Source organism: Methylotenera oryzisoli, assembly GCF_004661485.1.
GTDB lineage: Bacteria > Pseudomonadota > Gammaproteobacteria > Burkholderiales > Methylophilaceae > Methylotenera > Methylotenera oryzisoli.
In genome coordinates this window covers 1-115343 of record NZ_PQVH01000002.1, presented here as the reverse complement: position 1 = coordinate 115343, position 115343 = coordinate 1, and the positions used below count along the sequence as shown (strand labels likewise).

Here is a 115343-nt window from a genome sequence, read left to right as displayed (position 1 = left end):
CATGCCCAGTGCTACATCAATCGCATGCAACCCCACCACCCCGCCACCAAGCACGGTCACTTGCGCTGGCGCCACGCCTGGTATGCCGCCCAGCAACACGCCAAGTCCACCATGTGTTTTTTCGAGGAAATAAGCACCAGCCTGCACTGCGAGCCTGCCTGCCACTTCAGACATCGGCGCCAATAATGGTAATCCGCCCTTACCCGTCACCGTTTCATAAGCAATACAGGTTGCGCCAGAATCGATGAGGTCGCTCGCCTGCTGTGGGTCTGGCGCAAGATGCAGATAAGTAAAAAGCATCTGCCCAGCTTGTAGCCATTGCCGCTCTATGGCTTGCGGCTCTTTGACTTTAACAATCAGCTCAGCGCTTTTAAATACCTCTTGTGCTGCATATACGATGGTGGCGCCGGCTGCTGCATAATGTGCATCTGAGGCACTGATACCGATACCGGCACCCGCCTCCACTATTACTTCATGACCACGAGAGACGAGCTCACGTACGTTTTCTGGCACCAGTCCTACCCGGTACTCTTGCGCTTTGATTTCTTTAGGCACGCCAATCAGCATAAGCTCACCCCCTAATCATTTTTTGATGACACAAGCAACAGTCACAACGCACGGGCTAACTGCTCATCAGCCGATGATGTATGATTGTTTATATCATAACCAGCTTACCTATACTTAAAAATAAAATCGCTTTCTTAATCGGGTAGGTTTCATGTGCAAACAACATAGCGTAGTTTTCTAATTGCGCTTTGTATTGCGCGGCCACCGCCTTAAGCTCACTCTCTGCCATATCCGTCGCTAAAATCACCGATTTGTAATCAATAATCCAGCGAATACCATCTTCTACAAAGGTGCGGTCTATCACATAGCTTTTCACCGCATCCTGCTGACTGCGTGTAATACCTAGCTCGGACTCAGCATCTGGTCTTGCTTGCAGCACCCACTGGCCATCTGCACTGTTTAGCGTTTGCTGTAATATGCGCTGCACCGCCGCTGCCGCCTCATTAGATGCTGCTGAGGCATGGCCACGCTGACGCAGCCAGTGCTGCATTGCAGGCGCCAGCGTTGCAAGGCGAGCCGTCGTCCAGTGAGATACACCTTGCTGTGCAATGAGCTCCATATAACGGTGCGCTAAGGTCCCTGTATCTGCATCCAAACTACTATGATAGCTAGGTTTTACATTAGGTTTAGCATAGCTAGTCGCCGCCTGATTCGCTTGCAGCGGCAAAGGCACAGCTGGCTGTACAAGCCGCACCAGTTGTGGCGTGAAGTTTGCAATATCATCCAGTGCCTGTTGTTCGGATGCCAATTGCGGATCAGACTCAAATACTGAGGCAACACTTGGCCATAACAAATCCAAATACGTGTTTTTATTGGGGCTGATTTCACCCTTGGCGTTCTGGTTGGCGATACCAAACAGGTGTAGTTTGCGCTCCACCCGCGTTGCTGCCACGTAGAGTACACGTGCAGACTCATTAGCATCACGTGCCTTTTCACGTGACTCTAAATAATCATATGGGCTCACTTTGTCTTTATCGCGCGAACCCTTGGGAATATAGGGTGCAGCAAGCAGTTCATGGCTATCAGACGTTTTAACCTCTTCCCACAGCACTAATGGCTTGTCAGTATTATTGCCGCCCGTTGGAGCGCCTAATCCTAATAGAATCACGGTATCAAACTCCAGCCCTTTGGACTTGTGTATCGTCATCATTTGCAGATGTTCACCGTGGCTATCAGGTGCAGCAAACAGTTTGGTAATTTCACTTTCCATGCGCTCTGGTGAAAATTGATTACTACGGTCCAAGCCATCTAAACATGCAAAAAATGCCTGTACATCCACCACGTCTGCCGCATCCCATAAGCAATCCGTACCGTTTAACATCAGCCAGACGCCTCTAATCCAGCGGCTCACGCTCATACGGCCTTGGCTTGCGTAAGCTTCAGCCAACACCTCACGTATATGCAGCAGGCGCGCTTGTCCATCTACAGATAGTTGGCTAACAATATCGTTATCTTGCATGAGCGACCAAACCGTACGGTGATGGTCACGCCCGGCTAGCTCATATAAATCATGCAAAGTTAAGCCGCACCAGGGCGCACGTAAAATAGCCAGCCAGTGCACCCGATCTGCTCTGTGGTGCAATGCATGCATCAGAGAGAGCAAGTCCTGCACAATCTGCCGACCTTCCAGCGCCTCAATATCTACTGCTTGAAACGGAATATCTTGGTGATCACGCCGTAATCGGCTCACTAAATGCGATAAGTGTTTTTTGGACCTGACCAGCACTGCAATTTTCTGCGCTGGGTGATGGCTGCGTTCCTGTTGAATAATACGAATCACGGCCTCTGCCTCACGTTGTGCAGCGGCCTCGTAGTTTTCGTCTGCCTGCTTAATCAGCGGATGCACCTCCACGCCAGCTTCAGGCATTTCTTGCCTAGTGGCGATAAATGGCCGGTAATGAATCGCCCCCTGCGTCACTTCATCTTGCATGGGGAATATTGGTGCAAAAGTCTGGTTGATCCAATCAATAATGGCCGGACAAGAACGATTGTTACGGTACAGCTGTAACCGCTCCAAGTAGATGTTACCAATACCGTTCACCGCGGCATCAATAAACAGGCCTACATTGGCTTTACGAAAGCGGTAGATAGACTGCATCGGGTCGCCCACGGCAAATAAAGTACGTCCATCATCAAATTGCCAGCCCAATGTTAACTGCTCAATCAATGCCACCTGACTAGGGCTTGTATCCTGAAACTCATCCACCAACAAATGCTGAATTTGATAATCCAGCTTTAGCGCTAGCTCAGTTGGCTCGCCAAAATGGTCTGACAATGCATGGGTAGCCCGTTGTGCAATCTCTACAAAATCCACCTCGCCGGCACGCTGAAACACTAGCCACAACTCAGCAACTGCTAACGTGAGCAGTTTGGAGAGCGTGGTAATAATTTGCCAGCTTGTGTTCTCGTTACTTAAATCAGGCAAGGATTTAACACGATATAAGGCCGGCACATCCTCAACAGCGTGAATAATCTCCATCAATGCGCTTTTTTGCGCACGGCCTTCATCTGTGGCCGGAAACCCGATCTTCACATTTAAACCGCCTTCTTTGCGCGGCTCCCCGCTTGCAGTTAACAATAGCTCGGCTAAGGCACACCACATTGGCAATGCTTCTTGCTTTTGTGCCAGTGGCGTTTCCCAATCCACTAACAAGGCGACGGGGTGATCACAAGGCAAGTTTGACGCGGCAAAACGTGCTGTAGGCATTAATAAATGCTGCAATCTAAATGGCACCGCGTGCGCGGCAACTTGCAGTTCCTGCTCTACCAAGTAGCGCAAAGTTTGCTGCAGTTGCTCAGCATCCACTTCATGCTGAGCATGATGTAGCCACTGATCGCGCTTTTCCAACATTTTAATCAGCAGATTTTTAAGCTGATTCGTATCATTATCCACATAACGTAGCGCTGTTTTCACTAAATCGCCATGCTCGGTACCGTTAACTAAAGCAAGCGCCTGCTCAGCGGCTTGCGCATACAACACGCCGGCATCGGTTGTTACCTGCGGCTGTGCGCCGAATCGGCTCATCAATGGCATTTGCCGTGCCAAATGCGCACAAAGGCTATCAATGGTAAAAATGCGTAGCCGTGACGGGTTTTCAATCAACTGCCAGTTTTTCTGGCTAGATTGTTGCAGCGCCTTTAAGCTCAGATCGTAAGTAATTTGCTTATGTGCCTGCGTGGGTATTTCTTTGCTATCAGCTTTTAACAGGCTATCCAGAATACGCAAGCGCATTTCTGCCGCAGCCTTATTGGTAAAGGTAATGGCAATAATCTCTTCAGGCGCATTGACTGTTTGTAATAGCTTTAAATAGCGCTGGGTAAGTAGCTCTGTTTTCCCTGCACCAGCAGGCGCTTCTACAATAAAAGAAGATAAATCCAGTGCGCGTAAACGGTTTTGCGCGTCAAGCTCCAGCACTTCTGCCGCGGTATTGTTGGTTTGGTCTACACTCATCAAACAACACCCTGTGCATCCGCAGTCTGAAACCGCTCAAATTGCAATTGGCGCTCAGGCAGCCTGAGTAGGGTTGTCACTTCGCAATACATCAGATCAGAGGCATCGCTAAAACGTGTTGCCGCTTCACCGGCTTTAAGTTCCAGCGCAATGTCTTCAATACAAGCTTTCCAATGGTTTAACAAGTGTGGCCAATCTATGAAATTTTGGGTAAAAGTTGGTTTACGCTTGGATTGCTCGGCTTCAAAGTTAACTTCGCCTACCCCAGTAAACGCATGATCGGCAGTTTTCACCATACCAAAATAGATACCGGTAACAGGGTTGGTGTTATCAGCATAAAAACTGGCGTAGATGGGCAGTTGCGGCTCTGTAATACGGTCTTCTCCCCAGTTTTTGGTTTTAGGCGTTTGCCCGGTTTTATAGTCAATAAATTCCAAACCGCCATTTTCCAGCTGGTGCACTCGGTCAATTTTCAAGGTCACTTCAATCCCACAAATTTGCACGATTTTGGTCACTTCACAACCTACGATTTTGAACACTACGCCACGCTCTTTTTCAAACTGTAGCCAGTCACCGACCAGATTAAAAAGCCGCTCATGCTCCAGCTCAAGTATCGCAGCGGAGGCAACGTCAGTATCAGCCGCAAACTCTTTTAAGGTTAAACTCACCGCCTGTTGTAACGCCGGGGTGAAATCATCCGTACTCATGTCACGCAAATCGGCAAAGTGGCGTTTTTCCCAGAACCGTTCTAATACATCATGTACCAATGAACCGCGCATGATGCTATCTAAACCACTGGTAGGAACTTTGAGCGCTTTCGCGCCCAGACGATATTGATAAAACGCCCATGCAGGACAAATTGCCTGCGCTTTCAGCAAGCCAGTCCCCCCTGATACGTGATCCCCCTCTTGCACAATCGGCGCCCTGTGGTCATCCATGTGCTCTAAAGTTTCATGTGCTTTAAGGCTTAACTGCTCAGCTAGCGTTTCAGCCAGGCTGACATCGGCAGTCAGCATCGGGATATTTTGCATCAATGGGGAGGCACGTAGCTGGCTCTCCCCTGCGGTGCGGCTACTTGAGAAAGTAATCTGCCGTGCAGAATACAATAAGCGGTGATGTATGGTTGCCGCAAATGTTGCCTGAATACTGTCATCCGCGTTGGGTAAACCTGCTAAGCGTTGAATAAATGCAGGCAATAATGGATTCGGACGGGCCGGAGGCGGCCAGATATGGTCATTCATATGCATGCACCAAATGGCATCGACTGGCGCACTCAGCCCTTCCATAATCCCCAATATCTGAATCGCAGGCGTTTGTTCTGTTTCAGGCTGAAACACTTGGCTGGTACATATTTGCTGCAAATAAGCCACTGCTTGATTGGCAGAAATGCGCCGCCCCAACACATCCAACTGTGCCAGCTGCTGCAATGCCTTTTGCCATGCATTGATTGCCTGATACTCCAAACTGCTAATCGTACGCTCACCAGGCCAACCTAAATGCTCAAGCAACGCATCTAGCACTTCGCCCCATTGCGCAGCGTGCGCCAGTTTGCTCGGCACTGCCGCCATCACTGCGTTAAGGTCATACAACAACTGCTTCAGGTTCAAGCCATCGTCATGCTGCTTCTGCGCAAACACAACAAAACTAGCTAGCGTAAACTGCGCAGGGAGTTTTTCACGCATCTTTGCGTCAAGCAAAGCACGCGCATCGGCTTCTTGCTGACTTGCAGACCAAAATGGAGAAAGCAACATAGCAGAAACATCTGCATAAGCTAATTGATAAGCCGTCACTAACCTTAATAAATGCAATGCGGCCTGCACTACAGGCTGCTGCGCCAGTGGCGTGCCTAAAGAAAAATTATAACGACGCGGTATCGCAGCCAAACTTGGGCGCACACTCTCAGGGTAAAACACATCATCCAGTAAATCTGCCAGCTGATTTCTCACTTCACTCAAGCGTGGGGTCACAATCGCAATCACGGCATTGGGCTGCGCTGCCAAATATTGTGCAGCCCATGCCACCGCAGCGCGGCACTCTGCATCCTCGTGCTCCAAGCACACATGCTGGGTTTGTGCGGTCTCACTGGCAATGGTGGTGTAATCTTCAACCAGCACACCACGCTGTATTAAAATCTCACGCAAGCGCTTCTCTTGCGGTGCAGTTTGGTCAAAACCAGCAAACGCGATTCTAGATGGCAATACACTGCTTGCATCAGCCAACTGAGATAGTTGCCAATCTAAATAACGCACGCTTTCCAGTGCATTTAATTCACTGCAACGCGCCTGAAAAACCTGCTGCCATAATAAGAACTGGCGGCACTCCTCTGCCTGATGCTCGCTTGGCACATGCAAACGCCAAGCCACCACGTAGCGGTTTGCCTCCATCGCCGCCTTGGCTAAGCCTGAAACATCAAACAGCTCTCCAAAGGCATTTTTCTTCAGTGATTGTGTAACCACCTCTTCCCACAACAACTGCTCATTAAAACCACTTAATGCATAAGGCGAGCGCTGCGCTGCAATCCCGCCAGTGAGTAAACTTTCCTCAATGATATGCTCCAGCCATTGCGATAAAGTCTGTACCTCCGGGCTATGCCACTGGGTTTGTGCTGCTTGCAGGTGCTGCTGTGCGATGTCGGTCTGGATACTGCGCGCCAACCGGGCGGATGGACAAAGGATGAGCGTCTTTAAAGTCATTTCACAATTCTATTGGATTATTTGTAATAGGCAAATAAAATAGGTGCACTCACAACCTAAAGCCTGAAACGAACCATGTTAACTCGACTTCAAAAAATATTGACTTATTTCACCTTGCTGATACTGGTTCCTTGCGCGCTGTTTGCGCTTTACACCTGGGCATCATTAAGCTGGGTTTATTCCTCAGGCGAGCGTGCAGGCTATGTCCAAAAGCTCTCGCAAAAAGGTTGGGTTTGCAAAACTTATGAAGGTGAGCTCATTTTAGTTTCCATGCCGGGTACGCAGGCGGAGAAGTTCTTTTTTACCGTTAGAGATGCCAGCGTGGCAAAAAAAATCAACACAACTGTTGGTGAGCGTGTGCGTCTAATCTATGAAGAGCACAAAGGTGTACCGACCACCTGCTTTGGTGAAACCAGTTTTTATGTCAAAGATGTGCAATTACTAGACGAAACTAAAGCGAGCAAATAGTTACCTCATGGCCGCTACCGACGAAAAGAATTACATCACGCCTGAAGGCTTTGAAGCGCTTAAGGCAGAGTTTCACCAGCTGTACAAAATAGAACGTCCAGAGGTGGTACGTACCGTTTCATGGGCTGCCGGCAATGGCGACCGCAGTGAAAATGGCGACTACATCTACGGCAAACGACGCCTGCGCCAAATTGATAGCCGCTGCCGTCATTTAATGCGGCGCATGGATTTAGCTGAAATCGTAGATGCCAGCCAACAGCAGCACCTAGAAAAAGTATATTTTGGCGCCTGGGTCAGTTTATACAATCTAGACGATGACACCGAGCACGTTTATCGGATTGTAGGTAAAGACGAGCTGGAACCAAGCAAAGGCTATATCAGTTGGGTGTCGCCTTTGGCAAAATCCTTATTGGGTAAATCTATCGGTGACACCGTCCGCGCCGCCACGCCCAAAGGTGAAGCAAGCTTCGAAATCGTTGAGATTAAATATTAACCGCCATGATCTACCTCATCATTAAATATCTGCTGACAGCATTAGCAATTGTTGTTATTTCAGAAACGGCTAAACTTAGCGATAAACTTGGTGGTTTGGTTGCCGCACTTCCCTTAATTACCATCATCAGCCTCATTTGGCTTTATATTGAGCATCAGCCCACCGCGAAAATTGCCAATCATGCCTATTACACATTTTGGTATGTCATCCCCACCCTGCCTATGTTCCCAGTGTTTGCATGGATGCTGCCAAGGTTTGGATTCTGGCCTACGCTACTCACCTGCATATTGATCACCGCAGTACTGTTTTACGGCTACGCGCAACTACTAAAAATTTTTAATATTCACCTGCTGTAAATCCGCATGGCAATAGATAAAAACTGGGATATATTCTGCAAAATAGTCGATAACTTTGGCGATATTGGCATCTGCTGGCGTCTAGCAAAACAATTGCAAAGCGAGCACCAATTAACAATCCACCTGTATATTGATGACCTGCATGTAGCCCAGCAACTGATTCCAGCCATCGACACCTCACTCGGGCAGCAATCCATTCAAGGCATTAGCATCATTGCATGGCATGCTGATACGAAACTCCCTGCAGCGGCTCCTGTCGTTATCGAAAGCTTCGCCTGTGAACTACCGCAAGCCTACCTCGATACCATGCAGCCAAGCACGGTTTGGATTAATTTAGAATATTTATCGGCTGAAAGCTGGGTGGATGATTTCCATGCAAAAAGCTCAAAACGCGGCGCTTTAACGCGCCACTTCTTTTTCCCGGGCTTCACCACCAGCACCGGCGGTTTGTTGCGGGAACATGCGATTACTCAACAGCAACAACGACTCGCTCAAACACCCACACAGCAACAAAGCTTCTGGGACAGCTTAGGCTTGGCACACAGCCCACACTTAAAAGTATCTTTATTCTGCTACCCGCATGCGCCGATTACTACCTTATTGTTAGCAATGGCACAATCCAGCCAGCCCATCAGTTGCTACGTGCCTGCCAGCAGCATCTTACCCAGTGTGGCTGATTTTTTTGGCCAAAGCGCACTGCACATTGGCGGTACATTCACCCAACAAAACCTTACGCTGCATGTAATTCCGTTTTTAAGCCAAAGCGATTACGACCAACTGCTCGGCTGCTGTGACATCAATTTTGTACGTGGAGAAGATAGCTGGATACGCGCCATTTGGGCAGGCAAGCCTTTTATCTGGCAACCATACTTACAAACAGAACAAACCCACATTAAAAAACTGCATGCATTTTTAGATTTATTTTATGCACAATGTGCAGACGCTACCAAAGTGGCTGCTTATAACTTGCACAATGCATGGCTATCAGAGCAGATATCCACCGCAACATGGCAGGATTATTTAAGCCATCTCAGTGCACTCAACACTTACAGCAGGCAGCAATCCAATGCACTTGCACAGCAAACGGATCTAGCCACTAAGTTGGTGATTTTTAGTGAAAAGATCATAAAAAATATCTCAGAAAATAAGGTATAATGCGCGATTTTACGCATTTAGAATCTAAGGCACCCTATGAAAACAGCACAAGAACTCCGCGCCGGTAACGTGATTATGGTGGATAACGTTCCACTAGTCGTAGTAAAAGCAGAATACAACAAGTCAGGCCGTAGCACTGCCGTTGTAAAAATGAAATTCAAAAACTTACTGACAGAAGCACCTAGCGAAAGCATCTACGGCGCTGGCGATAAGTTTGACGTGATCGTACTTGAGAAAAAAGAAGTGACTTACTCATACTTTGCTGATCCAACTTATGTATTCATGGATGCAGATTACAACCAATACGATGTTGACGCAGAGTTCATGGAAGACGCGTTACCATACATCGAAGACGGCATGCCTGCTGACTTGCGTTTCTACGATGGCAAAGCAATTACCGTTGAACTACCAACAACAGTGGTACGTGAAATCACCTACACTGAGCCAGCAGTTAAAGGCGACACATCAGGTAAAGTAATGAAACCAGCTAAAATCGCTTCAGGTTTTGAGATTTCAGTGCCTTTATTCTGTGCGCAAGGCGACAAAATTGAGATTGACACACGCACTGGTGAATACAGAAACCGTGTAATGAAATAGTTTTTCAGCTATCAGCTGATAGCAAAAAAATTTGAAAAGGGAGCAACTCGCTCCCTTTTTTTATGACTAAGCAAAGTAAATAGCGTTAATATAGTAATCACAATAAGTAAAAAGTCATGGGGATGCAAAATGAATGACAAACAATTAGTCGCACTTCGTGCTGCTCAGTATGTACAAAACGGCATGCTGGTTGGCCTAGGCACCGGCTCAACTGCAAACTATTTCATTGAAGAACTCGCCAGACTAACACGTGAGCAAGGCTTACGATGTACCACCATCGCAAGCTCCACCATCAGCACACAAAAAGCCCAGTCATTGCAGTTGCCTATCGTGGCATTAGAGCATGTGGCAAGCATAGACCTCTATGTTGATGGTGCAGATGAAATCACGCCCGACAAAACCTTGCTAAAAGGCCGTGGTAGCGACTTGGTCAAAGAAAAGCTCCTTGCCAAAGCTGCCACAAAGTTTATTGCAGTGGCCGATGCAAGTAAGCTAGTCAACCATATTGGTCAAAACTTTACCATCCCCATCGAGGTCATTCCCTTTGCCTGGCAAATGGCAAAAAAGAGCTTAGAAGCACTGGGCGGCGTGGGTGACTTGCGCCCTAATGCCGCAAAAGATGGTTTTTGGATCACGTCTCACGGTAGCTACGTGCTTGATATGAGGTTTGATGCAAGCATCGACGCTAGCACCCTTAATGCAATACTCAACAATACCCCGGGGGTTGTGGAGCATGGTATTTTCCACCAGTTAGCCGATGTTATTTTAATCGCCCAAGATGGCGTGGTGAGCGAGCGCTAAGTTTGATAGCCCTCTTACAAAATAAACAGCTACTACGTTTATTCACACTGGCGTTGCTTAGTGTGTGCTTTATTGGCTGTAAACCTAAGAGTGATGTTGATCGCACACCAGCCATCGATGCCAAGAAAAAAGAAATTGTGTTTGTTACGCACAATGGCCCAACCACCTATTATTTAAATAATGACAACCAGCCTGCAGGGATTGAGTACGACTTAGCAACGCAGTTTGTAAACGACTACTACCCTGACTACAAAATCCGCTTTGTACTGGTCAATAGTATTAGTGAAGTGATTCCAAGCCTGCTAAAAGGCAAAGCGCACATTGCAGCGGCCAGCCTAAGCGTTACGCATTTGCGTGAGCATCTGGTTTTATTCTCAACACCTTACCAAGAAACACAGCAACAGCTTATTTTTAACAATGAAATCAACAAAGAGCCGGATAACATCACCGACATTATTGGCAAAACACTAGCCGTACCAGAGGGTACCAGCTACGAAGAGCACTTAGCCGTTTTGCAAAAAAAACATAACGCGCTCAAATGGCAAAGTATCAAACGCACCAATACTGAATCACTGATAGAAGAGGTAGCCGATGGCTTGCTTGACTATACCGTCGCAGACAGCCATCTAGCTGCACTCATGCAAAACTACCACCCTAACCTTAGCATCGCCATGCCAATCGGTCCTGCCGAAAAAATCGCTTGGGCGATGTCAAAAAACTCTGATCGACAAATGTTAGCCAACATCAATAAGTTTTTTGAGAAAATCAAAAAAGACGGCACATTACGCAATTTGCTAGATCGCTATTACGGCCATAACAAGCGCCTTAACTCGTCAGATATCACCACATTTCTTGAGCGCAGCAATAGTCTACTGCCTAAATACGTACACCTATTTAAACAAGCGCAGGATATTACGGGTATAGATTGGCGCTTACTGGCCGCAGTCAGTTATAGGGAATCACACTGGGACACCTACAACACCTCACCTACCAATGTGCGTGGACTGATGATGCTAACAGAAGGCACAGCAGACCTAATGGGCGTTACCGACAGGTTAGACCCTAAGCAAAGCATACCAGCGGGCGCCAAGTACTTGCTTAAACTTATTGATACTGTGCCGGAGCGTATTCCGGAACCAGACAGAACTTATATGGCGCTTGCCTCTTACAATATAGGCTATGCCCATGTTGAAGACGCACGCGTGCTGGCTAAGCGATTAAAACTGAACCCGGATAGCTGGGCGGATATTAAAAAGACGCTGGTACTGCTCAAAAACCCAGAGTATTACACTACGCTAAAATATGGCTATGCCAGTGGCGGCGCACCTGTTATTTTTGTAGAGTCGGTGCGTAGCTATCAACGCATACTAGAAAAGCACCAACCTAGCCATAACCCAGAGTTTGATACATTTAAGATTGCTCGTAATTAAGCTAACGTTTAATAAGTGCGTATAAAGCGTTGGATTTAGCTGTGCGGTCAGGAAAATATATTAGAAATACAGCCAAAGCCTGTTAAAAAGCTAGTGCATCAAAACCAACAAACTACCTGCCATCATTACTAAACTCGCCAGCAACTTTCTGGCGATATCTTTCTCGTTAAATACACGATAACCAATCAGCACCTGTAGCACCATGCCTAATTGAAACAGCGCAAGTGCATAGGCCACCAGCATGTTAGCAAGCAGCAACAAGGTAAAGTACTGCATGGCGAACACCATTACCCCTATCAAGGAAATACTGTGCAGATGCTGTTTAGTTGCTTTCATTTGCTCTTGAACGGTATTGGGCAAAAAGAAATAATTGCTCAATAAGACCAGTGGCAGCCCAATTAACGACCAAAACACCATGGTTTCAAGTACACCACCCGCCACCGACTTTTTAAGAAAAACTGTACCCACAGAAAACAGGAAAATAGATAAGAATCGTGCCTGCACACCTTTATCGCGTAGCAATCCAGACACTACGCCAGCTTGAGAGCTTGCAGCTGACGGCATCAAAAAGAAGCTACCAGCAATGATCAGCAACACTCCTAGCAAACCCTGCATACTGGGAACTTCATTCAGAAACAGGATGGCTAACAGCATGGATGCCACTACTTTGTATGCGTTTAACGGTCCAAACACAGACAAATCAGTTTTAGAAAGTGAGAGAACGAGAAACATCCACCCAGCAACATCAAATAATGACGCTAGCCATATATTTAACCAGAAATCATGTCTCAGGCTGCCAAAGTCAATCGCGTAAAGTAACGGTGCTGCGAGAACACCAAGTACAAGGTAGGTCGCTGCAACGATATAAAATGGGTGCAAACCGTGTTGCGCCAATTTTTTCTGATAGACAGTGGACGCCAGAGAAAACATCAGGCGTCCAAATACATAGAGAAGCTCCACTAAACTACAACAACTGAAGTATCTAGAATAGCTGAAAAATCTAGGCTGTAATTACTGCCAGATTATTCATATATGGTCTTAATACTTCTGGTACGGTTACGCTACCATCTGCATTTTGGTAGTTTTCCAGTACCGCAACCAATGTACGTCCTACCGCTAAGCCAGAGCCATTTAAGGTGTGCACCAACTCAGGCTTGCCGCTCTCGTTACGGAAGCGTGCCTGTAATCTACGTGCCTGGAATGCTTCGCAGTTTGATACCGAGGAAATCTCACGATAAGTGTTTTGCGCCGGCAGCCAAACTTCTAAGTCATAAGTTTTAGCTGCGCCAAAACCCATATCGCCTGTGCATAATGACACTACACGGTAAGGCAAACCTAATGCTTTAAGAATATTCTCAGCGTGACCAACCATTTCTTCTAATGCCTGGTAGCTTTTTTCAGGGTGCACAATCTGCACCATTTCTACTTTATCAAACTGGTGCTGACGTATCATGCCCTTAGTATCACGTCCATAAGAGCCAGCCTCAGAGCGGAAGCATGGCGTATGCGCAGTGAGTTTAATCGGTAGAGATTCTAAAGGCACAATTTCATCACGCACGGTATTGGTGAGGGTCACTTCAGACGTAGGGATTAAATATAACTTACTGTCGTTGTGCGCTAATGAGAACAGGTCTTCTTCAAACTTTGGCAACTGGCCAGTACCGGTCAATGTCTCTGCATTGACTAAATATGGGGTGTAGCACTCTTCGTAACCATGCTGTTCGGTTTGTGTATCCAACATAAACTGCGCCAAGGCGCGATGCATCTTTGCAATCTGCCCACGCATCAGTGTAAAGCGTGCGCCTGATAGTTTAGTGCCGGTATCAAAGTCCAACCCCAGTGGCGTACCCACATCAGTATGGTCTTTCACTTCAAAATCAAACGTGCGTGGTGTACCCACCTTACGTACTTCTACGTTATCTGCCTCAGACTTACCCTGAGGCACGCTCGCATGCGGCAAGTTTGGTACATTGAGCAGCAGGCCTTGTAAATCAGCTTGCAACTCAGCCAAGCGCACTTCACCCGCTTTTAACTGTTCACCCAAGCCTGCTACTTCGGCCATAATGGCGCTCACGTCCTCGCCTTTAGACTTTGCAATACCAATCTGTTTAGATGCATTATTGCGCTTAGCCTGTAAATCCTGGGTGTTAGTTTGCACGGTTTTACGCGCTTGCTCTAGCGCACTGAACTTAGCCGCATCAAACTCAAAACCACGTGCTTGTAATTGGCTTACTACGCCATCTAAATCATTTCTTAATGCTTGAATGTCTAACATTTGAATCCCTTATTTTATTCTGTTGCATGCGCGCCAGCATGATCATTGCCTAAGTTGGGCAGTCAACCCTGCAAGGATTAGTCTTAGAGAAAGCGGCTGACTGCTTATTTCTTGGCTTTTTTATCTAGCTCACGCAAGTATGCTAATTTTTCCGCTATTTTACCCTCAAGACCACGTGGCGTGGGGGAGTAAAATTGTTGCGGCGGCAAATCATCTGGAAAGTAGTTTTCGCCTGCTGCATAGGCATCTGGCTCGTTGTGCGCATAACGATACTCTTTACCGTAATCTAGCGCCTTCATCAGTTTAGTTGGCGCATTGCGTAAATGTAATGGTACGGTGCGTGATTTATCTTGTGCCACAAAGGCCTTAGCCTGATTGTATGCCATATAAGCTGCATTACTCTTGGCCGCTACCGCCAAATAAATCACGGCATTGGATAAGGCCAGTTCACCCTCAGGCGAGCCTAGCCGTTCATAAATTTGACAGGCTTCCAGTGCCATAGTCTGCGCACGCGGGTCTGCTATGCCAATATCTTCAACCGCCATCCGCACGATACGACGCCCCAGATACAGCGGGTCTGCCCCACCATCTATCATGCGTAAAAACCAGTATAAAGCAGCGTCTGGATTAGAGCCGCGCACGGATTTATGCAAGGCTGATATTTGGTCGTAAAATGCTTCGCCGCCTTTATCAAAGCGACGCAGCTTACTTGCCATCGTGGTCTGTAAGAACGCTTCATCAATTTCAGAGATAGCAGCGCCCTGTGCCGCATTAAACAGGCCTTCAGCAAAATTAAGCAAGCGTCGTGCATCGCCATCGGCGTAAGCCAACACTTGCTCACGTACTTCTGGTGTAATAGTCAAGTCGGCTGCTACCAGCTGCTGTGCGCGATCAAGCAACAACGATAGCTCAGCCTCTGACAAAGAGTTGAGCACGAACACCTGTGCACGACTTAACAAAGCACTGTTCACTTCAAATGAGGGGTTTTCGGTTGTAGCGCCAATAAAGGTAATCAAGCCACTTTCTACAAATGGCAAAAATGCATCTTGCTGGCCTTTATTAAAGCGGTGCACTTCATCCACAAAAAGTATAGTTTTTCGCCCATGCTGCTGCAAAGTGTGCTCCGCGCGCTCTACTGCCTCACGGATATCTTTAATGCCTGACAGCACCGCAGAAATAGGGATAAACTCTGCATCGGCCGTGTTGGCAATGAGGCGTGCCAAGGTGGTTTTACCTACCCCGGGCGGCCCCCATAAAATCATGGATGGTAACTTGCCAGACTGAAAGGCCAGACGTAGCGGCTTGCCCACGCCCAGCAGATGCGACTGCCCCACTACTTCGTCGAGTGCTTTAGGACGTAATCGCTCGGCAAGCGGTGCTTGTGGGGTATTGGGTTCAAATAGACTGTTCAAAATAAATAAGTATCTTTCGCCACTTCTTACTCACCCACCACATCAACGCCTTTTGGTGGTTTAAATAAAAATGACTTTTCATCCAGCGCAGGGTTTACCTCCACCTTGCTAAATACAATTTTCGTGTTATGGCCAAAGCTATCTAACAACGCCATTTCCTGAATCTGATTATCTTTGAAACCCAGCAATATTTTTTCAAAACCAGACTCTTTATCTTTAGGCTGCGCACTCACCCAATTTAAACCATCGCGATTGCTTGCATTAGCCAAAGTAAAAGTCTCTTCTATAGCCTTGCCGCCAGCCAGCAATGCGGCAGGGCTAGAGCCAAGTGCCTTGCCAATATCACGCACAGTCACCTGAGCCAGCTCTGTGTCATACAGCCACACCTGTTTGCCATCGCTAATGATTTGTTGCTCATATGGCTTGTTGTAATCCCATCTAAACTTATTGGGGCGTTTGAGCTGCATGGTGCCCTGCACCTCCTGCACTTTACGTCCTTGTTTATCGGTGACCACTTGGTGAAAGTTAGCGCGTACAGCCTGCGTTTTTTCATAGAACGCCCTTACGCTATCCATGCCATCTGCATGTGCAACTTGCGCCACGAAAAGTACTGGCAATACCAGCAAACCATTGATGAAATGCAAACGAGTGTTTTGCAGTTTTTTAATAATATTCATTAAGTTCGTATGTTTTTCTTTAAAAATTAAGGCTCATGATGCGGTGCTAACACTTCGCGGTTACCGTTGCTCTGCATCGCAGAAACCAAACCTGCGCGTTCCATATCTTCAATCAGGCGAGCGGCACGGTTGTAGCCAATGCGCAACTGACGCTGTACGGATGAAATACTGGCGCGGCGTGATTTAAGCACGATACCCACCGCTTCATCATAAAGCGGATCAACCTCTGAACCGCCATTGCCTGAGCTACCAGCCACAAAATCTGCTCCGCCTGCCTCTTCAGTTTCGTTGGTTAGAATGCCATCGATGTAATTCGGTTCACCTTGTGCTTTAAGATAATCAACAACTTTGTGCACTTCTTGGTCTGACACAAAAGCGCCGTGAATACGTAGCGGGTAACCGGTACCTGGCGGCATATAGAGCATATCGCCCTGCCCTAGCAAAGCCTCTGCGCCCATTTGGTCTAAAATGGTACGTGAGTCAATCTTGCTAGAAACCTGGAAAGAAATACGCGTTGGCACGTTGGCTTTGATCAGGCCAGTAATCACATCCACTGATGGGCGCTGCGTTGCCAGCACCAAGTGTATGCCAGAAGCACGTGCTTTTTGGGCTAAACGTGCAATCAGCTCTTCCACCTTTTTACCCACGACCATCATCAAGTCAGCCAACTCGTCTATCACTACAACAATGAGAGGCATTTCTTCCAACGGCTCCGGCTCGTCTGGTGTTAGGCTAAATGGGTGCGGAATTTTCTCACCGGCTTTATCTGCATCTTTAATTTTCTGGTTGTAACCCGCAAGGTTACGCACGCCCAACATAGACATCAATTTGTAGCGGCGCTCCATCTCTGCCACACACCAATTCAAGGCATTGGCCGCTTGGCGCATATCGGTCACCACGGGTGCTAACAGATGTGGAATCCCCTCGTAAACTGATAACTCCAGCATTTTTGGGTCAATTAAAATCATACGTACCTGGCTGGCATCTGCTTTATACAGCACGCTTAAAATCAGCGCATTAATCGCCACAGACTTACCAGAGCCAGTCGTACCGGCAACCAGTACGTGCGGCATTTTAGCTAAATCAGCCACCGCAGGTTTGCCACCGATATCTTTACCCAAAGAAATTGCCAATGGCGAATGGATATCTGCATAGGCCTGGCTACCCATAATTTCTGATAAATAAACAATTTGGCGCTTAGGATTCGGGATCTCCAAACCCATGCAGGTTTTGCCAGGAATCGTTTCCACCACACGCACACTGACTACGGATAAAGCGCGCGCCAAATCTTTAACCAGATTGGTCACCTGACTACCTTTAACGCCAGCCGCTGGCTCAAGCTCATAACGCGTAATCACAGGGCCTGGCAATGCGGTTAACACTTTAACTTCAATACCAAAGTCCATCAGCTTGCGTTCAATCAAGCGTGAGGTGAAATCCAGGGTTTCAGCAGAAGGCAACTCCACGGTGCCAGAAGGCTCATCCAACAAGTGGATAGGCGGTAACGGGGTGTCAGGGTGTGTATCAAACAACGGTACTTGTTTTTCTTTTTGTACTCGCACACTTTGTGCAATTTCAAGCACTGGCGTTTCAATTTGCACAGGTTCACGATCCACCACGCGCTTACGTTCGCTCTTAACGTATTCGATACGTTCCTGCTCTACCGCTTTACCGGCTTTTCTGTCTTGCCAATCCTGCCATTTAAGCATAATGAATGCATAGCTCGCCATTAAAAACGCGCCAAACTTTTCGGTGATCATGATCCATGACCAACCTGTAAACAAGCTAAAACCAACAACAAACATCAATAGCAGCAGCATGCTAGAGCCTGTGTAACCAAACAGGCTACGCAAGCCTGCATCCACAGCGTTACCTAACATCCCGCCCGCGCTATCAGGCAACATAGCTGGTAAGTCAATCAGATGCCCAGCTTCCAAGGCGCTTGAAGCTACCAACAGTAAAGCAAAGCCAAAAAAGTTAAAAAGCAAGAATGGCTTCTCGCTCTGGTCGACAGCCTCCAGCGTTAAATACACAAACCACATAGCATAAAAGGCTAAGACCGCCCACCACCATGCAGAAAAACCAAATACGTAGAGTAATAAATCAGAAATCCAGGCACCGACACTACCACCGCCGTTCTGAATAATGGCACTATCAGGTGCGATATGTGACCAAGAGGAGTCGTTAGGATTATAAGTAAAAAGAATGACAGTAATATACAGCCCGATGAGTACTAAACCCAGCCACCAAGCTTCTTTAATGAGCGTATTAGCGAGGGCATTAGATTTAATTACTTCAGCTTCACGGCGAGCATTAACTGGTTTAGATTTTTTGAAAAACAAGATAAACCTTTAACGTATTTTAAGTGTCGGATTTAATTATAGCAGTATCAAAGTCGCTGCGTAGCGATTAGAATATCATTCTCATTTCTAATCATAAAACGTTGCAAACCCTTAATCAGAGTCTAATGAGGAGTTCAAATGGATATTGGCATTAAAGAAGAAGATAGAAAAAATATTGCTCAGGGTCTTTCACATCTATTAGCGGACACCTACACGTTATATTTGAAAACACATTACTTTCATTGGAACGTCACGGGCCCGATGTTTAACACGCTGCACTTGATGTTTGAAACACAATACAACGAACTGGCACTAGCTGTTGATTTAGTAGCTGAGCGTATTCGAGCTTTAGATGTTTATGCACCGGGCACTTATCGCGATTTTGCCAAGTTAAGTTCAATTAAAGAGTCTGAATCTGTGCCTAAAGCGCAAGACATGATTGCCGAGCTAGTGGCTGGCCATGAGGCAGTATGCCGCACAGCACGTAGCGTATTCCCAAGTGCGGATGCTGCCTCAGATGAAGCAACCGCAGACTTACTCACACAGCGCTTACAAACTCATGAAAAAACCGCATGGATGCTACGGAGTCTGCTGGAAAGATAATACGATAATTTCTCAAGCTTAAGATGACAGTGCGGCATGGAATTTAAGTGCATGAGCATGTAGTTGGCAATTGCAGCCTCATGCAAAAGTGGCCGCCATGTCGTCACTTAAACTTGAAAAATAAAACAACACACCCAACGTACAAGATACAACCTTAATTAAGAAAGCAATCACTATGGCAACACGTCACGCCAAACTACTTATTTTGGGCTCAGGCCCTGCTGGTTATTCAGCTGCGGTTTATGCTGCACGCGCAAACCTCAAGCCTGTATTAATTACAGGTATTGCACAAGGTGGCCAGTTGATGACGACCACCGAGGTTGATAACTGGCCTGCAGATGCAGATGGCGTGCAAGGCCCAGAGTTGATGGCGCGTTTTCAAAAACATGCAGAGCGCTTTAACACTGAAATGATTTTTGACCACATTCACACCACACACCTTACAGAAAAACCGATTCGTTTAGTAGGCGACAGCGGCGAATACACTTGCGATGCGCTGATTATTGCGACGGGCGCTTCTGCCAAATACCTAGGCCTGCCAAGTGAAGAGGCATTCTCAGGTAAAGGTGTGTCTGCTTGTGCAACCTGCGATGGCTTCTTCTACAGAAACCAAGAAGTCGCGGTGATTGGCGGCGGCAATACTGCGGTTGAAGAGGCTTTATACCTAGCCAACATCGCAAGCAAAGTAACTCTTGTACACCGCCGCGATAAATTTAAAGCAGAAGCCATTTTGGTGGACAAACTGATGGCGCGCGTGGCAGAAGGCAAAATCGTGCTAGAAACATTTGCTACGCTAGATGAAGTGCTAGGTGATAACACTGGCGTGACCGGCATGCGCATTAAAAATGTGAATGACGGTAGCACTAAAGATATTGCATTGCAAGGCGTGTTTATTGCCATTGGTCACAAACCAAATACAGATATTTTTGAAGGCCAACTCGAGATGGAAGGCGGCTACATTGTGACGCAAATGGGCCGCGCTGGTAACGCAACCGCCACTAGCGTACCGGGTGTATTTGCGGCAGGCGATGTACAAGATCATATTTATCGCCAAGCAGTCACTAGTGCAGGCACAGGCTGCATGGCAGCACTAGATGCAGAGCGCTATTTAGATCACGCGAAATAAGTGATTATTTGAAATAAGTAAAAATGAGGGCGGTAACCAAACCGCCCTCATTTACTCAATAGAGCCATCAACATTGTGGAAGACGCAAAAGACAACGAATCCGAACTGTTTTTAGAGGCAGTTAAAGATGCGCGACCACTCAAACCAAAACGCGTGCATCATGCACCGCTACGTCCGAAACCGATTCCCAAACAATTCATTCGCGATGAGCAGCAAGCTCTGGCTGACTCACTAAGTGATTACTACATCCCTGCACATGACATAGAAACCGGTGAAGAACTACTTTACCTGCGTGAAGGGCACTCCCCTGACATTTTAAGCAAATTACGCCGCGGCCACTGGGTGATACAGGCCGCCATTGACCTGCATGGTTTAATCAGTGATGAAGCCAGACTTTATGTAGCAACCTTTTTAAACGACTGCAAAAAACGTGGCATACGCTGCGTACGCATAGTACATGGCAAAGGCTTAGGCTCACGTAACCGCGAGCCGGTACTTAAACACAAATTACGTGGCTGGTTAATACAGCGTGATGAGGTGATTGCCTATGCAGAAGCACGCAGACAAGACGGTGGCAGCGGCGCAGTGATTGTGCTGCTTAAAGCTTAAAGTAACGTAGCAAACAGAATAGATTAAGCAATTAAATACTCACTCTTGTATAAACTAAGAGGCGCCCCCGGCGCCTCTTGATTTAACCCTTATTTATAGTGATACAGACTAGCGGGACATGTAAAAGATAGATTTTTGGGTAATACGCTCTTTAGTCCCCAATGCTTCCACTTCAAACACAATTGGATGTGTACCGCTGCGTACTGCACCATCGGCAATTTGCAGGCTCACAGCCACCAACCGCTCATTAGCAGGCTCTACCGTGAACTGGGTTTGCGATGCCATCGACAAGCCATCAATACCAGTCACTGATACGCGATAAGTCTCTTTGGCCTCGGTCACATTGGTAATTTGCAACTGATAGACATTCTCTACCTTGCCGCCGGAAACCAATCTGGACATCACACCTCGATCGCGATTAACATCCACTTTAAATGCAGGGCGCATCGCCAAGGAAACCACCAAACCGAGAGAAAGCAGCAATAATAACGCACTATAAATCAGCACACGCGGACGTAATATTTTTTGAATCACCTGATGCTTGGTCCAATGCTGAGCAAGACCATTTTGGGTTGTAAAGCGAATTAAGCCACGGGGATAATTCATTTTATCCATAATGCTGTTACATGCGTCCACACACAAACCACAACTGATACATTCATATTGCAAACCATTGCGGATATCTATACCGACCGGACACACTTGCACACAGAAGTTGCAATCAATACAGTCGCCCAAACCTTCCTGTTTTGCGTCTACTTTTCTGGAACGGCCACTGCGTGGTTCACCGCGCTCTTGGTCGTAAGTCACAATAAGCGTGTCATTATCAAACATTGCACTTTGGAAACGCGCATAAGGACACATGTGTTTGCATACCTGCTCACGCAAGAAACCAGCATTGCCATAGGTAGCTAAGCCATAAAAACAAATCCAGAATGTTTCCCAAGGGCTGAGTTTAATCTGAATAATACTGTCCAATAAATCACGTATCGGTGAAAAATAGCCTAAGAAAGTGAATCCTGTAAAAATTGAGAAGCTAATCCAAGCCAGATGTTTCAAGGATTTTATATAGAGTTTTTTAACTCCAAACTTAGCCCCATCCAAGCGGATACGTGCGGCTCTATCCCCTTCAATTTTACGTTCCATCCATAAAAATATTTCGGTATAGACCGATTGTGGGCAAGAGAAACCACACCACAGCCTGCCGGCAACCGCAGTAAACAGGAACAAAGCTAGCGCTGCGATGATGAGAATAATTACCAAATAGATTAAGTCTTGAGGGTATAGCACCAATCCAAAAATATAGAAACGGTGGGTGCTGATATCCAACAGCATCGCCTGCCGCTCACCCCACTGCAACCACGGCACACCGTAAAACACAATTTGTGTAATCCATATCATCACCCAACGCCAGTTTTTGAAAAAACCGAAGGTATTGCGTGGATATATCTTAGCTTGCGCCTCGTACATAGGCATAAATCCACCTTGTGCTGGCGCACTTACAATCGGAATGACCTTCTTAGATGGTGTTTTAGCATCTTTCATTTGCAGTCCTTGCATACAATAAAATAACTCAAGTTAAACTGATGTAAAGCTATAGATTTCAATAGCGATTCATTGTTACGGCCTATTACTTTTAATCGGCTGTCGATAAGATTTTTGGTAGGTATCGCTAAAGGTATGCAAAGCGTCTAATGCCAATTGCGCATCATGACCTGGTTTAATCAGAAAGCTATCAAAGCCACATCTGGCTAGGTAATACACTGTGTCAATCATCACATCTCCCACCGCTCTTAATTCTCCAGACCATTGGTAGATATTTCTTAACAATTGCGCCAGTGAATACCCCCTACCATCCGTATAACTTGGAAAATCTATCGCAATCAATGCAATATCTGCCTGACATAACGCATGCACATGGGTGCTGGTAGCATCATCAAAATCAGCATCTGAAGGAATCAATACAGCCACAGGGAATTGCCTGCCTTCCAATAACAACTGATGTGCAAGCCAAGTATCAAAGGTCACCATCCAAATTGCGTCATCAGGTGGGACTAATAATGCTTGTTCGTTATTCATGTCAAAACACTGCACCTCATTCACTGTAAGCTGACCACCACGAATTAAGTTTGGGTTAGAGTCAGACATTGGATTCCCTTACTAAGTTTGAAGTCTTTGCCAGTAACGGGTCCATATAAACATCCTTTTTGAACGGCTCAATCCCGACACGGTCAACCACATCGATAAACCGCTCTACATCGCTCTCTCGGATTGATAAATAAGTTTGAATTAAACGTGCGATAACATCTGGGACTTGCTCACGTGCAAACGAAGGGCCAATTACTCGGCCAATCGCCGCGCTAGCGTTGCTATCTGTGTTTGATTTGACACCAGCTTTAAGCGCACCAGACTGTCTGCCACCCAAAGTGATTTGGTACCACTCTTCACCCGCTTTATCTACCCCCAAAATACCGATATGACCTACATGATGATGCCCACAGGAGTTCATGCAGCCGGATAAGTTAAGATCAAGCTCGCCAATTTCGTGCACGTAATCTAAATCATCAAATTTTTGCTGGATAGCTTCTGCCACTGGGATAGATACAGCATTCGCCAAACTGCAGTAATCTCCGCCCGGGCAGGCAATGATGTTGGTAATTAGCCCAATATTAGGTGTTGCCAGATTAAGCACGCTCAGTTCTTGCCATAGCGCATAGAGCGACTTGGTTTTAACATCGGGCAAAATGATATTTTGTTCATGCGAAACACGCAGTTCACCAAACCCATAGTTGTCAGCCATTTCGGCAAGTACATCCATCTGGTCTGCAGTAATATCGCCTGGGGGAGATCCTGTCGCTTTCAGCGATACGGTCACCGATGAATAGCCAGTAATTTTATGCTGATGAATATTGGTACGGAACCATCGTGCAAAGGCAGGACTAGCCTCTAAATGAGGTGCAATGGCAGCACTGCCATTTTCATGCAAGACGCCATAACTGGGCCATGTAAACTTATCTGCAATCGCGCTAACAAACTCAGCGGTCACGGTGTCAGCGCCGCCTTTAATGCGTGCCCATTGTTCATTGACCTGCTGAGCAAAAACCTCTGGCGTGAGGTCTTTGACCAAAATCTTGATACGTGCCTTATATTTGTTATCTCTTCTGCCATGTAGGTTATAAACACGCAGTGTGGCCTGCAAATAAGTCAACAGGTCATACCAGGCAACAAAAGGATTAATCAGCTTGCCAACAAGCGGCGTTCTACCCAAGCCACCGCCCACAAATACTCTAAAGCCAAACTCACCGTTGTGCTCAACTGCTTGCAAACCTATATCATGTACACCAATCGCAGCCCGGTCTGTCACGGAGCCACTTACCGCTATTTTGAATTTACGCGGTAAGAATGCAAACTCAGGATGCAGCATAGACCACTGCCGTATAATTTCACACCAGACGAGAGGGTTAATGATTTCGTCGTACGCCACACCAGCAAAATGATCTGTGGTGGTGTTACGGATACAATTACCGCTGGTTTGGATGGCATGCATTTGCACGGTAGCAAGCTTAGCTAAAATATCAGGCGCATCTTCCAAACGGGGCCAATTAAACTGAATATTCTGGCGGGTAGTCAAATGCGCGTAGCCTTTATCCCAACGCCGCGCAACATAAGCCAAGGTGCGTAATTGATTGGAGGTCAACATCCCGTAAGGGATTGCCACCCGCAACATTGGGGCATGCCGCTGAATATACAATCCATTTTGCAAACGTAGTACACGGAACTCATCTTCAGATAACTGTCCATTGAGAAATCGCTGCGTTTGCCCCCTGAACTGGGCAACGCGCTGTTCCACCAACTTCTGGTCTATTTCATCATAGATATACATTTAATCACCTTAAAAATTGGCGTAGTGACAACAACCAAGTTATTTTTTACAGTGACTAAAGCTTAAGGCTTGAGGCTAATGAATAACAGAGACAGATGCTTACAAAAAAAGCATAACAGATGACAAAAATCTTACGGCAATGACTGAGGCATTAACCCCAATACTAGCGTACCTAATGTTGCCAGTGCTGCCTCAATGCGCGCATCCCAAATATGTCCGTAATTCAAACGGATATAGCTGGTGAAGTGGCGCTGTGCAGAAAAGATAGGACCAGGTGCAATGCTAATGCCATTATTGAGTGCAAGTTTATGCAGCTCAAGTGCATTAACGTTATCAGGCAGTTTAACCCATAAAAAGTAGCCGCCCTGTGGTAACGTTAAGCAAGTGCCTGCAGGAAAATAGCGCTCAATGGCTTCCACGAACTTAATTTGATTCACCAACAAGGCATGGCGTAAATTGCGCAAATGCTTATCATAACCACCCTTTTGCAAATATTTGGCAATTCCCACCTGCGCCGGTACCGATGCAGAAATAGTGGTGGTTAATTTAAGTCGCGCTACTGTTTTAATAAATCGCCCCGGTGCAACCCAGCCTACGCGGTAGCCAGGCGCAAGACATTTGGAAAATGAGGAACAATGCATTACCAGGCCGTCGGTATCAAAGGCCTTTGCTGGCACTGGCCGCTTATCACTAAAATACAACTCGCCGTAAACATCATCTTCAATCAACGGCAATTGATACTTGGTGATGAGTGCCACTAACGCCTGTTTCTTCTCGTTTGAAAGCAAGCTACCCAAAGGATTCTGAAAGTTAGTCATTAGCCAGCAAGCTTTAGGTTGATGCTGCACAATGGCACGCTCCATTGCTGCTAAATCAATCCCATCTTTAGGGTGGCTAGGAATCTCAACCGCTCGCAGTCCAATACGCTCTATGGATTGCAATGCCGCATAAAAGGTTGGTGACTCAATGAGAATAGTATCTCCAGGCCGGGCAACTGCCATCAGGCATAAATTCAATGCTTCTAACGCGCCATTTGTCACGACGATTTCATCCGCCGTCACGTGTAAACCATCAATCATGTAACGTAAAGCAATCTGCCGCCTAAGGTTAATATCGCCTGCACTTAGGTTATCTACACTGGCCCAAGGGTCCATAATCTGCACGCTGGATGCCATGGTCTTAGCTAAATTCGCCCGCGGAAACAACAGAGGGCTGGGAAACGCAGAACCTAAAGGCACCACACTTTTAAGCCGAATTGACTCCAGCACCTCAAACACCAACTCACTCACATCTACCTCTGTAGATTCTAACTGGCTTTCAATCATGGGCGCGGGCGAAGATGGCATATTCACAGCACCGCCAGTGACAAAGTACCCGGAGCGCTCACGCGCCGTAATCAGGCCTCTAGCCTCCAATAAATAATAGGCCTCTAACACAGTAGCGGCGCTCACATCACGGCTAACACTGGCTTGGCGTACCGAAGGCAGCTTATCTCCACGGCACAAAACCCCTTCTTGAATAGACTGGGCGATAGAGTTAGCAAGCTGCTCGTAAAGCTTCATGGCTTTCCTGTGATATTTAAGTGGGCACAAATGGCATGCTACCCTATACGCCAAAAATTACTACCCAAACCATGAGCCTGGCTTATATAAAGACCAGCTAAATCGACCGCAACCAATAAAGATTGGTTTTATAAAATTAATGCTGGGTTGCAATCCTAAAAGGCATAAAAACTATACTTAACTCACTAGACTTTTACATAAAAATCATAGAAAAAAACATAAAAAAGCTACAAATACAAAAATAATTTAATAGTTAACTATATGAATATATTAACAATTTAATAAATATTTAAATTATTTTAAATATTTTTTGCTTTTACCCTAAATTATCTAAATATGCTGCCGTTAAAGAGTTATAAGATACGGCAAAATTTAACTTAATTTTCAACCCAATAACAATTTAAGACACGATTTTAAGGGCTAACATGTTTAATTCTTCAATAGATGGTTACGGCGGCATAAAAATGCCAATCAGCACGCAACAAACTACAGACGCGAAAGCTACTGCCCAAGCTAATAACGCGAATCGCGCTGCTTTAAAATCAGTGGATACGTCTGACAATAGAACATCAACTGAAGCTAATAAAGACATGTTGACGGCCGCAGTCAATAAATTGAACGAGCTTGTAGCGCCTGCGCTGCAAACGGTTCAGTTTTCAATGGATGAAGAAGCTGGGCGCATGATTGTAAAAGTCATTGACACCGCAACGCAAAAAACGATCAGACAAATCCCTAATGAAGAGGTGTTAGCCTTTTCAAAAACGCTAGGCAGACTACAAGGCCTAGTAGTGAGAGAACGCGCTTAAGCAGACACAACTTAGCAGCTAAAGCCATTTTAGCTGCATCAAGTAAGAAATAAGCATTTGCGGTTTTCATGTTGCCGCAAATGCTTCACTCAAAATGATTTACCGCATACCCTAATCCAGAACCAACACCTCAAACACTCAAGCTTGCAGTTCCAAACACTACAAACCGAGTTCACTCAAGCTAGCATAGTCGTCAGGCCTGCGCCCGATTGGCCATAAAAACTTACGCTCAGTCTCTTTGATTGGCAAATCGTTAATACTGGCATAACGTAACTCCATTAAACCATTAGCATCAAACTGCCAGTTCTCATTACCATAAGAGCGATACCACTGCCCGGAGTCATCATGCCACTCATAGGCAAAGCGAACGGCAATACGGTTGTGATCATGCGCCCACAATTCTTTAATTAAGCGGTACTCTAACTCACGCGCCCATTTGCGAGTTAAGAACGCAACAATTTGCTCACGCCCAGTTAAAAACTCTGCACGATTACGCCATTGACTATCAGGCGTATATACCAGTGATACACGATGCGGATCTCGGCTATTCCAGCCATCTTCGGCCAGCCGCACTTTCTGCGCAGCTGTTTCACGTGTAAAAGGCGGTAACGGTGGCTTTACTTCATTGCTTGCAGACATCTCTTCGCTCCTAAAATATGAATATATTTAACTGATGAACCTGAGAAAAAATAAAAGCGCTATTCACCCAAAAAGCCGCCGCTTTGGTGCGCCCATAACGTTGCGTATATACCGCCTTGCTTAATCAGAGCTTGATGATCACCTTCTTCTACAATCCTGCCATCATCCAGCACGATTAAGCGATCCATCGCGGCGATGGTAGAGAGCCTATGCGCAATTGCCACCACGGTTTTACCCTGCATCAAGTCATATAGGCTAGCCTGTATTGCTTGCTCCACTTCGGAATCCAGCGCGCTAGTGGCTTCATCTAGCAGCAAAATCGGGGCATCTTTTAAAATCACACGTGCAATCGCAATACGCTGGCGCTGACCTCCAGATAGTTTCACACCACGCTCACCTACATGCGCATCATAACCGGTACGGCCTTTAGCATCACACAAGCCTAAAATAAACTCATGAGCCTCTGCACGCTTTGCCGCATCAATCATCTCTTGCTCTGTGGCGTTTGGCCGCCCGTACAGAATATTGTCGCGCACACTGCGGTGCAATAACGATGTATCTTGTGTCACCATCGCAATTTGGCTACGTAAACTGTTTTGCGTCACATCGCGCACATCTTGACCATCAATCAAGACACGACCACTCTCTACATCATAAAAACGTAGCAGCAAATTCACTATGGTAGATTTTCCAGCGCCAGAGCGCCCTACTAAGCCAACTTTTTCACCTGGTCGAATATTTAAACTCAGGGCTCTTAGTACTGAGGTCTGCATGCCATACGCAAAATCCACCTGTTCAAATACGATTTCGCCTGTGCTGATTTTTAATGCTGGCGCGTCAGGTTTGTCGATAATCTGCTGAGTTAAAGAGAGGGTGTTCACCCCATCTTGCGCGGTGCCAATATGCTCATAAAGTGAGGTAAGCTCCCACATCACCCAATGAGAAATACCATTAAGACGCAATGCCATAGCAGTAGCAGCAGCAACGCCACCAACACTGACCTCGTTATGTGTCCATAACCACAATGCAACACCAGAGGTTGCTATTACCAACAGCATATTAAGAATATGATTGGTAAATTCCACGCCTGATACATAGCGCATTTGCTTATGCACAGTGCCTAGGAACTCGCTCATGGCTGACTTCGCATAATAAGCCTCACGCCCGGCGTGCGAAAATAATTTGACCGTGCTGATATTGGTATAAGCGTCTGTAATGCGCCCAGTCATTAACGAGCGAGCATCTGCCTGATTTTGCGAAACTTTAGCTAACCTTGGTACAAAGTAGCTGAGCGAAATCACATAACATACAACCCACACTAAAAAAGGTAGCACCACTATGGCATTAAAATGACCGACCACAGCCACCATCGTAACGAAATAGATCACTACAAACACCAGAATATCCGCCACAATAAACCACACATCACGCACAGCTAGCGCCGTTTGCATCACCTTGGCAGAAACGCGCCCTGCAAACTCATCTTGATAAAAGCTCATGCTTTGCCCAAGCATTAAACGGTGAAAGTTCCAGCGTAAGCGCATAGGAAAATTACCCGCCAGCGTTTGATGTTTAATCAAGGTTTGCACGGCTATCAACACACCGCTAAAAATCAATAACCCAGCCAACATCAGCAAATGATTTTTTTCTGTCTGCCACAGCAGTGCTGGTGAACTTTTACTTAACCAATCCACCACCTTGCCCATCACTGCAAATAGCATGGCCTCAAAACCACCGATCATGGCAGTAAAGAATGTCATCACTAAAATAAACAGGCGCGAGCCTTTGGTGCAAGACCATAAGAATGGCCATAACGCATTGGGAGGGGGAACGATTTCTTTTGCAGGAAAAGGATTTAACAGGTTTTCAAACCAGCGCAGCATAATAGCCTTAGATAGATGTGATTAGATAGGCTGCAACAAGCATACAGCCTCTGCCGCAATGCCTTCACCCCGGCCCGTAAAGCCAAGCTTCTCGGTCGTGGTCGCCTTCACGTTAATTTGTGTCACTTCAACACCACAATCAGCCGCGATATGCACACACATGGCAGCAGTATGTGGCCCTAATTTAGGCGCCTCGCACATCACGGTGGCATCAATATTGCCAACAACATAACCATGCTCTCGCACTAAGTTCACCACATGCCTTAGCAACTGACGGGAATCTATGCCCTTGTAGCGCATATCGGTTGGAGGAAAATGTTTACCAATATCACCTAGCGCCACAGCCCCCAGCAAGGCATCACAAATTGCATGCAGCAATACATCTGCATCCGAATGACCATCCAACCCCTTGTCGTGCGGAATATCCACCCCGCCAATAATGCACTTGCGACCAACCACTAAAGCATGCACATCAAAGCCATGACCAATTCTCATTATGCGATTTCCTTTTGTATTAACACTTCCATCAATGCCATATCTTGTGGGTAGGTAATTTTCATGTTTCTTAGCGAGCCCACCACCAGCTTTGGTTCCAAGCCGAGTGCCTCAATGGCTTGCGCTTCATCTGTAGGAGCACCGTCAAAGTTTTCTAAAGCGCGCTTCAGCAGGCTATAACGGAACATTTGCGGCGTTTGTGCTTGCCAGAGACCATCACGAGGAATCGTATCTTTTACACGAGAATCGGCATTGGATTGTTTTAAGGTATCAGCCAATGGCAGTGCCAGCAGTCCGCCAACCGCATCATGCTCTAAACTATCTAGCAAGGTATTGAGCAAAGCTAATGTTAGCCCTGGCCGCGCAGCATCATGCACCAATATCCAGTCATCCTCATCTATCTGCGACTGCAAGGCCTGCAAAGTGTTTAACACAGTCTCCGCGCGCGTTTCGCCGCCGGTGTAATGCAACTGCAACCTGCTGTTAGCATCCAGATCAAGATTACGCCAGAAATAATCCTCTGGACTTAATGCCAAATGAATACTGGCAATACGTGGGGAAGCAAAAAACGTCTGGATACTGTAGGAAATCATCGGCTTGCCAGACAAAGGTAAGTACTGCTTGGGAATAGCGGTTTCCATCCGATTACCAATACCAGCTGCAGGGATAATAATGTGAAAACGTGCCATACTAAGCCATCAATAAGTTAAAAATCATGCTTGGATTCTAACATAGCCACCCAGCCGATTTTAAAAATAACGCCGCGTCATCCACCTACATCTGACAGCATAGACTGCACTAGAGCAATAAGCTAACTAGTCGCTTTCATGCCTACTTGCCGCTTTAAGAAGTCAAAAATCCTATCATCATTGCAATGCGCCACATTAAAGCGCAACCATGATGACGGCTCTTGATAAGGACGAAACAAGTTACCCGGTGCCAGCATGATATTTTCTCGCGTTGCCAATGTGGCAACCTCTGCAGCGTTCTGCCCCGCCGGCAGTTGCGCCCATACAAACATGCCTCCAACAGGGTCCACATGCAATGTAAGGCCGCTGTGCTCCAGCTGCTCAATCACCTGTCCGCGCACTTCCTGCAAGCGTGAACGTACACGCTCTATATGTTTGCGATAACGCCCCTCAATTAGGATCTGGTACATAATTCGCTGGTTAATCTCAGAAGTAGTCAGCCCGGAAAGCAGTTTTAAATCCAGCAGCCTAGCAGCCAACTCTGGCGCACAGGCAATAAAACCTACACGCAAGCTAGCCGATATAGTCTTAGAGAAACTGCTAATATAGATTACCCGCTTAAGCTGATCTAATGTTGCAAGTCTAGGCGCGCTACTTGGATGTAAATCTCCGTAAATATCATCTTCTACAATGTATAGTTGATGCTTTTCTGCCAACTGTAAAATTTGGTGCGCCACTGCTAAACTGGTGCTAGTACCAGTTGGATTATGCAGCACGGTATTGGTAAAAAATAATTTAGGATGAAACTCCTGAATCAATTGCTCCATGCGCGCCACATCGGGCCCGTTTATATTGCGTGGAACGCCAATCAACTTGGCACCCAGTGTTTTTAAATAACCAAACAGTGTGTAATAACCAGGATCATCAATCAAAACAGCGTCTCCGGGCCTAATCAAAAGACGCGCAGCTAGATCTAAACCATGCGTAGCGCCGTTGGTCATGATAACTTGATTCACTTCGGCACTAATGCCAATATCAGACAAATGCTTTTGCAATAAATGCTGCCGTAGTGGCTGGTAGCCACTCACATCACCATAACCTGTTAAAAACTCACCCGGCTTACGTGATAGCTCATGCAAGCTTTTCTGTATCACACTCGGGTTTAACCAATCACTAGGCAGCCAACCACAACCAGGCCTGACTGCCCCGGATATATCTTGAAAAGTATTATGCAACAGCCATAACACATCATCAGCCTGGTCTAGGCGGCAAGTGCTTGCGGTGGAAACTTCAACCTGCTGCCGTGCCGCAACATAAAAACCGGAACCTCGACGAGACGCCAAATAGCCTAATGCAACTAATCGATCATAAGCATCGACCACAGTAAATCTGCTGACATTATGCTGGATGGCAAAGTTACGTATAGAAGGTAAGCGCGTGCCAACCCGCAGTACACGCTCCTCAGTTAAGCGCTTAATCCCAGCAACAATTTGCTCGACTAGGGGCACAGTGTCTTCAGGATTTAATGTAAGTAAAGGCAATGCTTCTGGCATGGTATTTTGACCTGTACAGTTATATCTAGTGAATAACAAATTGTACATGTAGTGTCATGGTATAGAAAGTTATAGTGCTGTTAGTCAATACACGGAATAACCTCATCATGAAACTCATTGTGCTATCAGCAACTTTAATTTTGTTAGCAATAACAGGCTGTCGTGGCCAAGTGGAGGAGCCAAGCAGCCAAACAAATGCAGCCTCACACGGCCTACAAAAAACAAACAATGAGCGCCCATGCCTGACCAATCTTGCTGACAGTTTAGCCAAATGCTCAGCAACCATCACTAAGCAAAAGCGCTTTGTCTTGGTGCGCTCGGTTGCCATTCCTGAAAACTAATCAGCCATTACATAAAACCAATGTCTTCAACACCATAAAGTTAGCGATGTATATTCCACCACATTTTGCAGAAAATCGCCCGCAGGCGCTTTTTGATATCATGACATCTCACCCACTGGGTACATTGGTAACACAAAGCACCAATGGCCTAGAAGCCAACCACCTTCCTTTTGAGATGGATACATGCAGTGTAGAGCTTGGCACTCTGCGAGCACATGTAGCAAGAGCTAATCCGATTTGGCAGGAAACCACAGGCGACGATGATGTACTGGTGATTTTTAGGGGTCTAGATGCATACGTATCACCCAACTGGTACCCAAGCAAACACGATACTCACCGGCAAGTACCTACTATCTGGAACTACCAAGCAGTGCATGTGTATGGAAAAATCAAGTTTATAGAAGATGTCGACTGCCTGCACACAATAATTGAACGCCTCACGCACACGCACGGACATAAAACACAGTCCACATCACTAAAGTGATTCCCAACGTTTCCCTGTTAAGCTAGTTTCCTACTTTTAACAATTTATAATTGTGATAAAACACTTGTTTTGCTAATTCAACCATACAAAGATAAGTAAACATCATGCCTCCTAATATCAAATAAAACTTCGTAGGGGGCGAGACAAAGCCAAAATAAGTTCCAATTGATGTAAATGGCAAGATAATTGCGATCCCCACGATCATCAAAGAAGTTGCAATCAGCAGTGGGTGAGCATGACTTTTAAGTGGATTCCCACGGGTACGGATGATAAAAATCACCATGACCTGTGTGCATAATGACTCCACAAACCAACCAGTTTGAAAGAGCTGTTCATTCGCTTGTAACATGACCAACATGACATAAAAAGTTAAAAAATCAAACATAGAGCTAATTGGACCAATGACGAACATAAAATTCCGTATAAAGTCTATATTCAAAACTCGTGGATTATGTGTATCCGCGGCATCAACTTTATCCAAGGGAATCGGTAGCTCAGATATGTCATAGAGGATATTGTTGAGGAGAATCTGAGTTGGGAGCATTGGTAAAAATGGTAAGAACAGAGCTGCCCCAGCCATGCTAAACATATTGCCAAAGTTTGAACTTGTGCCCATCATCATGTACTTCATAATATTGCTGAATGTACGCCGACCCTCCATTACCCCAGCATGCAGAACATGAAGGTCTTGCTTAAGCAGAATAATATCTGCCGCTTCTTTTGCAACATCAACTGCAGACTCTACTGACATTCCTACATCTGCAGAATGTAAAGGTGGTGCATCATTGATGCCATCACCAAGATAACCGACTACATGCCCATTTGATTTCAACGCTAAGATTACTCTATCTTTTTGTGATGGGTTCATTCGGCAGAACAGATTAATGCTTTCAACTTTGGCACGAAGCGCATAATCATCCATTAATGCTACTTCAGCACCAGTAAGTTGACCGATCACAGATATTTTGAGTTGATTACAGACATGCCGAGTAACCAGCTCACTATCACCAGTTACAATTTTAATTGCTACGCCAACTTTCTTAAGCGACTCTAAAGCTTCAGCCACTCCCTCTTTCGGCGGATCAAGAAATGCTGCAAACCCAACAAAAACCAACTCTGCTTCATCGCCCAATACCGCATGTTGATGATCAAAAGTGACTTTTCGCCAAGCTATGCCTAAAACTCTAAACCCATCCTCTTCCAACTTGTGCTGTTCAATACGTAGTAATAGTCGAGACGCTTCATCTAACACCTCTGAATTTTTGGCGCCTTCCAACTCGTAATGGCTACACAATCCAATAATTTCATCAGGTGCTCCTTTAACTATAAGCCAGCGTGACTCTCCATTATCAATTAAGACAGAAACACGGCGGCGCTCAAAGTCGAAAGGTACTTCATCAACTTTCTTCCACGTACCAATTTCAACATGTTGGTGAGAGATAATCGCCTCGTCAAGTGGGCTTTTTAGGCCCGACTCAAAGAAGCTATTAAAATAAGCCAACTCGATTACACGCTCACTAGTTTTACCTAGAGCATCTATGTGTTTTTCAAGCTTAATTTTGGCCTCGGTCAAAGTACCTGTTTTATCAGTGCAAAGAACATCCATCGAGCCTAAATCTTGGATTGCTGAGAGCCGCTTAACAATCATCTTTTTCTTTGCCATACGCATTGCGCCACGTGACAAAGTAACAGAAACGACCATCGGAAGAAGCTCTGGTGTTAGCCCTACAGCTAAAGCAACTGCAAATAAAAAAGACTCTAACCAAGGTTTATGAAAATAAGCATTTACAAACAATACAAACATCACCATAAAAATGGTTAACCGCATGATTAACAGACCAAAGCGATGTGTTCCAATTTCAAATGAAGTGGGTTTTGAGGGTTGCGATACTTTATCCGCAATTTCTCCAACTGCAGTATCGGCTCCAGTTTTGATCACTAGCATAGTCGCACTACCGCTAATGACTGATGTTCCCATAAAAAGAGCATTAGATGCATCTTGCAAATTAATAGCGGTATCTGCTGGCTTATCTGGACGCTTTTCTACAGGGTATGATTCTCCTGTTAATAAAGCCTGTCGTACAAAAAAATCTTTAGCTTCTAATATAACGCCATCAGCCGGAATTAGATTTCCTGCAGACAACATCACAATATCGCCTGGAACGATAAAATTAGCATCAATCTCTTGAGGTAACCCATCGCGTAAAACTAGAGTACGAATAGAAACAGATTGTTTTAATTTCAAAGCTGCAGCATTAGCTCGATACTCTTGAAAAAAGTCCAAGGTAACACTCAACAAAACCATAAAGCTAATAATTAAGAAGTTAGTTAGCTCGCCAGTAAATGCTGAAATGGCACTTGCTACTAATAAAATAATGACAAGTGGATTTTTGAAACGTTGTAGATACTGAAACAGTAAGGATTTGGCTTGAGTTTCATTAAAAGTATTAAACCCAAATTTTGCTAGCCTTATTTTAGCTTCTCTTGAAGTTAAACCTTTAGCTTCATTAGCTTCAAATAAGTTTTCAGATCCGATGTTATTCGGAAATTCTAGCCACCATGGTTTAGTGTTAAAGTTTTCTTGCATTTAGAATGCTTTCAGAAAATTTAAATCTTTCATGACCGTAAAGATGACTGAGGCAAGTGTGAGACAATGCGCATCAAACTTAAGTCGATTGAACACTAAAGTTGATTGGTGGCTTGTTTATAAAAGCCTGCTGTGTGATTTAAAAAACACTGCCATGTCTATTTCCTCTAAATTTATTGCCATATATGAACGAATACTACGTCTCATATTTAAATAATTTCATAAGGCAAGTTCAGTAAATAAGAGTAGCCTATTGATAGCTATAATTTCTTGATAAGATTAATATTATGGAAAATATTTCTATATTAGTTTTGTTTAATCATTTGCACATCTGAAGAAAATACATGCACCCTATTGCGACCACTATGTTTTGCTTCATACATAGCTTTATCTGAATGATTCAGCAAAATGTCGATCGAAGTGTTGTCTCGAGTTAATGCAGATACACCAATTGAAACAGTAAAGTGGATAATCTGACCATCTGTCGTTTTTATTGACGCACTTTCTATATTCCTTCGTATTCGCTCAGCAACTTCGACTCCTAGCGCAAGATTAGTATTGGGTAACAAAAGTGCAAACTCTTCCCCACCAATTCGTCCAACTATGTCGTAAGTGCGCATAGATACTTGGCATAACTCTCCAAATTTCCTGAGTACTACGTCTCCTGACTCATGCCCATATGTGTCGTTAATGTTCTTGAACTTGTCAATGTCAATCATAAGCACCGTTAGGCAACCACCGTTACGCGTGGTACGGGACAGCTCATCTTCCGCCTTCATCATAAAATTACGGCGATTGGGAAGATTGGTGAGCTCATCAATTTGCGCAGCTCTATCCAGTTTTTTGATAGCATTTCGACGTAAATTTTCTGTACGCCAAAGCCTAATTTGTAAAAAAATCAGTGCTACTATAAATACTGATGTGCCAATAATTGATCTAAATGCCATACTTCTCCATTGTGCGAGCGCACTTGTCTCAGCAAAGGCAACGTTTACGAAAAATGGGTAGTCAGTTAGTGCGCGAAAAGAACCAATACGAAAAACATTATCAACTTGTGAGATATAGCGTTCGACACCAGCTCTTTCACCTTTAAGAATACGTTGTGCTTGTTTTGAAATGAACTCTTTGTTGTAATCAGAAGGGTTTGACGGATATCGAAGTACTAGTTTCTGGTTGTCTTTGCGCATTAAAGTAATCGAGCCCGTTGAGCCAACTCTTATAGAGTTAAACAACGTCTGAAAGTGGTCTAGATCAATTGTAGCAGACGTAATTCCAATGAATTGACCACGATGATTGCGTATGCTGCGAGCAACCACCATCATTGGCCGCCCATTGGTTCTTGATATAAGCACATCAGAAAATACTAGTGCTTTATTGGGGTTGTCTCGTAATGCCTGGAAATGTTCTCTATCAGAGATGTTGATGGGTTGATCATTTGGTTCTGAACTAGATAGCATTTGACCTGTAGCATCAAAAATATAGTACCCATTAACTTCAGGAAAGTTTTTCTTAAAGCCAGCAAGATAGCTTGTCCACTTCTTGAAATCATTATACTTATACTCTTCAGTAACTACTTTATTTGCAATTTGAGAAATGTCTGCATCAATTCTACGAAAAGTTGTGTCCAAACGCTCCTCGAGTACCCAAGCAAGATTCCCACTATTGGTATCTGCTTCATCTAGCGCTTGTGTGTGAGTCTGCCAAAGATGATAGCCAAGTAACAATAGAGTAGTAATAAGGGTCAGCAGTGTAAGAGCTATATAGGCAGGCTCTTTCAGTAGCGGGTCATATTTTGCTTTTAGTGTAAATTTCTTTTTCATAAGAGCGAAACTACGCTGTGAATTTTTTGTAGGTAAATTATTTATAAGCAATCATATGTTCAGTTTCCATAGTAAACCTATTAAGCCAAATATCCAATCTGACATTTTTTGATATTGCCGGACGGCAATATTATGAAGCATACTGATACTTACATATAACTATTAAGAGTCGGCTTTGCTATGCATAGGCAGCATCGAGAGGATTGCAGAATAAATGTCGACATATGTGAAAACAATTTCAAGATTAAAAATATGACGAAACACTATCTTTCATCAATGCCAAAATTGCTCGGTTACTTTGGTTTATTACCTTTTATCATCCCCACAGTATTTTTGTTTTTTGACTATAACCATCTTGATATGTGGCGTCACTTTTTATTAAGTTATGGTGCAGTTATCCTGAGTTTCGTCGGCGCCTTGCACTGGTCGTTCGCAATGCTGCTGCATGAACTGCCAATCAATAAACAACGCTCATCATTTTTGTGGAGCGTGGTACCGTCATTAATTGCGTGGATTTCTTTATCCATTCCAAAAAACTATGGATTTGTGTTACTTGCTGTGTTTTTTGCTGTGGCTCTGGTACGAGATCGGCAACTATACAATCATGCTGAGCTACCTTCTTGGTATATGCCGCTACGTAGAAATCTAACAGTCGTGGCAATGACTTGTTTACTAATTGCCGTCTACCTGAGTAATGGCAGTAAGATTGGCTATCACATCTAATTTAAATTTATGAGATGAAAACAGAAATAGCAGCAGGCTGTTTTTAGATGTAATTACTAGACTTTATAGGAAGCTGGCTTATGCTGCTCTATAAAAAATGCAAACTCTTCAGGTGGCAATGGTTTTGAAAAAAGGTAGCCCTGAAACATATCAGCGCCGTATTCACAGCATAGGCGTGCTTGTTCAATCGTTTCAACTCCTTCTACAATCACTTCGAAATCTAAGCCTTTAGCCATTACGATGATGGCTTTCAGTACCCGGCAATCTGCTACGCTATCTGGCACATTCTGTACAAAAGAGCGATCAACTTTTAGTATCGATGCGGGAAGCCATTTGAGATAAGCCATGGATGAATAGCCTGTACCAAAGTCATCGATAGCGACTTTTACCCCATAGCCCTTAATCAGGTTTAAGATCGTGGATGTCTTGTCAAAATCAGAAACCAGAACGCCTTCGGTAACTTCTATGGACAAGTTGCAGCCAAGCAAGTTTGCCTTGTCTAGATCGGATTTGATGATGCCCTGAAAATTATCTTCTTTGATTAACTGCTCACTGGCGTTAACTGCCAGTACAAACGAGTCATTAACTAAGCCGCTTGAACGCCACTCAGCCAACTGTTTGCAGGCTAAATCTAAATTGACAACATCAATTGCGGATAAGAAGCCCAGCTCTTCAATATCGCCAAGAAACTCACTTGGAGGCAATATACCCCTTAATGGATGATTCCAGCGTACGAGCATTTCAGCACCACAAACGTTGAAATTTTTTGCATTAATGACTGGCTGGTAGTACTGCAGCAACTGGCTTTGTAGCGCGCCAGACCGCAACTGTTGTTCCAGCACTATTTTGTTCATAACGATTTCCTGCAAGGCTTCAGTAAAGAAATGAAACCCGTTTCTTCCCATGCGTTTAACGTGATACATTGCCAGATCCGCATGTTTCAGCATATCTTCAGCATTTTGTGCACAATTAGGATAGGTTGAAATGCCAATACTGCAAGAAATAAAGTGCTCTGTATGCGCAAGCGTGATAGGTATGCCCAGGCTATCTATAATGCGTTGGGCAAGCGTAGCTAGTGAGGTTTCTGTTTCTATATCATGGGCAATAATTGCAAACTCATCGCCACCAAGCCTACATACGATATCACCTTCTCGAATTACACCGAGCAGTCTATTTGCAACTTGCTGCAGAATCTGGTCCCCTGTATCGTGACCCAGACTGTCATTGATAAGTTTGAAGTTATCAATATCCAGAAAGAGTAATCCGACTTTGCTATCAAAGCGTTCTGCACGCGAGATTGCAGTTCGCAAGTGATCCTCAAAATAGTGCCGGTTTGATAAGCCTGTCATAGGATCATTTTCAGCGAGATATTTTAATCTTGCATATGTTTCCATCAATTGCTGATTGAGAGCATGACGTGCCTGTGCATGAACCAGGGCTTTTGTTAAATGTCTTTGCGAGAGCTCCTGTTTAAGTAAGAAATCCTGTGCACCTGCAATAATGCAGTCTCTTTCTATCGCCTCATCATTAACCATACCGGTTAGAATAACTACCGCTGCATGTTTGTTGGCATGCTGAGTGAGCTTATTCAGGACGTCAAGGCACTCCATATCTGGAAGCCTGTAGTCAAGCAGGACGACATCAAATGTACCTTCATCAAAAAGTTTTAGCGCTGAAACAGCGGTACTTGCGTGAACTATATCTTTGATTAATTTAGGACTCTGTAAAACACGTACAACTGCCATCCTATCCAGTTCATCATCGTCAACAAGTAGCAGTCTCATGACATCTCCTTATTTACCGGCAGTTCTACTATGCGCCAGTAATGCTCAATCAAGCCAATCACCTCAAGAAAGTCCCGGTCCATGTGTTGTTTGAAGACATAGCCAGCAACATGCTTGCGATAAGCAGCTACTAAGTCTTCATCGGACTTTGATGTCGTTAAAACAAACACAACCGCATGCGTCAGTATAGGGTCAGCGCGTAATGCCTCTAGAAACTCCAACCCGTTCATACGGGGCATATTTAGGTCAAGCAAAATAATATAAGGAGGAGAGATCACCCCTGAACGTAACAGAGTCAATGCTTCCAGTCCATCTCTAGCGCGATGGAGTGTATTCAATAACCGGAGTTTGCGTAATGCGCGTTCCAGGGCAATAGCATCTATATCATCATCATCTACTACAAGCAAGGTGACTTCTTTGTAGTTGTGTCTAGATTGAGTTTGCAATTGGCGTTCTTCCCTTTATATTGAGTGGCCAGGTAAAGAGAATGCTGGTGCCGCGGATGCCATCTGATGTGATGCTGGTTTTTCCGCCATAGGTTTCCACTATTTTCTTAACCAATGCCAACCCCATACCGCTACCCTCAACTTCATCGCGCGGTCGCAAAGTTTGAAACATTACAAAAACGCGCTCATGGTACTCAGGCGGAATCCCAGGACCATCATCTGTTACGCTGAATTCGTAATAGTCTTTATTTTTAAGTTGCCAATCCAGTTTAATGCGCCCGGTTAATTGGTCGTGATGTTTTACTGCATTCGTAAATAGATTACGAAGTACCTGCTCCAGTGGAGTAGCGAGTGTAGTAAAGGTAGGCAAGTTTTCTGCAGTTACTAGCGTAAAGCCCTCTGGGAGCGCCTGCATATCAAATATGTCATGAGCCAGCACACCAAGATCAATTTGGCTGAGACCACCTTCCATGCGTCCTGCGCGCGAGTAGGCTAGCAAATCATCCAGCAGAAGTTCCATGCGACGTAATCGCCCGCGCAATAAATTCATATGGCTTGGGATTGACAATATATCTCCATTACCTAGATCTTCCTCAATCCACTGTGAAATCTGGAAAATGCCTCGTAACGGTGATTTCAGATCATGAGATGCTACATAGGCGAATGTTGCTAGCTCTTTGTTGCTGCGCTCGAGCTCTTCATGGTGTTCGGCAAGTTTTTGATTCGCTTTTACACGTGCCGAAATATCAGTAATTGCTGAAAGTACTTTGATGCCATCCTCTGTTTCAATCGGGTTAAGCCCGACTTCAACCGGAAACTCGCTGCCATCTTTGTGTCGGCCAAATAAATCACGGCCAATGCCCATTGCACGCGGACGCAGGTCAGAAAAAAAGGAGTCTCGATGATGTGGATGCTGATGACGGAACCGTTCCGGAAGTAGGCAATCAATAGACTGTCCCAATAGTTCATCTCTGCGGTAGCCGAAAATAATCTCAGCCTGCGTGTTCACCATTTCGATGATTCCGGATTTGTCTACCATGACCATTGCGTTTGGTGCGGCTTCCACCACTTGGCGAAAACGCTCTTCCATGCGCTTGCGTGCCGAAATATCAGTAATTGCTGAAAGTACTTTGATGCCATCCTCTGTTTCAATCGGGTTAAGCCCGACTTCAACCGGAAACTCGCTGCCATCTTTGTGTCGGCCAAATAAATCACGGCCAATGCCCATTGCACGCGGACGCAGGTCAGAAAAAAAGGAGTCTCGATGATGTGGATGCTGATGACGGAACCGTTCCGGAAGCAGGCAATCAATAGACTGTCCCAATAGTTCATCTCTGCGGTAGCCGAAAATAATCTCAGCCTGCGTGTTCACCATTTCGATGATTCCGGATTTGCCTACCATGACCATTGCGTTTGGTGCGGCTTCCACCACTTGACGGAAACGGTCATCTGTTTGCTTCATATCACTCGTATTGCTGCTCATGATATTGCCTCTGCTTTTTATTGTTGGCCGGAAGGCTAATTACCGTAAAACCCTACTTAAACAAAGGATTTATTTAATTTAAATCATGGGGTTATCATAAAACTTTTTTATAAAATAATATACGAGTATTTGAAGTTAATATATTGAACATGTTTTAATAATATTGTTGAAGTCGATTACTCCGTAAATTGAAGTCCAGTACTTCTGAAAGCTCTTGATAGCATTAAACGCTTTATATGTAACAATTCACCCGGTAATCAATTGCCGGGTGAATGTGTGCAGCGCCATATTCAGCGGCTGAGAATGTAATAAAACTAAATTATTGCACTTCAACTTTGCGCGGTTTGGATGTTTCAGTTTTCGGCAATGTGACTTCAAGAATGCCATTTTTTAGGTTGGCTACTACTTTTGACTCATCAACATTACCTGACAGTGATACTGAACGTGCCAGCGAAGAGCTAGAAATCTCGCGTCTGTAATAATCACCTTTCTCTTCCTTGCTTTCGCTGCTGCTTTCCCCCTTGATTGTAAGAATGCCGTCAGCGATTGAAACACTGATATCCTTCTTATCAAAACCTGGCACTTCTGCTTTAATGACTATCTCAGAATCACGATTGATTACATCTAGGCTTGGTAAGCGCTGGCCTTCAAACTCAAAAAGATTATCTACTGAAGGCATGTGCCTCCGATCCCATAGAGATGGCCACTTTTGACCCCAAAACTCTTCAAATGCCTTACTGATATCTGTAAGCGGATGCATACTGGGCCACTGTTTTTTGGTTTCGATTTTATTGCTTGTTGTTACTGGGACATTACCTTTTTTATCAGACATGACGATATCCTTTACTAAAAATTAAAACGGTTATTTATGTTGCGCTACGTTAATAGCACTCACTGCCAGAGTTAATACCACCTAAGCTCATTTTCAGCGGCAATACAGTCATCCAGTGCATGCCCTGGTTCAAAGCCGCGTGCTTCTGCTTTGTAATAAGCAATCTCGGCAATTTTTGAAAGTCTGGCATCCTGAATATCTTCATGGCAGGATTCAACATCTGTTTCACAATTGTCAGGCTGTGTTTTTTCCGCCTTCTCTTTATGTTTCTCAAGGGTCATATTTATCTCCAAATTAAAAAATGGTAGTCATTTAAAGCTGGTAATACGAATAGCGAATTTGTACCAATGACCTAAGTTTAGGATCACTGATAACAAACTGTAGTTGATTGAATCGTAAAGATAAATTAGGGCTGACCCTTAAGGGGTTTCCCCTATACGTCAGAAATACAAGTTAATTTTGTATTAATATAAAAATACATCTAACTTAACTCACCTTGATAGGGATTAAGGATGTTGGCAAGCAGCAGGGATAAGTCTTCTAATTATCAAATTTTGATCATTGTTTTATCTGTAATTTATGTAAATTTTGGACTTCATCCGTTTAGATAGACACATATCACAATGTCAAAATGGGAAGAGATAGATTGAGCGGAGCTAAACTTGGTAACTAAAATGAGCCTGGGTCTAATAGGCGGCTCTTCTCATGCGTAACAATAGTTACATGACCGTGTAGTGCATACGCTAAAAAAGATTGCCGCATAATTAAGTCACTATTCAAATATAAAACCCACTTGGCTTGCCATTATTATCAATTCGACTGATAATAAGAACGAACGTTCTTATTAATCATACATAACTACAGGGCATCTTCACATGACTGATTTCAACAAAGCGCATGAGTCTGATATTGAGAAGCTGGGACAGTTAAGAGATTACTTTGCCAGCTATCGTGCTTTACCAAGTTATAGCTACATGCAAACACTATTAAATGTGGGATCAAAAAATACGATTGCTAAGCTAGTTGCACGCTTGAAATTAATGGGATTTCTAGAGATTGCCCCAGACAAAAAACTAAGTCCGGGAAAACGCTTCTTCGAGCGTCCTCTCTCCAGCAACACCGTACAAGCCGGTGCATTTACTGCTACTTATAATGATGGTGGCGATTACATTACAATTGATGAGTATCTTGTTAAAAAACCGTCAGTCACTGAATTGATTCCTGTTAAAGGTGACTCCATGAAAGATCTGGGCATACTGGATGGAGATACTGTTATTGTCGAAAAAAGACCTTTTGCAAATATTGGCGATATCGTTGTTGCAATCATTGATGATAAATTCACCATCAAGACCTTGGGCAAAGAAAAGGATATGTTTGTACTCATTCCAGCAAATAAAGACTTTGACGTCATCCGCCCTAAAGAGCAATTTGCGATCTATGGTGTTGTGGCTGGACAGTTTAGGAGTTACTAGCATCATTAAAGAAAAAACGGATCACTCATGCTAGCAAGTTATGTATTACTAGATCTGGAAACCACAGGTGCCACCCCGCTCAAAGACCGAATTACTGAGATTGCACTCATTAAATATGAAGGCAATCAGGAAGTGTCACGATGGCAAACACTAATTAACCCAGAAGTTCCAATCTCCGGCTTTATTCAGCAGCTCACAGGCATTAATAACGAAATGGTAGCCAATGCCCCTACTTTCAAACAGATTGCGGGCGAGTTGCTGGACTACTTAAAAGACGCTGTGCTATGTGCGCATAACGTTAGGTTTGATCATGGGTTTCTTAAGAATGAATTCAAGCGTATTGGCATTGATTTACGGCAAAAGGTACTTTGCACCGTCAAACTCTCTCGCAAGCTATATCCGCAACATCGCAGTCATGGATTAGATGCCATCATTGCTAGACATGGCTTAGTTTGTGAATCCAGACATCGAGCCATGGGTGATGTGGAAATGATGGTAGGTTTCTTAAGAGCGGCAAGCGAAGAGCTTGGCAGTATTGCTGTTCGCCATGCAGCTGAAGCATTACTCAAGGGCTCTAAAAGTCTACCGTCTCATATCGATGCGCAATTAATTGATAGCCTTCCAGAAACGCCCGGCGTTTATCTGTTTTATGGTGACACGAGCCTACCTTTATATATTGGCAAAAGCATCAATATCAGGGAGCGTGTGTTGTCGCACTTCAGTAGTGACCACGCCTCTACCAAAGAGATGCGGATTAGTCAGGAAATCAAACATATTGAATGGATAGAAACTGCTGGAGAATTTAGTGCCTTATTACTTGAGTCTAAGCTCGTTAAAGAGCATCAGCCTATTTACAATCGACAACTGAGGCATGAGAGGCAACTTTGTTCATGGCGCGTCGCAGAACACCATACGCAACTACCTCTTGTTAGCTTAGTGCAATTAGATGAAATTGAGCCTGTAAACTTAGGGCAATTGTTTGGTACCTTCAAGTCAAAACGACAAGCAATAGAGGTGTTGCGCAAAATTGCAGAAACGCATCAATTATGTCCAAGATTATTGGGACTTGAATCTGGCAAAGGTGCCTGCTTCGCCCATCAATTAAAACGGTGTAAAGGAGTCTGTGCTGGTAAGGAAGCATCTGAACTTCACTTTCTACGTTTGCAGCAAGCCATGATTACACATCAACTTAAAACATGGCCGTTTAAAGGCAAGATTGGCATTCATGAAACCCATAGTTTCAATGACAAATCAGCACTGCATTTATTTGAACATTGGATTTATTTGGGGTCGGTTGAGGATGCGTCTGCATTAAATCAAATGACCAATACTAAATCAGAGATGATATTTGAACTTGATACTTACAAGCTGTTATTAAAAGAGCTTAATAAACCTAAAGTAAAAATTATTGAAGTTGCATAAAACTTCAAAGTTATGCTGCTGCAATTGTCGCTTATTAAGGCGGCATGTACTGTAGGAACTCAAAGGGAGCTTATGCCCCCCCTTTTTACGTTTATTAAGATGTGAAACTTGATTAACTAATTTTCCTCGGATGTTTAATTTTGAACCAGATGGAATACATAGCCGGCAAGAACATGAGCGTAAGAATTGTGCCTGCAAACGTCCCGCCAATCAGCGTATAAGCAAGTGTTCCCCAGAAAACTGAATGCGTCAGCGGGATGAAGGCCAATATCGCGGCTAAAGCAGTTAAGATCACTGGTCTTGCACGTTGCACAGTTGCTTCTACAACCGCATTAAAAGGATCTAACCCCGCTTCTTCGTTTTCACGTATCTGCCCAATCAAAATCAGTGTGTTGCGCATCAAGATGCCTGATAGTGCTATCAAACCCACCAAGGCGTTGATACCGAAAGGCTGCTGGAATAGTAGCAGTGTTGGTACTACTCCAATTAAACCTAACGGACTGGTCAGAAACACCATAACCATCGCCGCTATCGAACGCACTTGCAAGATGATAATCAGCAAGGTGAGTGCAATCATAATCGGGAACAGAGGCAACATTGCCTTGGTCGCCTTTTCCGATTCTTCGATAGATCCTGCCTGCTCAATTCTGTAGCCAGCAGGCAATTTATCAATAATCGGTTGCAACTGCGTCAATATGGCACTCGACACATCCGGTGGTTGTAAACTTTCGTCGATGTCGCCACGGACAGTAATGGTCGTCGTGCGGTCTCTGCGTCTGAGTATGGGGTCTTCCATTTGCACTTCAACTACACCCACTTGTGTCAACGGAATGCGCTGCCCTGCCGATCCAATCAATGTAAAGCCACTGATTTTTGCCGGATCAATACGGATATCACCAGCAGCACGCCCTACCACCTGCACAGAACGAATATCCTCACGTACCTCAGTAATGGAGACACCGCTTAACAAAAACTGCAGCTGTGAGGATACAGCGTTTGAGGTCAATCCTACGGCCTGAAGTCGATCTTGATCCAGCTTGAAATGTAGGGTTGGTACTTTTGTGCCCCAGTCTGTATTGACAGTTCGCATCATAGGACTGGCGCGCATCACACGTGCGACTTCATTCGCGATGGTGCGCAACTTTTCTGTATCCGGACCCATGACACGGTAGGCCACAGGATAAGGTGAAGGCGGTCCGAACACGATTTGGGTGACACGCACCTGTGCCTCTGGCGCTAGCCCATCTGCAATGACGCGACGCAACCTCAACTTCAGGGCTTCACGCTCTTTATCATTACCTGCGAGCACGACAATCTTTGCGAATGACGGATCAGGCAACTCTGGGGACATTGCCAAAAAGAATCGAGGTGCGCCTTGACCGATATAGGCGGTCACGACTCTGGCTTCCTCCTGCTTAGCTAGCCAAGCCTCGACCTTGGCTGTTGCAGCACTAGTTTGCGAAATAGAAGTGCCATAGGGCATTTGTAATTCAATCAGCACTTCAGGTCGGTCAGAGGTTGGGAAAAACTGTTTTTTCACCACGGCCATGCCAAGTATTGCAACAACGAAAAGGCTCACCACTGTACCAGCCACCATCCACTTGCGAGCAATGATGTGCCCCAATATTTGGCGAAATCGGTTATATCGTGGCGTATCATAAATAGCATTGTGACCGCCATCAATCTTCTTGAAGTCTGGCAGCATCTTAACACCAAGGTATGGCGTAAATACCACCGCTACTACCCAAGACGCAATCAGCGCAATGCCGACAATCCAAAACATGTTACTGGTGTATTCACCCGCTGTAGAGCGTGCAAAACCGTTAGGCATAAAACCAACCGCTGTGACCAACGTACCAGAAAGCATAGGTGCTGCGGTATGGCTCCAAGCATAAGCTGAAGCTGCAACACGGCTGTAGCCTTCTTCCATCTTCACCACCATCATCTCGATAGCAATAATGGCATCATCCACCAACAAGCCCAACGCGAGAATTAGTGAGCCGAGCGTAATGCGGTCGAAGTTCTTACCAGACGCAGCCATGATGATGAACACGATAGCCAATGTCAGCGGTACCGCTGCAGCCACTACGATGCCCACACGCCAGCCCATACTGACAAAACACACCACCATCACAACAAGCAAAGCCACGAAGAACTTGACCATGAACTCATCTACCGCCGAACTAATGTTGACAGACTGATCGGTCACCTTGCTAAGCGTTATGCCCAATGGTAGTTCGGCGTTGATATTTGACACTTCTGATTCAAGTGCCTTACCCAAATCAAGGCCATTCCAATCATCGCGCATCACCACCCCAAGCAAGAGTGTCGGTTCACCGTTATTGCGAACTAAAAAAGTAGCGGGGTCTTCATAACCACGCTCAACCGATGCGATATCCGATAACTTGAAGGTACGGCCTTTTGCAACGATTGGAGTTTGTCGAATTTTATCCAAACTCTCTAACGCACCATCAACGCGCACAAATATTTGTGGGCCTTTAGTTTCAATAGAACCTGCTGGCGTCAAAACGTTTTGGTTATTCAGTGCAACAAAAATCTCTTGCGGGGTAATCCCCAAGGTAGCCAAACGGTCATGGGAAAATGACACGAAAATGCGTTCAGACTGCTCGCCAATAATATTGACCTTTTTTACGCCTTTGACATGCAGCAATTGCTGACGAAGTTTTTCTGCTTCGCGAACAAGCAGTCGCTGTGGCTCGCCTTTAGCTTTCAATGCAAATAGGGCAAACGTCACATCCGCATACTCATCATTGAGCATTGGGCCAATGACACCAGCAGGTAATTTTTTAGCTTCGTCTCCGAGTTTTTTTCGTGCCTGATAGAACTCTTCTTTCACTTCAGAAGGTGGAGCACTATCCAGAAACGAAACCATCGTGAATGCTAAACCAGGGCGTGTGAAAGTTTCAGTACGGTCATACCACTTTAGTTCTTGCAGACGTTTTTCCAACGGCTCGGCGACCTGATCTTGCATCTCCTGAGCCGTTGCGCCAGGCCATGCCGTCACTACCGTCATTTGCTTAATCGTGAATGGCGGGTCTTCAGCGCGGCCAAGTTGAAAGAAAGCGAGTATGCCTGCAATCGTAATCAAGAAAATCAGGAACAGCGTGATAGCGCGTTCGCGCACCGCAAGCGCGGATAGGTTAAATCCGCTCATTTTGCTTCTCCATTTTTCAAATCAGCACTAAGGTTGCTATCCGTCGCCACCCTTACTTTTTCACCTTGGTGCAGAAGATGAGCACCAAGCGCAACGATTTGATCATTCACTTCAAGGTTGCTGTCTATACGTGCGGACTCCTCACTGATGCTGAGCAACTTTACCGGACGCCAGTTTACTTGTAATGGTTTTCCTTCAACCACCCATACGCCAGACTCTTTACCTGAATCGAATATCGCGCCGATGGGCACTTCAATGCCTGTGGTGGCGCTAGAACCACTATCATTAAGCTGAATCGTGACCGTCGCCCCCAGTGGAGCATCGGCCAAGCCTTCACTCAAAGTGTATCTCGCTTCATATGTACGAGAAAGAGCGTCTGCAGATTCTGAAAGTTGCCTGAGTTTGGCTGATACGGTTTTGCTACCGTTACCAAAGAGCTTTGCTTGGGCAACTGTCTCTAATGCTGGCCGTAAGGTTTCTGGTAAATGCACAATGGCCTCGCGCTTCCCGGCATGTGCCACACGCGCCACAGCCTGCCCGGCATTCACCACTTGCCCGGGCTCTGCCAGCGTTTCAACCACCACACCATCCGCATCGGCAACCAATACTGCATAGTGAGATGCATTTTTTGCTACATCGGCTTGTGATTCAGCTGCTTTTAATTGTGCTTTTGCAGCATCAGCCGCCGCTTTGATTTGATCATAGACGGAGGCAGAAATCGCCCCAGCTTCCACTAAACCACGGTGCCTTATTTCATCTTCCGCAGTTTGGTCTGCACGTGCTTTTGCGGCCATGACAACCTCTTGCTGACTCATCGCCGTTAACTTCAGGTCATTGGGGTCTATACGAAACAATGGTTGGCCACGCTTCACTTGTTGCCCAGCATCAACCAAGCGCTCCAGTATTTTTCCTGAAACACGAAAAGCCAAATCACTCTGCACTCTAGCTGCAACAACACCGGTAAAAGAACGCGAAGCTTCAGAAGCGACTTTAACCGTTGTTGTTTTAACTAATGGAATTTGAGTGCGCGGGTCATCAGGTGTTTTTTCACTGCACGCGAGCAGCGATATTGTGGATAGACCAATCACACTGACTGAAATAAGTTTACGGCTAAGCATACGAGTTACTCCCTAATAGTAGTAACTCGCATTCTGATACTAGTGACTAATTATGTCAATAGTCACTAAATTAATTTATGGAGATAAACTTCTTAATATTAAGTTAGAGAGAATCATTGGGGCATGCTCAGCCAAGTGCAGATTATGCTGGAGCAATAATGGATTGCCATATGGCTGTATGACTAAATAGATTGCATTCACGGTTTCATCGATTGGTGTTTTACGCTCGAACTCTCCAGACTCACGTCCCGCATGCACGATTTCTAGAATAATTTTTTTAATCTGCTCTTGATAAAGAGTACACGACTGCCATTGCTCGCCCGCAGCTGATGCAGCAATATCATAGAGCTTGCGATCCTCAAAGAATAACTGTGAGCTTGCTTCCACAACCGCTTTAAACATGCGCCTTAGCCGCTCTGATGCTGTGGGAGAGCCCACCATCGCCTCATCTATTGCTTTCAAAATAGCACTCAAAGTGTTGGAGCAAATCACCTCACCAATCGCTTGTTTTGTGGCAAAGAATTTATAGATATAGGCTTTAGAAAAGCCGATGGATTTAGCGAGATCGGAAACGGTCGTCTTTTCATAACCATAACGGCTAAAGTATTCAGCGGCCGCTTCTACTATCTGATCGCGGACATTATGTTCCGATGGACCACGTAAGTTGTTATCTAGTTTTTTAATCATGTTTATAGCATACATTGACTTTGGGGGATTGACAATAAGTGACCATATTGTAATATAGTCACAACTTTAATTAATAAGTTCAAGGACTATTATGCCTACTTTTCGTTTTATTCCACTGTTATTAAGCGCTGGTATTCTCAGCAGCTGTGCCGTTGGGCCAGAATATAAAAAAGTGGATGCAGCGTTACCCGATCATTACCTAGGGCAAGTTGCGCTGGATAATCGTCAAGCCACTACGAATGCTGATTTTGCGAAATGGTGGGAAGGATTCGCAGATCCGCAATTAACGAAATTTGTTGCATTAGCATTAGAACAAAACTTAGATATTGCACAGGCACAAGCTCGAATCAAGCAAGCAAAATCCGGACTGAGTGCCGCACATGCAGCACTGGTTCCATCTGGCAATATCAGCGCTCAGGCTATTCGCAACCATCAGTCACTAGAGTCTCCATTGGGGCAGCTGCTCAATGCTGTCCCTAACTATGACCGAGATGCGAATCTATACGAGGCAAACGTTAACGCTAGCTGGGAATTAGATATTTTTGGTGGATTAAAGCGTGAGCAAGACGCTGCCTTGGCTGAGTATCAAGCGGCAAAGGCTGGCGCAGTTGCAACGCGCTTGGCTGTGGCTGCGCAAACGGCTGATACTTACATCACTATCCGTGGCTTACAGTCTCGTTTAGAGATTACCAAAAAACAACTAGAAACACAGCAGCAACTCGTAACCAAGGTCAATATGCTCTATACCAGAGGGTTAGCGCCTAAGCTGCAAGTACAGCAGGCGGAAGCAGCAGTTGCCCAAGTAGAAGCCACTATTCCTGTATTAGAAGCGGGTCTTGATGTGGCGATGAATGCGCTGGATGTGATGCTAGGTGCCGCACCCGGCAAATACAGGGCTGAGCTAAGTACATTTAAACCTATTCCAGTTGCGCCTCAAATTGCATCCGTAGGTTCTCCTGCCGATTTGTTGCAACGTAGGCCAGACCTCATTGTTGCAGAACGAAAATTAGCCATCGCCAATGCAAAAATTGGTCAGGCCATTTCTGAGTATTATCCAAAAGTAGCCCTCAGCCTATTGATTGGAAGTGCAACCGCCATTTCTGGCGGCAATTTATTTACTAGCGCTGCCAACCAAGCCTCCGGCGTGGTGGGCTTACGTTGGCGCTTGTTTGATTTTGGCCGCATTGATGCACAAATCGAGCATGCAAAAGGCCAAGAAGCCGAGACTTTGGCGGCTTACCGACAATCCATCCTGCGCGCCACTGAAGATGTTGAGAACGCCATTTCTGCATTAGTGAAACGTGAGCAGCAAACGGCCTCTTTAGCACGAGGAGAGCAATCAATGAGTCAGGCGCGTGAATCATCCTTTATCGCATACCAAAGAGGTGTAGTGAGCTTAATTGAAGTGCTCCATGCTGATGAAAATTTATTGCAAATTTCAGATGCAAAAGCGCAAGCACAAACAGAATCTGCCCGATCAGCCGTTGCCGCATTCAAGGCGCTTGGCGGTGGGTGGCAACCTAGTGAATTGAGTAAATCTGCGAGCGTCTCGCATTTGAAAGTAGATAAAAAAGAAAAACAAAATTAAGCATACTCAAATTTCAATCACATGAGAACCAATCAATTAACCATGAAATCTGCTGCAAACATTAACGCAACGGCCATAAAGTCAGCCTCTAATACATGGCGCGTATTTGCGATCGCCAGTATTGCCATTTTTATGGTGTCACTCGACACCACGATTCTGTATGCAGGCTTTAATAATATTCTGCAGAGCTTTCCAAACGCTAAAGCCACAGATTTATCTTGGGCGATGAGTGCTTATTCCATCGTATATGCTGCATTACTCATCCCTGCTGGTGGCATTGCAGATAAATACGGCAGAAAAAAAATATTTATCCTAGGTACGTTGTTATTTATTGCAGCGTCATTTGCATGCGGTGCATCACCCAGTGTGTTTTGGTTAATCGTCGCAAGAATATTCCAATCCATAGGCGCATGCTTACTCTCCCCGGCCGCATTAGCATTGGTGCTAGAAGCCTTCCCTAAAGAAAAGCGTTCCGTAGCGATGGGTGCATGGGGTGCGGTGGGTGCATTGGCTGCTGCGTTAGGCCCAGGCATTGGGTCCTTTATTATTGATGTGGGCGGTTGGGAGTGGGCATTTTTTATCAACATCCCCATCGGCTTATTTTGTATTTGGCTGAGCGCTACACAATTGCGTGAATCGGCGCATCCAAGAGAAAAAATCCGCCTAGATTGGCTTGGCATGCTGCAATTAATGGTCGGGGTTAGCGCCATTACATTTGGTATTGTTGAAATTAAGACAGGCGCATGGGACACAACAGGATTGATCGGCATCATCCTAGCGGGTACTCTTGTTTTACTCAGTTATATTCCGTGGGCAAAACTTAACCCTGAACCGTTATTTGACTTAAATTTATTTAAAAACCACACGTTTCTTTTTGCCAACTTGGCAGGCTTCACATTTGCGATTGCCTTTTCCATCATGTTTTTCTCATTCTTTTTCTGGATGAAAGAGATTTGGCATTACCCTCAAACACTAGCGGGTACCGCCATTATGCCGGGGCCACTGAGCGTTGTACCAACCGCCATCATCGCTGGCAAATTAGCCTCTAAAATAGGCCACCGCCCATTACTGATTGCAGGCTCTATCACATACGCGTTGAGTGGATTGTGGTATTTGTTAATCCCCGATGCCAATCCTCATTATCTTCAACATTGGTTACCAGGATTACTATTAAGTGGTATGTCCATAGGGTTAGTCATGCCATCACTCTCAGCAGCAGCGGTACACGCACTGCCACCAAAAGATTACGCCGTTGGCTCCGCGATCAATCATGCAATACGCCAAATCGGCACCGTCATCGGAGTCGCCATTACTGTGCTGCTGCTAGCAAAAGCTCCGTTACAAATCATCGATTTTAAAACTACTTATGCCATTCATATCAGCTTGGCTTTAATCACTGCTTTGCTTTGTATACCCATTAACACAAAGCCCAACCGCAAGTGAGCAAACATTAATCCGTATTCATAATGTGGCCAAAGTAAGACGTAAGCAATCAGCATCAAACTAGAAACTAGCATTCAATTATTCTGGGAGAAAGAAATGGAAAACGCACCAAAAGATTTAAGATTTAATGGCGAAGAACTATTGATTAAACTCAAAGACGGAGAGACTGTTCGTGTCATTAAAACTGGCAAAGGCGAGCCGCTAGTACTAATACACACCATAAGAACGCAGATTGAGTTCTTTAGTGAAATGATTCCGTTTTATGCCAAAAACTACACTGTGTATGCGGTTGATTTACCAGGTCATGGCCAATCCTCAATCAATAAAAACATCAATTATGATGAACCGTATTTCAGAAAATCTATCATCGACCTCATTGCTAAATTAGGCCTTGAAAATATCACCTTAGTCGGCGAGTCGATTGGCGCCACATTATCCTTAACGGTTGCTGCATCCATCCAAGAGAAAGTTAAGCAGGTGATTGCTGTCAACACCTATGACTATGAAACACGTTACGCCGATGGTGTGAGACGTGGGAACTTTATCGCTAATTTCATGCTATGGAATTACTCTCTTCCAGTTCATGGTGCCATTTTCTCGGCTTTTGAAAATAGCTTTTTCCTAGGCCTTGTCATGAATGGTGGGGTCACGCATATCAAGAAATTGCCTTCATGGTTAGTCAAACTCTTTAATAAAACAGGGCATAAACCGGGCTACCACTATCTTGGCAGAAATGTCTTAAGCAATTGGAAAAGTTGGGCCAAGGCACCTGAGCATTATTCGCAAATTAAAAGCCCGGTGACTTTGATATATGGTGAAAATGATTGGTCAAGAAACAATGAAAGAATGCGGACTTTAAATAAAGTTCCTAACGCTAAACTTGATACGATTGCAAAATCTGGTCATTTTTTAAGTGTGGATAACCCTGATGCCCTTAAGCAGGTGGTAAGCAAACACTTAATGTAATGGTGTCATCACTCATATCATGAAAAGAAGAGTTTTATTGATGTTTAGCATACTCATCGGTGGCTTCTTGGTGTTTGCGTATGCAAATACAACGCATGTGCAGACACCATTTAAGAATCTAATCGTAAACCCTGAGGATAAGCATGAGATGGCTTCAATCGCTTATATGCTGCATCGGGCTTGGGTACAATTATCTGCCAAAAGTCTAACGAAAATACAATCTCACAAGCTGCTTTAAATTTATAAGCTTTAGCGAATCATGACTTTGCACTTGCTTGGCTTGGGCATGACACGATGCTGGTTAGAATGGATCAGCAGTGAATTCTAAATGATCCGATATTTAGTCAACATGCAACGCCCTTCGCGCCACTTGGGCCAAGACGCCTAGCACCACTGCCGACAGATATTGGCAAGTTACCTCATATAGACGTCGTTTTAATTTCACATGATAACTATGACCATCTTGATTTAGAAACAGTGCGTCTGTTAGCTAAACAAGCAAATGGCATCCCTAAGTTTTTAGTAGGCCTTGGATTGAAGGCATGATTTCAAGCCAATGTCCCTGATGCAAACGTTAAGTAAATGCAATGGTGGGATGAGACTCCAGTTGCACAGACAAACTTTCAGTTTGTTCCAGCGCAACATTCTAGTGGTCGCACATTCGCTAGCAAAAACAAAACTGTGTGGAGTGGCTGGGTGATTGAATACAAAGATAAAAAACTCTACTTTGCTGGAGATACCGCCTATGAGACAGAGCTATTTACGATGCTCAAACAAAAAATCGGACACATTAATCTTGCCGCTTTACCCATAGGAGCATATACGCCTAGGGATTACATGCGTTTTGAACACATGAAGCCAGAAGAAGCCGTCCAAGCGCATATCGATTTAATGCCGGACGCCTCTATCGCAATCCATTGTGGCACTTTCCATTTGGGTGATGAAACATCGAATTTGATAGGAATAGACACAAAGAATGCAATCGCTGAAAGAAAAATAAATAATTTTAAGTTATTAGATAATAGGCCAAACGATAGAAATTTCAGAATAGCGAACACAATAATCTCAGATAACATTCATGACAATTTAAGCGCCGTGATAGACCTCATGATCATATTTTAGCAATTTCACTAAATGTCTTCTTTTGGCCGTTAGCAGTTATTAATGACCAACCCTACGCTTTAATTAAAACATGACCGCCATAACTTGGTAGTCCACGATTTCAAATTTCCATGTCCATAAAAATCCTGAATTATCAGGCTTTTCTACTAGTGCTTTATGCGGTTGGTGCTAGCTGCTTATGGGGTAAAACTAGTCGCTTATGGCATGTCGCACAGGTGCCAAGAAGCTTTAGTTTAATCAATCTATTCTTAGTAATTAATATTCACTTACTTTCCCATCATGATTAGGCTATTATTTTTATAAAATATAAAAAGGATAACCAATGAAAGCCATTCAGGATGTTATTAATAATATTGAAAAAGTTATTATTGGTAAGCGGGAGGTTGTTGAGTTAGCCGTTATTTCATTGATCTCCCAAGGTCATGTTCTTATAGAAGATGTGCCAGGAACAGGTAAGACCATGATGGCACGTGCACTGGCCAAATCAATCGATGTCGACATGAAGCGATTGCAGTGCACTCCAGACCTGCTTCCTTCCGACATTACTGGAGTACCAATATATAACCAAAAGACCAGCGAGTTTGTCTTTCGTCCTGGCCCAGTATTCACAAACTTCCTGCTTGCTGACGAAGTAAACCGTGCAACCCCTAGAGCTCAATCGGCACTTCTAGAATGTATGGAGGAGTTTCGCGTCAGTGTAGATGGCGAAACACACGTTCTACCACCGTTGTTCATGGTGCTTGCCACTCAAAATCCGATTGATATGGCGGGAACGCATGTGCTGCCAGAAGCGCAGCTTGATAGATTCTTTGTGCGCCTAAGTGTAGGTTATCCATCACTAGATGGCGAGGTAAGCATCATGAATGCACAAACATCTAAACATCCCATAGATGATCTTAAAGCGGTTGCCACTGAGGCATCGATAGTTGAAGCCCGTGAGGAAGTAAGAAAGATTCATTTAAATGCAGACGTTGCTAGATATATCGCTGAAATAACTTCCGCAACTCGAAGCCATCCTGACTTAAGGTTGGGCGCAAGCCCTCGTGGAACGCTTGCATTAGCTAAAGGTGCTAGAGCTTATGCGTATTTACGTGGGCGAGATTACGTTACGCCTGACATGGTGAAATCAATGGCTCATGCAGTCCTGGAGCATAGGTTGATTATCCGCCCACAAGCTGCATCATTAGGGAAAACAAGCAAGATTATTCTCAAGGAAGTGCTTAATCAGGTTACTCCGCCAATTTAATTTAGGATCAAAAAATGATTCTGAGTTATATTAAAGAGCATCCAGTTTTACGTCACCAAAAGATTCTAATCATTACGGTACTAACACTGGTCGCTTACTATATTGCTTTAAACCGAGAGCAAGCGTTTCCATGGCTCATCGCATCCCTGTTGCTATCCTCACTGATTGCTAGTTATCTTTTCCCACGCTTGCTTATTCGAAATGTATCAGTGTCTCGCACCGGGCCGGATAGAGCCAAAGAGAACGAACATATCTTTTTTGATATTAAAATCAGCAATCATGGAATCATCCCGCGATTCATGATTCAAGCTATAGATAAGCTACCTTTTATTCACAGTTTAGAAGGCATTAAATCAAACACTCAAATACTTGGTGTGGTGGCATATATTGGTAGCGGAGCAACGCATAATTTTAAGGTCTCAGTGGGTTGTGAAAAGAGAGGTCTCTATCAATTAGGGCCTGTCGGCATCTCTACGAGCTTTCCTTTTGGCTTACTAGAGGCCCATCAAAACAAAAATGGAGGAACCCAAACCCTTACGATATATCCCGACCTCTTTCCTATTATACGTCTACCACTTTTAGGCACCCCCAGTGAGATTCACCGTGGTGCCTTTTTGTTACCGAAGGGGGCAGGTTCTGCCGAGTTCTCAGGTCTACGTGAATATCGTCAGGGCGATAACCCACGTCATATCCATTGGCCAACTACAGCGAGAACTAATGAGCTTATGCTCAAAGAATTTGAGCCCCTAGCTTCTGCCAAGCTTCATATCATTTTGGATCAATCTAAAGTCTCGAATGTTGGCACAGGTAAGCATGCTAGTTTTGAATATGCGGTCCGCATTGCTGCGTCAATCGCTAGATATGCAACTAACAACGGCATGTCTATCAATGTTTCACCGTATCAGGGAAAAGATTCGATAGGCTTGGGCTCGGGCGAAATGCATTTTCGAGAAATTATGGACTATCTCGCTATTATTGATGCCAATAGTGATGTCACTTATTCGACTGTGATACAAGAAGTAGCGATGTCAATGACTGAGGGGCAGACCACTATCGTATTTCTCTCAGAACCAAGCGCTCGGGTTTCAGAGACGCTCCAGTCGCTTGCCTTATTGAAAGCCAGAGGGGCAAATATTATTGCCATTCATTTAGATAGAGCTAGTTTCATGGGAACACACTCTGAGTCCCATTCGCTATGGACAGGTATCTTTGATTTGGACATTGGCTACTTTTCGATTAGAAAAGATGACAACCTCACCAGTGCTTTTAACTCATGAGTATTGAACTAAAACATAAGTCCATTTACTTTGGACTGCTTATTAGTCAGCTTTTAGCGGTGACTTGTAATGCATTTCTTGATATTCGGTATGGGTATTTTGCTTTCGAAATGTCTTTTTGGATTTTATTATATGGATATTCAATAACAGTTGCGATAAAGCAGAATGGCGTCTTAACTGAATACGGCAAGACAAGAATGCGCCGACTTGTCATTTTTGGTGCGGTTATCAGTATCTTTATCTTTATTCCCACATGGGGCATCTTTCGCGCCGCTGTTTACATCTTAGCTATATTGCAGGTTGCTTATAACTGCACCACGACAACGCGTAAGCAACTGTATCTTAGTATTTTAGTATCTTTGGTGATGGTAATTTTTGCATCGTCTCACTATCGTGCAGATTGGACGATGTTGTTTTATTTGATTCCCTATGTCATTTTTGTGGTTGCTACTATCGTTGCAGAACAAATCAATAGCAAATCAGACGAGTTACGCACACGGAGCTTGTCAGCTCCAATACTAGTGGGGCAAACAATAGCAATAATCACAGCTACTTTATCGATTCTACTGTTGGGTTTTTTACTTTATTTAATCACACCTCAAAAAACGATTGACCAACTCAATCATAAATTTGGCAATCCTACAGCCATTGGTGCTGGCCTCCATACATTGGAGGCAGGAGCAGGCAACCAGTCATACTTGCCCATTCAAGAACCTAGCATGAAAAACTTACTGTCAAATTGGCCGAGTCCAGATGAGATGCGTTTGGCAGCTAAGCGTGAAGGAATGCCTAAATGGCAGGCAGATGCAATCAACTCGCTCGCGGACATTTCAGGTAATTTAAGCAAAGGCTTTACGCAAACGAAAAAGCGTTTCGACAGCTTATGGGGTGCTTTTAAAAAGTGGATTGAAGAAAATCTACGACAGATAATTCAAGTAATGATTCTTTGCCTTCTGTTATGTTTGGCGATTGCTTTCATTTTTTTTACGCGGGAGTTAAAAGTAACCACTTGGTTTAGATCTAGATTTGATTATCTATACTTAGGCATTTTTAAGATTCATTGCAAGCAAGCATATGCAATATCAAACTACTACTATGCAACCGAACGTTTATTTGAATTGCAGGACATACCACGACATCGCCGTATGACGGTTAAAGAGTATTTTGAGGAGGCTAGTAATTTCAATACTGAAATTAAAGCGGAGTTGACGATGATAGCAAGAAACTACGAAGATTATCGTTATGGAGAAAAGTCATACAATAAAAGTGAATTAGAGACTCTCAACTCACTTTACAAAAAAGTCTATCGCACTTTATCTAAGTAACTAGACCTAAAGTAAAGCACAACTTCTAACGTCTGCTTGGGGCTGCTCTGAGTGAGCTATCTAGCTCAGCCCTACGCGAGCTAGATGCACAGCAAAACATATCAATTTAAGAACAGATGTGCTTACATCTGTTCAACAACAGCGCGACGTGATAGTTTTCGTATTGCCTTAGTTTCAATATGAATAAGAAGTACCGTTTCTACTAATTAAAAAGGAAAATGTGATGGTGACTACGACAACGAATAGTAATTGTGCTGATACAGGTAAACTCATACTACGTGCAACGCTGGCAATCCTGATTCTGTTACACGGCATTAGCAAGCTAATGAATGGCGCCGACTTTGTGACCGGTTTGGTAGCGCAGGCCGGCCTGCCCGCAGCGGTAGGTAATCTGGTTTATGTGGGTGAAGTGCTGGCTCCCTTGCTGGTACTGTTCGGCCTATGGGCGCGTATCGGCTGCCTTATAATCGCCATCAATATGGTAGTGGCGATTCTGTTGGTGCATACCGGTGATCTTCTGCATCTTAACCAAACTGGTGGCTGGGCGCTGGAGTTACAAGGCATGTTCCTTGCCACGGCTTTAGCAGTGTTTTTTCTTGGTGCTGGCCGTTTCAGCATTCAAGGTAATGGCAATCGCTGGAATTAACAGAATAAATTGATGATGAAAGCGGGTTACTCGTTTCTGTAAGAGTGACTACGTTTTTACTTACATCAAACTTATATATTTAGCCCCTATGGCACTAAGCCATGGGGGCTAAAATAGCAATACCAATCGCTGATATGCTTAGTTGGCTGCTCTGCGTTATTGATATGTGTGAGTAATTAAATATATTGAGATACCTAAAAACTTAGGTATCTCAGCGCAGCATTTAATTAATCAGTTTCAAGCTTCATTAAAACCTCTTCATCAGCAACCATATCCAAGACCTCCTCGGTAAACTCATCGGGACATTCGCTCGACCACTCTGCACCTGCTTTAAAGTCTGATGTCATCATAGGCAAGAAGCTCATGTGCATATACTGCCCATTATCCATCTTAATTGCTTGTACTTGGTCGGGATGCTCTACCAAGCCCCATGTGTCAGGGATGTCTAGCTCTAATTGGATTGTTACTAATAGTTTTTTCATGCGGTGTCCTTGTGTTAAGTTTTCTCTATTGATTTAGTCATAAAGATAGGCGGCGCCTGAAACATTGGCACATGCGCAGGCAATACGGTCTTAATGTTTATTAAATGTACCACTTAACTATATAAGTCATTCTGGACTTCCCAAAATATCTAATATTCATTAATGGGATTGCGACAAAATTTTCTTAGTAGTATCAAAAAAGGCTCTTAGTTAAGAGCCTTTCTAGTTTCAATTTTCGACAGACTTTATTACCGCCAGACAGACTTAATTAATTCTCATCAACAACGCACTAACTACAGATTAATCATTGGTTGTTGATGGGATTTTATGAATGGTCAAATCTGCGCCGTCATATTCCTCTTCTGCAGTTAACCTAATGCCAACCAATTGCTTCAGTGCACCATACACGACAAAACCACCCACCAACGCAACGGTTACCCCCACTGCTGTGCCAAGTACTTGCGATGCAAAACTCACACCACCCATACCACCCAAGGTTTTAAGCCCAAAGATACCTGCAGCAATACCACCCCAAGCACCACATAGACCGTGTAATGGCCACACCCCGAGCACATCGTCGATTTTCCAGCGCTGTTGTGTCAAGGTAAATGTCAGCACAAATAGTACGCCTGCAATCGCACCAGTTGCCAGTGCACCTAACGGATGCATCACATCAGAGCCAGCGCATACCGCAACCAAGCCAGCCAAAGGGCCATTATGCACAAAGCCCGGGTCATTCTTCCCCATAACCAATGCAGCTAAAGTACCACCAACCATCGCCATCAATGAGTTCACTGCAACTAGTCCGCTAATACCCTGAATGGACTGTGCTGACATGACGTTAAACCCAAACCAGCCAACCGTCAGTATCCATGCACCCAATGCCAGAAACGGAATGTTTGACGGTGGATATGCGTGCAAACGACCATCCTTACTGTAACGGCCATTACGTGCACCTAGTAAAACAACAGCCGCCAATGCGATCCAACCACCCATCGCATGCACGACTACAGAGCCTGCAAAATCATGAAATGACGCACCGGTCGCCTCCTTTAACCACGTTTGCAATCCGTAGTGATTATTCCATGCGATACCCTCAAAAAACGGATATACAAAACCCACCAAGGTGAACGTAGCGAACATTTGTGGATTAAATTTCGCGCGTTCTGCAATGCCGCCGGAAATAATCGCTGGAATCGCAGCTGCGAATGTCAGCAAAAAGAAAAACTTAACTAAACCGAAACCATTTTTAGCCGCCAGGACTTCAGCGCCACTAAAAAAATCTACGCCATAGGCAATGCTGTAACCAATAAAAAAGTATGCAATGGTAGATACGGAGAAATCCACCATAATTTTAACCAGTGCATTGACCTGATTCTTATGCCTGACTGTCCCTACCTCTAAAAAGGCAAAGCCTGCGTGCATTGCAAGCACCATAATGGCGCCAAGCAATACAAATAAAACATCATTTGCTGAGACTAACGCTTCCATTTCAATCACCTATAAACATTTTAAGCCCCGCAAAATAAGCAAATATCACGCCAAAACATAACTTATTGTTTTGTATAGACCTTGCATCATATGGCATGAAAATATTGCACTAAAGTTGTGCTATTGGCGGTGCATTGCACTAAATATGTGCAAACAGTGCTTGGGGTATTTTTTAGAACTAGATTAATACGTTACCAGCGCCCTCTTTAAGTACCATGCTGGCAGCATCTGGGTTGCCGGACCAAAAATGATAAAACTCACGCACTACGACTAAAAATAAACGGCGACTATGCTTGATGCTAAATAAGGGCAAAGTAAGGTCTACCGCGGCGCGATACGCCTTACTATCTTTTTCTGGCGCTGTGCGCAGACGAATTAATATGATTTTTGCTAACTTAACACGTGTATCAACCAAAGCCTGCTCAGCGCCTTCAAAACGCAGGGCTTGAGTGTAAGCTTTTAAAGGCCAGTTTTCAGCAGCCTCAAACTTTTCTGTCTCCAAACTATCGGATAGCAACTTGAGCGTTGCTTGCACTGGCCGCCAATCGATAGGTTTAACATCAAAGCCAGGGTTAATGTTTAAAGCGGCAATCGCTTTAAAATCCTTCATCCAAAATGGATAAAACTCACGTGCAGCGGTAAGGCTGTCATGCCATGCATCTACCGGAACCGAGTCCATCACCGTCTCTATAATATCGCGATAGACTTCACCGTTCGACACTTGCCCCACCAGCTTCTGAGCTAAAAGGTCTAAAAACAACGAACGTCTATGCAGCACGTCACTGTTTGCGCCTTTAACCTGCAACAACTTTAAATAAGCATCGATAGCTTCTTTTTCACGTATTTCATTCATGCGGTGATGACTCTTATCAATAATCCTATGAAACAATAGCTGACGATGGGAATGTTCGCTTACAATTAAACTTAAGTACGATAATTGTCGGCAATAAGCTTGAAAGTGACGACGTGTTAATTATGGATTAACTCGTGCCATATTGTAACCCCAATAGATAAGGTTTCTTGAATGACAAACGAACAAGCACTTAATTACATGCATAATCTTTTACGAGGCATGCTTGATAAAAAGGCCTCGGATTTATTCATTTCGGCAGATTTCCCTCCCGCCATGAAAATTGATGGGAAAATGACACCTGTCACCCAGCAGAAGCTGACCGGTGAGCATACCAAAGCCTTTGCTGAAGCGCTGATGAATGAAAAACAGCGTAATGAATTTGCAACAGAAAAAGAGTGTAATTTTGCTATCTGGCCTAAAAACATAGGCCGCTTCCGTGTGAATGTATTTATACAGCAAGAAAAAGTGGGGATGGTCCTACGCACCATTACGACAGAAATTCCTAAATTTGATGACTTAGGCTTACCTGAGACACTGCAAGATGTGATGCTCACCAAACGCGGTCTGGTCATTTTGGTAGGCGGCACGGGTTCAGGCAAATCAACCACCCTAGCGGCACTGATTGATTACCGTAATGAAAATACATACGGACACATCATTACAGTGGAAGACCCTGTCGAGTATGTGCATCAAAGTAAAAACTGTTTAGTGACGCACCGAGAGGTGGGCAGAGACACCAACGGATGGTTTAACGCTCTTAAAAACACACTGCGTCAAGCCCCTGACGTAATTTTAATTGGCGAAATCCGCGATAGAGAAACCATGGAATTTGCGCTGGCGTTTGCAGAAACCGGCCATCTTTGCATGGCAACCTTACATGCCAACAGCGCCAACCAAGCAATTGACCGCATCATTAACTTCTTCCCAGAAGAGCGTCACGCGCAATTGCACATGGATTTATCACTCAATCTGAAAGCGTTTGTCTCGCAACGTCTGGTTTCCAAGAAAGGTGGTGGTCGTTGTGCTGCCATTGAAATCCTGCTCAACTCACCACTGATCTCTGATCTGATTTTAAAAGGTGAAACCAACATGATTAAAGAAGTCATGGCTAAATCTACAGAGCTTGGCATGCAAACATTTGATCAAGCCCTCTTTAATTTATGTGAAGAAGGCCGCATAACTGAAGATGATGCCCTGCGTAATGCAGACTCAATCAATGAGTTGCGCTTACGCTTTAAATTGCATGGTAAAAACGCAGGCAACGTAAAAAGCTCTTCCAGCTTTGATAACCTATCGCTGCATGAAGATGAGCCTGATGAGTCAGAACTAGACCCTATATAATAATGAGTATGCATTAATGGAAATGATTTTAATTATTATCCTATTAGCCATCGGCTGGTTTTGGATAGACAGTTTAAACAAACGTGAACGTGCAATTTTGCTAGGTAGCGAACTTTCAGCCAGGTTCAACCTGCAACTGCTAGATGAATCTGTGGCCTGTAGCAAAATATGGCTGGGGCGGAATCGCCGTGGTCATGTGCAGTTTTTGCGTACTTACGAGTTTGATGTCAGCGCCAGCGGCAATGACCGCCTACATTGCCAACTCATGCTATTAGGTAACCAGCTAGGTTACTGGCACATTCCGCCATACCTACAACCTGTTAACTAAGTTTCACCAGCATGTACGTAGGCCGCTTTGCCCCCTCACCCACAGGCCCTTTGCACTTTGGCTCATTGGTAGCGGCCGTCGCCAGCTTTTGTGAAGCAAAAGCCAACCAAGGGCGATGGTTAGTACGCATGGAGGATTTAGACAGGCCCCGTGAGATCAAAGGTGCGGCAGACACGATTTTGCATCAACTGGAAGCGTTTAGATTTGAGTGGGACGACACAGTTGTTTACCAAAGCCAGCGAAGCGCACTCTATGCTGACGCACTCGACCTACTCAATCGTAAACAACTGATTTACCCATGCACCTGCACCCGCAAGGAAATTGCCGACTCCAGCACTACTTTCGGCATTGATGGACGCATCTATCCAAAAACTTGCCTACACCAGCCCATCAAGCCTGAAACCGCGATAGCCTGGCGCATCAAGACAGACAATCATGCGATTAGCTTTCATGACGGCATTCAACAACGGATTCAACAAAACATTGGCATTGATGTCGGTGACTTTATCTTAAAGCGCGCGGATGGCTTATTTGCTTACCAGCTGGCGGTAGTGGTAGATGATGCCGCGCAAGGCATCACCCACATCGTGCGTGGCGCCGACTTATTAGACTCCACACCTCGCCAGATATACTTGCAGCAACAGTTAGGGTTTTCTACACCCCAATATGCACATGTGCCAGTTGCCGCCAATGCCAATAAAGAAAAGCTGAGTAAACAAACACTGGCAAAACCCATAGAAATAGGCACAGCCAGCGAGCTACTCCACGATGCATTATGCTTTTTAGGCCAGCAGCCGCCTACCATCATCAAAAACGCGCCATTAAATACACTATGGCAATGGGCGCTTGAGCACTGGGTGATATCGGCCATTCCACAAACCAAGCAAATCATTGTCGCCAGCTGACGCACTAGAGCTGTTTTATGTGCGCTCCATTAGCAAACATATTGACCGTTAAAATACTCCATCCAAACATTTTGAATGCTGCATGCTAATGTTAAAATGTCAGGATGAATAAATTACCAGACACACTACAACGCTTTGTTTTTGAAAACACGCCAATACGCGGCAACCTTGTTAACCTGACAAGCACACTACAGCTAGCACTGAATAAACAGCATTTACCTGCCGGCTTAAAACGCGCACTAGGTGAGCTAATGGCCGCCAGCGCATTGCTGACCGCTACGCTTAAAATGAGCGGCTCTCTTGTGCTGCAGATTCAAAGTAAAGGCGCATTAAAATTACTAGTAGTAGAGTGCAACTCAGAGTTTGGCATTCGCGCCACCGCTAAGTGGAAAGGCGAAGTGTCCGACGAGCAAAGCCTGTTTGACCTTATTTCTCATGGGCAATTTATGATTACGCTAGACCCTAAAGATGGCCGTCAGGCATATCAAGGCATCGTGTCGCTTGAGGGTGACAGCATCAGCACCATTCTAGAGAACTACATGCTGCGTTCAGAACAAATTGACACCAGAATCTGGCTACATTGTGATGGCAACGCCGCAGCAGGCATGCTGTTACAAAAGCTACCAGACACTATGAATCAGGTAACAAAAACTGAAGACCTCAGCACTCAGGATTTAGATGCTTGGAACCGCATCGGCCATTTAGCCGGTACGATTACAGACGATGAGCTGCTCAACCTGCCAACAGAAACCATACTAACGCGCTTATTTCATGAAGAGGATGTACGGCTGTTTGAGGCAAGTAATACTAAATTTCATTGCAGCTGCTCACGTGAAAGCGTTTCAAGCATGTTGCGCATGCTAGGCAACGAAGAAATTACCAGCATCATTGAAGAGCAAGGAAAAATTGAAGTGAATTGCGATTTTTGTAATGCGCACTACAGCTTTGATAAAGTGGACGCAACACAACTCATGGTGAGTGAAGTCACAACAAAAGCACATCCAGAGGTGCATTAAACTTTGGCTAACAGATGAGATAGCATGTGCGGCAGTCACGGCTGCCGCATCACCATCGCACCATACTTAGTCACTTTCACGATCAAGTCTGCTCCGGCACGTATCAGCCACTTTACCTACATAAGCGTGGCAAATACTCATCCGGTATATTCGTTTTATTTTCACCTTTTACCGTCATATTGTCTGGGGCTTTTGCGTTTCCGCACACCCATGCCACAGGCACAACCTTAGACTCTTCAATCACTGCTGGCCTTAAGCTCAGTATTTTGTCTTTAATTTTCGGATGCGCTTTATTACCAAAGGTCATATGAATCGCACCATTTTCAATTTTCGTATCGGTAATAAAGTTACTCACCACTTTATTACTGCTAGGTAAATCTGCAGCGGCATTATCAGGCAACATTTCTTGAGAGAGCGACCATGCAGTAGCAATCGGTGCCTTGGCAATATCCGCTAGCGGCAAAGCTGCGGTGATTTGCTCTTTAATGATGCGACTCATGCTGGACGGGATTGCCACCATCGCCAAAATACCCATAATCACAACAATTGCCATCATCTCTATCAAGCTAAAGCCGCGCTGTGCCGATTGCGCAGCACGCCCAAATGTTTGATTTTCTGCTTGGTATTTAGCTGCTTGATGTCTGCACATTAATATATCCTTAGAGTTCTCAACGTTTACTTTAGCGATGCCTGACGCATGCGCTCAAATAAACAAACTGCAGCCGCCGCACCTGCGTTGAGTGATTCCACCGAGCCCAGCGCAGTGGTGGCCATGGGGATGGTAATCCGTTTAGTTGCTGCTGCCATCGTTTGGTGGCGTAGCCCTGCCCCTTCATTACCAATCACAAAAGCAGTGGGTTGTGATAAATCTTGCATATACAGTGAATCACCTTGCATGGCGGTGGCGTAACTATTACCATCAAACGCCTGCAATGCTTTAATTAAATCTACACGCTCTACAATTGGCAATACAAACTGTGCGCCCTGACCGCCACGTAACGCCTTGGGCGACCACGCATCGGTACAGCTAGTGCTTAGGTAAACCACATCAACACCGGATGCAGCCGCTGTGCGCAACATACTACCGATGTTACCGGGGTCTTGTATATCTTCTAGCATTAATGCAAAGGCCGGCTTTTCCGGAACAGGCAATTGCGGTATTTTCACTAGCGCTAAAATACCGGTCGCATTCGTCACCGGAGTAAGCTCTGCGAACATCAAGGTAGGCAGCATAATGGTTGGAATGTCGGCCAAAGCCTGTATCAAACCGGTGGCCTCTACACTGCTTTTACCCTCAGGAATAATAATTAAATCGGGCTCACCAAAAGTGTCGATATACGACTCAATCAAATGCACGCCATCCAACAGTGTTTTGCCCTCGGCCCTGCGCTCGCGCGCATTATCTGCAAATTTCTTAAGTTGCTTAAAAACTGGATTGTCGCGAGAGATGATGTGCTTAAAAGACATATAACTATGGTGTATAAATTAAAGGCCTAGTTTAACCCAAACTCGCTTGTAGTCACATCATGATTGCAGTAAATTAGCCATGCAATTGATATAAATGAAGTCCATGTAGATTTTAATAATCATTATAAGATTGGAGTAATTATGTCATTATCAAAACGTGCGCTTGCAGAGCTCATCGGTACATTCTGGTTAGTGTTAGGCGGCTGTGGCAGTGCAGTGCTCGCTGCTGGTATTCCAGATTTAGGCTTAGGTTATTTAGGGGTTTCTTTCGCATTTGGCTTAACTGTGGTGACTATGGCTTACGCTATTGGCCATATCTCGGGCTGCCACCTCAACCCTGCAGTTTCGATTGGCCTAGTTGCAGGCGGCCGTTTTAGCGCCAAAGAGCTTCCCCACTATATTATTGCGCAAGTATTAGGCGCTATTCTAGCGGCATTGCTGATTCGTACCATTGCAAGCGGGATGGAAGGTTATGCAGGCGGTTTAGCATCAAACGGATTTGCAGAGCACTCACCCCATGGTTACAGCATGATGGCAGGTTTAATCACAGAAATCGTGATGACGGCAATGTTCTTATTTATCATCATGGGCGCTACAGATAAGCGTGCGCCTGCCGGTTTAGCACCACTAGCCATCGGTTTTACATTGGTACTCATCCATTTAATCAGCATCCCTGTCACCAATACTTCAGTTAACCCGGCACGTAGCACTGGCCCTGCTCTAATTGAGGGTGGCATCGCCTTGCAGCAGTTATGGCTATTTTGGCTGGCCCCGATTGTTGGTGCAGTAATCGGTGCATTTGCTTACAAAACCATCAGTCAAGACTAAGCTGTAATTAAGCGTAACATCACAATGCCCGCACTGAAACATGCGGGCGTTTTTATTTGTGCCTTATAATGCATGGTATGGCTAAAAAACTTTCTATTGAACGCATATTACACAACCAAGGCTTTGGTGCACGCAAACTATGCCGCATTCTTGTTATTAACGAAGAGGTGACGGTCAATGGGGAACTATGTGATGACCCTGATGCCACTTTTGAGCTAGAAAACCTGCATTACACCATTAAGGGTGAAGCATGGGACTATCGTGAAAAGTCTTACCTCATGATGCATAAACCCGGCAACTACGAGTGCTCGCATAAAACCCAGCACCACCCCACTATCTATAGCCTATTACCACACCCACTGGTAGAACGTGGCGTGCAATGCATAGGCAGGTTGGATGAGGACACTACCGGGCTGATTTTAATCTCAGATGACGGGCAGTTCATTCACCGCATGAGTTCACCCAAACACAAAGTGCCAAAAGTATATGAAGTCACTTGTAAACATGCCGTCAGCGATGAACAAATCGCCCATATTTTAAAAGGCGTACAACTCATTGATGAAGATGCACCGATTGCAGCCCTCGCCTGTACCAAAATCAGCGACCACGTAATTCACATGACGCTGGCAGAAGGTAAATATCACCAAGTTAAACGTATGGTTGCCGCTATTAGCAATCGTGTAGAAGCGTTAAAGCGCATTAGAATCGGGCGTTTAGAATTACCACAAGATCTAAAACTTGGAGAGTGGCGCTGGCTAAGTGAAGCTGACCTTAACGCGTTAAAGGCAGAAAACCAGTAATCAATATATTGAACCGTCACGCTGCACCCGCAATATCATCAGCATATTACATGCCATTTAGAACGGAAGCCCTATGAAACGTATTTACCAATATTTCTTTCGCGGCCTGCTTACAGCATTACCATTAGGGCTTACCGTATATTTGTTATATACGTTTTTAACATGGGCAGAACATATCGCAATGTGGTGGGTACGCCCAGTCATAGGTGACTTCTACATTCCAGGCTTGGGGCTGGCATTGGGTTTAGGCGGCATCCTATTGCTGGGGTACCTCGTCTCCCACAAATACATATACAAAGTACTCTCACTGATTGAATTTCCATTTACAAATCTACCGGTTGTAAAAAGCATCTATTCGTCATTAAAGAGTTTCGCAGATTACTTTGCGCCGCATAAAAAAGGCAGTTCACAACAGGCGGTGACCTTAAAGGTTCCGGGGCACCCACTTGAAATCGTTGGCTTAATCACCAGAAAAAATACAGATGGCCTACCAGAGGGGTTTATTCAGGGTGACCGTGTTGCCGTATATTTACCCATGGGCTATATGATTGGTGGCTACACTGTTTTTGTACCGCGTGACTGGTTAACACCGATTGATATGTCGGTCGAAGAAGTCATGAGCGCATCACTCTTTGCGTGGATGTCTAAACCAGACTAATGCCCATTCAACGAATTAAATAACTAGCGATAGAATTTTTAAACCGCTTAACAGTCAGACCGCTAACTATAAATGAGATTAAACTTGCTTACCATGACACAGTTCAACATACGCTACTTACTTGTATCAATCTGTTTGCTGCTCACTTCATGCATGGGTGTGCCCGACAAGGTAAAAGTGATAGAAAGCTTTGATGCAAACCAATACCTAGGCACATGGTATGAAATCGCACGGCTAGATCACAGCTTTGAGCGTGGTTTGGACAACGTAACCGCCACCTACAGCCTGCGTGATGATGGTGGGATTAAAGTGATTAACCGCGGGTTCAATGCAGAGAAAAAAGCGTGGAAAGAAGCGGAGGGTAAAGCTTACTTTATTGACCCGGCAAACGCAGACAAAACGCGTACAGGCAAACTAAAAGTATCGTTCTTTGGCCCGTTTTACGGCGCGTACAATATTATTGAACTGGATAAACCGTACTACAACTACGTAATGATTTGCGGCCCGGATAAATCTTACTTCTGGATACTTTCGCGCACACCTCAATTATCATACCCAATCAAGCAACACTTAATTGCGCAAGCCAAAGAGCTTGGCTTTGCAACAGACAAACTTATCTACGTGAATCAATCGCCGGAAGTGATTAACTATGAAGCAGGACGCCACGTAACACATTAGTCGCTAGCTTCAGGTTACTTCACAACACTCAGTGTATATCCAGCTTGTTTCAGAGCGGCAATCAGCCCAGTTGGGCCTGCCAAGTGTGAAGCGCCTACCGCCACAAACAAACTTTTATCTTGCGCTTTAGCCAGTATACGCTGCGCCATCACCGCATTACGTTCATCCAGCAGCTTAACGCGCATTTTTTCCCAAAGCGGCGTGGGCAGCATACTACCGGTAATTTGAGCATTCAGCGCGGCCAGTTTGTTTGCATCGCCTTTTAAATAAGCTTTGATTAAGCGTTCATAATCACGCACTTTAACCTGATGGCTGCGCTTTAATACCTTGCGTAAAAAAGCCAACTGCTCATCGGCGGTCAGGCTATCCATGACGGAAAAATGCTCCGCGGCAGATTCCATGCCTTGCACTTCTTTGCCATTATCTTCAGCGAGACGCATCAGCAAATTATCTTGCGCATATGGGGTGAGTGGCCTTGGCGAATCAAACACAACCGCCAGTAACCATGGCTTAGTACGCAGTGCGGCTTCTCGATGCATCACATGAAAGTCTGCCAGGGCATACAGTTGCTCAAGCTCGTTAGGGCTCAAGCTTGTTTTGAGGTCAACATCTTGCGACTGCAATATGCGCGGGTCTTGAGGCGCGTCAGCCTCCATCATGAAAGCATCGACAGATTTTAAAGCCGCTAATACGCTGGGAGAAAAATCCGTCACTCGATTGTCATCAGTGTGAATCGACCCGAACAGATAAATCGGATGTGCAGTTTTAGAGTCTGCTTTCCAAAACAGGCCCTGTTCTGCCAAGACAGGACTACTGAGCCCAACGAACAACAGCAGAGGGATGAGGGCTTTGTTTAAATTAGATATCAAATTACTTAACATCGTATTGCCCTCATACAAAATGCTTAAGTTAAGAGTACTTACGCTTTTTCTCTGTGGTGCGTCTAGGCCGCACAGTGCGCTCTAACTGCTCACCACGCACTGTCGTCACCGGTTTAGTTGAAAGCGGCTGCCAAGCAGGAATCAAACAATGCTTACCACTACCAATTAAATCGTCACGCCCCATTTTCTTCAACGCCTCACGTAACATCGGCCAATTGTTCGGGTCATGATAACGGATAAACGCTTTATGCAACTTACGCACATTGCCCGCTTTAGGAATAGGCACTTCATCAGAGTCTGCCGTCACTTTACGCAACGGATTTTTACCTGAGTGATACATCGCAGTTGCCATCGCCATTGGCGTAGGGGTAAAGGTTTGCACTTGGTCTAGTTTGAAGTCGTATTTCTTTAACCACAATGCCAAGTTCAGCATGTCATTATCAGTAGTGCCAGGGTGCGCCGCAATAAAGTATGGAATCAAATATTGCTTCTTACCTGCCTCGGCACTGAACTTCTCAAACATGGCTTTAAATTCATCGTAAGCACCCATGCCTGGCTTCATCATTTTGCTCAGCACATTTTCTTCTGAGTGCTCTGGCGCAATTTTCAAATATCCGCCCACATGATGTTGCACCAGCTCTTTCACATACTCAGGTGATTTCACCGCTAGGTCATAACGCAAACCTGAGCCGATAAGAATTTTCTTCACGCCTTTGATGGCACGCGCTTTACGATACAGCTGAATCAACGCACTATGGTCGGTATTCAGGTTCTCGCACACACCGGGGTAAACGCAACTTAGCTTACGACAGTTTTTCTCTATGGATTCAGATTTACATGCAATACGGTACATGTTGGCAGTAGGTCCGCCTAAATCTGAAATCACACCGGTAAAGCCGTCAACTTTATCACGGATTTCTTCCACCTCTTTCAAGATAGAAGCTTCAGAACGACTTTGAATAATGCGGCCTTCATGCTCAGTAATACTGCAGAAAGTACAGCCGCCAAAGCAGCCGCGCATGATGTTTACACTAAAACGGATCATCTCCCACGCTGGGATTTTGGCATCTTTATACGCAGGGTGCGGCTTACGTGCATAAGGCATGTCATACACATAATCCATTTCTTTAGTGGTAAGCGGGATTGGCGGCGGATTGAGCCACACTTCTCTATCCCCATGCTTCTGTACCAAGGCGCGTGCATTACCTGGATTAGCCTCTAAATGTAACACCCTAGATGCATGGGCATATAACACCGGATCATTCGCCACTTCTTCAAACGCAGGCAAACGTACCACTTGTTTGCTTCTGTCTGCCTTAGGTGCTTTTAACCTGAGATTAGGCACAATCTCAATTGCCTTCACACCGTCTGGCAATTCCGTTTTGGCCTTTGCCTCATCCGTGGCACAGCTCGCGTCAGATTTACCCATTTTCATTTCATATGGGTCAACTGGCTTATCTACAGCACCAGGACGATCAAGCTTGGTGCTTTCTATTTCACTCCAGCCTTCTGGAATTTTCTTACGTAAAAAGGCAGTACCGCGGATATCTTGAATATCAGCAACTTTCTCGCCTTTTGCAATTCTGTGGCTAAGCTCAACCAGTGCGCGCTCTGCGTTACCATACAATAAAATATCGGCTTTAGAATCCACTAAAATACTGCGGCGCACTTTATCTGACCAATAGTCATAATGTGCAATACGGCGTAAGCTCGCCTCGATACTCCCCACGACCAACGGCACATCAGAATAGGCCTCACGACAACGCTGGCTATACACCAGCACCGCACGGTCTGGGCGTTTGTTAGGGGCAGCGTCTGGCGTATAAGCGTCATCGCTACGGATTTTTCTATCCGCAGTGTAACGATTCACCATGCTATCCATATTGCCAGCAGTGACCCCAAAATAAAGGTTAGGTTTGCCTAGCACTTTAAATGCATTGGCATTTTGCCAATCTGGCTGCGCAATAATCCCTACCCTAAAGCCCTGAGCTTCTAATAAGCGGCCCACCAAAGCCATACCAAAGCTAGGATGGTCAATGTAAGCATCACCAGTAATCAAAATAATGTCGCAACTATCCCAGCCAAGGGCGTCCATTTCGGCACGTGACATCGGTAAAATTGGCGCAGGCCCAAACCGCTTCGCCCAATAAGGACGATAGCTAGGAATAGGCTTTGCTAACATTGTTGAGTATTGTTCCAAGGTATCTGCTATAAATCGATAAAAGTGCGCGCATTTTACGCGCTAATCATATGATTAAGAAGCTTTTTTATAGTTCAATTACACCAAAACTAAAACCGGGCAAATTAAATACGGTTTTTTTGATCACAGCCACCCGTAATATTGCATACAATAGAGGCATGATCCGCCCATGAGAACATACTAAAAATTATGTGTGATTACGCAAATTTAGTAAAAACTTTGCATCAATTTGCAGAAAAAGCCAAAGACAAACCATTAACCGTGGGCGAAGCGCTAGACTCTCTGGATGAAGCCGGCTACGCATTTATCTGCATCATATTGGTTTTACCTTTCTTACAGCCCATCCCGTTAGGCCCATTCACGGTACTTGGTGGCGTCGCCTTCGCCACACTAGGCTGGCAATTATTACACGGCCACGAATCGCCGATACTGCCAAAACAAATATTAGAGATTGAGTTTAACGAGGGCACATGGAAAATGCTGGTTAAAGTCTGTCTGGAGATTTTGGGCTTATGCAGAAAAATCAGCAAACCACGCTACCCCTTTATTGCTGAAGGGATACGTGGCCAAAAAATGGGTGGATTTATCCTGCTGGCAGCCGGCGGGTTAATGGCAATCCCGTTTGGAGTGTTACCATTCAATAACTTTTTACCCGGCCTAGCCATCTTATTTTATTGCATAGGCGAGCTTGAAGATGACGGCTTGATGTACATAATCGCGCTATTCTGGCTCATCATCACCACCATTTATTTCAGCGCATTCTTCTTTGCGCTTTGGTACTTTGGTGAAAAAGCATTAGCGTTTTTTAAAATATTTTAATGTGCCTAATGCTAATGCGTTAAGACTTGCGCCTCAGGCATACACTGAAAATTTGTAGGGGCTTACAGACTTCTAGATTTTTCTTAAAAACTCGATTATTTTTGCAGTAATTTATTGATGAGAGCCTAATCTTGAAGCCAAAAATAATCATTCAAGAAATCAAAACCTCCCCCATACAAAACAACTTCGTTTAGAATCATTTTGCAATGACGCTTTGTCTCTATATTAATAATTCAACATAGAGACTCCGGTCAACAAAAATAAGAAAGGGCAACGGGTTCCAGCCATGTATATCCATTTTCCAATTACTCATATAGAGACCCTTGGGTCTCTATATTAACTGTTAGGTATTTATGGCGGTAGTTAATTATCGTTCAGCTTTTCTGCAAACATATATTGTTTGGGCAATATTTTCTTTAACAAATTTAAGCTTGTTATTCCCATTTATAATCCCTGTATTCCTCCCATTTTTATTAGTGTTCAGTGCGAAGTTTCTAAATTTTCTCGCCCCTGTTTTTGCTCTTGCGCTGCTTATTGCAATCATTGCATTTCCCTATGTATACGAAAAACTAAACAATGAAGTCAAAGTATTTTCACCCCTAATATTCAACATTATTTTCATAATGTTGTTTTTAACTATTGCTGAAATTTATAAATGCATCCTAATTGCAAAGGAGCTTTATATAATTAAACCAGAATGTACTAGTAGCCAACCTTTTATCGGGTCGCTAGCAAGTCAAGGCGAGTTCTCTCCAGAGCATGCATATTATATTAAGAACAAAAGAATCTATTTTTGGAGCTATTCAGAACTAAAATATGTAGCGGGTTCTGACGAGTCATTCAAAACATACAAGTCTGATATTGAGGCCTCCTGTTCATGAAATTACAATACCTAACCCATCATTCAAGCGGGACGCCTAACGGCGCCCCTTAATTCAAACGTTAGCTCTTAACCATGTCTGATTTTTTTCTTCAGCTATTGTCTTCCGCTGCAGTCAGCGCCTTTCTGAGCGGCTTTGTAATTTGGCTTACAAAGTCATGGATATCTGAGCGTATTAAAAACTCGATTAAGAACGAGTACGACGAAAAACTAGAAACTCACAAAGCCCAGTTAAAAGCTCAAGCTGACGTCGAGTCAGAGCGTTTAAGGTCGCAACTGAGCATTGCCGCCACCGAACACCAAGTTAAATTCTCGCGTTTGCATGACAAGCGCGCTGAAGTAATTGCTGAACTATACGGGTTGTTGGTTCAAGCACATTGGGATGCCGGGAGCTTTATTTCTCCAGTTGAGTTTGGCGGAGAACCGACCAAAAAAGAAAAGTACGTTACAGCAATGAATGCTATTGCTGACTTTTTTCGTTTTTTTGAAAAGAACAAAATCTATTTGCCCATTGAGCTGTGCGATCTTTTGGAAAAGTTTGTTCAGACGATGCGCCAAAAGGTCATTGGCTTTGGTGTCTACGTAAATATCGACGAAGATGCTTTGGCGCCACAAACCTACAAAAAGAAACATGAAGCTTGGATGGCCTCTTGGGAGTACTTTGATAAAGAGGTGCCTGTGGCTCGAGCAGCATTAGAGCAAGAGCTGCGCAACATCCTAGGGTCTGTTGATGCAAAGAGCTAACCATTCAGTCAAGCGGCATGCTCCGCCGACAAGTCGGCTCCGCGCCCCTTACCTCCAACGTTAGGTCTCTATGCATACTCAGTCCGCACCAGAAGAATTTGCACAACATTTGAACGATGTGTTTCGGCTGTTCGGACCAATCTCTTTACGCCGCATGTTCTCTGGCTATGGCGTGTTTCACGATGGAGTTATGTTTGGTTTAGTTTCTCAAGAAACACTGTACTTGAAGGCAGATACCGAAAACTCTGCTGATTTTCGAGACCAAGGGCTTAGTCAATTCGAGTATGTTCGACAGGGAAAAATTATTGGGCTATCCTACTATCAGGCCCCAGAAATAGTACTGGAGGACGCCAATGAAGCTGCGCTCTGGGCGCGTCGCTCGTTTGTAGCCGCGCTACGTGCTAACGCATCAAAAGCTAAGTCTGTTAGGAACCGTCATAGGCATGAAACCTAACCCATCATTAAAGCGGGACGCTTAACAGCACCCATTACTCAAACGTTAGCCAGAATTAAGCTATGGAAGCCCTACCACTTGAACTAAGTGTCGCTTGCAAAACAGACGCTAAAGAAATTGCAGCCCTTGTGAACAGAGCCTATCGGCCACCCTCGCATGCGGCGGGCTGGACACATGAGTCAAATTTGATTGCTGGTGAGAGAATTTCCACCGAACAAGTGCTTTCTCTATTTCACGAACACTCTACGATTCTGCTCTTACGTCTTGGGCAGGAAATAGTCGCTTGCGTGCATGTGCAAGGTGGCAAGTCCTGCGCTTACATTGGCATGCTGGCGACTAACCCAGCAATGCAAGCGCAAGGCATTGGTAAACAAATGTTACTTCACGCAGAAGCGTATGCCACTCAACATTTCAATGCTTCTGTGCTCAAAATGTCGGTTCTATCTTCACGGCCGGAGCTTTTAGCTTTCTATGAACGGCGCGGCTATGTTCTTACCGGGCAGGTTGAGGAATATCCGTTATTGGCCGATGTCGGCCAACCAATAATCACTGGCATTCAAGTTTTGTCGTTGGAAAAAGTGTCAGCAAACCCACCATTCAAGCAAGAGTCGTAAAAATATAGCCAAAACAGTTTTATCAATCTGCATTATTACTTTATATTTAAAACTTACATCTAAGTAATTCTTCTAAAGAATGATGCGCCGCATGCTGCATGTTCAGCGCAAAATGACAGAAGCCAGCAAATCAAGACTAAGTTTATGAGCCACGGTTATTATCAACTTCCTAATGGTCGAGTTGCCAGTATAGATGGCGAGTGTGACTTTCCACCTTTAACTGAAGCACTCAACGAGCCTAATGGTCTAATCGCGATTGGTGGCGACCTATCCCTGCCCCGTTTACTCACGGCTTATCACCAAGGTATTTTCCCTTGGTTTAGCGAAGGTGAGCCTATTCTTTGGTGGAGCCCTAGCCCACGCATGGTGCTATTTCCCAACGAATTAAAAATATCAAACTCACTACAAAAAACGCTAAAGAAAAAAACGTTTGAGGTAAGGTTCAACACACAGTTTCGTGCGGTCATTACTGCTTGTAGTAGCACCTTGCGTAGCCAACAAGCTGGCACTTGGATTACTCAGGATATCATTGATGCTTACTGCAGATTGCATGATGCTGGCTTTGCAATTTCAGCCGAATCTTACGTGGATGGTGAGTTGGTCGGCGGCTGCTATGGAGTACGCATAGGCCAGATGTTTTATGGTGAAAGTATGTTTCATCACAAAACCGATGCCTCCAAGGTTGCCTTTGTAAGCTTGGTACAGCACCTTACAGCACAAGGTATTGGCCTGATTGATTGCCAAATGAAAACAGCGCACTTAGCCAGCCTTGGCGCACGCGAAATTGACCGTGCAGCATTTGCTGCGCAATTATCTGTACTCACCAAGGCCGTACCCAGCAATATAGAGTAAAAATGGGGTTATACTTTTACCATGAGCTTACCTAGCGATACGCCACTGCACAAACTGCAATTTTACGTCACCACAGGCTACACTTGCGGCTACCTGCCCAATAGAATGGCGCAAAGCCTAATTGCGGCACCACAGCATCTGGTGGACGCAAACGTGTACAGTGGGCTAATTCAACAAGGTTTTAGACGTAGTGGAAAGTTCTCCTACAGGCCGCATTGCGAGAACTGCCAAGAGTGCGTGCCGGTAAGGGTTGTTTTAGAGAAATTTAGCCCTAACCGCAGCCAAAAGCGCGCGTTTAAACAGCACCAAAACCTCACTGCCACAATACTGCCGGTAGGCTTTCATGAAGAACATTATGCACTTTATGCAAGCTACCAACGTGCTCGCCATAGTGATGACAAAACTGCAGAACAAACGGACTCTGACTCACAAGAAAATAATGTTGAACAGTACCAGAGCTTTTTATGCCAATCTAACGTAGAAAGCGTGCTCATTGAGTTTAGAGAAGGCGACCAGCTAAAAATGGTCAGTGTGATCGATATTGTGCGTGATGGCATATCCGCGGTTTATACCTTTTACGACACCAGTGACAACACAACCAGCTATGGCACTTACAACATTTTATGGCAAGCGCTGTGGGCACAAACGTTAGATTTGCCCTACCTATATTTGGGCTACTGGATTAAAGACAGCAGAAAAATGGCATATAAGCAAAATTACAGGCCGTTGGAAAAACTGATAGACGGTGAATGGCGTTAAATTTTTGCTAACTATCTAATGTAGTCTTACGGTTATAGTCATACGGTTAAGATTAAACTATCTCACTGGCTGGCTTACCAATGAAGTAGCCTTGTGCATAATCAACCCCATAGCTTCGCAGCAGCGTCAGGCAGCGCTGATCACCTACAAACTCAGCCACCGTGCGCTTACCAAAGCCGCGTGCCACCTCAGTTAGCGCCCTCACAAATATTTGGTCATCTGTACTATCTGCAAGATTACGGATAAAAGAGCCGTCAATCTTCACATAGTCCACAGGGAAGTGTTTCACGTAATAAAAAGAAGAGAATCCAACACCAAAATCATCCAAGGAGAAAGCGCAACCTAATGCACGTATTGTTTCAATAAATGCTTGCGCGGTTGCAAAATCTGCCACAGCCGCAGTTTCTGTAATTTCAAAAATAATATGCGAAGGCAACTCCGGGTGCTGTAAAAACAAACTTTGCAATAAGGTCAGCATATTTTCATCATTCATGCTGTGCCCAGAGAGGTTAATGGCAACTTTACGATCTTTACCTTCCGCCAGCAGCTCCGCCCAACGCTTGATGACAGTGCGTACTACGTAATGATCAATTTGTTTAATTAATCCTGAACGCTCGGCAAACTCAATAAATTCGCCTGGCGGTACCATTGCCCCATTCTCATCAATCATGCGCACCAGTGCCTCGTAGTGGCTAATCACATTTTGATGAATATCCAGAATGGGCTGATACTGCATGATAAAGCTCTGCTCACGTAAAGCCTGTTTAATACGGTCTTCCCACAACACTTTTTGCTCAAGTTTTTGCTGCAGGTGTTCACCTTCAGAAAACACGTGCAGGCGTGCACTGCCAGTAAGCTTCGCCTGATACATGGCAATATCGGCATTAGCCAGTAAGCGCTTAGCATCGTGATTATTAGCACTTACCGCCACAATCCCAATACTTGCCGTGATATGGTGGTCACCTGCCAGCCCCGGATATTTAATCTCTCCCAGCTGACGGTTAATTTCCTCAGCAAGCTTAATTGCTCTGGGCAAATCACAATCCCGCATCAAGATACCCATCTCGTCACCACCTAACCGCGCGAGAATATCCTGCGTGCCGCAGATATTGGACAAGATATCCGCCACTGTGCGCAACACCATGTCACCTGCCGTATGCCCTGAAATATCGTTAATATACTTAAAGCCATCTAAATCCAGATAGAGCAAAGCTTCAGACGCTGTAGTCCCATCCAGCCTGACGAGTGCAGCTTCGATTTCCTGCATAAAGCGCTGACGATTGATCAAGCCGGTCAACTGATCATGCTCAGCTAAGTACAGGCTTTTCTCCTCACTTCTTTTACGCAGGGTGATATCAACACCTACAGACAAAATTTGTACCTGCTCGCCATCCATGCGTGAGTGATGCCATGCTATTTCACGCTTCACATCATGGTTACATAGCACTGCACACTCGTGATAATGATAGTCAATGCTGTTTGAAATAATGCCCTGATACACTTGATACAATTGCCCGCGTGCGTCCGGCTTTTCAAATGCATCGATTAAAGACTTACCTTGCAAACTGCGCTCGTCCCAACCAAGCAACTGTTCACCGTAATGATTGATGCTGGTTACTTTTCCATCCGCGTCCTGCGTCACAATGATCACTTGTGCCGTATCTAAAATACGCTCTGAAAATGCGTTGGCTTGTGTGATACGACCTAACATATCCAACATTTCAGATTGATGCAGACTTGCATCTTTTTCAAGTGATTGCAGACGATCAGTCAGCTTCAGTGCTGCTTCTGCCAGCTGATCCACCTCGTCAAAAAGCACTGGATTTTTGCGTATTTTAATTTGCGCGCGTACCGCTTCAAACTGACGCTGCCCTAAAAAAGGAATTGCTTTAACAGCATCAGTAATACGTTTTAAGGGGGTATTCAGTAAGAAGTAAATCGCCAGCAACATGAACGCCGCAAAAATAAAGCCAAACTTTAAGCGTTGCAATGTGGACTCATGCGTCTCCAGCACTTGTGTTGTCACATTTTCAATCACCACTACCATAGCTGGCACATTCACCAATTTATGCTCAATCGGGAAAAACACCACATCGTAATATTTGTCAGCAAAAGCCAAACGCTGCCAAACAGGATTCCCCTTTGCCAATGCAATACTCTCCAACTGCTGTAACAGAGGTAAATTGACACTAGCATTGGATAAACCAGCGATACGTAAACCAAGCTTAGGCAAGGCATTTAGGTAATGATCCGCCTCACTTTTTAGTACAAAACCAACATCCGCACCAGAAAAGCGATTAAACGATAAGATTAGATCAGCCATTGACGACGCAACCACAACCGCACCGCTCACCTTGCCATTAGTGAGCATAGGCGTTGTGGCATACTGTAAACACACTTCAGTACAATCTATCCATGCCAGACTAGATTCTTGTCGAATCGCCTCAGCAACTTGTTGTGCTTCCAAGGCATTTTGCTGCCGCAAACCCGCCCACTCAGCCAGCATATGTTGGTGTTGATCGTAGATACGGATTGACTCTAAGCCATAATCCAACTGCAACGAAGCCAACGCAGAACTAACACGAGGCCCCAGCCATTTTGAAGTAGTAGCGCCCTTTGCCGCCAGCGCGCCATCCACACTTACCATGGTTGCCACTAAAGAAGAAACTTGTGACGTTTTTAATGAAAAATCTGCCAGCATGGCCTTAAACTGTACGAGGTAACGCGCATGCACAACATCACGCTCATGCTTTAAACGTTCTGCTTGGCTTAAATAAGCCCAACTAATCAACAATAAGGTCAGCGTGACGAAAACCAGGCCTAGCAGAGCCATAATCTTCCATTTAAGGCTAAAGAAAATATCCGGGCTTTTTCTTAGTGATGACATGATGTAGACTGAGATTTAAAAGCGATAAGAAGCAAGTAAAATCAACATATCCCAGTTTTTCTCCAGTGCCGCAGGGTTTGAATTCTCCAGTGGAGATAGCCAGCCAGCGCCATTAATCCGATGTGCTTCGGCACGCAAGCTAAAACTTTCGTTCACGTCATAGCGCACCCCAGCTGACCAGTCTTTACTATAAAGCATAAAATCTGGGAGTCCTGTTGTTGCTTGCCACTCTCTCCCATGGCGATCTGAACGGTCCCTATAAAAAGCGTCATATCGGGTAAAAACTTCCCACTTGGACGCCGGACGATAGGCCGCCTGCATATAAAAGCCATCTGCGCTTGTTTTACTATCCATGAGTGGGCCAAACCCTTTGAACTCAAGAAACTCAAGTAAATACTCAGCGGTTAAAGTCCATTTCTCAGCATTATATTGCGCCGACAACAGGTAGGGCACTAAAGTAATATCACCGCTAGATAATGAGTCACTGGCTTTTCTGTCATACGCCAACTTAACATTGGCTGCTGTCAATCCAAGCCGCCACTGACCGTTATTACTATCGAATGAGAAGTTAACCAACTGTGTCAATTTAGAGTCCAATCGACCGGGCATATCCTTACCCAAAAACGTAGCCTCAGTCGACTTACCGTCAGCCTGTGGATAACCCAAGTAATATTTGATGCCAAAGTTACCGTAGTCTGACACAGCGTTATGATAAAGCGATAACCCATCGGCTGACTTTTGTAACCGACGCGTCACATCAAAATAAATAGGCTGCGGCAAAATGGCGGAATCACGGGTAAAAGCAACATCGCCAGTTTCCGCATAAAGACCATAAGGCACCCGCACTCTACCAAAGCGCACACCAGAACTACCCCAATCGCCAGAGGCGACTGTCCAGTCTACAAAGGCATGTCCAACTCTTAACTCGCCATTGTCGTTTTGACCCGCCTTACGAGAAATCAACTGCGTTGATATCTGCAACTGGGGCAGCGCACGATAGGTAGCGTTTAGGCCAACCTCACGAAAGTCATAACTAATCTCATCGCGGCTTTTACCCAAAAAATTGTTACCAGTGGTATTCACCATCCCCTGTGTAATAAATCCATGTAGCTGTAGCTTACCACCCTGCATATCAACCGCACCCGCAGTGCTGGACACAAACACAGAAAACACCAGCATCCATCTCGCCAACAATTGCTTAGTGCAATTGGGGTTACGGCCAGGTCTATTGCGATATTTGAAGTATGCGTACATCTTGGTTCACCTCTTGCAACAATAGATAACCTACGCTACCAGGCGTAGCTTTCACTTTCGCGAGCATTTCTTGTGTAGATGACACTTGCTCAGGATACTGCCCTAACCCTGCAAATACCTGCCGGTCCCAAGCGCGCCTGAGCTGACGTGGAAAGAATTTCAATACTTCCTTGCTAAAAACTTCATGTGTGGGGTTTGAATCTGAGAAAACATAGACTTTGACTGGCGTGCCATCACTCCACTTGGTTTGGTTCATCACAAAAATAGCGCGCAGTGTATTGGCGCTAATAACACCAGGGTTAAATGATGAGGAAGCAATGACAGCGACTTTTGAGCCAGCATTAGTATCAACGCTCGCAGCAAGCGCTGGTGGATGTAAGAACAGTACAATTTGAATAAATATTATTAGCTGCCAAATTCTCATTATTATTTACTTTGTGCAGAATATTTTTACCAATTATTACTGAGATATTTAAATAACGCTACAAAAAAATCATGAACCAAAATTTAATGATTTCAACTATTTTTCAGTGGCAGCAAAAACAAAAAATAGCGCCATGATTCTTGGCAATTACAACAATGCTACAATTGCGGTTATTGATTGTCGTAAATTACCTTAAAAAATTGAAAAAAATCGTTATCTTTGGTGTGGGCTTGATTGGCGGCTCGGTTGCACTCGCTTTAAAAAAAGCAGGGAGTGCGGCACAAATTATAGGGGTGGGTCGTTCCACTGAAAGCTTACAATCCGCAGTAGATTTAGGGGTGATAGACGCCGCCTGTAGCGACATCACCCAAGCAGTGCAAAATGCAGATATTGTGCTAATTGCAGCGCCGGTAGCGCAAACAGCCAGCATTCTGACTGCGATCAAACCAGCTTTAGCAGCAACCACTGTGATTACCGATGCAGGCAGCACTAAAAGTGATGTACTTGCCTGTGCCAAGGAAATATTAGGCGAGCAATTTAATCAGTTTGTTGGCGGCCACCCAATTGCAGGCGCTGAAAAAAGTGGTGTCACAGCCGCCACTACAGACTTGTATCGCAATAAAAATGTGGTACTAACACCAACAGATGCAACCGACCCTGATGCTATACAACGTGTTCGTGAGTTGTGGCAACACTGCGGCGCAAACGTTACCGAAATGCCGGCAACAACACATGATAGTATTTTTGCTGCAGTCAGCCATCTGCCACATCTACTTGCCTTTGCGCTAGTAGATGATATCGCATCACGCAAGAACGCAGAACAGCTATTTGGTTTTGCTGCCAGCGGCTTTAGGGACTTTACCCGCATTGCAGGCAGCCACCCTGAAATGTGGCGCGATATCAGTCTCGCCAATAGATCTGCGCTGCTGAATGAAATCACTGCATACCAAGACGAACTATCCCGATTAAAACAAATGCTGGAACTGAGTGACGGCGATGCGCTGCATGCGCTATTTGATCGCGCCAGCACAGCGCGCAACAACTGGGCAAAGCTTAAAGAGCAATAACCAACAATAAAGAATTAATTATGGAACAACTCACACTGGCCGCAGGCCATCAGGCACAAGGCACACTTACCCTACCCGGTTCAAAAAGTATTTCTAATCGTACATTGCTGCTGGCAGCCCTCGCGAATGGCACGACAGAAATCCGTGATGTATTGGCGTCAGACGATACCTCCCGCATGCTGGAAGCGCTAGAAACCCTAGGCGTAAAGCTAGAAAACTTTGCTGAAAACGCTTGGCGCGTTACAGGCTGTGGTGGCAACTTCCCGAATAAAGAAGCCGATTTGTTTTTAGGTAACGCGGGGACCGCTTTCAGGCCACTCACCGCAGCTTTAGCGCTAGCTGGCGGCAACTACCAACTCTCTGGGGTTGCACGCATGCATGAGCGCCCGATTGGCGATTTGGTCGATGCGTTAAAACAGGCCGGTGCTGACATAGAGTATTTAGGGAACGATGGCTTCCCACCGTTAAAAATTGCGGCACCACAAATAGACTTATCAAAACCAATTAAAATTCGCGGTGATGTTTCTAGTCAGTTCCTTACAGCACTGCTGATGGCTTTGCCCTTAAGCAAACAGCAAGCCACCATTGAAGTGGTTGGTGAGTTAATCTCCAAACCTTATATTGAGATTACACTCAATTTAATGGCAAAATTTGGCGTGCAAGTAGCACGTAACGGCTGGCAAGGCTTCACTATTCCGGCGCACAGCAACTACATCGCTCCACAAGAAATTTTTGTAGAAGGCGATGCCTCCAGCGCCTCATACTTTTTGGCTGCAGGTGCCATTGCAGGCAATGTCACAGTTGCGGGTTTAGGCAAAGACAGCATTCAAGGTGACGTACGCTTCGCAGATGCACTAGCGTTGATGGGCGGTAATATCAGCTACGGCGATAACCATATCACCGCAACTAAGGCAGCCAACATCAACACCATCGATATTGACTGTAACCACATTCCGGATGCCGCGATGACGCTCGCAATTGTGGCCTTATTTGCAAAAGGCACCAGCACCCTACGTAACATCGCAAGCTGGCGCGTCAAGGAAACTGACCGCATTGCAGCTATGGCGACTGAGTTGCGCAAGGTAGGCGCGATTGTGGAAGAAGGTGCCGACTACATCACTATTACCCCACCGGCAGCTTTAATACCGAACGCAGTCATTGACACCTACGACGACCACCGCATGGCGATGTGTTTTTCACTGGTCAGCCTAGGCGATGTGCCCATTATCATTAATGATCCAAATTGTGTAGCTAAAACATTCCCTAACTATTTCACTGAGTTTAAGAAACTGGTGTCATAACTTCAATATGGGCGACTGTTGCTACGGTGCAAATTTTCACGCATTGACTGTTAATCACACTAATATAAATTATCCAAATGAAAAATACGCAAGAACACCCAATCCCTGTCATTGCCATTGATGGCCCTTCTGCCTCTGGTAAAGGGACAGTGGCACAATTAGTTGCCGACAAACTAGGCTTTGCCTATCTGGATTCCGGCGCACTCTACCGCGTTGTAGCGTTCGCAGCGCATCAAAACAACATCGCATGGGATGACGCCGACGCAGTAGCTAAATGCGCAAAATCCTTACAAATCAAATTCATACATGATCAAGTCTTGCTCAATGGGCAAGACATCTCCAATGAGATTCGTACTGAGCTCATGGGTAAAGGCGCATCGCAAGTAGCTGTGCATGCACCAGTGAGGGCCGCCTTGGTAGATTTACAGCACAGCTTTCTGCAGAGTCCAGGGCTAGTTGCTGATGGCCGTGACATGGGCACGGTAATTTTCCCATCTGCTCCACTCAAAATATTCCTTACTGCGTCAACTGAAATTAGAGCAGAACGCCGCTACAAGCAGCTGCTAGGCAAAAACCAAGCGGCAAATTATGAAAACATCCTGCAAGACCTGCAGGAGCGTGATGCCAGAGACCAAAGACGTGCAAGCGCCCCCTTGGTGATGGCAGAACATGCCATTCTGCTTGAAACTGACAACTTAAGCATTGCAGACGCAGTAAACACCGTGCTAGATGCTTTTAAAAAATGTAAGGATTAAGTTCTCACTCATCTATAAAGCGAGGACTTAGGGTGAATTAAAACGACAAACATTTCGAAATAAAATCAAGATTACATCGCAAGCGCTTGATTTCATCAAAAATAGTGCACAAGAACTATTTAAAACCCGAAAAAAAATGAAAAAATATTAGTAAAAATCCATTAATAGTCTTTTATTTTTCAATGTTTTAGTTATAATTCCAGATTCGGGTTTAAATACCCTGTTTAGTCCTACCCATCATCACCGATGCGTAGCTTTTTAACTACCCCACTGCTAGGTGGGATATTTTAGGTAATTTTATTTAATGGCTTCTACTTCTAATTCTACTGCTTCATCTATGGAATCTTTTGCTGCGCTTTTTGAAGAAAGCTTAGCTCGCCAAGAAATGCGTTCTGGCGAAGTGATCACTGCTGAAGTTGTTTCTGTTGATAATGATCATGTGATCGTTAATGCAGGTCTTAAATCTGAAAGCGTAATCAACGCTGACGAATTCCGTAACGCTCAAGGCGAACTTGAAGTTCAAGTGGGCGACTTTGTTAAAGTAGCAATTGAGAAGCTAGAAGACGGCTTCGGTTCAACTGTACTTTCACGCGAAAAAGCTAAACGCATGGAAACATGGTTGGATCTTGAAGATGCAATGAACGAAGGCCGCATCATCAAAGGTTTCGTAAGCGGTAAAGTTAAAGGCGGTTTACGCGTTTCTGTAAACGGCATCATGGCATTCTTGCCAGGTTCATTAGTTGACGTACGTCCAGTTAAAGACACTACTCCATTCGAAAACAAAGAATGTGATTTGAAAGTGATCAAACTAGACCGTAAACGTAACAACATCGTGGTTTCACGTCGTGCTGTCATGGAAGTTTCTGCTGGTGCTGACCGCGAAGCTTTACTAGGTACATTGGCTGAAGGTGCTGTTGTTAAAGGTATCGTTAAAAATATTACTGACTACGGCGCGTTCGTAGACTTAGGTGGCATCGATGGCTTGCTACATATCACTGACTTAGCATGGCGTCGCGTAAAACACCCATCAGAAGTATTAACAGTGGGTGAAGAAGTTGAAGCTAAAGTATTGAAATTCGATCAAGAGAAAAACCGTGTTTCACTAGGTATCAAACAATTAGGCGACGACCCATGGGTTGCATTAACACGCCGTTACCCAGTAAGCACACGCTTGTTCGGTAAAGTGTCTAACTTGACTGACTACGGTGCATTCGTTGAAATCGAACCAGGTATCGAAGGTTTAGTTCACGTTTCAGAAATGGACTGGACAAACAAAAACATTCACCCAGGCAAAATCGCTCAATTAGGTGACGAAGTTGAAGTAATGATTCTTGAAATCGACGAAGCACGTCGTCGTTTATCATTAGGTATGAAACAATGCCAAGCTAACCCTTGGGATGATTTCTCTGCAACACACGCTAAAGGCGACAAAGTTTCAGGCCAAATCAAATCAATCACAGACTTCGGTGTGTTCATTGGCTTGCCAGGCGGCATTGATGGTTTAGTTCACTTATCTGATTTGTCATGGGCACAATCAGGTGAAGAAGCAATTCGCAACTTCAAAAAAGGTGACGAATTACAAGCAGTGATCTTAGCAATTGATGTTGAAAAAGAGCGCATTTCTTTAGGCGTAAAACAATTAACTGCTGACCCTTCAGGTGCTACTTCCGAAGAAAAATCAGATGCTAAACCTAAAGCTAAATCTGCTAAATCTAAAGAACCTGCTCAATTGCCAGATGATGGCGCGGCTGCTGGTACGACTAACCTTGGCGCACTATTAAAAGCCAAGTTAGACAGCAAGAAATAATTAGCCCGTTATTTAGTATCAAGAAAAAAAAGGCATATAAGCATGACAAAATCTGAGCTAATCACGCTGCTTGCAGAACGTTTTCCGCAATTAGTGATGAAAGATGCAGAGCTTTCAGTGAAGGCAATATTAGACGCTATGTCTGATAACCTCGCGACAGGCGAACGCATTGAAATAAGAGGCTTTGGCAGCTTTAGCTTGAATTACCGTCCACCGCGTTTGGGTCGCAACCCAAAAACCGGCAGTAAGGTTGAGGTACCTGAAAAACATGTACCTCACTTTAAAGCGGGTAAAGAACTACGTGAACGTGTGGATTTAAGCTAGCATTTGCTTTTAAGTTCCAGTCTAAACGGCAACCATTTGGTTGCCGTTTTTTTTATGGTGCCATTTCTTATAATGCAATAGTCAAATAAGGTAAAATGATAACAAGCTTGGGTTATCTACCTTAGTCAGGTTAAGTAACGCATTACCATAACCTTGCACACACCCACCTAAGCGCACAATCTTAATCAATTAATAAAGTAGAATAAAATGGAATTTGAGTTCTGGTGGCTATTAGCATTACCTTTATTCTTTAGCTTAGGCTGGATAGCCGCGCGTGTAGACCTTAAACAGCTTTTAGCTGAATCAACCGCCCTGCCTGCAGCCTATTTCAAAGGCCTGAATTTTCTGATTACCAATCAGCATGATAAAGCGATTGAGGCTTTTTCAGAAGCAGTGCAAGCCAATACAGACTCGTTAGAGCTACATTTTGCCCTAGGTAGCCTATTTAGAAGACGCGGTGAGGTGGATCGCGCTATTCACTTACACCTGAACTTGCTCACAAAAAAAGAACTTGAACCGCAACAAAAACTTGCAGTCACCGCAGAGCTTGCCCAAGATTACCTAAAAGCAGGCCTATTTGACCGCGCGGAAGAACTGTTTGAGACTTTAGATGATGATCGTTACCGCCAGCCGGCACTACGTGCACTACTGGAAATCTACGTACGAGAACGTGAGTGGGAACGTGCCATTAAAGCCGCCACCGAGCTAGAGCGCCTTTCAGGCGTGCCATTCCGTGTTGAAATCTCACACTACTATTGCGAAATGGCGGTTAAGTCTAAACTTGCAAACGACACTCATAGCGCAAGGTTTGAATTAGACCTAGCGCTCAGCGCTAATAAAAACTGCGTACGCGCCAATGTATTACTTGGCGACTTAGAAGCCGAGTCTGGTGAGCACAAAGCCGCTATATCCACATGGAAACGCGTAGAGTTTCAAAAACCTGAATACCTCGGCTTAATCGCCCCTAAATTGCTGGCCAGCTACCGCTCTCTAAATGCTACCGCTGAGGGGCTTGCCTTACTCAATACGTATTTACAAACCTACCAACTCAATTCATTACTTAATGTACTGTATGAGGCAACCTTGGTAGAAGAAGGCGCAGAAAGTGCAGCTAAACTCGCCCGCACCGAACTGATTAAAAAGCCTAGTCTCAACACACTAGATCTATTACTACAGGCACGAGCTATTGTAGAAACTAATCAACCCAAACATAACAGCCTACAAGATACGCAACTGATGCAGCAAGCCGTACGTCATGCAATTGGCAACAAAACTGCTTACCATTGTGAACAATGCGGCTTTAAAGCTAAATACCACCACTGGCAATGCCCGGCTTGTAACGCATGGGAAGCACTTCCATCAGAACCTACTGCTGTTTAATTAAACAATACATACTATGACCACTTCATTAAATACCACTCAACAAGTTGACCCAAAAATCATCGTTGCGCTCGATTATGCAGACAGCGCCAGCGCGCTAAAACTAGTAGCGCAATTAGACCCTGCCCTGTGCCGCTTAAAAGTAGGCAAAGAGCTATTCACCAGTGCAGGCCCCCAGTTTGTTGAAACGCTGGCACGTTCGAATTTTGGTGTATTTTTAGATTTAAAATTTCATGACATCCCCAACACCGTCGCTAAAGCTTGTTCTGCTGCGAGCAACCTCGGCGTTTGGATGCTTAATGTGCACGCAAGTGGCGGCACAGAGATGATGCAAGCAGCAAAGCAGGCTGTAGACGCCAGCACTACCAAGCCTCTTCTTATTGCGGTTACCGTGCTTACCAGCATGAACCAGCAAACCTTAAATCAAATTGGCATCCAAACTGATATCGCCAGCCATGTATTGAACTTGGCAACACTCACCAAACAAGCTGGCCTCGATGGCGTGGTTTGTTCAGCATTAGAAGCCGAAATATTACGCGCTAAATTAGGTCATGATTTTTGTCTGGTCACCCCAGGCATTCGCCCTGCCAATGTCAACAAAGATGACCAGTCGCGCGTTGTTACGCCTGCAGATGCATTAAGCATGGGGTCTAGCTATCTAGTGATAGGCCGACCGATCACGCAGGCAGCGAATCCGCTAAAAGCATTAGAAGCGATTCATGCCGAATGTGTGTCTTAACCTATCGTAGTATCGTGCTTGTTTGATATTCACGGTTTAAGCTATGATGGGCATCGCATTGTTTAGTTTCTAAAACAATATTAACGAATAGTCTGAGAATCTAACGGAGAATTAAAATGAAAAAAATGTTACTAGCATTATTTGTTTTCTTAAGCTTTAGTATCAGTGCGCTAGCCGCGGTGAACATCAATACTGCAACCCAAGCTGAACTGGAATCCCTCAATGGTATTGGCCCAGTCAAGGCACAAGCAATTATTGATTACCGCAAAAAAAATGGTAACTTCAAATCAGTCGATGACCTAGAAAAAGTCGATGGCGTTGGTGCGGCCACCCTGCAAAGCGTACGTAAAGATGTGTCAATCACTGGCAAATCAGCAGCCGTAGTAGACGCTAAAGCAAATGACAACAAGCCAGCTAAAGCACCTAAAGCAGTTGGTTCAGATAATGCAGCTGCCGCAGGAAAAACTGCCGACACAAAAGAGGTAAAAGCAACCACTGAAAAGAAAACGACTAAAGCAGACAAACCAGCTAAAGAAACCAAAGCTGCTAAAGACACCCAAGCAGTAGGTACAGAAAAAGCCGCGACTTCAAGCAAAACTGCTGACGTAAAAGAAACCAAACCAGCAAAAGAAGAGAAACCAGCAAAATCTGAGAAAAAAGCAACTGAGAAGAAAGTAACTGACAAAAAAGATACGTCAACAGAAAGCAAAACAAAGAAATCTACAAAAGCTGACAAAAAAGCTGCTACTGATAAAAAAGAGTAGTGCTCAAGGGACAGTAAAAAAGCCGCTAATCGCGGCTTTTTTATTGTCCAGATTTCTCTGGATTATTTAGTCATCATGGCCTTTATGTCTATTTTTGTAATGGCCTTTACCATGCTTGTGCTTACGCTTGTAATCACCGCCACCGGTTCTAGGTGTAGGCTCATCAATCACTTTACCAATCACCGCACCACCAGCACCACCTGCCGCTGCACCCACGACTGCGCCAGCCGTGCTACCACTCACTTGACGGCCAACATAAGCACCGCCAGCACCACCTGCCGCACCACCGATCACTGCGCCAGCCTGACCTTTACCTTTAGTGGTTACTGCACCACCAAGGCCGCCACCAACTGCACCGCCAACAACCTCACCGGTGCTACCACCAACCACGCTACCAATTGCAGTACCTGCAGCAGCCCCTAAGCCACCACCAATTGCAGTTTTGGCATTGCTATCTGCAGCCATCGATTGCCCTGAGAGCAGCAACATTGCAAACAACGTAGCATTAATATATTTCATTTAAAACCCTTTCATAAGTTAGATAAACTTGTACGACTTCACTACACAAGTCTAAACTTTATTTAGAACAATCAGATTATTCCAACTTTCCTGTAGATTGCACGCAGGAAAATAAGTTTAATAAATCTTTACTTAACGCGCATGCCCGCTTGCGCGCCGCTATCTGGGCTTAATATGTATGGGCCGCCGCGCTCATCACTGGCAGCTAGCACCATACCCTCACTCATGCCAAACTTCATTTTACGTGGTGCTAAATTGGCCACCATCACCGTCAAACGTCCCACCAAGCTAGCAGGATCATAGGCAGACTTAATACCAGCAAACACTTGACGTGGTTTATCCTCACCAATATCTAAACTAAGTTTCAGCAGTTTTTCAGCACCTTCTACATGTTCTGCGTTCACGATTTTGGCAATACGCAAATCCACCTTAGTAAAATCATCAATACTGATATATTCGGCTTCTGTGGCTTCTGCATTGGCTGCTTGCTGATGTTCCGCATGGCGCTGTTGAGAATGGGGCACTGGTGTTGGCGTCGCTTGTAGATTCTCTTTGTTCGCCTCAGTCATCGCTTCAATTTGCTTACCTTCAACGCGGGTAATCAAGTGTTCATAAGCGTTAATGCGATGTTGCGGTGATAAGGAGCTAGCAACAGCACCCCAACTCAGCGGGGCAATATTTAAGAACAGCTCAATCTCACCAGCCAGTTTTGGTAACACTGGTTTTAAGTACAGTGTTAACAAACGAAACATTTCCAGCGCATCTGAGCATGTTTCCTGCAAAGCTGCATCTTGCCCCTCTTGCTTTGCCATCACCCACGGCGCTTTTTCAGCCACAAAGCCATTAGCAACGTCTGCTAAACGCATGATTTCACGCAAAGCTTTGCCATATTCACGCTCGGCATAACCTTCAGCAATCGCAGTTGCTGAAGCCTTGATTTCAGCCACCACAGCGTTATTGGCCGATGGGTTTAATTGCCCGTCAAAACGCTTATTAATAAAACCAGCGGTTCTGCTAGCGATATTGATGTACTTACCCACCAAATCACTATTCACACGCGCAACAAAATCTTCCAAATTCAGGTCAATATCTTCCATCGTGCTGTTTAACTTGGCCGCATAGTAATAGCGCAAATACTCTGGGTTCTTAATATGATCTAGATAGCTGCGTGCGGTAATAAACGTACCACGTGACTTACTCATTTTTTCACCATTCACGGTTAAGAAGCCGTGCGCAAAAATTTGGGTAGGTTTGCGGTGTTCAGAGAACTCTAGTGTCGCTGGCCAGAATAAAGCATGGAAATATAAAATATCTTTACCGATAAAGTGATAAAGCTCAGTCTGGCTATCTTTAGCCCAGTACTCATCAAAATTCAAGCCTTTATCTGCGCACAACTTTTTAAAGCTTGCCATGTAACCAATTGGCGCATCCAGCCACACATAGAAATATTTACCTGGTGCATCCGGTATTTCAAAACCAAAATAAGGCGCATCGCGTGAAATGTCCCAATCGTTCAGGCCATTTTCAAACCACTCACCCATTTTATTAGCAGCTTCACCTTGCAGTGTGCCAGAGCGTGTCCAATCTTTTAAGAACTGCTCACATTCAGACAGTTTAAAGAAGTAGTGCTCAGTCTCTTTACGCACTGGCGCAGCGCCAGATACCGCAGAATATGCATTAATCAACTCTGTCGGGTTATATGTCGCGCCGCAAACCTCACAGCTATCGCCGTATTGATCCTTTGCGTGACATTTAGGGCACTCACCTTTAATAAAACGGTCTGGCAAGAACATGTTTTTGACTGGGTCATAAAACTGTTCAATAGTTTTGGTTGAAATCTTGCCTGCTGCTTTTAATTTTTTATAAATACTTTGTGAGAGCTCTTTATTCTCAGGCGCATTGGTAGAATAGTAGTTATCAAACTGCACTAAGAATTCTGAAAAGTCTGCCGAATGTTCTTTGTGTACATTCGCTATCAATGTTTCAGGCGTAATGCCTTCTTTTTCAGCACGTAACATGATTGGCGTGCCGTGTGTGTCATCTGCACATACATAATGCACATCATGACCTTGCATTTTATGAAAACGCACCCAAATATCAGTTTGGATGTACTCCACTAAGTGACCTAAATGAATACTACCGTTAGCGTACGGCAGTGCTGAAGTAACTAGAATTTTACGAGGATTATTTGCTGTTGCCATGAGATAAATGAATCTATTGAGCTAAAAACCACATTCTAACAAATGCGGCATCGTTCACACAGCAATGATTACGGTTTTTAAGGATGCATATGAAATTAACCAATACTGGTATACAGTTTATGCAAAAGTTTGATGCAAAACATACAAGGCAACACCACAATCAGTTAAAATAACCCATTAATTTACTCAAGTTATCAACACTTGTAGCGCTACCCAATATCAAATCAGGAATTTACGACATGGCAATTTCAGAACTACTTATTCAAAGTACCTTAAAACTATGTATAGACCCTAACACGGGCAAAGACTTTGTGAGTGGTAAATCAGCAAGAAACATCAAGGTAGATGGTAACGATGTCAGCTTAGATATCGTACTAGGCTACCCTGCTAAATCTGTTATGGCAAATATACAAAATCTCGTCGCCCAAGCCCTATTGAACATTGAAGGCATAGGCAGAGTTGCCGTGAATGTCAGCAGCAAAATCGTCGCGCATAAGGCGCAACAAGGCGTGAGCTTACTACCAAACGTTAAGAACATTATTGCAGTAGCTTCAGGTAAAGGCGGCGTAGGTAAATCAACCACATCTGTTAACTTAGCGTTAGCCTTGGCGGCAGAAGGTGCAAGCGTTGGCTTGCTAGATGCGGATATCTATGGCCCAAGCCAACCACAAATGCTAGGCATTAACGGCCGACCAGAAAGTCTGGACGGCAAAAGCATGGAGCCAATGGAAGCACATGGCATACAAGCAATGTCTATCGGTTTTTTAATCGACACCGACACCCCAATGGTATGGCGTGGCCCGATGGTGACAGGTGCGTTAGAGCAGCTGCTGCGTGATACGAAATGGCGCGACCTAGACTACCTAGTAATTGACTTACCGCCAGGTACTGGCGACATTCAACTGACATTGTCACAAAAAATACCCGTCACTGGCGCGATTATCGTTACTACACCGCAAGACATTGCGCTGCTGGACGCACGTAAAGGCCTTAAAATGTTTGAAAAAGTCAGCATCCCTATTTTAGGCATTGTTGAAAACATGAGCACACACATCTGCTCTAACTGTGGTCATGAAGAGCATATCTTCGGTGCTGGTGGTGGTGAGTTAATGGCAAAAGACTACAACGTAGATTTATTAGGCGCATTGCCACTGGATATCGATATCCGTATGCAAGCTGATAGCGGCAAGCCAACTGTGATTGCAAACCCGGATTCTAAAGTGGCTAATATCTACAAAGAGATTGCACGCAAGGCTGCGATTAAAATCGCTAACTCAAGCTTGGATCATAGCGGAAAATTCCCTAACATCGTCATCCAAAATACATAACGTTTACTTCAACAAACTTTAAGCGAATACTTGAAGTGTTTTAAATCTTAAAGGGTAGCGTACGCTACCCTTTAGTTTTTTAGCTGTATGTGTAGATAGATTGAATTAAAACTCAACACCAAAGCTGTATACATCCACACCACAAGCCGGTGCAATCAGAGTTGCCGGGATCGCAACGCCATTTAACCAGTTATTCACTGCATCTTGCTTACCAGCACCAGTCACCAAGAAAATCACGCCGTGCGTATTATCAAGACGGTTTTGGCTAATGGTCACGCGCTCAGCTGGTGGTTTAGGTGAGTTAAATACAGGCACTGCATCCGCACTATTATCAACGGCTTGGTTTGGGAACAAGCTAGCGGTATGACCATCTTCACCTAGGCCTAGAATTACCAAGTCAAACGTACGTACGCCAGCCAAAGTTTGTGCATAAGCTTTTGCACCTTCAACATTACCCAACTCCGCAGGGATATCATGAATCTGATTTTGCGGAATTGCCACATGATTTAACCACGCATCACGCGCCATTTTGCTATTACGCTCTACGTGGTCCACAGGTAAACAACGGTCATCATTATGGTAAACGTGCCAATTCGCCCAGTCTGCATTTTCTTTAGCAAGCAACTGATAAACGCTTTTTGGCGTACTGCCTCCCGCTAGCACAATGAGAAAGCTACCGTATTTTTCAATCGCCTCATCTGCTGCCTGAAGAATACGCTTTAATGTCGCCTGATTGATTTCATCTTGCGAATTAAACCGGTACCAACGTGTATGCTGATTGTTAGCCAAAGTAAGAGATTTAACTTCAAGTGTTTGTGTGGTTTGCATAAAACAGTGCTGCCTTTTTCGGTATAATTACATTAATTCATTTAAAGGCGCTATTTTAACCTGAGTGATTCATAAAGTTGCGAAATTATGAATCAATCTAGCGAATGTAAAATAGCCGCAGTATTTACAAAAACCTATTTAAGAAAGTTTGAAATAATGGCAAAAAAAATAGATCCTTGTACCTTGGTGCTGTTTGGCGCGAGCGGTAACTTATCTCGCATCAAACTAATGCCTGGTTTGTTTCGCCTAGATGCAGCTGGTCGCCTACCTGAACACATGGTGATTCTCTCAGTTGGCCGCGGTGAAGTAAGTCGCGAAGACTGGCAAGCCGATGTTAAAGGTATGTTGGATGCCAAGTTCAAAAACGGTTACGACCAAAAAGTGTTCGAGCGTTTTATCGCACGTAACCACTACCATTCAAATCCACCGACAGACCCAGATGCAATGAATAAATTGCAAGCAAAATTGTCTGATGAGTCAGTGTTCCCACAAAACTTGGCCTACTTCTTATCAGTACGCCCTACTGACTTTGCGCCGATCGTTGCGCAACTTGCAGAAGTTGGCCTCGTTGATGAAAGTAAATACTGGCGCCGTGTGTTGATTGAGAAACCATTTGGTACAGACTTGCCAAGCGCACAAGCATTGCAAACGGAACTGACTAAATACCTAAAAGAGAGTCAAATCTACCGTATTGACCATTACTTAGGTAAATCTGCATTGCAAAATGTGATGCTGACACGCTTTGCCAACGCAATGTTCGAGCCTCTATGGAATAACGAACATATTGACCATGTACAAATCACCAACAATGAAACACTAGGTGTTGGCGATCGCACCACATTCTATGATGCAACTGGCGCACTGCGCGACATGGTACAAAGCCACTTGCTACAAACCTTGGCGCTTGTTGCGATGGAAAAACCAACAGACCTTAGCCCAGAGAGTATTCGTGCTGAAAAAATCAAGCTACTAGAGTCTATCCGCCCAATTCCTGTGAACGAGCTGAACAAACACGCTTTCCGTGCTCAATACAAAGCTGGCCGCGTAGAAGCTGGTGACGGTCATGGCGAGAACGTAACAGGCTACTTGGAAGAGTTAGCACGTGATGGCATAACAGAAAGCGTCACCGAGACTTATGCTGCACTAAAACTGTTTATCGACAACCCACGCTGGAAAGGCGTGCCATTCTATGTGCGTACTGCTAAACGCATGCACGAAGGCAACACCGCTATTTCTATTCGCTTCAAAAAAGCACCGATGCAATTGGTAGAGGGCCAACATCAAAACTGGTTAACACTAAACATTCAGCCACGTGAATGTATCAAAATGGAAATTGAATCTAAGATTCCAGGTTTAGACATTGCAACGCGCACGCTAAGTATTGATGGCCCACAACGCCAACAAGGTGATGAAACCATTGATTCTTATGAATCTTTAATGCTTAACTTGATGGAAGGTGACCCATCACTTTACCTACACATCAGTGAAGTTGAAGCGCAATGGCGCTTAGTAGACCCTGTGGTAAAAGCTTGGATGGTAGATAAATCACCTGTACACCAATACCCAGCAGGTAGTCGTGACCCACAAGAGTCTAGCGTGATTTTTGAATCTGAAGATCAGTTCTGGCGCTATAGCATTGAATTAGGTGGCGACAAGCACTAAGCTGTTTTTCGCTGACTAAAGCGTTTTAACAAACCTCACAACTTACTCAATAAGTGTGAGGTTTTTTTTCAGGTCAAAACCTACAATTTTTCATTGTAATTCAGCGGTTAGGCCTTATAATTCGATTCACTTTAAACCTCTATCAATTTAAACAATTATGAGCATTAAATCAGACAAATGGATTCGCCGCATGGCAGAACAACACGGCATGATCGAGCCATTTGAGCCTAATCAAGTCAAAATGAATGCGGCAGGCGAACGCATGGTGTCTTATGGCACTTCTAGCTATGGCTACGACATTCGCTGCTCAAAAGAATTTAAATTATTTACCAATCTCAACAGCACGATTGTGGATCCAAAAAACTTTGATCCAAATTCATTTGTTGAAGTAAACGCAGACTACTGCATTATTCCGCCAAACTCATTTGCGCTAGCACGTACTGTTGAATACTTCCGCATCCCACGTAACGTGCTCACCGTGTGCTTAGGCAAATCAACCTACGCACGTTGCGGCATTATCGTCAACGTAACCCCATTTGAACCAGAGTGGGAAGGCTATGTCACACTAGAGTTCAGCAACACGACACCGCTACCTGCTAAGATTTATGCAAATGAAGGTTGTGCACAAGTGCTGTTCTTTGAAGCAGACGCAGACGACATTTGTGAAACCAGTTATAAAGACCGTGGCGGCAAGTACCAGGGTCAAGTTGGCGTGACGTTACCAAAAATCTAACATCAGCGCTTTTAGGTATTGGCTTTCATACACATGGCGAGAAGTAGCTAGCCTAAGCGTATTACAAAGATAGATTCAGAGTTAAGCGACTACACAATATGAAGTCGCGCTCACCATATAATTTAAAGGCATTTGAATGAAATTTCGTTTCCCTGTCATTATCATCGACGAAGACTTCCGCTCAGAGAACTCATCAGGTTTAGGTATTCGCGTACTAGCTAAAGCGATTGAAGAAGAAGGCACTGAAGTGCTAGGGGTGACCAGCTATGGTGACCTCACCTCATTTGCGCAGCAGCAAAGCCGTGCATCAGCATTCATTTTGTCGATTGATGATGAAGAGTTTATCGAAGAAAAACCAGAAGCGATTGAGCAACTACGTAAGTTTGTCGCAGAAATACGCCATCGCAACGAAGAAATCCCGATTTTCTTACATGGTGAAACACGCACCTCACGTCACATCCCGAACGATGTACTACGCGAATTACATGGCTTTATTCATATGAATGAAGATACGCCTGAGTTCGTCGCGCGCTTGATTATCCGTGAAGCCAAGGCTTATCTGGATAGCCTGCCACCACCGTTTTTTAAAGCATTGACGCATTATGCGGCGGATGGCTCTTACTCATGGCACTGCCCTGGTCACTCAGGTGGCGTGGCATTCTTAAAATCTCCTGTTGGCCAAATGTTCCATCAGTTCTTTGGTGAGAATATGCTGCGTGCAGACGTATGTAACGCGGTAGATGAGCTTGGTCAACTACTTGACCATACCGGCCCAGTAGCGGCTTCTGAGCGTAATGCAGCACGTATTTACAATTGCGATCACTTGTATTTCGTGACTAACGGCACCTCTACCTCGAACAAAATGGTGTGGAACTCTACCGTAGCGCCAGGTGACGTGGTGGTGGTGGACCGCAACTGCCATAAATCAGTATTGCACTCTATCATTATGACAGGCGCAATCCCGGTATTCCTGATGCCGACGCGTAACCATTTCGGCATTATCGGCCCAATTCCAAAAAGTGAATTTGCTTGGGAAAACATTCAGAAAAAAATTGACCGCAACCCGTTTGCAACCGACAAAACGGTGAAACCACGCGTGCTTACTATCACGCAATCAACCTATGACGGTGTGCTATACAACGTAGAAGAAATCAAAGAAATGTTGGACGGCAAGATTGATACATTGCACTTTGACGAGGCTTGGTTACCACACGCAACGTTCCATGATTTCTACGGTGATTACCACGCGATTGGCGCAGACCGCCCGCGCTGTAAAGAGTCTATGGTATTTTCAACGCAATCCACCCATAAACTGCTAGCTGGCTTGTCACAAGCCTCACAGATTCTGGTGCAAGATGCAGAGAATAACCAATTAGATCGTGACGTATTTAACGAAGCATACCTCATGCATACCTCTACCAGCCCACAGTATTCGATTGTGGCGAGTATTGACGTTGCGGCGGCCATGATGGAAGCACCAGGCGGCACCGCATTGGTAGAAGAGTCTATTATGGAAGCTCTGGATTTCCGCCGTGCCATGCGCAAGGTAGATGAAGAATGGGGTACCGACTGGTGGTTCAAAGTATGGGGTCCAAACGACCTTTCAGAAGAAGGCATTGAAGAGCGTGACGCATGGATGCTAAAAGCCAACGAAGGTTGGCACGGCTTTGGTAACCTAGCAGAAGGTTTTAACATGCTGGATCCAATCAAAGCCACCATCATTACTCCAGGCTTGGATATTCACGGTGATTTCTCGGATGAGTTTGGCATTCCGGCCGCAATTGTGACCAAATACCTGGCTGAGCACGGCGTGATTGTTGAAAAAACCGGTTTGTATTCATTCTTTATCATGTTCACCATCGGCATTACCAAAGGCCGTTGGAACACCATGGTAGCGGCACTACAGCAGTTTAAAGACGATTACGACAAGAACCAGCCATTGTGGAAAGTATTGCCTGAGTTCGTACAAAAGAACCCACGTTACGAGCGCTTAGGTCTACGCGATTTATGTGCACAGATTCACGGTGTATATAAAGCCAACGACGTGGCACGCTTGACTACAGAAATGTACTTATCAGACATGGTACCAGCCATGAAGCCAACCGATGCCTTTGCAAAAATGGCACATCGTAAGATTGACCGCGTGGCAATTGATGAGCTTGAAGGCCGCATTACTGCGGTATTGCTAACACCTTACCCACCAGGCATTCCGTTGCTGATTCCAGGTGAGCGTTTCAACAAGATTATTGTGAACTACCTCAAGTTTGCCCGTGAATTTAACGAGCGCTTCCCAGGCTTTGAAACTGACGTGCATGGCCTAGTGAAACAAGTGATTGATGGTAAAGCTACTTATTACGTGGATTGTGTAGCGCAGTAATCAGCACCAATAAGACTGCGCAGATGAAAAAACTATGCTACTTACGTGCGTAAGTAGCATAGTTAAACTTCAAACCTTTTTCGGAAGTATGTGCTTCGCGTTCGACTTCTTGCCATTCGGCAGATACTAATGTGGGGAAAAACGCATCGCCCGCTACGTCTAATTCGATTTCAGTGATATACAGTTTGTGTGCCAGTTTAAGGCCAGCTTGATACAACTCGGCACCACCGATTAGGAATACTTCATCATCATTTTCACATAAGGCGATGGCGGCTTCTAATGAATTAGCCACCAGCGCACCTTCCACTTGGTAGTTCTCGTTACGCGTCACAATGACAGTGGTACGTCCAGGCAAGAGGCGCCCAAGCGAATCATAGGTCTTACGACCCATAATGATATGGTGACCCATGGTAAGGGCTCTAAAGCGCTTCAAGTCCTCAGGCAAGTGCCAAGGCAAGGTGTTATTGACGCCAATCACGCCATCATGTGCAACTGCAACAATAATTGATAACTGCGTCATTAAACAGCCACCAAACCTTTAATTGCTGGATGCGGGTCATACCCCACTAAAGTAAAGTCTTCAAATTTAAAACCGAAGATATCCTTCACTTCAGGGTTGATACGCATCGTTGGCAATGGACGCGGATCACGCTTTAGCTGTTCGTGCATTTGCTCAAAATGATTTGAATAAATATGCGCATCGCCTAGTGTATGCACGAAGTCACCTAACCTTAGATTACATACCTGTGCCACCATCATGGTCAGCAATGCGTAGGAGGCGATATTAAACGGCACGCCAAACACATTTAATCTCCCATATGGTTGTTCAATATATCGATAAATATGACTTTCTCTATAACTCATGTCTATACATTTTTTAAATTTGATCATTACTTAAATAATACCATTTCATTTGCCTTCTCCAGTGCCTACTTCACTTTATTATTTCAATAATCAATTAAGTAAAATTTCGAAAAGAATTTGTGGGTATAATCAATTCGATGTCAGCGTTAGTTATTTGGCATCAAATATATTTATATTCCGTTTTAGGCAAATCGAAATGAAACAGTACTTAGAGTTGGCAAATAAAATCATTACTGAAGGCACTTGGGTGGATAATGAGAGAACGGGGAAAAGATGTTTAACGTTGATAAATGCTGATTTAACGTATGATGTTGACGAAGGAAAGTTTCCATTGATCACCACACGAAAGAGTTACTACAAATCTGCCATTGCTGAAATGATTGGATACATTCGCGGTTATGACAGTGCAGCACAATTTCGTCAAATTGGAACAAAAACTTGGGATGCCAATGCGAATCAAAATCAGGCTTGGCTATCTTCCCCATATAGAAAAGGAGAAGATGACTGCGGTTTGATATACGGGAAAATTGCCAGAAATTTCCCTAAACCAGATGGCGGCAGTGTGGATCTTCTACGTAAAATTTACAACGACCTGCGTTCTGGAATTGATGACCGGGGGGAGATTTACACTTTTTATCATCCTGGTGCATTTCATATGGGTTGCCTGCGCCCGTGTATGTACAGCCACCACTTCTCATTACTAGGCGGAAAACTATATTTAAATAGCACCCAAAGAAGCTGTGATGTGCCTTTAGGGCTAAATTTCAATATGGTTCAAGTCTATTTCCTACTAGCGATTATGGCTCAAATAACGGGACACAAACCAGGCAAAGCCTATCATAAAATAGTGAATGCTCATATTTATGAAGACCAGTTAGAGTTGATGCAAAATGTTCAACTTAAACGCGAACCATTCAATTCACCGTCCTTAAAGATCAATCCACAAATTAAGACACTAGAGGATCTGGAAACTTGGGTATCTGTGGATGACTTTGAAGTTGAGAATTATGAATTTCATGATCCAATCTCATATCCATTCTCGGTGTGATAATGATGCTTAACCTATTTCGCTTTTTGATTTTGGCATTGTGATATGTCTATCAAAACGGGTGAAGTCCACAGTGAGACACTGAGATGTTTTACAAATCAATAACGCCCAAGGTAAGTGGCGCCGAAGCACCGCAGGTGCGTAGGACACCAACCCTGGCCATGGCCAGGGTTGGTGTCTGCTTGACCGACCAGTTAGGCTGGTGCGAGATGGAACAATAATAAAAAGCAAGCCGACTTCGATTTTCTGATTGACGCATGGATTGTGTACGCCTTTCTTATATCGGGTGGCTGTATATGTGCGTAAGACTTCACTCGGTGGTTTTTTTTGGCGTATTTCTTTTTGTGTTTTCGGCTTTGGTGATTGGGGTCGATTCGCGTTCTTACTGCGCCTTCAGGCATTGAATCGCATATTTTTCTGCCAAATTTTCCATTCCTCCGAGAAGAATTTCTCTGGCCATCGAATTACCATCCATGCCTTGTCGGTTCCACTCTGATACATCCTTTTGTACGTTGGCAACAATGGATTCAGCTGTGGGCCTCATCTTAGATATGTCAACTTCGATGCGTTCCTGTGCGCTTTTTGGCAAGGTGTAGTAGTCAATACGGCGCCAATCGATCTGCTCTCCATAAGCAATTGAAAGAACTTCCGAGCGCATAGCATCTTGAAAGACTCTTCCGCTAACAATGCAGTCTTGCTTTGAGTCTGCGGTAGCTGCGAGTGGTTGGAGTAAAAGAAGCATGCTTGCACAAGCCAACAGCATTTTCTTTTGCATAAATTTCCTAGCGATTTGTCATTAAGTAATGTTTGAACAGAAGCCTAACGTTTGAATTAAGGGGCGCCGTTAGGCGTCCCGCTTGAATGATGGGTTATGCGTTGTCGTTTTTAATAAGAACAACTGAGTAACCATTAAATTTTTTTCTAAGTATTTTTTTAAAAACCCATATCGAAACAGGAATTGTACTCAATTGTGCGATTATTACTCCATATTTACGCCCAACTTCTGGCATGCCTAATGAGAAAAATATAATAGCCCCAACAATCGCTAATATAGAAACTAGAAGCAGACTGAATACTAATACTCTCCAAAAATAACTCCACCAAATACGGAATGCTTTATCCCAAGTAACTTCAACTAGCTCCATCTAACACTCCTTAGATTTTTTACGCATAACGTTTGAATTAAGGGGCGCCGTTAGGCGTCCCGCTTGAATGATGGGTTAGAGCCCACGCATTTACTTATAACTGTTAAAAAAATAACCAGAAAATAGGAACTACGACATATAGCAAACCTAAAATTATAGCTGCTAAGAGAATGCGGTTTTTCCCATGATTTTGCAACATTACGATTGATGTACATACACCCAAGAAACAGATAAAACCACCTATCGTTCCTGATATGAGTTGGAATATGATGCGGTTGCTATAGGATATATGAGGATTGTAAATCAACTTATTGCTCACGAATAACCCAGCGTATGTGATACCAGCCAAAGCTACTACCCACCCTAATATGCTGATGGCAAGACAGATGCGGACAGCACGTAGTTGTGGCTCTGAACGCAAAATTACAACTGTGAGAATCGAAATTCCCAAGACAATAGCTGAAGCAATTATCAGTTCCATAGGGCTCTAACGTTTGAATTAAGGGGCTGGCTTTAGCCAGTCCCGCTTGAATGATGGGTTAGAAGTTATTTCCATTGTTGTTTAGCAAAATACCTGCCGATTAAGCCACCAACAACAGCGCCTATAGGGCTTGCTTTAGTCATCAACTCTTGGTCAGGATAGAAAAAAGCTAATGTAATCAAAAACCCTATAAATGCACCAACACCATAATAGATTTTATTATCAACAAACTCCGCTGCTTTTTTAAACTCCTCAGACTTCTTTTCCGAAGATTCAATAAGTAATTTGTTACAGTTTATACACCGCGCATCAGTGGCTAAAATTGGTGAGCTACAAGCAGGGCAATACATATTCACTCCTAACGTGAAAGCTCAGGGACGCAAAGCCGGCTTGCTGGCGGAGCGTCCCTCTGGAGCGATTGGTTGGGCCTCATTACGGCTTCGGAACGAGCATCGGAAACTCAAAGATGAACCGTAAGAGCATCTCAAGAAACTGTAGAAGCTCCTTTGCATCGGCCTCAGTCATGAGTGCAATTTCGTGCGTGGCCTCGTTACCCTTCTTCCTGATGTGATCCACCCAGTGTTTTCCGTTTGGTGGAACGTAACCTTTGTCCGAAAGATACGTAACGTATTCAATGAACTTTAATCCTTCGGCGGCTCCTTGTGAAACAGCAATGTTCATGAGCATTTTTCTGCATACGAGAACGGCTGCCGTGTAGCAAGTAGCGGCAGTGCAGCGCCTGGCTTCGTTGTAAAGGCTGTCAAGTTCGACAGGTACATGTTGCACTGGATTGCCAAGAGCCGGACTTGGATAACGGGTACTGTCCGGAGCGAAGAAGCTTGGCCCTCCACAGTTCGGGCAAATGCGTAGATGGCCTATGTGCTGACCACTACCATCGCCGCCGTGTGCTAGGACATAGCCTCGGTTCGAGGAAACCGTTGTTGTGCAGTAGCCGCAAACGTACGCAACGTTTGGAATCTCCTGGAGTCTATGCCAGTTATAGCTGCCCTCTTTGTAGAAGCGAGTCATTGGTTTATGTCCTATGAGGTCCAACGTTTTAATTAAGGGGCGCCGTTAGGCGTCCCGCTTGAATGATGGGTTAGGAGTTTAACGTAGCACATTAAGAAACACCATTGCAACTAGAGCTAATAGCAAAAAGAAAAATATTTAAATTATTGTTGATATAACAAATAGTTTAAGTGCTTTCGTTTCTCCGATACTAATAGCATCTGGTTGTTTAATAAATTTAGAGTTCAGAGCTAGCGTAACTAAAAAAGATGTGGCCATAGCAATAAAACCGTTATCTTTTCGTAGTTCGCTATTAGTGGATGTTACAAAATTGAATGCTATAACAAACAATGCGGAAAATAAAAGTGAGCCTAGAGCCAATAATAAGAGAAGCCAAAAGTTTGGTTTAAATTTAAATAAAAAATGGGAAGCTAATTGCGTTGAGTAAGCAGTTAATGCGGAGAGTGCACATAAATACATAATATATTTAAACCAAACCACATTAACTCCTAACGTTTGAGTTAAGGGGCTGGCTTTAGCCAGTCCCGCTTGAACGATTGGTTAGGGTTGCTCATTTGAAGTGTACTCAATGCCACCAACCCAACCAGCAACCAAGTTATAAACCCAAGCACCAAGAGCTGTGAAAATAAAACCAAAAATTAGATAGATAAACGGCATGGCAACCAACATTGCTATAGGTGGCCTGACAGGGGCTGGCGAAAGTAAGAAACTTACTGCCATAAGCCCGACTAAAGGGATGCTGAGAATGAAATAAAGCAATGCAAACACTTTTGCTGTTTGGAAAGGTGCGATATTGATAATTTGTTTTTTCAAAACTTTCTCCCTGTTGTTGGTAAAACCCTAACGTTTGAATTAAGGGGCTGGCTTTAGCCAGTCCCGCTTGAATGATGGGTTAGGGTTGCTTTTGCATTTTTCTCATTAGTTCATCCAACGATTTTCGATATTCTATATCTTTAATTTTTAAAAGATCACCATACTTTTGCCAACACCTATTAGCTTCCCATTCAGGCGGAGGACAAATACATGGTTTATCTTTTGCTTGGACGGCACATGAGTTTGCGCCCATGGCAGTTACACATACAACTTTTCGAGTACTTTCATTATAAAAAAATCCTTGCCTATCCATTCTCATGCCGTGATCGCTGAGCTTTAATCCACCACATGAGAAAACGACATCACCAATACCTTCTTCTTTTAAGTAGTCTTCAGCACTAACTAAATTATTAAAACTAAAGAATAGTAGAAAAATTACACAAGCCTGAAAAGTAGGTTTAGTCATGTAACCCTAACGTTTGAATTAAGGGGCCTGCTTTAGCAGGTCCCGCTTGAATGATGGGTTGGGCATTTATTTAGGAACAATTTGATTAAATGCAGAAGTCATAGCTTTGGTAAGCATTTCATTTAACAAGTCTTTAGATTTTGACTGCATTAGCGGGCCTATTTCGCTTTGTTTTGTTTTTAACTCGCCTGAGTATTTTGATGAAGGACCTTCATCAACTAATGACTGTAATTTTTCAGGACTGATAACTTGAGCATATGAAGAGGCTAAGTTTTTATTCCATTGGTTTTGATATTCGGGAATGACTTTATCAATTTCACTTTTAACTATGGATTGTGCTTTTTGCTCGCCAACTTTATTAACAATCATTCGATAGGTTTGGGTCTGAGATGCAACTTGATAGCTAATGGGTGTCAAGTTCTGACCAAAGCGGTATTTTTGAACTAGGTTTAGCGCAACATCTTCAGAACTAGCCCCCACTGAAAGTGTTGAAACTAAGCTCAAAAACACTAAAGCATGAGAGATAAATTTTTTCATTATTTTCCTAGATGTTGATGCCCAACGTTTGAATTAAGGGGCGCCGTTAGGCGTCCCGCTTGAATGATGGGTTAGGGGCATAGATTAAGTGCTAGAGAACGTGTCTAGCTAGCATTTCAGTTATTGCCGCCGCCCAACCAAAACACAGAAGCAAGAATATATTAAATTTAGTAGTTGCATACCAATCGTCCCAGAAACGCCCCTTAAATAGAGAATAAAAGTCGGGGGTGAATAGAAACTTGATTGTGTCACCAAGGGATTCAAATTTTTCACCCCAAAACATTTTTGCGAGGGTTATATAGACAGGAGTACTAAGTATTCCAACTAGAATCAAGACTCTAGGATGATGAAGATACTCCATAAGTTAATGCCCTAACGTTTGAATTAAGGGGCGCCGTTAGGCGTCCCGCTTGAATGATGGGTTAGGCCGTTTAGCTTAGCGATTACGAACAAATATAGTTCCATTTTCGACTTTGACGATTAAATTATATTTACCAGCTATATCTTTTAGTACAGCATCCCATGGAGTGCGTTGATAATTGAAATCACCCGAGCCGCTTACCGAGGGGTCGGCCACTAATTTATTACCTGAGAAATCTGCAATTATATGCAGTGTGTCTTGTAGCGGCATATCTGAAATATTGATACTCATTTCTTTGCCCTTACCTGTGACAGGAGATGGCTGTTTTATTTTGTTTGAAATGTCGTTTCCTTTTGCGCATTGAGTTGCTTGATATTCGACTTTTCCATTTTGTTCGCATTTATAGATAGCACCAAATGAGCTTTGGTGAAACAACGCTAATAAAAACAAGAATACTAATCTTTTCATGTGCAAAATCCTTTTGGCCTAACGTTTGAATTAAGGGGCGCTGTTAGGCGTCCCGCTTGAATGATGGGTTAGGCACTATATTCTTTATTTTCTTTAAATGCTTTTTCTATGTAGCTATTTGCAAAAAAGAACAAGCCATATGTAATAGGTAATAAGAAAATAAAAACTATGCCACTACCACAACCTGGCCCACATTGAGAGGCTTTGAAAAATAAGTATAGAGGAAACCCTGGAGAAACAAATGTATTGATGACGTGGATGGTGACACCAGTTTTATAATTTTCATTATTAATTTTTAAGCCCCGCACTCGTTTAAATCCTAAAACTATAAGCTTAATTAACGAAGGGCAAAGCATAAAAAACAGTATAAGCACTGATAATGTATTTGCTAAAAAATCGCCTGTACTCATGAGCTGCCTAACGTTTGACATAAGGGGCTTGCGGTAGCAAGTCCCGCTTGATGGATGGGTTAGGCGTTTGACCTACAAAAAAAGCAAAAGCCAATACCAACAAAGTTAATGGTATTGAGAACCCCAAGCGCATTTTTAACAACGAACGATTACTTAAATAGTTCAAAAAAAACCAGTAAGGGTAAGCCCATATAAGTAATACGACACTTCCAAATAGCAATTGTCCCTGCGCAAGAGAAGCGACCCCCCATGCGCCAGGAGTGACTGTCGATATAATGCAAAAGAGAACAAAACTAAACATATATTTGTTATTTGCACCGTGGTTATTAACCACTTGTTCAATTTTATCAAAGTCCTTTGGGTCTGGCTTGTGTTTTGCCATTAGCAAAGCAAAACCTATGAGAAGTACAGGAACTGCAACAATTATTAATAATATATTCATATATGGCTAGTTGAGTGCCTAACGTTTGACATAAGGGGCGCCGCAAGGCGTCCCGCTTGATGGATGAGTTAGGCTTTTAAACGGACAAATATTCAATAACATACCCATTATGAATAAATAAATGTAACGGCAATTAGAGCAAACAAAAATACTCCAACAATTGCCATTACAAAATACTCCCCAATACGTTGAGCTTTCTTGGGCTCGATATGAAATGCACGCCCTGTAACTGCACCGACAACATATGCGATTGCTTCACCAACTACATAAACGATTGCATCCAAAATTGCCATAGCTAAGCCTAACGTTTGACATAAGGGGCTGGCGACATCGGTGGCTCAACCCTCGTTAATGAAAATTGTATCATTGAAGTGCGCTTTCGCCAGTCCCGCTTGATGGATGGGTTAGGTATTGCCGAATAGCTCCCACTGTATTTAATGGTGACAAACCCTCAACTGACACGACGTTTTCAAGTGCTTCCAATAGGCTGGAATGGTGGTTTTCAGAAGCTTTGACCAAATGATATTTTCCATTTTTCACAGTGAACAAACCTCTTTTGTTTGGGACGGTAAATTCTGGCTCTAATGGTAAACCTTCCGCATTCCAAAACAGCCAAATTGCAGCCTCAACATCTAAACCTTCGCAATACCCAACTGCTGCATTTTCGTTCTCGAAAACATGCAATATTAGTTCTTCTGTTTCGATGGCAAAAATCATAATACCTAACGTGCGAATTCAGTGGACGGCAAAAAGCGCAGCTCTTTGACGGTCCGCTGGAATGACTTGTTGGGCATCATGCGTCCTCTTTAAGGGCTGAGCCCATTTGTATGAGATCAATAATGTCTCCACCAGCGGCACTCGCAACAACGAATTTATTGCTTGCAAGTGATTCAACTATTTCATTTAGCCGAAGAATCTTGATGCCGTGGCCTGCAACGAGATTGAGTTCTTCGTCGGATTTCACGACATTTACGACAAGCTCGGATGACCAATCACCATTCCATAGGGTGCGCATGAGTGATGTTTTCACTGGCCTGTGGAATTTCTTTTCAACCCACTCAGCAACACCTTGCACGAGTTCATCAGCGGAACGTTTCGCGCTGTTTGCGGCACGGCCAGCTTTCTGGCTTTCCTTTGGCACTCGAGAAATGTAACTGACGGGGCGCATAGACGCTTGAACCTCAATGTGGCGGCAATCAGTTTTTCCGTCTTCTTGCGCTTTTACCGCAAGCAAGTCGATTTCTTGAACGCCCATTTTGATTCCTCGGATCGTGAAGTAACCTTGGCGGTTCAGCCATTCTTCAACGATTTCTTCAGCAAGTAGCGCCATACCTTACCTTGATGCCCAACGTTTGAATTAAGGGGCTGGCTTTAGCCAGTCCCGCTTGAATGATTGGTTAGAGCAAAGGATACAAGAAACCTTACGCATGGGAAATACTGACAACAGAGAAAGATTGTAAAGAAAGGTAAACTCACTTGAATGGTGAGCCAGAGCTTCGACCATCAATAGCCCAGCCAACGAAATATAAAAATAAAAAGGTAGGCAGACACAATGCACCATAAACACTCACCCAAGATAGGTTTTGTAGTTTTGGCGATAGACCAACTGCATCAATGCTAGCCATTTGAATAACTATCGGTAATTGTAGAAAAACATACTGCCCTTTGAAGCCACCACCTGCTGAATAAGAAAATGCGATGCAAATAGCGATGATTAAAGCATAAGTTAAACAGAGAGTTTTCCCGATGTGACTCATAGGTTTTTAATAGCTCTAACGTTTGAATTAAGGGGCTGGCTTTAGCCAGTCCCGTTTGAATGATGGGTTGGGCATATACGTTGCATGACTAACTTTTTTTAACGCGACAGCCAAGGCTCGCCCAAAAAAACAGAAATATGGCAATGCTTAATGCTATAGAAAATGGAAGTGTCATTGCTGAGACGCCAAATGAACAGCCAGCCCCTGAGTTATTAGTGCAGATAAAATTTAGAGCTAAATTAAGCATTAAGGTGTTACCTAGAAAGATGCTAAACAACATACCAAGAATAAATAGAATGAAAGAACGTTCCTTACCATCTTGATTTAGGCTGTAATTATCATAGATCACATAAACTCCAAAGAAGCCAGCGCCGATAACAATTGCCGCAACCACAACTAATACAAGCTTTAACATAGGTATGCCCAACGTTTGAATTAAGGGGCACGCTATAGCGTGTCCCGCTTGAATGATGGGTTAGGCCATAACTTATTTGTACCATTCAGGTTTCCTTGTTTTCTTACAGAACTGCCGTGCCGCTGATTTGTTTTTTGGTTCAATCTCGGACTCTAACTCATTTAGTTTTGTAAGAATGTTTTCATGGTTCTTATATTTGTGTTTGAGTTTTGCTAGTTTTGCATCGGTTCCTGTGCACGATTGGCAAATTGACCAGTTAATATCAGCTTGCCTTTCTTCATCGTAACCATACTCACCTCGCCAGTGGTCGCAGGATTCGCGAAGTTCTAAATAGCTTGAAACATCTTTCGGTAAGGCATCTTCTGCCAGTGACTGGCAGGAAATGCAAAGCAAGATGAATAAGCAAAAAAATCTCATGTGGCCTAACGTTTGAATTAAGGGGCCTGCTTTAGCAGGTCCCGCTTGAATGATGGGTTAGCCATTACTTAATATTTCTTTAGTATATTTACGAATGAGCGACCAATTTTTATCAGGTTTTATATCAAACTCTATTTCATGCTTCGGAAATTTTTTATTAATTTCTCGCTTGAATGCTTCAATGTTAGCCGAGTTTGAAACGTATGAGTAAAAATGCCTTTTGCCAGCATATGTTTCAACAAGCACACATTGCCCCTCAGATTGGTTTTCAAAATACTCAACTACAAAATTGTCTAGCTCTTCTATAGCTTTATTGTAGTCATTTTCAGGCAGTCCATTATCTTTTACTTTTGCCAACGTAAGGTCAACAATAATCCTAATAGGGTAAAGTTTTTGCAATTTATCAAAGTTAAGGTCTGTTGGATGACGCGTAAATAGCGGGTAACCCTCATAGTCACGAAAACTCACGACCCAATTTGTATTGCTCGAAGCCAAAACAGAGCCAGAAAGTAAAGCAAGTGAAAAAGCTATAATTTTTTTCATAATGGCTAACGTTTGAATTAAGGGGCGCCGTTAGGCGTCCCGCTTGAATGAGGGGTTAGGCCGTAGCTCTAAAGGCAGTAACTCCAAAATAGCTAAGGGTTGGGTATGCGATGCCCCAAAAAAGCAAAGTAACGACTAGCGCATGTGCCGACTTAATTTCGAGGCAAATACTAAAGGCCGCGCACGAAGCGGCAATCACTGCGACAAAGCTTAAAGGGGTGAAGGCTGCGCCTGTACTGACCAATACTTGAACAGAAAAAAGGGCCGCAATAAACATGGCGACAAAAGAGAAGAAAACAGCTCTTATTGACTGAGGTAGCGAAACAGGCCTAGCAATAAAGCCCGTGATTAGTTGCACGATAAATCCGAAAGCGACAGCAAGGCCGACTGTTATTGCAGTTTTTGTTGGTGCGTAGAATGCAGAAATAACTATGAAAAATGTAATTACTAGGTTGACCATGTTTAAGCCTAACGTTTGAATTAAGGGGCGCCGTTAGGCGTCCCGCTTGAATGATGGGTTAGGCGTAAATTTTTTAGTAACCACTAACAGCACCACCATATTGATTTAAAGTAAAGAAAAAAGATGACCATATAGCAACATATTGAAATGAAAATAAGTGGGGTGTGTAGTAAGAGCCGCAAAGGGACAAACGTAAGAAGCAAGAAAAATAACATTGAAAAGTTAAAAAATTGGCTGGGCGATGCGGGTTGTATCCATATTGATATAACTAAATAAAAAAATATGAAGCGCAATATAACTGAAGTCAAATTTATAAAAATTTTGCTCATATGCCTAACGTTTGACATAAGGGGCGCCGTTAGGCGTCCCGCTTGATGGATGGGTTAGGTTGATTTGTTTGATGAATGAAACCAACCATGCATGAAGTAAAAGCGGAATGCTAAATATAAGGATGCCCATAAAAAAATTACGCGCAGCATTTGCGTGATTATTGTTTGCAGCAAGCAACAGAGACAGAGGTATTGCGATTAGTAATGTGGATATTGCTAAAGCGCGATAGTTGGGACGAGTAATGCCTAAAACTAAAGCCGCTATTAGAGGCAAGCCCAACCATGAAGCGAGATTAACAATGTCCATAATCTTTCCCTGAAACCTAACGTTTGAATTAAGGGGCTGGCTTTAGCCAGTCCCGCTTGAATGATGGGTTAGGCATCACGTTTTTCAATCGCATTTCTAGCTTCTTCGGGTAACTGCGAATAAAGAGACGCTATATGTTTTGGCCGAGTGATTCGATCTTCCACGATGAAGTTAAGCATATTGAATAGGTGTTGCCCCATTTCTGGGGTGTCGTTAAGGTTTATCTCACCTGGATGTACCGCGTTATTGCCAATTACTCGGCAATAGTCAAAAGCTTGCTGTATCTGAACGGGCAACCCCTTCGATACAAGAGTCTTGATATCGGCGTTTATGTTCGCCCCTTTTTCGCCAAGTTCAACCATCAATTTTTGAATGGCAAGTCGAAGTAACGCCACGGCAGCTCGAGGTGACCTTGCAAAAATGGAGCGAGCCTCCTGATACTCTTCAATGATGCTCTTGGGCATGTCAGGGTGGGGTGGTGCTACAGGAGCTTCAGCTGGAATAATCATTCTCCCGTCGTGCCAGTATGAAATTTCTTGGCAGTGTTCACAGATGCAGAACGTAATTGGTGACTCGTTGGTACTGTAATAGCCAAAATAAAGCACGTCCCATTTTTGCTTCGCATAAACGCCGCAATGAATACAATGAAACTGCTGTGCCTTGTTAGTTGGAGGATAGTATTTTGTCATGGGCAGATTGCCTAACGTTTGAATTAAGGGGCGCCGTTAGGCGTCCCGCTTGAATGATGGGTTAGGACTCACTAGAGACATCCGGTTGCCTATAAAAGCGCCAGAAAGTAATACCGCAAAATATTGCAAATATGACCGAAACTGCTAAATAGTACCAGAGCAAATTTACGAACCCCACAGCAAAGTTTTCATTGACGCTAAGAATCAGCTTAGCCATTTTTCGTAGCGTTTCAATTTCAGATACAGATGACAGCAGTTCTGGTAATTCAGGAGGTGCTTTAAATTTCGGAGTATTTAAAATGAGCGCACCTGCCAGTACGGACGAGAAAATAAGAAAACCCGCCATAACAAACAAACCTTGCAAGGCCATTTTTCTAGTTCTCACTGAGATCCTAACGTTTGAAGTAAGG

114 protein-coding genes and 2 pseudogenes (1 of these 116 running past the window's edge) are annotated in these 115343 nt (G+C 44.4%); 52 read left to right on the top strand and 64 right to left on the bottom strand.

All coding sequences use genetic code 11. From position 1 onward, the window contains the following. The 3 genes from ald to C3Y98_RS01425 all read right to left on the bottom strand — a co-directional run. Positions 1-567: the 5' portion of an alanine dehydrogenase gene (gene ald / locus C3Y98_RS01435; RefSeq protein WP_135276358.1), read on the bottom strand. 549 nt of this gene lie to the left of the window's left edge; the window shows 567 of its 1116 coding nt (coding positions 1-567); the start codon lies at positions 565-567; its stop codon lies off the left edge, out of view. Between the two features lie 88 nt (positions 568-655). Continuing rightward, entirely contained in the window at positions 656-4018 is a 3363-nt protein-coding gene (locus C3Y98_RS01430) for a UvrD-helicase domain-containing protein (RefSeq protein WP_135276357.1), read from the bottom strand. Further along, on the bottom strand, positions 4018-6711 hold the full coding sequence (locus C3Y98_RS01425) for a PD-(D/E)XK nuclease family protein (RefSeq protein WP_135276356.1): 2694 nt from the start codon (positions 6709-6711) through the stop codon (positions 4018-4020). Before C3Y98_RS01425 ends, C3Y98_RS01430 begins: the two co-directional genes overlap by 1 nt. Before the next feature lie 75 nt (positions 6712-6786). Between C3Y98_RS01425 and C3Y98_RS01420 the strand changes: the two genes are divergently transcribed. The 7 genes from C3Y98_RS01420 (at position 6787) to mltF (ending at position 12011) form a co-directional block, all read left to right on the top strand. Further along, entirely contained in the window at positions 6787-7179 is a 393-nt protein-coding gene (locus C3Y98_RS01420) for a hypothetical protein (RefSeq protein ID WP_135276355.1), read from the top strand. A 7-nt stretch (positions 7180-7186) separates the two neighbouring features. Beyond that, positions 7187-7672, top strand: a complete 486-nt coding sequence (gene greB / locus C3Y98_RS01415) for a transcription elongation factor GreB (protein ID WP_135276354.1) — start codon at positions 7187-7189, stop codon at positions 7670-7672. Positions 7673-7677: 5 nt separating this feature from the next. Further along, positions 7678-8028: a DUF3147 family protein gene (locus C3Y98_RS01410; protein WP_135276353.1), complete on the top strand. Its 351-nt coding sequence runs from the start codon at positions 7678-7680 to the stop codon at positions 8026-8028. A 6-nt stretch (positions 8029-8034) separates the two neighbouring features. Continuing rightward, a complete protein-coding gene (gene earP, locus C3Y98_RS01405; RefSeq protein ID WP_135276352.1) occupies positions 8035-9183 on the top strand; it encodes an elongation factor P maturation arginine rhamnosyltransferase EarP in 1149 nt (382 codons plus the stop codon). A gap of 36 nt (positions 9184-9219) precedes the next feature. Then, positions 9220-9780, top strand: coding sequence for an elongation factor P (gene efp / locus C3Y98_RS01400; RefSeq protein ID WP_135276351.1), 561 nt, complete (start codon positions 9220-9222; stop codon positions 9778-9780). A gap of 129 nt (positions 9781-9909) precedes the next feature. Further along, positions 9910-10581: a ribose-5-phosphate isomerase RpiA gene (gene rpiA, locus C3Y98_RS01395; protein ID WP_135276350.1), complete on the top strand. Its 672-nt coding sequence runs from the start codon at positions 9910-9912 to the stop codon at positions 10579-10581. A gap of 2 nt (positions 10582-10583) precedes the next feature. After that, entirely contained in the window at positions 10584-12011 is a 1428-nt protein-coding gene (mltF, locus tag C3Y98_RS01390; protein ID WP_135276349.1) for a membrane-bound lytic murein transglycosylase MltF, read from the top strand. Positions 12012-12101: 90 nt separating this feature from the next. Here mltF and C3Y98_RS01385 read toward each other — a convergent pair whose 3' ends face one another. The 5 genes from C3Y98_RS01385 to C3Y98_RS01365 all read right to left on the bottom strand — a co-directional run bounded on the left by C3Y98_RS01385 (position 12102) and on the right by C3Y98_RS01365 (position 18717). After that, positions 12102-12971, bottom strand: coding sequence for a DMT family transporter (locus tag C3Y98_RS01385; RefSeq protein WP_245234282.1), 870 nt, complete (start codon positions 12969-12971; stop codon positions 12102-12104). Positions 12972-13011: 40 nt separating this feature from the next. Further along, complete coding sequence (serS, locus tag C3Y98_RS01380) at positions 13012-14286, bottom strand: serine--tRNA ligase (RefSeq protein ID WP_135276348.1); 1275 nt, start codon at positions 14284-14286, stop codon at positions 13012-13014. 104 nt (positions 14287-14390) lie between these two features. Then, on the bottom strand, positions 14391-15698 hold the full coding sequence (locus tag C3Y98_RS01375; RefSeq protein WP_135276347.1) for a replication-associated recombination protein A: 1308 nt from the start codon (positions 15696-15698) through the stop codon (positions 14391-14393). Between the two features lie 26 nt (positions 15699-15724). After that, positions 15725-16375, bottom strand: a complete 651-nt coding sequence (gene lolA / locus C3Y98_RS01370; RefSeq protein WP_245234281.1) for an outer membrane lipoprotein periplasmic chaperone LolA — start codon at positions 16373-16375, stop codon at positions 15725-15727. A gap of 26 nt (positions 16376-16401) precedes the next feature. After that, positions 16402-18717, bottom strand: coding sequence for a DNA translocase FtsK (locus tag C3Y98_RS01365; protein WP_425339456.1), 2316 nt, complete (start codon positions 18715-18717; stop codon positions 16402-16404). Between the two features lie 138 nt (positions 18718-18855). Here C3Y98_RS01365 and C3Y98_RS01360 point away from each other — a divergent pair, with 138 nt between their 5' ends. The 3 genes from C3Y98_RS01360 to C3Y98_RS01350 all read left to right on the top strand — a co-directional run bounded on the left by C3Y98_RS01360 (position 18856) and on the right by C3Y98_RS01350 (position 21055). Next, complete coding sequence (locus C3Y98_RS01360) at positions 18856-19320, top strand: Dps family protein (protein WP_135276345.1); 465 nt, start codon at positions 18856-18858, stop codon at positions 19318-19320. A 175-nt stretch (positions 19321-19495) separates the two neighbouring features. Next, positions 19496-20446, top strand: a complete 951-nt coding sequence (gene trxB, locus C3Y98_RS01355) for a thioredoxin-disulfide reductase (RefSeq protein ID WP_135276344.1) — start codon at positions 19496-19498, stop codon at positions 20444-20446. 75 nt (positions 20447-20521) lie between these two features. Then, positions 20522-21055: a Smr/MutS family protein gene (locus tag C3Y98_RS01350; RefSeq protein WP_135276343.1), complete on the top strand. Its 534-nt coding sequence runs from the start codon at positions 20522-20524 to the stop codon at positions 21053-21055. A gap of 108 nt (positions 21056-21163) precedes the next feature. Here the strand turns inward: C3Y98_RS01350 and ccoG are convergent, their stop codons facing one another. The 4 genes from ccoG to C3Y98_RS01330 form a co-directional block, all read right to left on the bottom strand. After that, on the bottom strand, positions 21164-22600 hold the full coding sequence (ccoG, locus tag C3Y98_RS01345) for a cytochrome c oxidase accessory protein CcoG (protein WP_135276342.1): 1437 nt from the start codon (positions 22598-22600) through the stop codon (positions 21164-21166). 75 nt (positions 22601-22675) lie between these two features. Further along, positions 22676-23203: a DUF934 domain-containing protein gene (locus C3Y98_RS01340; protein ID WP_135276341.1), complete on the bottom strand. Its 528-nt coding sequence runs from the start codon at positions 23201-23203 to the stop codon at positions 22676-22678. Further along, positions 23196-24938 (bottom strand): nitrite/sulfite reductase, encoded by a 1743-nt coding sequence (locus C3Y98_RS01335; RefSeq protein ID WP_135276340.1) that lies wholly within the window; start codon positions 24936-24938, stop codon positions 23196-23198. Before C3Y98_RS01335 ends, C3Y98_RS01340 begins: the two co-directional genes overlap by 8 nt. Before the next feature lie 131 nt (positions 24939-25069). Next, positions 25070-26500 (bottom strand): aminotransferase-like domain-containing protein, encoded by a 1431-nt coding sequence (locus C3Y98_RS01330; RefSeq protein WP_135276339.1) that lies wholly within the window; start codon positions 26498-26500, stop codon positions 25070-25072. Between the two features lie 425 nt (positions 26501-26925). Here C3Y98_RS01330 and C3Y98_RS01325 point away from each other — a divergent pair, with 425 nt between their 5' ends. Further along, the gene (locus C3Y98_RS01325) at positions 26926-27306 is read left to right on the top strand and encodes a flagellar protein FlaG (protein WP_135276338.1); all 381 of its coding nucleotides are present in this window, start codon (positions 26926-26928) and stop codon (positions 27304-27306) included. A 159-nt stretch (positions 27307-27465) separates the two neighbouring features. Here the strand turns inward: C3Y98_RS01325 and C3Y98_RS01320 are convergent, their stop codons facing one another. The 5 genes from C3Y98_RS01320 to C3Y98_RS01300 form a co-directional block, all read right to left on the bottom strand. Then, positions 27466-27945, bottom strand: coding sequence for a nuclear transport factor 2 family protein (locus C3Y98_RS01320; protein ID WP_135276337.1), 480 nt, complete (start codon positions 27943-27945; stop codon positions 27466-27468). A gap of 59 nt (positions 27946-28004) precedes the next feature. After that, positions 28005-29828 carry an ABC transporter ATP-binding protein gene (locus C3Y98_RS01315; RefSeq protein WP_135276336.1) on the bottom strand — a complete coding sequence of 608 codons (1824 nt, stop codon included), beginning with the start codon at positions 29826-29828 and terminating at the stop codon, positions 28005-28007. Positions 29829-29849: 21 nt separating this feature from the next. After that, positions 29850-30323 (bottom strand): 2-C-methyl-D-erythritol 2,4-cyclodiphosphate synthase, encoded by a 474-nt coding sequence (gene ispF, locus C3Y98_RS01310; protein ID WP_135276335.1) that lies wholly within the window; start codon positions 30321-30323, stop codon positions 29850-29852. Then, positions 30323-31012, bottom strand: coding sequence for a 2-C-methyl-D-erythritol 4-phosphate cytidylyltransferase (ispD, locus tag C3Y98_RS01305; protein ID WP_135276334.1), 690 nt, complete (start codon positions 31010-31012; stop codon positions 30323-30325). The genes ispF and ispD overlap by 1 nt, the downstream gene beginning before the upstream one ends. A 122-nt stretch (positions 31013-31134) precedes the next feature. Next, positions 31135-32613: an aminotransferase-like domain-containing protein gene (locus C3Y98_RS01300; RefSeq protein ID WP_135276333.1), complete on the bottom strand. Its 1479-nt coding sequence runs from the start codon at positions 32611-32613 to the stop codon at positions 31135-31137. 59 nt (positions 32614-32672) lie between these two features. On the opposite strand from C3Y98_RS01300, the gene C3Y98_RS01295 reads away from it, so the two are divergent. Then, complete coding sequence (locus C3Y98_RS01295) at positions 32673-32906, top strand: hypothetical protein (RefSeq protein ID WP_135276332.1); 234 nt, start codon at positions 32673-32675, stop codon at positions 32904-32906. Positions 32907-32952: 46 nt separating this feature from the next. Continuing rightward, positions 32953-33390 (top strand): FMN-binding negative transcriptional regulator, encoded by a 438-nt coding sequence (locus tag C3Y98_RS01290; RefSeq protein WP_135276331.1) that lies wholly within the window; start codon positions 32953-32955, stop codon positions 33388-33390. Positions 33391-33412: 22 nt separating this feature from the next. Here C3Y98_RS01290 and mgtA read toward each other — a convergent pair whose 3' ends face one another. Both mgtA and C3Y98_RS01280 read right to left on the bottom strand, forming a co-directional pair. Then, a complete protein-coding gene (gene mgtA, locus C3Y98_RS01285; RefSeq protein WP_135276330.1) occupies positions 33413-35977 on the bottom strand; it encodes a magnesium-translocating P-type ATPase in 2565 nt (854 codons plus the stop codon). Positions 35978-36282: 305 nt separating this feature from the next. Further along, on the bottom strand, positions 36283-37797 hold the full coding sequence (locus C3Y98_RS01280; protein ID WP_135276329.1) for a sensor domain-containing diguanylate cyclase: 1515 nt from the start codon (positions 37795-37797) through the stop codon (positions 36283-36285). A gap of 252 nt (positions 37798-38049) precedes the next feature. Here C3Y98_RS01280 and C3Y98_RS01275 point away from each other — a divergent pair, with 252 nt between their 5' ends. Continuing rightward, positions 38050-38520, top strand: a complete 471-nt coding sequence (locus tag C3Y98_RS01275) for a DUF3429 domain-containing protein (RefSeq protein WP_135276328.1) — start codon at positions 38050-38052, stop codon at positions 38518-38520. Positions 38521-38576: 56 nt separating this feature from the next. Here the strand turns inward: C3Y98_RS01275 and C3Y98_RS01270 are convergent, their stop codons facing one another. The 5 genes from C3Y98_RS01270 to C3Y98_RS01250 form a co-directional block, all read right to left on the bottom strand. Beyond that, on the bottom strand, positions 38577-40304 hold the full coding sequence (locus C3Y98_RS01270) for a putative bifunctional diguanylate cyclase/phosphodiesterase (RefSeq protein ID WP_135276327.1): 1728 nt from the start codon (positions 40302-40304) through the stop codon (positions 38577-38579). Continuing rightward, positions 40301-40750 carry a response regulator gene (locus C3Y98_RS01265; RefSeq protein ID WP_135276326.1) on the bottom strand — a complete coding sequence of 150 codons (450 nt, stop codon included), beginning with the start codon at positions 40748-40750 and terminating at the stop codon, positions 40301-40303. The genes C3Y98_RS01270 and C3Y98_RS01265 overlap by 4 nt, the downstream gene beginning before the upstream one ends. Beyond that, a complete protein-coding gene (locus tag C3Y98_RS01260) occupies positions 40734-42233 on the bottom strand; it encodes a sensor histidine kinase (RefSeq protein WP_135276325.1) in 1500 nt (499 codons plus the stop codon). Before C3Y98_RS01260 ends, C3Y98_RS01265 begins: the two co-directional genes overlap by 17 nt. Before the next feature lie 319 nt (positions 42234-42552). After that, a complete protein-coding gene (locus C3Y98_RS01255) occupies positions 42553-43065 on the bottom strand; it encodes an Hsp20/alpha crystallin family protein (RefSeq protein WP_135276324.1) in 513 nt (170 codons plus the stop codon). A gap of 71 nt (positions 43066-43136) precedes the next feature. Beyond that, positions 43137-43346, bottom strand: a complete 210-nt coding sequence (locus C3Y98_RS01250; protein WP_135276323.1) for a DUF2934 domain-containing protein — start codon at positions 43344-43346, stop codon at positions 43137-43139. Between the two features lie 594 nt (positions 43347-43940). Between C3Y98_RS01250 and C3Y98_RS01245 the strand changes: the two genes are divergently transcribed. Beyond that, the gene (locus C3Y98_RS01245) at positions 43941-44537 is read left to right on the top strand and encodes a LexA family protein (RefSeq protein WP_135276322.1); all 597 of its coding nucleotides are present in this window, start codon (positions 43941-43943) and stop codon (positions 44535-44537) included. A gap of 27 nt (positions 44538-44564) precedes the next feature. Beyond that, entirely contained in the window at positions 44565-45959 is a 1395-nt protein-coding gene (locus C3Y98_RS01240; RefSeq protein ID WP_135276321.1) for an exonuclease domain-containing protein, read from the top strand. A gap of 112 nt (positions 45960-46071) precedes the next feature. Here C3Y98_RS01240 and C3Y98_RS01235 read toward each other — a convergent pair whose 3' ends face one another. From C3Y98_RS01235 to C3Y98_RS01225, 3 genes are all read right to left on the bottom strand, one after another. After that, complete coding sequence (locus tag C3Y98_RS01235) at positions 46072-49134, bottom strand: efflux RND transporter permease subunit (protein ID WP_135276320.1); 3063 nt, start codon at positions 49132-49134, stop codon at positions 46072-46074. Further along, positions 49131-50252: an efflux RND transporter periplasmic adaptor subunit gene (locus C3Y98_RS01230; protein ID WP_135276319.1), complete on the bottom strand. Its 1122-nt coding sequence runs from the start codon at positions 50250-50252 to the stop codon at positions 49131-49133. Before C3Y98_RS01230 ends, C3Y98_RS01235 begins: the two co-directional genes overlap by 4 nt. A 75-nt stretch (positions 50253-50327) precedes the next feature. Then, positions 50328-50939: a TetR/AcrR family transcriptional regulator gene (locus C3Y98_RS01225; protein ID WP_135276318.1), complete on the bottom strand. Its 612-nt coding sequence runs from the start codon at positions 50937-50939 to the stop codon at positions 50328-50330. A gap of 91 nt (positions 50940-51030) precedes the next feature. Here C3Y98_RS01225 and C3Y98_RS01220 point away from each other — a divergent pair, with 91 nt between their 5' ends. The 9 genes and pseudogenes from C3Y98_RS01220 to C3Y98_RS01175 all read left to right on the top strand — a co-directional run bounded on the left by C3Y98_RS01220 (position 51031) and on the right by C3Y98_RS01175 (position 60552). After that, positions 51031-52527: an efflux transporter outer membrane subunit gene (locus C3Y98_RS01220; protein WP_135276317.1), complete on the top strand. Its 1497-nt coding sequence runs from the start codon at positions 51031-51033 to the stop codon at positions 52525-52527. Positions 52528-52569: 42 nt separating this feature from the next. Continuing rightward, on the top strand, positions 52570-53970 hold the full coding sequence (locus tag C3Y98_RS01215) for an MFS transporter (protein WP_135276498.1): 1401 nt from the start codon (positions 52570-52572) through the stop codon (positions 53968-53970). A 96-nt stretch (positions 53971-54066) separates the two neighbouring features. After that, positions 54067-54936 (top strand): alpha/beta fold hydrolase, encoded by an 870-nt coding sequence (locus tag C3Y98_RS01210; protein WP_135276316.1) that lies wholly within the window; start codon positions 54067-54069, stop codon positions 54934-54936. Positions 54937-54955: 19 nt separating this feature from the next. Beyond that, on the top strand, positions 54956-55174 hold the full coding sequence (locus C3Y98_RS01205; protein WP_135276315.1) for a hypothetical protein: 219 nt from the start codon (positions 54956-54958) through the stop codon (positions 55172-55174). An 83-nt stretch (positions 55175-55257) separates the two neighbouring features. After that, positions 55258-56058 (top strand): annotated as a pseudogene (locus tag C3Y98_RS01195) (MBL fold metallo-hydrolase). Positions 56059-56380: 322 nt separating this feature from the next. After that, entirely contained in the window at positions 56381-57304 is a 924-nt protein-coding gene (locus tag C3Y98_RS01190) for an AAA family ATPase (RefSeq protein WP_135276313.1), read from the top strand. 14 nt (positions 57305-57318) lie between these two features. Continuing rightward, a complete protein-coding gene (locus tag C3Y98_RS01185; protein ID WP_135276312.1) occupies positions 57319-58581 on the top strand; it encodes a DUF58 domain-containing protein in 1263 nt (420 codons plus the stop codon). Continuing rightward, positions 58578-59906: a DUF4129 domain-containing protein gene (locus C3Y98_RS01180; RefSeq protein WP_135276311.1), complete on the top strand. Its 1329-nt coding sequence runs from the start codon at positions 58578-58580 to the stop codon at positions 59904-59906. The genes C3Y98_RS01185 and C3Y98_RS01180 overlap by 4 nt, the downstream gene beginning before the upstream one ends. A 223-nt stretch (positions 59907-60129) precedes the next feature. After that, a complete protein-coding gene (locus tag C3Y98_RS01175) occupies positions 60130-60552 on the top strand; it encodes a DoxX family protein (protein ID WP_135276310.1) in 423 nt (140 codons plus the stop codon). 227 nt (positions 60553-60779) lie between these two features. On the opposite strand, the gene C3Y98_RS01170 is transcribed toward C3Y98_RS01175, so the two are convergent. The 3 genes from C3Y98_RS01170 to C3Y98_RS01160 all read right to left on the bottom strand — a co-directional run bounded on the left by C3Y98_RS01170 (position 60780) and on the right by C3Y98_RS01160 (position 63378). Further along, the gene (locus C3Y98_RS01170) at positions 60780-61034 is read right to left on the bottom strand and encodes a hypothetical protein (RefSeq protein ID WP_135276309.1); all 255 of its coding nucleotides are present in this window, start codon (positions 61032-61034) and stop codon (positions 60780-60782) included. A 300-nt stretch (positions 61035-61334) separates the two neighbouring features. After that, positions 61335-62525 carry an ammonium transporter gene (locus tag C3Y98_RS01165; RefSeq protein ID WP_135276308.1) on the bottom strand — a complete coding sequence of 397 codons (1191 nt, stop codon included), beginning with the start codon at positions 62523-62525 and terminating at the stop codon, positions 61335-61337. A 178-nt stretch (positions 62526-62703) separates the two neighbouring features. Next, positions 62704-63378, bottom strand: coding sequence for a hypothetical protein (locus C3Y98_RS01160; protein WP_135276307.1), 675 nt, complete (start codon positions 63376-63378; stop codon positions 62704-62706). A gap of 171 nt (positions 63379-63549) precedes the next feature. Between C3Y98_RS01160 and C3Y98_RS01155 the strand changes: the two genes are divergently transcribed. The 4 genes from C3Y98_RS01155 (at position 63550) to hslO (ending at position 66968) form a co-directional block, all read left to right on the top strand. Further along, entirely contained in the window at positions 63550-64719 is a 1170-nt protein-coding gene (locus tag C3Y98_RS01155) for a PilT/PilU family type 4a pilus ATPase (protein WP_135276306.1), read from the top strand. A gap of 16 nt (positions 64720-64735) precedes the next feature. Next, positions 64736-65047: a DUF3301 domain-containing protein gene (locus tag C3Y98_RS01150; protein ID WP_135276305.1), complete on the top strand. Its 312-nt coding sequence runs from the start codon at positions 64736-64738 to the stop codon at positions 65045-65047. Positions 65048-65058: 11 nt separating this feature from the next. After that, positions 65059-65952 carry a tRNA glutamyl-Q(34) synthetase GluQRS gene (gene gluQRS, locus C3Y98_RS01145; RefSeq protein ID WP_135276304.1) on the top strand — a complete coding sequence of 298 codons (894 nt, stop codon included), beginning with the start codon at positions 65059-65061 and terminating at the stop codon, positions 65950-65952. A 104-nt stretch (positions 65953-66056) separates the two neighbouring features. Then, positions 66057-66968: an Hsp33 family molecular chaperone HslO gene (gene hslO, locus C3Y98_RS01140; RefSeq protein ID WP_135276303.1), complete on the top strand. Its 912-nt coding sequence runs from the start codon at positions 66057-66059 to the stop codon at positions 66966-66968. A 112-nt stretch (positions 66969-67080) separates the two neighbouring features. On the opposite strand, the gene C3Y98_RS01135 is transcribed toward hslO, so the two are convergent. Then, positions 67081-67617 (bottom strand): pilin, encoded by a 537-nt coding sequence (locus tag C3Y98_RS01135; RefSeq protein ID WP_135276302.1) that lies wholly within the window; start codon positions 67615-67617, stop codon positions 67081-67083. Positions 67618-67643: 26 nt separating this feature from the next. Further along, entirely contained in the window at positions 67644-68435 is a 792-nt protein-coding gene (locus C3Y98_RS01130) for a TrmH family RNA methyltransferase (protein WP_135276301.1), read from the bottom strand. A 141-nt stretch (positions 68436-68576) separates the two neighbouring features. Between C3Y98_RS01130 and aqpZ the strand changes: the two genes are divergently transcribed. From aqpZ to C3Y98_RS01110, 4 genes are all read left to right on the top strand, one after another. Beyond that, complete coding sequence (aqpZ, locus tag C3Y98_RS01125; RefSeq protein WP_135276300.1) at positions 68577-69263, top strand: aquaporin Z; 687 nt, start codon at positions 68577-68579, stop codon at positions 69261-69263. Positions 69264-69340: 77 nt separating this feature from the next. Then, entirely contained in the window at positions 69341-70063 is a 723-nt protein-coding gene (locus C3Y98_RS01120; RefSeq protein WP_135276299.1) for a 16S rRNA pseudouridine(516) synthase, read from the top strand. 73 nt (positions 70064-70136) lie between these two features. Further along, positions 70137-70721 carry a DUF502 domain-containing protein gene (locus C3Y98_RS01115; protein WP_135276298.1) on the top strand — a complete coding sequence of 195 codons (585 nt, stop codon included), beginning with the start codon at positions 70137-70139 and terminating at the stop codon, positions 70719-70721. Between the two features lie 93 nt (positions 70722-70814). Beyond that, positions 70815-71399, top strand: coding sequence for a lipocalin family protein (locus tag C3Y98_RS01110; RefSeq protein WP_135276297.1), 585 nt, complete (start codon positions 70815-70817; stop codon positions 71397-71399). 14 nt (positions 71400-71413) lie between these two features. Here the strand turns inward: C3Y98_RS01110 and C3Y98_RS01105 are convergent, their stop codons facing one another. Together C3Y98_RS01105 and C3Y98_RS01100 are read right to left on the bottom strand one after the other, a co-directional pair. Then, a complete protein-coding gene (locus C3Y98_RS01105) occupies positions 71414-72280 on the bottom strand; it encodes a TraB/GumN family protein (protein ID WP_135276296.1) in 867 nt (288 codons plus the stop codon). A gap of 28 nt (positions 72281-72308) precedes the next feature. Continuing rightward, positions 72309-74462, bottom strand: a complete 2154-nt coding sequence (locus tag C3Y98_RS01100) for a YgiQ family radical SAM protein (protein ID WP_135276496.1) — start codon at positions 74460-74462, stop codon at positions 72309-72311. 237 nt (positions 74463-74699) lie between these two features. On the opposite strand from C3Y98_RS01100, the gene C3Y98_RS01095 reads away from it, so the two are divergent. The 6 genes from C3Y98_RS01095 to C3Y98_RS01070 all read left to right on the top strand — a co-directional run bounded on the left by C3Y98_RS01095 (position 74700) and on the right by C3Y98_RS01070 (position 79602). Next, positions 74700-75299, top strand: coding sequence for an exopolysaccharide biosynthesis protein (locus tag C3Y98_RS01095; RefSeq protein ID WP_245234280.1), 600 nt, complete (start codon positions 74700-74702; stop codon positions 75297-75299). Between the two features lie 955 nt (positions 75300-76254). Beyond that, on the top strand, positions 76255-76923 hold the full coding sequence (locus C3Y98_RS01090; protein WP_135276294.1) for a hypothetical protein: 669 nt from the start codon (positions 76255-76257) through the stop codon (positions 76921-76923). A gap of 70 nt (positions 76924-76993) precedes the next feature. Further along, positions 76994-77377, top strand: a complete 384-nt coding sequence (locus C3Y98_RS01085; protein WP_135276293.1) for a TfoX/Sxy family protein — start codon at positions 76994-76996, stop codon at positions 77375-77377. A gap of 128 nt (positions 77378-77505) precedes the next feature. Then, on the top strand, positions 77506-77991 hold the full coding sequence (locus C3Y98_RS01080; RefSeq protein ID WP_167759881.1) for a GNAT family N-acetyltransferase: 486 nt from the start codon (positions 77506-77508) through the stop codon (positions 77989-77991). Between the two features lie 144 nt (positions 77992-78135). Beyond that, positions 78136-78843: a leucyl/phenylalanyl-tRNA--protein transferase gene (gene aat, locus C3Y98_RS01075; RefSeq protein ID WP_135276291.1), complete on the top strand. Its 708-nt coding sequence runs from the start codon at positions 78136-78138 to the stop codon at positions 78841-78843. 21 nt (positions 78844-78864) lie between these two features. Next, positions 78865-79602 carry an arginyltransferase gene (locus C3Y98_RS01070; RefSeq protein WP_135276290.1) on the top strand — a complete coding sequence of 246 codons (738 nt, stop codon included), beginning with the start codon at positions 78865-78867 and terminating at the stop codon, positions 79600-79602. Positions 79603-79654: 52 nt separating this feature from the next. On the opposite strand, the gene C3Y98_RS01065 is transcribed toward C3Y98_RS01070, so the two are convergent. The 3 genes from C3Y98_RS01065 to C3Y98_RS01055 are packed head-to-tail and all read right to left on the bottom strand — an operon-like array spanning position 79655 to position 84167. Further along, the gene (locus tag C3Y98_RS01065) at positions 79655-82489 is read right to left on the bottom strand and encodes a bifunctional diguanylate cyclase/phosphodiesterase (RefSeq protein WP_135276289.1); all 2835 of its coding nucleotides are present in this window, start codon (positions 82487-82489) and stop codon (positions 79655-79657) included. 15 nt (positions 82490-82504) lie between these two features. After that, entirely contained in the window at positions 82505-83743 is a 1239-nt protein-coding gene (locus C3Y98_RS01060; RefSeq protein ID WP_135276288.1) for a TonB-dependent receptor, read from the bottom strand. Beyond that, positions 83715-84167, bottom strand: coding sequence for a substrate-binding domain-containing protein (locus C3Y98_RS01055; RefSeq protein WP_135276287.1), 453 nt, complete (start codon positions 84165-84167; stop codon positions 83715-83717). Before C3Y98_RS01055 ends, C3Y98_RS01060 begins: the two co-directional genes overlap by 29 nt. A 200-nt stretch (positions 84168-84367) precedes the next feature. On the opposite strand from C3Y98_RS01055, the gene C3Y98_RS01050 reads away from it, so the two are divergent. The 8 genes from C3Y98_RS01050 to C3Y98_RS01015 all read left to right on the top strand — a co-directional run bounded on the left by C3Y98_RS01050 (position 84368) and on the right by C3Y98_RS01015 (position 92304). Beyond that, positions 84368-85234 (top strand): prephenate dehydrogenase, encoded by an 867-nt coding sequence (locus tag C3Y98_RS01050; protein WP_135276286.1) that lies wholly within the window; start codon positions 84368-84370, stop codon positions 85232-85234. Positions 85235-85254: 20 nt separating this feature from the next. Continuing rightward, entirely contained in the window at positions 85255-86535 is a 1281-nt protein-coding gene (gene aroA, locus C3Y98_RS01045) for a 3-phosphoshikimate 1-carboxyvinyltransferase (protein ID WP_135276285.1), read from the top strand. Positions 86536-86612: 77 nt separating this feature from the next. Continuing rightward, the gene (cmk, locus tag C3Y98_RS01040) at positions 86613-87290 is read left to right on the top strand and encodes a (d)CMP kinase (protein WP_135276284.1); all 678 of its coding nucleotides are present in this window, start codon (positions 86613-86615) and stop codon (positions 87288-87290) included. Between the two features lie 304 nt (positions 87291-87594). Further along, on the top strand, positions 87595-89097 hold the full coding sequence (rpsA, locus tag C3Y98_RS01035; protein WP_209308718.1) for a 30S ribosomal protein S1: 1503 nt from the start codon (positions 87595-87597) through the stop codon (positions 89095-89097). A 42-nt stretch (positions 89098-89139) separates the two neighbouring features. After that, entirely contained in the window at positions 89140-89421 is a 282-nt protein-coding gene (locus tag C3Y98_RS01030) for an integration host factor subunit beta (protein WP_015832458.1), read from the top strand. Between the two features lie 207 nt (positions 89422-89628). Continuing rightward, positions 89629-90801 (top strand): lipopolysaccharide assembly protein LapB, encoded by a 1173-nt coding sequence (gene lapB, locus C3Y98_RS01025; RefSeq protein ID WP_135276282.1) that lies wholly within the window; start codon positions 89629-89631, stop codon positions 90799-90801. Between the two features lie 16 nt (positions 90802-90817). Then, the gene (gene pyrF, locus C3Y98_RS01020; protein ID WP_135276281.1) at positions 90818-91540 is read left to right on the top strand and encodes an orotidine-5'-phosphate decarboxylase; all 723 of its coding nucleotides are present in this window, start codon (positions 90818-90820) and stop codon (positions 91538-91540) included. 116 nt (positions 91541-91656) lie between these two features. Next, entirely contained in the window at positions 91657-92304 is a 648-nt protein-coding gene (locus C3Y98_RS01015) for a ComEA family DNA-binding protein (protein WP_135276280.1), read from the top strand. 66 nt (positions 92305-92370) lie between these two features. Here the strand turns inward: C3Y98_RS01015 and C3Y98_RS01010 are convergent, their stop codons facing one another. Then, positions 92371-92823 carry a glycine zipper domain-containing protein gene (locus C3Y98_RS01010; RefSeq protein ID WP_135276279.1) on the bottom strand — a complete coding sequence of 151 codons (453 nt, stop codon included), beginning with the start codon at positions 92821-92823 and terminating at the stop codon, positions 92371-92373. Positions 92824-92951: 128 nt separating this feature from the next. Further along, positions 92952-95024 (bottom strand): methionine--tRNA ligase, encoded by a 2073-nt coding sequence (gene metG / locus C3Y98_RS01005; protein WP_135276278.1) that lies wholly within the window; start codon positions 95022-95024, stop codon positions 92952-92954. A gap of 239 nt (positions 95025-95263) precedes the next feature. On the opposite strand from metG, the gene apbC reads away from it, so the two are divergent. Further along, positions 95264-96352, top strand: coding sequence for an iron-sulfur cluster carrier protein ApbC (apbC, locus tag C3Y98_RS01000; protein WP_135276277.1), 1089 nt, complete (start codon positions 95264-95266; stop codon positions 96350-96352). A 105-nt stretch (positions 96353-96457) separates the two neighbouring features. Here apbC and pgl read toward each other — a convergent pair whose 3' ends face one another. Beyond that, a complete protein-coding gene (pgl, locus tag C3Y98_RS00995; RefSeq protein WP_135276276.1) occupies positions 96458-97180 on the bottom strand; it encodes a 6-phosphogluconolactonase in 723 nt (240 codons plus the stop codon). Positions 97181-97336: 156 nt separating this feature from the next. Here pgl and zwf point away from each other — a divergent pair, with 156 nt between their 5' ends. From zwf to C3Y98_RS00980, 3 genes are all read left to right on the top strand, one after another. Next, on the top strand, positions 97337-98842 hold the full coding sequence (gene zwf / locus C3Y98_RS00990; RefSeq protein ID WP_135276275.1) for a glucose-6-phosphate dehydrogenase: 1506 nt from the start codon (positions 97337-97339) through the stop codon (positions 98840-98842). A 157-nt stretch (positions 98843-98999) separates the two neighbouring features. Beyond that, positions 99000-99575 (top strand): dCTP deaminase, encoded by a 576-nt coding sequence (gene dcd / locus C3Y98_RS00985; RefSeq protein ID WP_036303647.1) that lies wholly within the window; start codon positions 99000-99002, stop codon positions 99573-99575. 136 nt (positions 99576-99711) lie between these two features. After that, complete coding sequence (locus tag C3Y98_RS00980; RefSeq protein WP_135276274.1) at positions 99712-101952, top strand: arginine/lysine/ornithine decarboxylase; 2241 nt, start codon at positions 99712-99714, stop codon at positions 101950-101952. Positions 101953-101989: 37 nt separating this feature from the next. Here the strand turns inward: C3Y98_RS00980 and C3Y98_RS00975 are convergent, their stop codons facing one another. Further along, on the bottom strand, positions 101990-102472 hold the full coding sequence (locus C3Y98_RS00975) for a dihydrofolate reductase (protein ID WP_135276273.1): 483 nt from the start codon (positions 102470-102472) through the stop codon (positions 101990-101992). Beyond that, positions 102472-102750: pseudogene (gene thyA / locus C3Y98_RS00970) on the bottom strand (thymidylate synthase); the annotation flags it as partial. The gene C3Y98_RS00975 and the pseudogene thyA, both read right to left, overlap by 1 nt. 262 nt (positions 102751-103012) lie before the next feature. Here thyA and C3Y98_RS00965 point away from each other — a divergent pair. Further along, positions 103013-103864, top strand: a complete 852-nt coding sequence (locus C3Y98_RS00965; protein ID WP_135276272.1) for a thymidylate synthase — start codon at positions 103013-103015, stop codon at positions 103862-103864. A 382-nt stretch (positions 103865-104246) separates the two neighbouring features. Here the strand turns inward: C3Y98_RS00965 and C3Y98_RS00960 are convergent, their stop codons facing one another. The 22 genes from C3Y98_RS00960 to C3Y98_RS00855 all read right to left on the bottom strand — a co-directional run. Further along, positions 104247-104639, bottom strand: coding sequence for a hypothetical protein (locus tag C3Y98_RS00960; protein ID WP_135276271.1), 393 nt, complete (start codon positions 104637-104639; stop codon positions 104247-104249). Positions 104640-104733: 94 nt separating this feature from the next. After that, positions 104734-105009: a hypothetical protein gene (locus C3Y98_RS00955; protein WP_135276270.1), complete on the bottom strand. Its 276-nt coding sequence runs from the start codon at positions 105007-105009 to the stop codon at positions 104734-104736. A gap of 546 nt (positions 105010-105555) precedes the next feature. Further along, positions 105556-105840: a hypothetical protein gene (locus C3Y98_RS00950; RefSeq protein ID WP_135276269.1), complete on the bottom strand. Its 285-nt coding sequence runs from the start codon at positions 105838-105840 to the stop codon at positions 105556-105558. An 82-nt stretch (positions 105841-105922) separates the two neighbouring features. Next, complete coding sequence (locus C3Y98_RS00945; RefSeq protein ID WP_135276268.1) at positions 105923-106519, bottom strand: DUF4145 domain-containing protein; 597 nt, start codon at positions 106517-106519, stop codon at positions 105923-105925. 138 nt (positions 106520-106657) lie between these two features. Next, a complete protein-coding gene (locus C3Y98_RS00940) occupies positions 106658-106999 on the bottom strand; it encodes a hypothetical protein (protein ID WP_135276267.1) in 342 nt (113 codons plus the stop codon). 60 nt (positions 107000-107059) lie between these two features. Further along, positions 107060-107332 carry a hypothetical protein gene (locus C3Y98_RS00935; RefSeq protein WP_135276266.1) on the bottom strand — a complete coding sequence of 91 codons (273 nt, stop codon included), beginning with the start codon at positions 107330-107332 and terminating at the stop codon, positions 107060-107062. Between the two features lie 79 nt (positions 107333-107411). Continuing rightward, on the bottom strand, positions 107412-107798 hold the full coding sequence (locus tag C3Y98_RS00930) for a hypothetical protein (RefSeq protein WP_135276265.1): 387 nt from the start codon (positions 107796-107798) through the stop codon (positions 107412-107414). A 66-nt stretch (positions 107799-107864) separates the two neighbouring features. Beyond that, positions 107865-108335, bottom strand: coding sequence for a hypothetical protein (locus tag C3Y98_RS00925; protein ID WP_135276264.1), 471 nt, complete (start codon positions 108333-108335; stop codon positions 107865-107867). Between the two features lie 436 nt (positions 108336-108771). After that, the gene (locus C3Y98_RS00920) at positions 108772-109164 is read right to left on the bottom strand and encodes a hypothetical protein (RefSeq protein ID WP_135276263.1); all 393 of its coding nucleotides are present in this window, start codon (positions 109162-109164) and stop codon (positions 108772-108774) included. Positions 109165-109232: 68 nt separating this feature from the next. Then, the gene (locus C3Y98_RS00915) at positions 109233-109574 is read right to left on the bottom strand and encodes a hypothetical protein (protein ID WP_135276262.1); all 342 of its coding nucleotides are present in this window, start codon (positions 109572-109574) and stop codon (positions 109233-109235) included. 7 nt (positions 109575-109581) lie between these two features. Then, positions 109582-110016: a hypothetical protein gene (locus tag C3Y98_RS00910; protein ID WP_135276261.1), complete on the bottom strand. Its 435-nt coding sequence runs from the start codon at positions 110014-110016 to the stop codon at positions 109582-109584. 107 nt (positions 110017-110123) lie between these two features. Continuing rightward, entirely contained in the window at positions 110124-110309 is a 186-nt protein-coding gene (locus C3Y98_RS00905; RefSeq protein ID WP_135276260.1) for a hypothetical protein, read from the bottom strand. Between the two features lie 70 nt (positions 110310-110379). Then, entirely contained in the window at positions 110380-110733 is a 354-nt protein-coding gene (locus C3Y98_RS00900) for a hypothetical protein (protein WP_135276259.1), read from the bottom strand. 76 nt (positions 110734-110809) lie between these two features. Then, positions 110810-111346, bottom strand: coding sequence for a hypothetical protein (locus C3Y98_RS00895; RefSeq protein ID WP_135276258.1), 537 nt, complete (start codon positions 111344-111346; stop codon positions 110810-110812). A gap of 142 nt (positions 111347-111488) precedes the next feature. Then, a complete protein-coding gene (locus C3Y98_RS00890; protein WP_245234279.1) occupies positions 111489-111641 on the bottom strand; it encodes a hypothetical protein in 153 nt (50 codons plus the stop codon). Between the two features lie 220 nt (positions 111642-111861). Further along, positions 111862-112188 (bottom strand): hypothetical protein, encoded by a 327-nt coding sequence (locus C3Y98_RS00885; protein ID WP_135276257.1) that lies wholly within the window; start codon positions 112186-112188, stop codon positions 111862-111864. A 72-nt stretch (positions 112189-112260) separates the two neighbouring features. Further along, on the bottom strand, positions 112261-112605 hold the full coding sequence (locus C3Y98_RS00880) for a hypothetical protein (RefSeq protein WP_135276256.1): 345 nt from the start codon (positions 112603-112605) through the stop codon (positions 112261-112263). 57 nt (positions 112606-112662) lie between these two features. Beyond that, positions 112663-113148, bottom strand: coding sequence for a DUF695 domain-containing protein (locus C3Y98_RS00875; protein ID WP_135276255.1), 486 nt, complete (start codon positions 113146-113148; stop codon positions 112663-112665). Positions 113149-113203: 55 nt separating this feature from the next. Beyond that, positions 113204-113608, bottom strand: coding sequence for a hypothetical protein (locus C3Y98_RS00870; protein ID WP_135276254.1), 405 nt, complete (start codon positions 113606-113608; stop codon positions 113204-113206). Between the two features lie 333 nt (positions 113609-113941). Beyond that, on the bottom strand, positions 113942-114244 hold the full coding sequence (locus tag C3Y98_RS00865; protein WP_135276253.1) for a hypothetical protein: 303 nt from the start codon (positions 114242-114244) through the stop codon (positions 113942-113944). 68 nt (positions 114245-114312) lie between these two features. Beyond that, a complete protein-coding gene (locus C3Y98_RS00860; protein ID WP_135276252.1) occupies positions 114313-114933 on the bottom strand; it encodes a DUF4145 domain-containing protein in 621 nt (206 codons plus the stop codon). Between the two features lie 61 nt (positions 114934-114994). Continuing rightward, positions 114995-115343: hypothetical protein (locus C3Y98_RS00855; protein WP_209308717.1), on the bottom strand; the 349-nt coding region annotated here is incomplete at its 5' end.

Coding starts and splice junctions, on each gene's coding strand:
- C3Y98_RS01430 (WP_135276357.1), bottom strand. CDS start 4,018: ATGAGTGTAGACCAAACCAACAATACCGCGGCAGAAGTGCTGGAGCTT.
- C3Y98_RS01425 (WP_135276356.1), bottom strand. CDS start 6,711: ATGACTTTAAAGACGCTCATCCTTTGTCCATCCGCCCGGTTGGCGCGC.
- C3Y98_RS01420 (WP_135276355.1), top strand. CDS start 6,787: ATGTTAACTCGACTTCAAAAAATATTGACTTATTTCACCTTGCTGATA.
- greB (WP_135276354.1), top strand. CDS start 7,187: ATGGCCGCTACCGACGAAAAGAATTACATCACGCCTGAAGGCTTTGAA.
- C3Y98_RS01410 (WP_135276353.1), top strand. CDS start 7,678: ATGATCTACCTCATCATTAAATATCTGCTGACAGCATTAGCAATTGTT.
- earP (WP_135276352.1), top strand. CDS start 8,035: ATGGCAATAGATAAAAACTGGGATATATTCTGCAAAATAGTCGATAAC.
- efp (WP_135276351.1), top strand. CDS start 9,220: ATGAAAACAGCACAAGAACTCCGCGCCGGTAACGTGATTATGGTGGAT.
- rpiA (WP_135276350.1), top strand. CDS start 9,910: ATGAATGACAAACAATTAGTCGCACTTCGTGCTGCTCAGTATGTACAA.
- serS (WP_135276348.1), bottom strand. CDS start 14,286: ATGTTAGACATTCAAGCATTAAGAAATGATTTAGATGGCGTAGTAAGC.
- lolA (WP_245234281.1), bottom strand. CDS start 16,375: ATGAATATTATTAAAAAACTGCAAAACACTCGTTTGCATTTCATCAAT.
- C3Y98_RS01360 (WP_135276345.1), top strand. CDS start 18,856: ATGGATATTGGCATTAAAGAAGAAGATAGAAAAAATATTGCTCAGGGT.
- trxB (WP_135276344.1), top strand. CDS start 19,496: ATGGCAACACGTCACGCCAAACTACTTATTTTGGGCTCAGGCCCTGCT.
- ccoG (WP_135276342.1), bottom strand. CDS start 22,600: ATGAAAGATGCTAAAACACCATCTAAGAAGGTCATTCCGATTGTAAGT.
- C3Y98_RS01340 (WP_135276341.1), bottom strand. CDS start 23,203: ATGTCTGACTCTAACCCAAACTTAATTCGTGGTGGTCAGCTTACAGTG.
- C3Y98_RS01335 (WP_135276340.1), bottom strand. CDS start 24,938: ATGTATATCTATGATGAAATAGACCAGAAGTTGGTGGAACAGCGCGTT.
- C3Y98_RS01330 (WP_135276339.1), bottom strand. CDS start 26,500: ATGAAGCTTTACGAGCAGCTTGCTAACTCTATCGCCCAGTCTATTCAA.
- C3Y98_RS01325 (WP_135276338.1), top strand. CDS start 26,926: ATGTTTAATTCTTCAATAGATGGTTACGGCGGCATAAAAATGCCAATC.
- C3Y98_RS01320 (WP_135276337.1), bottom strand. CDS start 27,945: ATGTCTGCAAGCAATGAAGTAAAGCCACCGTTACCGCCTTTTACACGT.
- C3Y98_RS01315 (WP_135276336.1), bottom strand. CDS start 29,828: ATGCTGCGCTGGTTTGAAAACCTGTTAAATCCTTTTCCTGCAAAAGAA.
- ispF (WP_135276335.1), bottom strand. CDS start 30,323: ATGAGAATTGGTCATGGCTTTGATGTGCATGCTTTAGTGGTTGGTCGC.
- ispD (WP_135276334.1), bottom strand. CDS start 31,012: ATGGCACGTTTTCACATTATTATCCCTGCAGCTGGTATTGGTAATCGG.
- C3Y98_RS01300 (WP_135276333.1), bottom strand. CDS start 32,613: ATGTACAATTTGTTATTCACTAGATATAACTGTACAGGTCAAAATACC.
- C3Y98_RS01295 (WP_135276332.1), top strand. CDS start 32,673: ATGAAACTCATTGTGCTATCAGCAACTTTAATTTTGTTAGCAATAACA.
- C3Y98_RS01290 (WP_135276331.1), top strand. CDS start 32,953: ATGTATATTCCACCACATTTTGCAGAAAATCGCCCGCAGGCGCTTTTT.
- mgtA (WP_135276330.1), bottom strand. CDS start 35,977: ATGCAAGAAAACTTTAACACTAAACCATGGTGGCTAGAATTTCCGAAT.
- C3Y98_RS01280 (WP_135276329.1), bottom strand. CDS start 37,797: ATGAAAAAGAAATTTACACTAAAAGCAAAATATGACCCGCTACTGAAA.
- C3Y98_RS01275 (WP_135276328.1), top strand. CDS start 38,050: ATGACGAAACACTATCTTTCATCAATGCCAAAATTGCTCGGTTACTTT.
- C3Y98_RS01270 (WP_135276327.1), bottom strand. CDS start 40,304: ATGAGACTGCTACTTGTTGACGATGATGAACTGGATAGGATGGCAGTT.
- C3Y98_RS01260 (WP_135276325.1), bottom strand. CDS start 42,233: ATGAGCAGCAATACGAGTGATATGAAGCAAACAGATGACCGTTTCCGT.
- C3Y98_RS01255 (WP_135276324.1), bottom strand. CDS start 43,065: ATGTCTGATAAAAAAGGTAATGTCCCAGTAACAACAAGCAATAAAATC.
- C3Y98_RS01250 (WP_135276323.1), bottom strand. CDS start 43,346: ATGACCCTTGAGAAACATAAAGAGAAGGCGGAAAAAACACAGCCTGAC.
- C3Y98_RS01245 (WP_135276322.1), top strand. CDS start 43,941: ATGACTGATTTCAACAAAGCGCATGAGTCTGATATTGAGAAGCTGGGA.
- C3Y98_RS01240 (WP_135276321.1), top strand. CDS start 44,565: ATGCTAGCAAGTTATGTATTACTAGATCTGGAAACCACAGGTGCCACC.
- C3Y98_RS01235 (WP_135276320.1), bottom strand. CDS start 49,134: ATGAGCGGATTTAACCTATCCGCGCTTGCGGTGCGCGAACGCGCTATC.
- C3Y98_RS01230 (WP_135276319.1), bottom strand. CDS start 50,252: ATGCTTAGCCGTAAACTTATTTCAGTCAGTGTGATTGGTCTATCCACA.
- C3Y98_RS01225 (WP_135276318.1), bottom strand. CDS start 50,939: ATGATTAAAAAACTAGATAACAACTTACGTGGTCCATCGGAACATAAT.
- C3Y98_RS01220 (WP_135276317.1), top strand. CDS start 51,031: ATGCCTACTTTTCGTTTTATTCCACTGTTATTAAGCGCTGGTATTCTC.
- C3Y98_RS01215 (WP_135276498.1), top strand. CDS start 52,570: ATGAAATCTGCTGCAAACATTAACGCAACGGCCATAAAGTCAGCCTCT.
- C3Y98_RS01210 (WP_135276316.1), top strand. CDS start 54,067: ATGGAAAACGCACCAAAAGATTTAAGATTTAATGGCGAAGAACTATTG.
- C3Y98_RS01205 (WP_135276315.1), top strand. CDS start 54,956: ATGAAAAGAAGAGTTTTATTGATGTTTAGCATACTCATCGGTGGCTTC.
- C3Y98_RS01190 (WP_135276313.1), top strand. CDS start 56,381: ATGAAAGCCATTCAGGATGTTATTAATAATATTGAAAAAGTTATTATT.
- C3Y98_RS01185 (WP_135276312.1), top strand. CDS start 57,319: ATGATTCTGAGTTATATTAAAGAGCATCCAGTTTTACGTCACCAAAAG.
- C3Y98_RS01180 (WP_135276311.1), top strand. CDS start 58,578: ATGAGTATTGAACTAAAACATAAGTCCATTTACTTTGGACTGCTTATT.
- C3Y98_RS01175 (WP_135276310.1), top strand. CDS start 60,130: ATGGTGACTACGACAACGAATAGTAATTGTGCTGATACAGGTAAACTC.
- C3Y98_RS01170 (WP_135276309.1), bottom strand. CDS start 61,034: ATGAAAAAACTATTAGTAACAATCCAATTAGAGCTAGACATCCCTGAC.
- C3Y98_RS01165 (WP_135276308.1), bottom strand. CDS start 62,525: ATGGAAGCGTTAGTCTCAGCAAATGATGTTTTATTTGTATTGCTTGGC.
- C3Y98_RS01160 (WP_135276307.1), bottom strand. CDS start 63,378: ATGAATGAAATACGTGAAAAAGAAGCTATCGATGCTTATTTAAAGTTG.
- C3Y98_RS01155 (WP_135276306.1), top strand. CDS start 63,550: ATGACAAACGAACAAGCACTTAATTACATGCATAATCTTTTACGAGGC.
- C3Y98_RS01150 (WP_135276305.1), top strand. CDS start 64,736: ATGGAAATGATTTTAATTATTATCCTATTAGCCATCGGCTGGTTTTGG.
- gluQRS (WP_135276304.1), top strand. CDS start 65,059: ATGTACGTAGGCCGCTTTGCCCCCTCACCCACAGGCCCTTTGCACTTT.
- hslO (WP_135276303.1), top strand. CDS start 66,057: ATGAATAAATTACCAGACACACTACAACGCTTTGTTTTTGAAAACACG.
- C3Y98_RS01135 (WP_135276302.1), bottom strand. CDS start 67,617: ATGTGCAGACATCAAGCAGCTAAATACCAAGCAGAAAATCAAACATTT.
- C3Y98_RS01130 (WP_135276301.1), bottom strand. CDS start 68,435: ATGTCTTTTAAGCACATCATCTCTCGCGACAATCCAGTTTTTAAGCAA.
- aqpZ (WP_135276300.1), top strand. CDS start 68,577: ATGTCATTATCAAAACGTGCGCTTGCAGAGCTCATCGGTACATTCTGG.
- C3Y98_RS01120 (WP_135276299.1), top strand. CDS start 69,341: ATGGCTAAAAAACTTTCTATTGAACGCATATTACACAACCAAGGCTTT.
- C3Y98_RS01115 (WP_135276298.1), top strand. CDS start 70,137: ATGAAACGTATTTACCAATATTTCTTTCGCGGCCTGCTTACAGCATTA.
- C3Y98_RS01110 (WP_135276297.1), top strand. CDS start 70,815: ATGACACAGTTCAACATACGCTACTTACTTGTATCAATCTGTTTGCTG.
- C3Y98_RS01105 (WP_135276296.1), bottom strand. CDS start 72,280: ATGTTAAGTAATTTGATATCTAATTTAAACAAAGCCCTCATCCCTCTG.
- C3Y98_RS01100 (WP_135276496.1), bottom strand. CDS start 74,462: ATGTTAGCAAAGCCTATTCCTAGCTATCGTCCTTATTGGGCGAAGCGG.
- C3Y98_RS01090 (WP_135276294.1), top strand. CDS start 76,255: ATGTCTGATTTTTTTCTTCAGCTATTGTCTTCCGCTGCAGTCAGCGCC.
- C3Y98_RS01085 (WP_135276293.1), top strand. CDS start 76,994: ATGCATACTCAGTCCGCACCAGAAGAATTTGCACAACATTTGAACGAT.
- aat (WP_135276291.1), top strand. CDS start 78,136: ATGAGCCACGGTTATTATCAACTTCCTAATGGTCGAGTTGCCAGTATA.
- C3Y98_RS01070 (WP_135276290.1), top strand. CDS start 78,865: ATGAGCTTACCTAGCGATACGCCACTGCACAAACTGCAATTTTACGTC.
- C3Y98_RS01065 (WP_135276289.1), bottom strand. CDS start 82,489: ATGTCATCACTAAGAAAAAGCCCGGATATTTTCTTTAGCCTTAAATGG.
- C3Y98_RS01060 (WP_135276288.1), bottom strand. CDS start 83,743: ATGTACGCATACTTCAAATATCGCAATAGACCTGGCCGTAACCCCAAT.
- C3Y98_RS01055 (WP_135276287.1), bottom strand. CDS start 84,167: ATGAGAATTTGGCAGCTAATAATATTTATTCAAATTGTACTGTTCTTA.
- aroA (WP_135276285.1), top strand. CDS start 85,255: ATGGAACAACTCACACTGGCCGCAGGCCATCAGGCACAAGGCACACTT.
- cmk (WP_135276284.1), top strand. CDS start 86,613: ATGAAAAATACGCAAGAACACCCAATCCCTGTCATTGCCATTGATGGC.
- rpsA (WP_209308718.1), top strand. CDS start 87,595: ATGGCTTCTACTTCTAATTCTACTGCTTCATCTATGGAATCTTTTGCT.
- C3Y98_RS01030 (WP_015832458.1), top strand. CDS start 89,140: ATGACAAAATCTGAGCTAATCACGCTGCTTGCAGAACGTTTTCCGCAA.
- lapB (WP_135276282.1), top strand. CDS start 89,629: ATGGAATTTGAGTTCTGGTGGCTATTAGCATTACCTTTATTCTTTAGC.
- pyrF (WP_135276281.1), top strand. CDS start 90,818: ATGACCACTTCATTAAATACCACTCAACAAGTTGACCCAAAAATCATC.
- C3Y98_RS01015 (WP_135276280.1), top strand. CDS start 91,657: ATGAAAAAAATGTTACTAGCATTATTTGTTTTCTTAAGCTTTAGTATC.
- C3Y98_RS01010 (WP_135276279.1), bottom strand. CDS start 92,823: ATGAAATATATTAATGCTACGTTGTTTGCAATGTTGCTGCTCTCAGGG.
- metG (WP_135276278.1), bottom strand. CDS start 95,024: ATGGCAACAGCAAATAATCCTCGTAAAATTCTAGTTACTTCAGCACTG.
- apbC (WP_135276277.1), top strand. CDS start 95,264: ATGGCAATTTCAGAACTACTTATTCAAAGTACCTTAAAACTATGTATA.
- pgl (WP_135276276.1), bottom strand. CDS start 97,180: ATGCAAACCACACAAACACTTGAAGTTAAATCTCTTACTTTGGCTAAC.
- zwf (WP_135276275.1), top strand. CDS start 97,337: ATGGCAAAAAAAATAGATCCTTGTACCTTGGTGCTGTTTGGCGCGAGC.
- dcd (WP_036303647.1), top strand. CDS start 99,000: ATGAGCATTAAATCAGACAAATGGATTCGCCGCATGGCAGAACAACAC.
- C3Y98_RS00980 (WP_135276274.1), top strand. CDS start 99,712: ATGAAATTTCGTTTCCCTGTCATTATCATCGACGAAGACTTCCGCTCA.
- C3Y98_RS00975 (WP_135276273.1), bottom strand. CDS start 102,472: ATGACGCAGTTATCAATTATTGTTGCAGTTGCACATGATGGCGTGATT.
- C3Y98_RS00965 (WP_135276272.1), top strand. CDS start 103,013: ATGAAACAGTACTTAGAGTTGGCAAATAAAATCATTACTGAAGGCACT.
- C3Y98_RS00960 (WP_135276271.1), bottom strand. CDS start 104,639: ATGCAAAAGAAAATGCTGTTGGCTTGTGCAAGCATGCTTCTTTTACTC.
- C3Y98_RS00955 (WP_135276270.1), bottom strand. CDS start 105,009: ATGGAGCTAGTTGAAGTTACTTGGGATAAAGCATTCCGTATTTGGTGG.
- C3Y98_RS00950 (WP_135276269.1), bottom strand. CDS start 105,840: ATGTATTGCCCTGCTTGTAGCTCACCAATTTTAGCCACTGATGCGCGG.
- C3Y98_RS00945 (WP_135276268.1), bottom strand. CDS start 106,519: ATGACTCGCTTCTACAAAGAGGGCAGCTATAACTGGCATAGACTCCAG.
- C3Y98_RS00930 (WP_135276265.1), bottom strand. CDS start 107,798: ATGACTAAACCTACTTTTCAGGCTTGTGTAATTTTTCTACTATTCTTT.
- C3Y98_RS00925 (WP_135276264.1), bottom strand. CDS start 108,335: ATGAAAAAATTTATCTCTCATGCTTTAGTGTTTTTGAGCTTAGTTTCA.
- C3Y98_RS00920 (WP_135276263.1), bottom strand. CDS start 109,164: ATGAAAAGATTAGTATTCTTGTTTTTATTAGCGTTGTTTCACCAAAGC.
- C3Y98_RS00915 (WP_135276262.1), bottom strand. CDS start 109,574: ATGAGTACAGGCGATTTTTTAGCAAATACATTATCAGTGCTTATACTG.
- C3Y98_RS00910 (WP_135276261.1), bottom strand. CDS start 110,016: ATGAATATATTATTAATAATTGTTGCAGTTCCTGTACTTCTCATAGGT.
- C3Y98_RS00905 (WP_135276260.1), bottom strand. CDS start 110,309: ATGGCAATTTTGGATGCAATCGTTTATGTAGTTGGTGAAGCAATCGCA.
- C3Y98_RS00900 (WP_135276259.1), bottom strand. CDS start 110,733: ATGATTTTTGCCATCGAAACAGAAGAACTAATATTGCATGTTTTCGAG.
- C3Y98_RS00895 (WP_135276258.1), bottom strand. CDS start 111,346: ATGGCGCTACTTGCTGAAGAAATCGTTGAAGAATGGCTGAACCGCCAA.
- C3Y98_RS00890 (WP_245234279.1), bottom strand. CDS start 111,641: ATGGCTAGCATTGATGCAGTTGGTCTATCGCCAAAACTACAAAACCTA.
- C3Y98_RS00885 (WP_135276257.1), bottom strand. CDS start 112,188: ATGTTAAAGCTTGTATTAGTTGTGGTTGCGGCAATTGTTATCGGCGCT.
- C3Y98_RS00880 (WP_135276256.1), bottom strand. CDS start 112,605: ATGAGATTTTTTTGCTTATTCATCTTGCTTTGCATTTCCTGCCAGTCA.
- C3Y98_RS00875 (WP_135276255.1), bottom strand. CDS start 113,148: ATGAAAAAAATTATAGCTTTTTCACTTGCTTTACTTTCTGGCTCTGTT.
- C3Y98_RS00870 (WP_135276254.1), bottom strand. CDS start 113,608: ATGGTCAACCTAGTAATTACATTTTTCATAGTTATTTCTGCATTCTAC.
- C3Y98_RS00865 (WP_135276253.1), bottom strand. CDS start 114,244: ATGGACATTGTTAATCTCGCTTCATGGTTGGGCTTGCCTCTAATAGCG.
- C3Y98_RS00860 (WP_135276252.1), bottom strand. CDS start 114,933: ATGACAAAATACTATCCTCCAACTAACAAGGCACAGCAGTTTCATTGT.